124 protein-coding genes, 1 other RNA gene and 5 pseudogenes (2 of these 130 running past the window's edge) are annotated in these 115,343 nt (G+C 41.1%); 103 read left to right on the forward strand and 27 right to left on the reverse strand.

From position 1 onward, the window contains the following. From J7I90_RS01870 to J7I90_RS01880, 3 genes are all read right to left on the reverse strand, one after another. On the reverse strand, positions 1-661 hold the 5' portion of the coding sequence (locus J7I90_RS01870) for an LPO_1073/Vpar_1526 family protein (RefSeq protein ID WP_214768134.1). It extends 398 nt beyond the left edge of the window; only the first 661 of its 1,059 coding nucleotides appear in the window; the start codon lies at positions 659-661; its stop codon lies off the left edge, out of view. Beyond that, complete coding sequence (locus tag J7I90_RS01875) at positions 655-858, reverse strand: hypothetical protein (protein WP_214768135.1); 204 nt, start codon at positions 856-858, stop codon at positions 655-657. Before J7I90_RS01875 ends, J7I90_RS01870 begins: the two co-directional genes overlap by 7 nt. A gap of 222 nt (positions 859-1,080) precedes the next feature. Next, complete coding sequence (locus J7I90_RS01880; protein ID WP_214768136.1) at positions 1,081-1,293, reverse strand: helix-turn-helix domain-containing protein; 213 nt, start codon at positions 1,291-1,293, stop codon at positions 1,081-1,083. Positions 1,294-1,538: 245 nt separating this feature from the next. On the opposite strand from J7I90_RS01880, the gene J7I90_RS01885 reads away from it, so the two are divergent. The 3 genes from J7I90_RS01885 to J7I90_RS01895 all read left to right on the forward strand — a co-directional run bounded on the left by J7I90_RS01885 (position 1,539) and on the right by J7I90_RS01895 (position 3,485). Next, on the forward strand, positions 1,539-2,396 hold the full coding sequence (locus tag J7I90_RS01885; RefSeq protein WP_214768137.1) for an FtsK/SpoIIIE domain-containing protein: 858 nt from the start codon (positions 1,539-1,541) through the stop codon (positions 2,394-2,396). Further along, a complete protein-coding gene (locus tag J7I90_RS01890) occupies positions 2,366-2,950 on the forward strand; it encodes a M23 family metallopeptidase (protein WP_214768138.1) in 585 nt (194 codons plus the stop codon). The genes J7I90_RS01885 and J7I90_RS01890 overlap by 31 nt, the downstream gene beginning before the upstream one ends. Before the next feature lie 88 nt (positions 2,951-3,038). Next, a complete protein-coding gene (locus tag J7I90_RS01895) occupies positions 3,039-3,485 on the forward strand; it encodes a hypothetical protein (protein WP_214768139.1) in 447 nt (148 codons plus the stop codon). A 59-nt stretch (positions 3,486-3,544) separates the two neighbouring features. Here J7I90_RS01895 and J7I90_RS01900 read toward each other — a convergent pair whose 3' ends face one another. After that, positions 3,545-3,838 carry a helix-turn-helix domain-containing protein gene (locus tag J7I90_RS01900; RefSeq protein ID WP_251025041.1) on the reverse strand — a complete coding sequence of 98 codons (294 nt, stop codon included), beginning with the start codon at positions 3,836-3,838 and terminating at the stop codon, positions 3,545-3,547. A gap of 93 nt (positions 3,839-3,931) precedes the next feature. Between J7I90_RS01900 and J7I90_RS01905 the strand changes: the two genes are divergently transcribed. From J7I90_RS01905 to J7I90_RS02100, 41 genes are all read left to right on the forward strand, one after another. Beyond that, positions 3,932-4,237, forward strand: a complete 306-nt coding sequence (locus tag J7I90_RS01905) for a hypothetical protein (RefSeq protein WP_214768140.1) — start codon at positions 3,932-3,934, stop codon at positions 4,235-4,237. A gap of 172 nt (positions 4,238-4,409) precedes the next feature. Beyond that, positions 4,410-5,567 (forward strand): AimR family lysis-lysogeny pheromone receptor, encoded by a 1,158-nt coding sequence (locus J7I90_RS01910; RefSeq protein ID WP_214768141.1) that lies wholly within the window; start codon positions 4,410-4,412, stop codon positions 5,565-5,567. 16 nt (positions 5,568-5,583) lie between these two features. Then, a complete protein-coding gene (locus J7I90_RS01915) occupies positions 5,584-5,724 on the forward strand; it encodes a hypothetical protein (RefSeq protein ID WP_214768142.1) in 141 nt (46 codons plus the stop codon). Between the two features lie 617 nt (positions 5,725-6,341). Next, positions 6,342-6,641 (forward strand): hypothetical protein, encoded by a 300-nt coding sequence (locus J7I90_RS01920; RefSeq protein ID WP_214768143.1) that lies wholly within the window; start codon positions 6,342-6,344, stop codon positions 6,639-6,641. Positions 6,642-6,672: 31 nt separating this feature from the next. Beyond that, positions 6,673-6,891, forward strand: coding sequence for a helix-turn-helix domain-containing protein (locus tag J7I90_RS01925; RefSeq protein ID WP_214768144.1), 219 nt, complete (start codon positions 6,673-6,675; stop codon positions 6,889-6,891). Positions 6,892-6,904: 13 nt separating this feature from the next. Next, positions 6,905-7,654, forward strand: a complete 750-nt coding sequence (locus J7I90_RS01930; RefSeq protein ID WP_214768145.1) for a phage antirepressor KilAC domain-containing protein — start codon at positions 6,905-6,907, stop codon at positions 7,652-7,654. 135 nt (positions 7,655-7,789) lie between these two features. After that, positions 7,790-8,563, forward strand: a complete 774-nt coding sequence (locus tag J7I90_RS01935; protein ID WP_214768146.1) for a sigma-70 RNA polymerase sigma factor region 4 domain-containing protein — start codon at positions 7,790-7,792, stop codon at positions 8,561-8,563. 38 nt (positions 8,564-8,601) lie between these two features. Continuing rightward, on the forward strand, positions 8,602-9,069 hold the full coding sequence (locus tag J7I90_RS01940; protein WP_214768147.1) for a hypothetical protein: 468 nt from the start codon (positions 8,602-8,604) through the stop codon (positions 9,067-9,069). A 164-nt stretch (positions 9,070-9,233) separates the two neighbouring features. After that, the gene (locus J7I90_RS01945; RefSeq protein ID WP_214768148.1) at positions 9,234-9,380 is read left to right on the forward strand and encodes a hypothetical protein; all 147 of its coding nucleotides are present in this window, start codon (positions 9,234-9,236) and stop codon (positions 9,378-9,380) included. Between the two features lie 276 nt (positions 9,381-9,656). Next, the gene (locus J7I90_RS01950) at positions 9,657-10,058 is read left to right on the forward strand and encodes a hypothetical protein (RefSeq protein WP_214768149.1); all 402 of its coding nucleotides are present in this window, start codon (positions 9,657-9,659) and stop codon (positions 10,056-10,058) included. Positions 10,059-10,347: 289 nt separating this feature from the next. Continuing rightward, positions 10,348-10,698 carry a hypothetical protein gene (locus tag J7I90_RS01955; protein WP_251025043.1) on the forward strand — a complete coding sequence of 117 codons (351 nt, stop codon included), beginning with the start codon at positions 10,348-10,350 and terminating at the stop codon, positions 10,696-10,698. Positions 10,699-11,191: 493 nt separating this feature from the next. Continuing rightward, the gene (locus J7I90_RS01960; protein WP_214768151.1) at positions 11,192-11,512 is read left to right on the forward strand and encodes a hypothetical protein; all 321 of its coding nucleotides are present in this window, start codon (positions 11,192-11,194) and stop codon (positions 11,510-11,512) included. Further along, positions 11,509-11,775 (forward strand): YjcQ family protein, encoded by a 267-nt coding sequence (locus J7I90_RS01965; RefSeq protein WP_214768152.1) that lies wholly within the window; start codon positions 11,509-11,511, stop codon positions 11,773-11,775. Before J7I90_RS01960 ends, J7I90_RS01965 begins: the two co-directional genes overlap by 4 nt. A 151-nt stretch (positions 11,776-11,926) precedes the next feature. Further along, the gene (gene terL, locus J7I90_RS01970) at positions 11,927-13,627 is read left to right on the forward strand and encodes a phage terminase large subunit (protein ID WP_214768153.1); all 1,701 of its coding nucleotides are present in this window, start codon (positions 11,927-11,929) and stop codon (positions 13,625-13,627) included. 19 nt (positions 13,628-13,646) lie between these two features. Next, positions 13,647-15,113, forward strand: a complete 1,467-nt coding sequence (locus J7I90_RS01975; protein WP_214768154.1) for a phage portal protein — start codon at positions 13,647-13,649, stop codon at positions 15,111-15,113. Further along, positions 15,113-15,940 (forward strand): phage minor capsid protein, encoded by an 828-nt coding sequence (locus J7I90_RS01980; RefSeq protein WP_214768155.1) that lies wholly within the window; start codon positions 15,113-15,115, stop codon positions 15,938-15,940. Before J7I90_RS01975 ends, J7I90_RS01980 begins: the two co-directional genes overlap by 1 nt. A 75-nt stretch (positions 15,941-16,015) precedes the next feature. Continuing rightward, positions 16,016-16,636 (forward strand): hypothetical protein, encoded by a 621-nt coding sequence (locus tag J7I90_RS01985; RefSeq protein ID WP_214768156.1) that lies wholly within the window; start codon positions 16,016-16,018, stop codon positions 16,634-16,636. 67 nt (positions 16,637-16,703) lie between these two features. Next, positions 16,704-17,510, forward strand: a complete 807-nt coding sequence (locus tag J7I90_RS01990; protein ID WP_214768157.1) for a N4-gp56 family major capsid protein — start codon at positions 16,704-16,706, stop codon at positions 17,508-17,510. A gap of 146 nt (positions 17,511-17,656) precedes the next feature. Continuing rightward, on the forward strand, positions 17,657-18,040 hold the full coding sequence (locus J7I90_RS01995; RefSeq protein WP_214768158.1) for a hypothetical protein: 384 nt from the start codon (positions 17,657-17,659) through the stop codon (positions 18,038-18,040). Beyond that, the gene (locus tag J7I90_RS02000) at positions 18,040-18,357 is read left to right on the forward strand and encodes a hypothetical protein (RefSeq protein ID WP_214768159.1); all 318 of its coding nucleotides are present in this window, start codon (positions 18,040-18,042) and stop codon (positions 18,355-18,357) included. The genes J7I90_RS01995 and J7I90_RS02000 overlap by 1 nt, the downstream gene beginning before the upstream one ends. Then, a complete protein-coding gene (locus tag J7I90_RS02005) occupies positions 18,357-18,758 on the forward strand; it encodes a hypothetical protein (RefSeq protein ID WP_214768160.1) in 402 nt (133 codons plus the stop codon). The genes J7I90_RS02000 and J7I90_RS02005 overlap by 1 nt, the downstream gene beginning before the upstream one ends. 1 nt (position 18,759) lies before the next feature. After that, complete coding sequence (locus J7I90_RS02010) at positions 18,760-19,227, forward strand: hypothetical protein (RefSeq protein WP_214768161.1); 468 nt, start codon at positions 18,760-18,762, stop codon at positions 19,225-19,227. Continuing rightward, positions 19,228-20,277 (forward strand): phage tail sheath subtilisin-like domain-containing protein, encoded by a 1,050-nt coding sequence (locus J7I90_RS02015; protein WP_214768162.1) that lies wholly within the window; start codon positions 19,228-19,230, stop codon positions 20,275-20,277. A gap of 25 nt (positions 20,278-20,302) precedes the next feature. Beyond that, entirely contained in the window at positions 20,303-20,740 is a 438-nt protein-coding gene (locus J7I90_RS02020; protein ID WP_214768163.1) for a phage tail tube protein, read from the forward strand. Positions 20,741-20,804: 64 nt separating this feature from the next. Beyond that, a complete protein-coding gene (locus tag J7I90_RS02025) occupies positions 20,805-21,209 on the forward strand; it encodes a phage tail assembly chaperone (RefSeq protein ID WP_214768164.1) in 405 nt (134 codons plus the stop codon). Between the two features lie 173 nt (positions 21,210-21,382). Beyond that, entirely contained in the window at positions 21,383-23,227 is a 1,845-nt protein-coding gene (locus J7I90_RS02030) for a tape measure protein (RefSeq protein WP_214768165.1), read from the forward strand. Next, entirely contained in the window at positions 23,227-23,877 is a 651-nt protein-coding gene (locus J7I90_RS02035; RefSeq protein ID WP_214768166.1) for a LysM peptidoglycan-binding domain-containing protein, read from the forward strand. The genes J7I90_RS02030 and J7I90_RS02035 overlap by 1 nt, the downstream gene beginning before the upstream one ends. Next, entirely contained in the window at positions 23,874-25,730 is a 1,857-nt protein-coding gene (locus J7I90_RS02040; protein WP_483861556.1) for an XkdQ/YqbQ family protein, read from the forward strand. The genes J7I90_RS02035 and J7I90_RS02040 overlap by 4 nt, the downstream gene beginning before the upstream one ends. Before the next feature lie 2 nt (positions 25,731-25,732). Beyond that, positions 25,733-26,014 carry a DUF2577 domain-containing protein gene (locus J7I90_RS02045; protein WP_214768168.1) on the forward strand — a complete coding sequence of 94 codons (282 nt, stop codon included), beginning with the start codon at positions 25,733-25,735 and terminating at the stop codon, positions 26,012-26,014. A 66-nt stretch (positions 26,015-26,080) separates the two neighbouring features. Further along, positions 26,081-26,452, forward strand: a complete 372-nt coding sequence (locus J7I90_RS02050; protein ID WP_251025044.1) for a DUF2634 domain-containing protein — start codon at positions 26,081-26,083, stop codon at positions 26,450-26,452. A gap of 133 nt (positions 26,453-26,585) precedes the next feature. Further along, positions 26,586-27,500, forward strand: a complete 915-nt coding sequence (locus tag J7I90_RS02055; protein ID WP_251025045.1) for a baseplate J/gp47 family protein — start codon at positions 26,586-26,588, stop codon at positions 27,498-27,500. Between the two features lie 113 nt (positions 27,501-27,613). After that, positions 27,614-28,156, forward strand: a complete 543-nt coding sequence (locus J7I90_RS02060) for a YmfQ family protein (RefSeq protein WP_214768170.1) — start codon at positions 27,614-27,616, stop codon at positions 28,154-28,156. 20 nt (positions 28,157-28,176) lie between these two features. After that, positions 28,177-29,082 carry a hypothetical protein gene (locus J7I90_RS02065; RefSeq protein WP_214768171.1) on the forward strand — a complete coding sequence of 302 codons (906 nt, stop codon included), beginning with the start codon at positions 28,177-28,179 and terminating at the stop codon, positions 29,080-29,082. 131 nt (positions 29,083-29,213) lie between these two features. Continuing rightward, positions 29,214-29,351, forward strand: coding sequence for a hypothetical protein (locus J7I90_RS02070; RefSeq protein WP_214768172.1), 138 nt, complete (start codon positions 29,214-29,216; stop codon positions 29,349-29,351). A gap of 17 nt (positions 29,352-29,368) precedes the next feature. Next, a complete protein-coding gene (locus J7I90_RS27650; RefSeq protein WP_285289399.1) occupies positions 29,369-29,500 on the forward strand; it encodes a hypothetical protein in 132 nt (43 codons plus the stop codon). A gap of 264 nt (positions 29,501-29,764) precedes the next feature. Next, complete coding sequence (locus J7I90_RS02075) at positions 29,765-31,258, forward strand: right-handed parallel beta-helix repeat-containing protein (protein WP_214768173.1); 1,494 nt, start codon at positions 29,765-29,767, stop codon at positions 31,256-31,258. 110 nt (positions 31,259-31,368) lie between these two features. Next, positions 31,369-31,668 carry a holin gene (locus J7I90_RS02080; protein WP_214768174.1) on the forward strand — a complete coding sequence of 100 codons (300 nt, stop codon included), beginning with the start codon at positions 31,369-31,371 and terminating at the stop codon, positions 31,666-31,668. A gap of 18 nt (positions 31,669-31,686) precedes the next feature. Continuing rightward, positions 31,687-32,370 carry a M15 family metallopeptidase gene (locus tag J7I90_RS02085; RefSeq protein WP_214768175.1) on the forward strand — a complete coding sequence of 228 codons (684 nt, stop codon included), beginning with the start codon at positions 31,687-31,689 and terminating at the stop codon, positions 32,368-32,370. Between the two features lie 289 nt (positions 32,371-32,659). After that, positions 32,660-33,079: a hypothetical protein gene (locus J7I90_RS02090; protein WP_214768176.1), complete on the forward strand. Its 420-nt coding sequence runs from the start codon at positions 32,660-32,662 to the stop codon at positions 33,077-33,079. An 89-nt stretch (positions 33,080-33,168) separates the two neighbouring features. Further along, positions 33,169-33,984: an ATP-dependent DNA ligase gene (locus tag J7I90_RS02095; protein ID WP_214768177.1), complete on the forward strand. Its 816-nt coding sequence runs from the start codon at positions 33,169-33,171 to the stop codon at positions 33,982-33,984. 82 nt (positions 33,985-34,066) lie between these two features. Next, positions 34,067-34,222, forward strand: a complete 156-nt coding sequence (locus J7I90_RS02100; RefSeq protein WP_214768178.1) for an LIM domain-containing protein — start codon at positions 34,067-34,069, stop codon at positions 34,220-34,222. Positions 34,223-34,309: 87 nt separating this feature from the next. Here J7I90_RS02100 and J7I90_RS02105 read toward each other — a convergent pair whose 3' ends face one another. Beyond that, complete coding sequence (locus tag J7I90_RS02105; protein ID WP_214768179.1) at positions 34,310-34,558, reverse strand: hypothetical protein; 249 nt, start codon at positions 34,556-34,558, stop codon at positions 34,310-34,312. A 176-nt stretch (positions 34,559-34,734) separates the two neighbouring features. Continuing rightward, on the reverse strand, positions 34,735-36,282 hold the full coding sequence (locus tag J7I90_RS02110; RefSeq protein ID WP_214768180.1) for a recombinase family protein: 1,548 nt from the start codon (positions 36,280-36,282) through the stop codon (positions 34,735-34,737). Positions 36,283-36,434: 152 nt separating this feature from the next. Here J7I90_RS02110 and J7I90_RS02115 point away from each other — a divergent pair, with 152 nt between their 5' ends. Together J7I90_RS02115 and J7I90_RS02120 are read left to right on the forward strand one after the other, a co-directional pair. Then, positions 36,435-36,626 carry a hypothetical protein gene (locus tag J7I90_RS02115; RefSeq protein WP_214768181.1) on the forward strand — a complete coding sequence of 64 codons (192 nt, stop codon included), beginning with the start codon at positions 36,435-36,437 and terminating at the stop codon, positions 36,624-36,626. Positions 36,627-36,684: 58 nt separating this feature from the next. Then, positions 36,685-36,873: a hypothetical protein gene (locus tag J7I90_RS02120; protein ID WP_214768182.1), complete on the forward strand. Its 189-nt coding sequence runs from the start codon at positions 36,685-36,687 to the stop codon at positions 36,871-36,873. Positions 36,874-37,067: 194 nt separating this feature from the next. On the opposite strand, the gene J7I90_RS02125 is transcribed toward J7I90_RS02120, so the two are convergent. After that, positions 37,068-38,135, reverse strand: coding sequence for a DUF3900 domain-containing protein (locus J7I90_RS02125; RefSeq protein WP_214768183.1), 1,068 nt, complete (start codon positions 38,133-38,135; stop codon positions 37,068-37,070). A gap of 499 nt (positions 38,136-38,634) precedes the next feature. Here J7I90_RS02125 and J7I90_RS02130 point away from each other — a divergent pair. The 3 pseudogenes from J7I90_RS02130 to J7I90_RS28015 all read left to right on the forward strand — a co-directional run. Further along, positions 38,635-39,320 (forward strand): annotated as a pseudogene (locus tag J7I90_RS02130) (amino acid permease); the annotation flags it as partial. A 522-nt stretch (positions 39,321-39,842) separates the two neighbouring features. After that, a pseudogene (locus tag J7I90_RS28010) lies at positions 39,843-40,334 on the forward strand (protoglobin domain-containing protein); the annotation flags it as partial. A gap of 291 nt (positions 40,335-40,625) precedes the next feature. Then, a pseudogene (locus tag J7I90_RS28015) lies at positions 40,626-41,093 on the forward strand (methyl-accepting chemotaxis protein); the annotation flags it as partial. A 324-nt stretch (positions 41,094-41,417) separates the two neighbouring features. Here J7I90_RS28015 and tatA read toward each other — a convergent pair. Further along, positions 41,418-41,624, reverse strand: a complete 207-nt coding sequence (gene tatA, locus J7I90_RS02140) for a twin-arginine translocase TatA/TatE family subunit (RefSeq protein WP_214768185.1) — start codon at positions 41,622-41,624, stop codon at positions 41,418-41,420. 347 nt (positions 41,625-41,971) lie between these two features. Here tatA and ssrS point away from each other — a divergent pair. From ssrS to J7I90_RS02155, 3 genes are all read left to right on the forward strand, one after another. After that, a non-coding RNA gene (gene ssrS / locus J7I90_RS02145) (6S RNA) lies at positions 41,972-42,159 on the forward strand. Between the two features lie 322 nt (positions 42,160-42,481). After that, a complete protein-coding gene (locus J7I90_RS02150; RefSeq protein WP_214768186.1) occupies positions 42,482-43,849 on the forward strand; it encodes an MFS transporter in 1,368 nt (455 codons plus the stop codon). 299 nt (positions 43,850-44,148) lie between these two features. After that, complete coding sequence (locus tag J7I90_RS02155; protein WP_214768187.1) at positions 44,149-44,337, forward strand: hypothetical protein; 189 nt, start codon at positions 44,149-44,151, stop codon at positions 44,335-44,337. Positions 44,338-44,486: 149 nt separating this feature from the next. Here J7I90_RS02155 and J7I90_RS02160 read toward each other — a convergent pair. After that, a pseudogene (locus tag J7I90_RS02160) lies at positions 44,487-45,844 on the reverse strand (IS1182 family transposase). A gap of 543 nt (positions 45,845-46,387) precedes the next feature. Further along, complete coding sequence (locus J7I90_RS02165; RefSeq protein WP_214768188.1) at positions 46,388-46,546, reverse strand: hypothetical protein; 159 nt, start codon at positions 46,544-46,546, stop codon at positions 46,388-46,390. On the opposite strand from J7I90_RS02165, the gene J7I90_RS02170 reads away from it, so the two are divergent. Both J7I90_RS02170 and J7I90_RS02175 read left to right on the forward strand, forming a co-directional pair. Then, positions 46,545-46,721: a hypothetical protein gene (locus tag J7I90_RS02170; protein ID WP_214768189.1), complete on the forward strand. Its 177-nt coding sequence runs from the start codon at positions 46,545-46,547 to the stop codon at positions 46,719-46,721. The genes J7I90_RS02165 and J7I90_RS02170 overlap by 2 nt on opposite strands. A gap of 27 nt (positions 46,722-46,748) precedes the next feature. Beyond that, complete coding sequence (locus J7I90_RS02175; RefSeq protein ID WP_214768190.1) at positions 46,749-46,958, forward strand: hypothetical protein; 210 nt, start codon at positions 46,749-46,751, stop codon at positions 46,956-46,958. 398 nt (positions 46,959-47,356) lie between these two features. Here J7I90_RS02175 and J7I90_RS02180 read toward each other — a convergent pair whose 3' ends face one another. After that, a complete protein-coding gene (locus J7I90_RS02180; protein WP_214768191.1) occupies positions 47,357-47,680 on the reverse strand; it encodes a YnfA family protein in 324 nt (107 codons plus the stop codon). Positions 47,681-48,156: 476 nt separating this feature from the next. Here J7I90_RS02180 and J7I90_RS02185 point away from each other — a divergent pair, with 476 nt between their 5' ends. The 4 genes from J7I90_RS02185 (at position 48,157) to J7I90_RS02200 (ending at position 52,728) form a co-directional block, all read left to right on the forward strand. Beyond that, positions 48,157-49,821, forward strand: a complete 1,665-nt coding sequence (locus tag J7I90_RS02185; protein WP_214768192.1) for an amidohydrolase — start codon at positions 48,157-48,159, stop codon at positions 49,819-49,821. Between the two features lie 73 nt (positions 49,822-49,894). Next, complete coding sequence (locus tag J7I90_RS02190) at positions 49,895-50,116, forward strand: DUF3311 domain-containing protein (RefSeq protein WP_214768193.1); 222 nt, start codon at positions 49,895-49,897, stop codon at positions 50,114-50,116. A 17-nt stretch (positions 50,117-50,133) separates the two neighbouring features. Beyond that, on the forward strand, positions 50,134-51,600 hold the full coding sequence (locus J7I90_RS02195; RefSeq protein WP_214768194.1) for a sodium:solute symporter family protein: 1,467 nt from the start codon (positions 50,134-50,136) through the stop codon (positions 51,598-51,600). 180 nt (positions 51,601-51,780) lie between these two features. Continuing rightward, entirely contained in the window at positions 51,781-52,728 is a 948-nt protein-coding gene (locus tag J7I90_RS02200) for a DMT family transporter (RefSeq protein WP_214768195.1), read from the forward strand. A gap of 40 nt (positions 52,729-52,768) precedes the next feature. On the opposite strand, the gene J7I90_RS02205 is transcribed toward J7I90_RS02200, so the two are convergent. Next, positions 52,769-53,854: an MBL fold metallo-hydrolase gene (locus J7I90_RS02205; RefSeq protein ID WP_214768196.1), complete on the reverse strand. Its 1,086-nt coding sequence runs from the start codon at positions 53,852-53,854 to the stop codon at positions 52,769-52,771. Positions 53,855-54,113: 259 nt separating this feature from the next. Here J7I90_RS02205 and J7I90_RS02210 point away from each other — a divergent pair, with 259 nt between their 5' ends. Next, a complete protein-coding gene (locus J7I90_RS02210) occupies positions 54,114-54,857 on the forward strand; it encodes a type II toxin-antitoxin system SpoIISA family toxin (protein ID WP_251025081.1) in 744 nt (247 codons plus the stop codon). Beyond that, positions 54,858-55,037 (forward strand): hypothetical protein, encoded by a 180-nt coding sequence (locus tag J7I90_RS02215; RefSeq protein ID WP_214768198.1) that lies wholly within the window; start codon positions 54,858-54,860, stop codon positions 55,035-55,037. Positions 55,038-55,315: 278 nt separating this feature from the next. On the opposite strand, the gene J7I90_RS02220 is transcribed toward J7I90_RS02215, so the two are convergent. After that, complete coding sequence (locus J7I90_RS02220; protein ID WP_214768199.1) at positions 55,316-56,275, reverse strand: sensor domain-containing diguanylate cyclase; 960 nt, start codon at positions 56,273-56,275, stop codon at positions 55,316-55,318. Positions 56,276-56,807: 532 nt separating this feature from the next. On the opposite strand from J7I90_RS02220, the gene J7I90_RS02225 reads away from it, so the two are divergent. Further along, a complete protein-coding gene (locus tag J7I90_RS02225; RefSeq protein WP_214768200.1) occupies positions 56,808-59,378 on the forward strand; it encodes a helicase-related protein in 2,571 nt (856 codons plus the stop codon). 56 nt (positions 59,379-59,434) lie between these two features. Here the strand turns inward: J7I90_RS02225 and J7I90_RS02230 are convergent, their stop codons facing one another. Next, positions 59,435-59,641, reverse strand: a complete 207-nt coding sequence (locus J7I90_RS02230) for a YqaE/Pmp3 family membrane protein (RefSeq protein WP_214768402.1) — start codon at positions 59,639-59,641, stop codon at positions 59,435-59,437. 307 nt (positions 59,642-59,948) lie between these two features. Here J7I90_RS02230 and J7I90_RS02235 point away from each other — a divergent pair, with 307 nt between their 5' ends. Next, a complete protein-coding gene (locus J7I90_RS02235) occupies positions 59,949-60,620 on the forward strand; it encodes a hypothetical protein (protein ID WP_214768201.1) in 672 nt (223 codons plus the stop codon). Positions 60,621-60,978: 358 nt separating this feature from the next. Here the strand turns inward: J7I90_RS02235 and J7I90_RS02240 are convergent, their stop codons facing one another. Next, positions 60,979-61,290, reverse strand: a complete 312-nt coding sequence (locus J7I90_RS02240) for a hypothetical protein (protein WP_214768202.1) — start codon at positions 61,288-61,290, stop codon at positions 60,979-60,981. A 211-nt stretch (positions 61,291-61,501) separates the two neighbouring features. Next, entirely contained in the window at positions 61,502-61,831 is a 330-nt protein-coding gene (locus J7I90_RS02245) for a four-helix bundle copper-binding protein (RefSeq protein WP_214768203.1), read from the reverse strand. 169 nt (positions 61,832-62,000) lie between these two features. Here J7I90_RS02245 and J7I90_RS02250 point away from each other — a divergent pair, with 169 nt between their 5' ends. Both J7I90_RS02250 and J7I90_RS02255 read left to right on the forward strand, forming a co-directional pair. After that, on the forward strand, positions 62,001-62,390 hold the full coding sequence (locus J7I90_RS02250; RefSeq protein WP_214768204.1) for a DUF948 domain-containing protein: 390 nt from the start codon (positions 62,001-62,003) through the stop codon (positions 62,388-62,390). A gap of 95 nt (positions 62,391-62,485) precedes the next feature. Further along, complete coding sequence (locus J7I90_RS02255) at positions 62,486-62,851, forward strand: DUF948 domain-containing protein (protein WP_214768205.1); 366 nt, start codon at positions 62,486-62,488, stop codon at positions 62,849-62,851. 215 nt (positions 62,852-63,066) lie between these two features. Here J7I90_RS02255 and J7I90_RS02260 read toward each other — a convergent pair whose 3' ends face one another. Both J7I90_RS02260 and J7I90_RS02265 read right to left on the reverse strand, forming a co-directional pair. After that, positions 63,067-63,258 (reverse strand): DUF3934 family protein, encoded by a 192-nt coding sequence (locus tag J7I90_RS02260; protein WP_214768206.1) that lies wholly within the window; start codon positions 63,256-63,258, stop codon positions 63,067-63,069. Between the two features lie 180 nt (positions 63,259-63,438). Then, entirely contained in the window at positions 63,439-64,770 is a 1,332-nt protein-coding gene (locus J7I90_RS02265) for an oligosaccharide flippase family protein (RefSeq protein WP_214768207.1), read from the reverse strand. Positions 64,771-65,153: 383 nt separating this feature from the next. Here J7I90_RS02265 and J7I90_RS02270 point away from each other — a divergent pair, with 383 nt between their 5' ends. After that, the gene (locus tag J7I90_RS02270) at positions 65,154-65,432 is read left to right on the forward strand and encodes a hypothetical protein (protein WP_214768208.1); all 279 of its coding nucleotides are present in this window, start codon (positions 65,154-65,156) and stop codon (positions 65,430-65,432) included. A 261-nt stretch (positions 65,433-65,693) separates the two neighbouring features. Here J7I90_RS02270 and J7I90_RS02275 read toward each other — a convergent pair whose 3' ends face one another. From J7I90_RS02275 to J7I90_RS02285, 3 genes are all read right to left on the reverse strand, one after another. After that, complete coding sequence (locus tag J7I90_RS02275; RefSeq protein WP_053534968.1) at positions 65,694-67,130, reverse strand: amino acid permease; 1,437 nt, start codon at positions 67,128-67,130, stop codon at positions 65,694-65,696. A 364-nt stretch (positions 67,131-67,494) separates the two neighbouring features. After that, on the reverse strand, positions 67,495-68,445 hold the full coding sequence (gene rocF / locus J7I90_RS02280; RefSeq protein WP_214768209.1) for an arginase: 951 nt from the start codon (positions 68,443-68,445) through the stop codon (positions 67,495-67,497). Between the two features lie 561 nt (positions 68,446-69,006). Beyond that, on the reverse strand, positions 69,007-69,738 hold the full coding sequence (locus J7I90_RS02285; protein WP_214768210.1) for a hypothetical protein: 732 nt from the start codon (positions 69,736-69,738) through the stop codon (positions 69,007-69,009). A 191-nt stretch (positions 69,739-69,929) separates the two neighbouring features. Here J7I90_RS02285 and J7I90_RS02290 point away from each other — a divergent pair, with 191 nt between their 5' ends. The 16 genes from J7I90_RS02290 to J7I90_RS02365 all read left to right on the forward strand — a co-directional run bounded on the left by J7I90_RS02290 (position 69,930) and on the right by J7I90_RS02365 (position 87,553). Next, positions 69,930-70,814, forward strand: coding sequence for a hypothetical protein (locus J7I90_RS02290; protein WP_214768211.1), 885 nt, complete (start codon positions 69,930-69,932; stop codon positions 70,812-70,814). Positions 70,815-71,110: 296 nt separating this feature from the next. Then, complete coding sequence (locus tag J7I90_RS02295) at positions 71,111-72,730, forward strand: amidohydrolase (RefSeq protein ID WP_214768212.1); 1,620 nt, start codon at positions 71,111-71,113, stop codon at positions 72,728-72,730. 102 nt (positions 72,731-72,832) lie between these two features. Next, complete coding sequence (locus tag J7I90_RS02300) at positions 72,833-74,065, forward strand: Zn-dependent hydrolase (protein ID WP_214768213.1); 1,233 nt, start codon at positions 72,833-72,835, stop codon at positions 74,063-74,065. Between the two features lie 109 nt (positions 74,066-74,174). Further along, a complete protein-coding gene (locus tag J7I90_RS02305; protein WP_214768214.1) occupies positions 74,175-74,375 on the forward strand; it encodes a DUF3311 domain-containing protein in 201 nt (66 codons plus the stop codon). Then, positions 74,372-75,856: a sodium:solute symporter family protein gene (locus J7I90_RS02310; RefSeq protein WP_214768215.1), complete on the forward strand. Its 1,485-nt coding sequence runs from the start codon at positions 74,372-74,374 to the stop codon at positions 75,854-75,856. The genes J7I90_RS02305 and J7I90_RS02310 overlap by 4 nt, the downstream gene beginning before the upstream one ends. Before the next feature lie 51 nt (positions 75,857-75,907). Further along, positions 75,908-76,774, forward strand: a complete 867-nt coding sequence (locus tag J7I90_RS02315; protein WP_214768216.1) for a carbon-nitrogen hydrolase family protein — start codon at positions 75,908-75,910, stop codon at positions 76,772-76,774. A 319-nt stretch (positions 76,775-77,093) separates the two neighbouring features. Continuing rightward, on the forward strand, positions 77,094-77,411 hold the full coding sequence (locus tag J7I90_RS02320) for a DUF3870 domain-containing protein (RefSeq protein WP_057277689.1): 318 nt from the start codon (positions 77,094-77,096) through the stop codon (positions 77,409-77,411). Between the two features lie 160 nt (positions 77,412-77,571). Further along, positions 77,572-78,732, forward strand: a complete 1,161-nt coding sequence (locus tag J7I90_RS02325) for a DUF819 family protein (RefSeq protein ID WP_214768217.1) — start codon at positions 77,572-77,574, stop codon at positions 78,730-78,732. Between the two features lie 15 nt (positions 78,733-78,747). After that, the gene (locus tag J7I90_RS02330; RefSeq protein ID WP_214768218.1) at positions 78,748-79,830 is read left to right on the forward strand and encodes a dipeptide epimerase; all 1,083 of its coding nucleotides are present in this window, start codon (positions 78,748-78,750) and stop codon (positions 79,828-79,830) included. A 23-nt stretch (positions 79,831-79,853) separates the two neighbouring features. After that, entirely contained in the window at positions 79,854-80,855 is a 1,002-nt protein-coding gene (locus tag J7I90_RS02335; RefSeq protein ID WP_251025046.1) for a C40 family peptidase, read from the forward strand. Between the two features lie 304 nt (positions 80,856-81,159). Next, positions 81,160-82,959: a S9 family peptidase gene (locus tag J7I90_RS02340; protein WP_214768220.1), complete on the forward strand. Its 1,800-nt coding sequence runs from the start codon at positions 81,160-81,162 to the stop codon at positions 82,957-82,959. Positions 82,960-83,434: 475 nt separating this feature from the next. Then, positions 83,435-84,232 carry a DUF2935 domain-containing protein gene (locus J7I90_RS02345; RefSeq protein WP_214768221.1) on the forward strand — a complete coding sequence of 266 codons (798 nt, stop codon included), beginning with the start codon at positions 83,435-83,437 and terminating at the stop codon, positions 84,230-84,232. 147 nt (positions 84,233-84,379) lie between these two features. Then, positions 84,380-85,030, forward strand: a complete 651-nt coding sequence (locus J7I90_RS02350; RefSeq protein ID WP_214768222.1) for a GntR family transcriptional regulator — start codon at positions 84,380-84,382, stop codon at positions 85,028-85,030. Between the two features lie 113 nt (positions 85,031-85,143). After that, positions 85,144-85,932 (forward strand): SDR family NAD(P)-dependent oxidoreductase, encoded by a 789-nt coding sequence (locus tag J7I90_RS02355; RefSeq protein ID WP_214768223.1) that lies wholly within the window; start codon positions 85,144-85,146, stop codon positions 85,930-85,932. Positions 85,933-85,966: 34 nt separating this feature from the next. Then, positions 85,967-86,719, forward strand: coding sequence for an SDR family NAD(P)-dependent oxidoreductase (locus tag J7I90_RS02360; protein ID WP_214768224.1), 753 nt, complete (start codon positions 85,967-85,969; stop codon positions 86,717-86,719). A gap of 48 nt (positions 86,720-86,767) precedes the next feature. Then, a complete protein-coding gene (locus J7I90_RS02365) occupies positions 86,768-87,553 on the forward strand; it encodes a glucose 1-dehydrogenase (RefSeq protein ID WP_214768225.1) in 786 nt (261 codons plus the stop codon). A 189-nt stretch (positions 87,554-87,742) separates the two neighbouring features. Here the strand turns inward: J7I90_RS02365 and J7I90_RS02370 are convergent, their stop codons facing one another. Further along, positions 87,743-87,898, reverse strand: coding sequence for a DUF4021 domain-containing protein (locus J7I90_RS02370; protein ID WP_214768226.1), 156 nt, complete (start codon positions 87,896-87,898; stop codon positions 87,743-87,745). A 156-nt stretch (positions 87,899-88,054) separates the two neighbouring features. Between J7I90_RS02370 and J7I90_RS02375 the strand changes: the two genes are divergently transcribed. Then, entirely contained in the window at positions 88,055-88,705 is a 651-nt protein-coding gene (locus tag J7I90_RS02375) for a lysozyme family protein (protein ID WP_311315165.1), read from the forward strand. Between the two features lie 88 nt (positions 88,706-88,793). Here the strand turns inward: J7I90_RS02375 and J7I90_RS02380 are convergent, their stop codons facing one another. From J7I90_RS02380 to J7I90_RS02395, 4 genes are all read right to left on the reverse strand, one after another. Then, positions 88,794-89,345, reverse strand: coding sequence for a ribonuclease FAU-1 family protein (locus tag J7I90_RS02380; protein ID WP_214768227.1), 552 nt, complete (start codon positions 89,343-89,345; stop codon positions 88,794-88,796). Positions 89,346-89,507: 162 nt separating this feature from the next. Next, positions 89,508-90,008, reverse strand: coding sequence for a VOC family protein (locus J7I90_RS02385; RefSeq protein WP_214768228.1), 501 nt, complete (start codon positions 90,006-90,008; stop codon positions 89,508-89,510). 298 nt (positions 90,009-90,306) lie between these two features. After that, entirely contained in the window at positions 90,307-90,720 is a 414-nt protein-coding gene (locus tag J7I90_RS02390; RefSeq protein WP_214768229.1) for a VOC family protein, read from the reverse strand. 61 nt (positions 90,721-90,781) lie between these two features. Next, positions 90,782-91,249, reverse strand: coding sequence for a DinB family protein (locus J7I90_RS02395; RefSeq protein WP_251025047.1), 468 nt, complete (start codon positions 91,247-91,249; stop codon positions 90,782-90,784). Between the two features lie 238 nt (positions 91,250-91,487). On the opposite strand from J7I90_RS02395, the gene J7I90_RS02400 reads away from it, so the two are divergent. Both J7I90_RS02400 and J7I90_RS02405 read left to right on the forward strand, forming a co-directional pair. Beyond that, positions 91,488-91,904 carry a hypothetical protein gene (locus J7I90_RS02400; RefSeq protein ID WP_251025048.1) on the forward strand — a complete coding sequence of 139 codons (417 nt, stop codon included), beginning with the start codon at positions 91,488-91,490 and terminating at the stop codon, positions 91,902-91,904. A 196-nt stretch (positions 91,905-92,100) separates the two neighbouring features. Further along, positions 92,101-92,479 (forward strand): annotated as a pseudogene (locus J7I90_RS02405) (VOC family protein). Between the two features lie 98 nt (positions 92,480-92,577). Here the strand turns inward: J7I90_RS02405 and J7I90_RS02410 are convergent. Further along, positions 92,578-92,898 (reverse strand): 2Fe-2S iron-sulfur cluster-binding protein, encoded by a 321-nt coding sequence (locus tag J7I90_RS02410; RefSeq protein WP_214768230.1) that lies wholly within the window; start codon positions 92,896-92,898, stop codon positions 92,578-92,580. Positions 92,899-93,174: 276 nt separating this feature from the next. On the opposite strand from J7I90_RS02410, the gene cdaS reads away from it, so the two are divergent. The 19 genes from cdaS to J7I90_RS02505 form a co-directional block, all read left to right on the forward strand. Beyond that, positions 93,175-93,795 carry a sporulation-specific diadenylate cyclase CdaS gene (cdaS, locus tag J7I90_RS02415; RefSeq protein WP_214768231.1) on the forward strand — a complete coding sequence of 207 codons (621 nt, stop codon included), beginning with the start codon at positions 93,175-93,177 and terminating at the stop codon, positions 93,793-93,795. Between the two features lie 267 nt (positions 93,796-94,062). Beyond that, on the forward strand, positions 94,063-94,809 hold the full coding sequence (gene map, locus J7I90_RS02420; protein ID WP_214768232.1) for a type I methionyl aminopeptidase: 747 nt from the start codon (positions 94,063-94,065) through the stop codon (positions 94,807-94,809). A 233-nt stretch (positions 94,810-95,042) separates the two neighbouring features. Then, a complete protein-coding gene (locus J7I90_RS27940; protein WP_048684497.1) occupies positions 95,043-95,798 on the forward strand; it encodes a PadR family transcriptional regulator in 756 nt (251 codons plus the stop codon). Between the two features lie 111 nt (positions 95,799-95,909). Continuing rightward, entirely contained in the window at positions 95,910-97,157 is a 1,248-nt protein-coding gene (locus J7I90_RS02430; RefSeq protein WP_214768233.1) for a GTPase family protein, read from the forward strand. 115 nt (positions 97,158-97,272) lie between these two features. Then, positions 97,273-98,415: an acyl-CoA dehydrogenase family protein gene (locus tag J7I90_RS02435; RefSeq protein WP_214768234.1), complete on the forward strand. Its 1,143-nt coding sequence runs from the start codon at positions 97,273-97,275 to the stop codon at positions 98,413-98,415. 289 nt (positions 98,416-98,704) lie between these two features. After that, positions 98,705-99,907 (forward strand): sensor histidine kinase, encoded by a 1,203-nt coding sequence (locus tag J7I90_RS02440; RefSeq protein ID WP_214768235.1) that lies wholly within the window; start codon positions 98,705-98,707, stop codon positions 99,905-99,907. 109 nt (positions 99,908-100,016) lie between these two features. After that, positions 100,017-102,005, forward strand: a complete 1,989-nt coding sequence (locus J7I90_RS02445) for an acetoacetate--CoA ligase (protein ID WP_214768236.1) — start codon at positions 100,017-100,019, stop codon at positions 102,003-102,005. Between the two features lie 213 nt (positions 102,006-102,218). Further along, the gene (locus tag J7I90_RS02450) at positions 102,219-102,812 is read left to right on the forward strand and encodes a TetR/AcrR family transcriptional regulator (RefSeq protein WP_214768237.1); all 594 of its coding nucleotides are present in this window, start codon (positions 102,219-102,221) and stop codon (positions 102,810-102,812) included. Positions 102,813-102,920: 108 nt separating this feature from the next. Continuing rightward, the gene (locus J7I90_RS02455; protein WP_214768238.1) at positions 102,921-103,244 is read left to right on the forward strand and encodes a putative quinol monooxygenase; all 324 of its coding nucleotides are present in this window, start codon (positions 102,921-102,923) and stop codon (positions 103,242-103,244) included. A 73-nt stretch (positions 103,245-103,317) separates the two neighbouring features. Beyond that, complete coding sequence (locus J7I90_RS02460; protein ID WP_214768239.1) at positions 103,318-103,860, forward strand: NADPH-dependent FMN reductase; 543 nt, start codon at positions 103,318-103,320, stop codon at positions 103,858-103,860. 330 nt (positions 103,861-104,190) lie between these two features. Continuing rightward, complete coding sequence (locus tag J7I90_RS02465; protein ID WP_214768240.1) at positions 104,191-105,183, forward strand: thiamine pyrophosphate-dependent dehydrogenase E1 component subunit alpha; 993 nt, start codon at positions 104,191-104,193, stop codon at positions 105,181-105,183. A gap of 21 nt (positions 105,184-105,204) precedes the next feature. Then, positions 105,205-106,239, forward strand: coding sequence for an alpha-ketoacid dehydrogenase subunit beta (locus J7I90_RS02470; protein ID WP_098936477.1), 1,035 nt, complete (start codon positions 105,205-105,207; stop codon positions 106,237-106,239). A 105-nt stretch (positions 106,240-106,344) separates the two neighbouring features. After that, the gene (locus tag J7I90_RS02475; protein WP_214768241.1) at positions 106,345-107,565 is read left to right on the forward strand and encodes a dihydrolipoamide acetyltransferase family protein; all 1,221 of its coding nucleotides are present in this window, start codon (positions 106,345-106,347) and stop codon (positions 107,563-107,565) included. A 16-nt stretch (positions 107,566-107,581) separates the two neighbouring features. After that, the gene (lpdA, locus tag J7I90_RS02480; RefSeq protein ID WP_214768242.1) at positions 107,582-108,964 is read left to right on the forward strand and encodes a dihydrolipoyl dehydrogenase; all 1,383 of its coding nucleotides are present in this window, start codon (positions 107,582-107,584) and stop codon (positions 108,962-108,964) included. Between the two features lie 19 nt (positions 108,965-108,983). After that, complete coding sequence (locus J7I90_RS02485; protein WP_214768243.1) at positions 108,984-109,760, forward strand: acetoin reductase; 777 nt, start codon at positions 108,984-108,986, stop codon at positions 109,758-109,760. A 211-nt stretch (positions 109,761-109,971) separates the two neighbouring features. Then, positions 109,972-111,861 carry a sigma-54-dependent Fis family transcriptional regulator gene (locus J7I90_RS02490; RefSeq protein ID WP_214768244.1) on the forward strand — a complete coding sequence of 630 codons (1,890 nt, stop codon included), beginning with the start codon at positions 109,972-109,974 and terminating at the stop codon, positions 111,859-111,861. A 70-nt stretch (positions 111,862-111,931) separates the two neighbouring features. Next, positions 111,932-112,909 (forward strand): NAD(P)H-dependent flavin oxidoreductase, encoded by a 978-nt coding sequence (locus J7I90_RS02495; protein WP_214768245.1) that lies wholly within the window; start codon positions 111,932-111,934, stop codon positions 112,907-112,909. A gap of 924 nt (positions 112,910-113,833) precedes the next feature. Then, the gene (locus tag J7I90_RS02500; protein WP_214768246.1) at positions 113,834-114,052 is read left to right on the forward strand and encodes a hypothetical protein; all 219 of its coding nucleotides are present in this window, start codon (positions 113,834-113,836) and stop codon (positions 114,050-114,052) included. Positions 114,053-115,310: 1,258 nt separating this feature from the next. After that, positions 115,311-115,343, forward strand: partial view of a hypothetical protein gene (locus J7I90_RS02505; RefSeq protein ID WP_214768247.1) — the 5' end (the start) only. 228 nt of this gene lie beyond the right edge of the window; only the first 33 of its 261 coding nucleotides appear in the window; its start codon is at positions 115,311-115,313; its stop codon lies beyond the right edge, outside the window.

A 115,343-nucleotide genomic window follows, 5' to 3' on the forward strand; every position in this document is an offset into this window, starting at 1 on the left:
CATAATTACTAGTGAAAACAGTAATAATATGAGTTTCCCCTATACCTACTGTTCCACATCCTGTATATTCTAAGTGCTGATAATGGGAGTGTCTTTTTGTTAAGCCATCCATATATGGAGCAATCCAGTTTTTAAGGTAGGTTTTAAGGGAGTCAATAGAACGAACATTGTTGTTTATTGTATATTTAATAATAAAAATCAGACTTAAAATGTTAAGTTGACCATTTGTTAATTTAGGAACGACTTCCAGAGACTCATTTAACACAACTTGCATTAATGATCTTTCCTGTATTTTTGATCTTTCGACCAAGATATCTACAAGAACTTCGGAAAGATTTTCATCTCCGGTTCTTGCGTACTCTTTTTGAGCCATAAGCAATGCATACTGCATATCAGGCTCTTTCATTGTTTCAAGTGCTTCTGGATTCTTTTTTTGAAGTTGACTTAAAAAAGCAGTTGTAATTTCTTCAGCCCGTTCTTTCGCTACTTTCTGTGCAGCTAATGAAAGCTTGGAAAAGTTCACTTCAAATACATCTAAAGCTACTTCTTTAACCTCTCTGTAAGACAGCCCATAGTTATTTTGATGTAAATTAACATCATTACCAGCTTGTACATTTGTTGAGTAATCTCCAGCATGTTGTTCTTGTTTATTTCTTAGCATTTTTTTTCACCTATGGAAATATTGACATCATTCCCGCCTTGAATATTAGTAGAATTGTTTCCACTTGTTTGTGATTGCTCAGTTACAGGTATCTTAGGAGCATTCTTCTTTTTAACTATCATGGTTATAATCCACGCACAGATAGGTAACCCTATTCCACTGAAAACCCATTCTTTATTGTCTATTAACCACTGCATCCGCTTAACAACCCCTCAAAATATTTTGATATAAACATAAATATACCAACTACATACACTACATTATAAATTATCTACCCCTTTTGTATGTGAAATCTTTCCATTCTTAATTATAACTAACAATTGGATTATAAGGGATCAAAATCTAAAATAACTGATTGCATGATTCGATTAATTTTACAATTTAGATTAGATTGTAAAATTAAGGGGCGAATTTTAATATCAAAAAAAATCATCGCTACGAAGAGTAGGATCTACTTCTCTTAGAGCATTCATTATCTTTTTAATAGTTGTTAGTGTCGGAGAGTAGTCCTTATCTGAAGCAAGCTTGCTAATAGTATTTCTGCTAATCTTTGTTTTAACCGAAAGCCACTCCTGGCTTATACCTCTTGAGTCTAACCATTCGCCGAGCTTCGAACGTGGTTTTCCATACATTTATTTCATCTCCTATATGGACAATTATACAAGTCTACTTTGAAAGTTTTTAAACAAAAGTTGTAAAGATGGACATACGGGGTTACATACACTTAACTATACGCAAAACAAATCGGTTGAATTATGATAACACGAACGGATTAAATCTCATCAAAATTCTTATGTCTATTGTGATTAATTCCTTCGTTATTAACTTCGTAAATAGAGCAACTATCACTCAGTGATTTGAAAGGAGGCGTGTTGATTTGTTATTTGAAACGATTACAACCGCTAGTATGCTCGGTGTTTGGGGAGCTAGTTTCTATTATAAGACAAATTACATTGAGGATGGCGATAAGATTCTTAAAATTGCGGAGAATTGCGGCCTAAGTAAAAACGGCGAAAAGTTGCGCTTGTACCGCCGAAATACTAATAAGAAGAATAATCCTAGTTACGTCGAGTATGTGTTTAAAATTCCGTTAGGGCTAGAGCTTCACGATTTCCAGGATAAATACGGAAAGTTTAAAGATGGATTAAACAATCGGAGTATGCGCCGGATTGAGTTAAAGCAATTTAAAGGGCTAAAATTTAATCGTACGCTATTAAAGCAAATACAAAAAATCTTAAATAATCGCATCCAGCTAAATAAGGAAATCGAGATCGAATACGATGGAATGTTAATTTTTCGAGTGTACAACGAAGGGCTAGGTAAGGACCTCCCGTATACCGACGAGCTCCTGGCGAAAGTTTCGAATTGGGTTATACCTATCGGAGTTACTTTGCGGGAAATTATCCGGCATGATTTCGAAAAGCTTCAGATGCTTGTAGTGGCCGGCATGACGCGTTATGGCAAGACGGTTTTCCTAAAAAACGCCATCACAACGCTTATTCATAACGAACCTGACAATGTAAAATTCACACTAATCGACCTTAAAGGCGGTCTGGCTTTTAGCCGGTTCGCAAACTGTAAACAGGTTAATATCGTTGCAAAGAACGCTGACGAGGCGTTGTTGGCGCTTGAAGCAATTCACCTCGAAATGGAGGCGCGGTCGATGCGGTCCACAAAACGCCCCATACCGGAATCGACTTCGCCATGCCAGAAGGAACAACGCTTAGGTCGGTAGGTGAAGGAGTAGTCGACCGAGTATTTGACGGCTCTGATAATATCGGCCGAGGCTTATCGGTACAATTCGAAGACGGGACGCGGGTTATATACGGGCATATGAAGGAGGTAAGCGTTAAGGTAGGCGAACATATAAACGATGGGCATGTCGTTGGACTTAGCGGAAACACCGGCCACTCAACGGCTGAGCATCTACACATCGGAATGAAGGATGCGGCGGGCGGTTGGTTGGATCCTTCGCCCATCGCCGAAAAGGTTGTGAGTAATGCGGGCGATTTAAGTTTATTTGAGCGGTTTCTGGCAAATGGTCGAGTTGCTGACGGAGTAGGAGATATACCTAAATTTAGCGTATGGGAGTGGTTACATGAAAAAGTGGCGGAAGTTACCGTTAACGGTAGCATTGATTTTATTTCGGATTTGGCTTTTTCATTCCCTTTCGTCGCCGTTGTTGGCGCTGGCGTTTACTTTCTTGCTAGGATGCTTAGTAAGAACCTTGCTAAATGGTCCTCTATAGCAACAGTTATATACGGAATTTGCGTAATTAGAGGCTTATGATTCGATAAACTTTACGTTTTTAACTTAATTTACCAAAAAACGTGATATTCTAATGTTAATCAGAAAGCAATTAAAGGGGGAGAAATAAATGAGGAATTTCTTATTAGGTGTAGTTATTATCGTAGGTGGATTATTAGCAGGCTGCGGGAATGACGAAGAGGTAGTAAAAGAAGTCGAGCAAACGGAGTCTAAAGAGCCTGCGGAGCCGGCAGAGTCAATGCAAGCCGATAAAGATGCCGAATTAAAGGAAAATGCGGTCGAAGCTGATTTCGTGGAGCTGAACGTAGATACTCCGCCATTAGGTAAGGAGGTATTCTTGACCGGCGAAGTAACGTTTACTGGCGAATCAGACTTAGGACCGATCTGCTCGATTACAACGGAAGAGAGCGATGGTTCGGGAATGTACACGGTTTTCACACCTTCGGGTATGGTAGAAATAGGCAAGACTTACCGGGTATACGGATCGGTTTTAGGCGGGAAAGCTGACGACGGCACTCCGCAAATAGTAGCCGATATTATAGAGGAAGCTAAGTAAAAAGGAGCGAGCCAGCGCCGGTAAGTACGCCGTTCGTTGTTAAATAAAAAAGGGACCCGTTATTCGGAGTCCTTTTTGTTTGGGTTATAAATAAAAACATCCTCGATAGAAAACCTTTTTACTGCCCCGTTCTCCAGGGATTTACGATTAAGCGCGTCGATAACTGCCTTCAATGTCTCAAAATTAACCTGTTTTGCATTACCCGTTACTAGGTCATTAATGGTTGCTGGCCTCACCTTAGCTTCGACTGCTAGAGCGTTCTTCGTTATATCTAACTCCTTTAAAGTGGCCTCTAACGATGAAACAAACCCATTATCGACCATAGGAGTAAGTAGTTTTTTATTTGCTGACAATCCCCTCACCTCAATCCCATTATACTTTAAAAAACTTTTTTCGTAAACCTCTTGACGTATGACTCAGTGCGTTATATTATTAACTTAGAAGGTATGACTCGCCAAGTCATACCAAGAAGAGAGGTAAGCAAAATGAAGGTCTATGTAAAAGCAACTGGCGATCCTGACTGGGAGAACGAAATAGCTGACTATCCGTTGTTTGGCGACAATTGGACAGTCGAAGTACAGGAAGGTCTTCTTATTTTTAAAAAACTTACCGGCAAGCTAGCTAATGGCATACCCGTCCTGGATATCGGAGTATGTGCAAGGTTTCAGATTGTTTGGGATGAAGGAGTGCCGGATTTAGAGTGGTTACGCGAAGCAACGTTTCTGGATGTATTAGAGAAATTCGCAAGATAAACCGCATAACGGGAGCTATTACGTTCCTACGTCAAGGGCATAGGCGTAGGAGCAAGTAGCCTTAAACGATCGCCGAGGTACTGCGAAGGTAAAAAGCCGGCAAGCTTTCTGGTTTCGCAGAATTTCGTCACAATGTATCGCCGTTAATTTACTAAAATAGGGGGCCAATTATATGCCGACAAGAAAACTATTAGAGGGATTAATGGAAGGCAAGGAAAAAGACTTCAATTGCAAAGAAATCGCGAGAGCTATCGGGTGTTCGGGTAATTTACTTTACGGCTTTTTCGAAGGTAGGTGCGAGCTTTCATTTCAACAATGGATCCTAATCATCCGTTTTTTAAAACCGGAAAAAGAGGACGAATTGGTCGAAACACTTTCTGAAATAATGATAAGAAACGACGACAAACGAAATATACGGACATTGTGCGAATACGCTTCAACGCATAGAAAATTCAGCCTTTTGGGGAATTTGATTAATGCCTTACAAGGTTCATATATAGCCGTAAATAGGGATTTTGCACAGCTTTACGAAATATCCTCACGGTATCAGCAAAGAAATACCCCGAACGAAGACTTACTTTTCGATTTAGAAGCCATCCAAACGAAGACAGTAGAAGGTCAAATATTTGCCAACGTTTTAAAGGCACATGTCCTTTACGCTTTAAAAGAATTCAAAACGCTTTTTCGGATCGGCCATAGCATTTATAACCAACTTTCGAAGGTTAAAAATCCTTATTTACAAGATAGCTATATGGCAAGGATATCGGAAGTATTGGCGCAGGGATATTTATTCTTAAAGAATGACGTGAAAAAGGCGCGGTATTACGCTAATAACGTACTAAACTCGAAGTATTTAGGCGAAGCGTTCAAAGTACATACGCTGCACCTTCTAGGTACGTCGTATTTATTCGAAAACCATGCCGAAAGTGTTAAATGGTTTGAGCAATACCGCGATAAGTTAGAAGGCTTCGGACGTTACGATAGAGCCGACGAAGTAGATGACCGCGATATATACTTCGCAGATATTTTATGGGGTAAAGAAGGCGTTACGGACGCTGACAGTCCAGTGAGAATCGAAAAGGCCCACTACTTTGCGAAACAGGGCAATATTGAAGCAGTCGAGGCGATGTGTAAGGGACACGAAGAATGCGCTTTTGCTATATGTTACCTCGGCATGGCAAAGAACGATCCAGAAATATTACTTAAATCGATGGCAAAGTTTATCGAGAATGGATGCAAGTTTTTCGCAGAGTTTCCTAAACGTGAGCTCGCCAATCATCCGGCGTTCATCGTTTCGGCAAACATAATTAGTAACATTCAAATCGCTTGAGGGGAGGTGAAAACTAATGAAGAGACTTATTGCTGTAATGTTATTGACGGTATTAGCAGTAGCAGGATTATCGCAGTACGAAAAGGTATCAGACAAAGGAGTTACTATTGCGGGCCCTGGTGGCGGTGGCGGTGGAGGAAATCGCCATTTAAGCTAATTATCGGGATTATATAATTTTGAAATAAGCTAGGTAACGGTGCCATTTCGGTATCGTTATTTTTTTTTGTAAAATTACACGAAGTTAAAACCTGTGAGACTCAGATGTGCGCGGTTTTCGATTCTCATTCTTATTATAGGTTAGGAGGAAAAAACTTAGAGAAAAAATGTCCGAAGAAGAAAGGTCGCGCCTATTATTTAGTAAGGACGGTTAATAAACGTGCGCGGTTTCGTCAACCTCATGCGTCATATATGGTAAGGAAGTGTCCGAAAACGGAAACTAACGCGTCATATATAGTAAGGCGCAAGAAAGTGCGCGAAAGCTGGAAGTCGGGCGGCATTAGTAGTAGGAACAGTTTATTTTCCGTATAGGTGCGCAGATTCAATAGCTCACGCGACATACAGATTAGAAACAAGTTTCTCGTAGAAAAAGTGTCCGAAAACGGAAAGTCATGCGACATACATGAAGAGGGAGGGTGCGCGGTTTTATGTTCTCATGCCTATTATAGGATAAGTGCCTTATAATTTACGGCGAAAGTGTCCGAAACCATTCAGCTCGGCGGCATTATAGGTAAGGGCAGAAAGGTAAATAAATCAAATTAAAAGGGAGAGATTTTAATGGATCATATCAAACTAATAAACACGCTAGTAGAAGATCAATACAAAGGAGCTGGTAATGCATTTCTCGTAATGGAAAACGGTTCACCGACAAAGTTAATTTATGAAAATCCGGATTTCCCTCCAGTAGCTAAAGAGTTGACTGAGGATGAATTGATGCAATTATTCGTTGATAGTGAGGTTGATTTTTGGGACTTAGAACAGAAACAGGCAGTGATTTTAATGGGAACTTGCAGTTGTTACGATTTCGCATTTCCTGAAGTGTTTATCGACTTCGCACCAAGAAAAAGTCAACGTTAACACACTAAACATAGTAGGAGGCAATACTAAGATGAACGTAGAATTAATGCGGTTTATCAGAAAAACCCACGACCTTTCAATACGAGAGTTTGCTAAGAAAATAGACGTGAGTTTTTCGTTAGTCTCACGTATTGAGGGAGGTGATCGCCGGCTAACAAAAAGAGTTGAGCAGCGAATTATAAGCGCTTTTGAACTTACGGAAGAAAAACTATTAACGATAAGAGTGCTAATAACGGTAGTTAAAAACTAAGGGGGAATTTTAAATGGAATTAGTACAAGAAATGTTTAATTATGAGGAAAACGCAGTACGCACGGTTATTCTGAATTCGGAAGTCTACTTTGTGGCTAAAGATGTTTGCGATGTTTTAGAGATAAGAAATACAACGGATGCTTTAAAACGACTCGATTCCGACGAGGTGACTAGATTCAACCTAGGGGGCTTAGCCGGAGAAGTTAATCTTATAAATGAGCCGGGGTTATATACGTTAGTGTTGGGTAGTCGAAAACCAGAAGCTCGTCAATTTAAACGCTGGGTAACACACGAAGTCTTACCGTCAATACGAAAGCACGGCGCATATATGACCGACAACGTACTGGAAAACGCGATAGGAAATCCGGACTTCATGATTGGGCTACTCGAAAATTTGAAGGAGGAAAAACAGAGGGTAAAAGAGTTAGAGAGTAAAGTGGAGGCGGACGAACCAAAGATAACATATTATGACACAATTTTATCGACGACAAATGCAGTTAACATTTCTCAAATTGCTGAGGACTACGGGCTGAGCCCACAAGCTCTAAATAGAATTTTAAAAGAGGAGAAAGTTCAACGTTATGTTGGAAAGCAATGGCTACTTTTACAGAGACATAAAGGTAAGGGTCTAACCAAGACAGAAACGGTTAAATATGGAAATAACTGTGCTGCGCACTGCACAAAATGGACGCAAAAAGGAAGGGTGTTTATCCATGCAATTCTAATCGAAAGGGGGATAATGCCAATTAATGATACGCTTTAAACCACGAAAAGCCTGATGCGCCAACATCAAGCTTATCAAATTAAACATAAATGAGAATGCGTTTATAGTTATCCAATTATATTATAGCGTGTTCCCCGTTTTTTATCAATACAAAATTTTTAGGGGGGAATTAGGATGGGATCAGGTTCAGATGTTCATACAAAAAATGACACAATAGAGAATTCATATTTGCGCGACTCACATGGAATAGAGCGATTGCTACGCTCCTACTATATAATGCACGAAAAAAGCAGGTATCAATTCGACCAGTCAGCGTCAACGCTCATAATTGACCTAGAATCGGCACTGGACAAGGATATATTTACGCCCCACGAACGCCAAGCGTTATCCCTAGTTTATTTTGCGCAGCTCGATATTAGGCAAGCCGCTAGGATGATCGGAGTAAAGACGCACGAAATTATCGACGCAATCGCCGAAGCTATCGAGAAGATTGGCGCAATTTTAATGGGCTATGGGGCGGGGAATCTGCCGAGCTACGTGCCGAAACAACATACGTTTGAGAGTTGGATTGAGTCCGTCGGAAAAGGGGAATCGCCAATTTACCGTATCCCTAATGATGCCAATACTGGGATGCTACATGCGCTCGCCGAAAAAGGTGATCAGTTGGCGGTAGAAACGTTGAGGCAACGTGTGGAAGGTCCGCCGTTAGTTGAGCCTAAGCCATACTGCGTAGAGGACTACCCGTTCTATACGGATCAGCAGTTTAAGAATATGGATCGCAATTTAAACGTGACTTTCTTGTCCAAGACGGAAATAGATAAGATTGCGCTCGGCCGGACAGTTGTCGGAAGCCGGAAGGCAGCGTTTTATGATGACGATTTTGACGAGACTACGCAAAAAGGAAGCTTTGGTCCGAGAGTGGTAAAAGCGAAGATTTATAAATATTGAGGGGGGATTATATGCCGAAATCACCTAGTATTGCGCGTATGGGACACTTTGACGCAGAGGATCAGCGGGCTTTTTACGCTGACCTTACTGCATCTTTTTACGGATTGCTTGGCGATAGGTTTGACAGTTTGCAAGACTTCAAGGACGAGTTTTCGGCATTTCGAAGTGATCTAAACGATTATAGAGCGACCTTGGACCGCATTTTGGACGATATTGCTCCGGACTTAGGTCTAACATGGCGGGATTTCACTTGGATCAAGGAAAATCGTTGGAAATGTTGCGTAGTTTGTGGCCGGTTTTACCTCGACTACACTAACGGGAAGTCTTATACGTGCTATTTAGATGAGTATTTGCGTTTTTCCTTGGCCTCCAGACGATTCATTGACAACGTTGATTACCGCGGGAAATCAAAGTCCATGTGCGCTGCAAAGTACACGGCTTGGAAGAAGAGAGGGCGCACCGGACCAGTTAATTTTATCTTGTTTACCAAGGGAGAATTCAGGTAAGAACGCATGTTTCATGTGGAAATAGGGTGTCTATAAGGGAAGGGGCACTTAGCCCTGAAAAACGCGTCAACGGCGAATCAAATAATATATTTAAAGTCGCGGCAGATTGGCGCAAATCCCTGATGTATTTGAAGCTAACTTTTAAATGAAAAGGGGAAGATAACATGAATTATGCAGTTTTACTTAATGATACTCACTATTTACTCAATGAAGATGGCGCTACTTACGCTATTTACGATACGGAAGAAAAGGCCGAAGAGTTAGCGCTTAATTATAGCGATATGGACGCCGAAGTGATTGCGCTAGTTTAATCTGGCGCTTTTCTTTTCTATTAATTTAACTAAACGGAGGCGACCGATAATGAATAACTTTTTCTACTGCTACTCAACTAATCTACACGATTTCTTACGTCGAAATGGTCATCGCTATATTTGCGCGGGCCTACACGAAACCACACACCGTAAATTCTACTTATATAACAGAACGGATGACTTGAATGCCCTGCTGACCGAGTACGGCGCAGGCAAGCCGGCCGTTAAATAAGCAATACGATAATTTAAGCATGTTAATTTAAAGGAGATGTTTTCATGGAAACAAGCGAATTGACTCAGCAGGCTTTGCGCCAAAAGAAGTTTATATTATCTAAAGAAAACCGTATCGGCTATGCACCTATTCCGCATGACATTTACCGCAAACTGTTGCCGGAGCTGAAAGAGAAATATAACGGTCAAACCGCACGTGATTGCGTTTTACTTTACGGGTATATGCAGGCGTTTGTGAACGGCGAGAGCGAGAAGGACGTTTATATGTGGGCGTACCCAACCGTCAACCAAATTGTCGATGATACCGGTATTCACAAGGATCGCGTCAAGAAGCTTATCGATATCCTCATAAGTGAGGGCGTGATGAAGGTGCGGAGAATTCCTTGGTACGGACATACGAAGAAGATGTACTTGCCGTTATACTTACGAGATACTGCGTCTAGCTAAAGCGATTCCTGTTAGTGGGGGGTAATCAACTCCTGTTAGTGGGAATCAATCGAGTCCTGTTAGCGGGAATATAATAATAACGAATTAATAATAACGAATTAATAAGAATAATAATTGCGCCTCAAAGAACGAGACGCCACCATACCTACGAATAAGTTATTTATAGTACCTAGACGTAAAAGAACTTAAATAAGAATAATAGATTGGCCCGACTCCCATTAGCGGGAATTAGGCAAAAGGAGGAATCACAATGACATTATCACAACTCGGCCCCGAGCATTATAAAGCAATGGCACTACTGGCTGCACCTAAACGTGGTGGACTAACTTACGAACAGATTGCGAAGGAATGCGACGTGCATCCGAATACACTACTTAACTGGCGTAAAGACCCACTATTCGAGCGAGAGTTTAAACGTGAGGTAGTTAGCGGCACTCAAGGAAGATTATCCGAAATGCTTGACGCAATGGTCGACGCAGCTATCGATGATAAGAACGCAGCAGCCGCAAAACTAATCCTTACAGCTAACGACATGCTTACGGATCGAGTCGAAGTAAATGCGGAAGTATCAACGACTAAGGACATCGATTCAATCAAAGCGAAGATAGCCTCGTATCGTAACGGCACCACAACGGATTAATTAGCGCCTATATAATATGAAGAAACTCGTCTCAGCGCATGTGAAACGTTGTGTAAAGCCACAATGATTCCAGCGATTACATCGGTTGCGCATGCCTGGCGGACGTCGGCCTCGAAAATCTTTCAGCGTTTGTTTATGCAGTGGTATCGCCAGATCAATGCGAACACCAACGCTAGGAACGCCGGTATATCAACGATGTATAAATTCGCGTATAAACGATAGTACGCATGCACTCGGTGAATGCCGGTATAACAGCGTTTGTGCAAACATAGAACTACCGCAAATGGTGATTATGTAAACTATATTTGCAAACATTATGCACGGAATGTATAACAATTGAACAGGTTAACTAATATTATGGGGGTCGCAAGGGGGTCAGGCCTCCCGATTTCCTAGGATTAGTGCAGAATTAATCCGCGTATCATTTTTAGATTTCCAAATAAAGGAATAATCTTCTTCCTTGTCGAATTTATGGATTAAAGGGGATGATTAAATGTTTGTGAATGAATTGTTATTTGAAGAAAACGGACTACAAGGATGGAATGAAGGGCCGACGGGAGATCATAGGAGGTTGGTTATACGCAAAGACGGAAATTTAATACTAGATATTAAGGTTTCTGGTACTGCTATAGCAGACGCATATTCCGGTGTAACAGAAGAGAATGCACTTGAATGGTTATGGAGTAACGGACTTCGATATATTGATAGTAACCCTTCCGCAAGATTTTCGGATATTCTTATAACATCCTACTCGGTTAAGAATGGCGAAATAACATCTGACTGGTCTTCGTTAGTTAGAGAGGTTCACAAATGATTGATAAATCAAAAGTATTAAAGGCTAGATTGGTGATTTTTAACTGCATTATGGAGAATGAACACGCTGATCACGAAAAATGCGGCGTTTCACATGAGGAATTCATAACAATCGTTGAAGATATGGATAACGATAACCTCATCGATAAAGTTGGGTATAGTAGAGATGGAAGTGGCAAAGCGTTAAATGCGTTTCTGAATACTGCTGAAATAACTCCAAAAGGCGAACGGTATATTGACCAATTGATAAAAAAATACAATTAGTACATAAGGACAATCGATTTAATCGGTTGTCTTTTTTTGATGCCTAAAATACGGAAAGGAGGCGGTCGCTATCGCATGGATTAACGGAAAATGGATCGGGCGCATAGAACGCCAAGAATTAATCGATAGCACGGCGGAGTTAATCGATATCATGCTCGAAAAGGAATTGGATGGCGACCTGGCTCCTTCCGACTACGAAGAACTAGCCGGCTTTATGGACGAACTAGAGCGACTTAAACGAATTCATCGCGCAGAGGATGATTTGCTTTACTTCGCACTCGAATACTTTAGCGAAGCGTTTAATCCGGGGAATAACGGAAATTGGGACGGATTTGAACTCGGTTCTGCGGAAGAGGGGCCTGAATTCCATCGGGAAATATGCGGCAGTATTGACGAAGTTTCGAACGTTGCTAAGAACGCCAAAATCGTAAGGGCAGCGCCTAGATCTCACGGAAAAAGTTCGTACTTAAGTAAGGCCGCCCCACTGAGGGAAACGTGTTTTCGTAAACGTAAGTACATTATATTGATTTCCGAAACTCCCTCCGTATCCGAGCCGAATCTTGAGTGGCTTGCTACGCAGCTTAAAAATAACGAAAAGCTTCGAGGTGATTTCGGACCTTTACTATCTCCGAAGCAACAATTAAACCCGAAGGATAACAAGACTTCCTTTATCGCATGGGAGCCGCAGGGGGACGACACGCCTAAGTTACTAACGATGGTTCAAGCGGCTTCGACGGGGCAAGCGCTTCGCGGTAGAAATTGGAATGGCGTACGCCCGGACTTGGTAATCGGGGATGATCTCGAAGATATTAAAACAAACGCAGCAACGAAAGAGCAACGCGAGAAGCTTAAGGATTGGATGGCTCAAACGGTAATGCCGTTAGGAGACGCGAAAGGTGAGAAGACGGCTTTTATCGTAATGGGAACGGTCGTACATGAAAACTCATTACTTAACGAATTATTGCATAATCGAGCGGACTTTAAATCGAAGAAGTATCGGGCGCTCATAAAGGATCCGGACAGAATGGACCTTTGGGACGAGTGCAAAGCCATATATCTAAGCGATACTATTCCAATCAACGAACGAGAGCCAAAAGCCCGCGAATTCTACGAGAAAAACAAGGCGGAAATGGACGAAGGGTCGGTCGTGCTATGGCCTGAAGTACAGTCTATATGGAAGCTATTAACGTGGAAATGGTCAAATGGCTCAAAGGCATTTAATACAGAATATCAGAACGAGCCGCGGGACGAAGAATCGCAAATATTTAATCCGAACATGTTCCGTTATTACGACGAGTCCGACTTATACGATGATCGAGGTCGCCCGATGCCGTTAGACTATTACGCATATTGGGACGTAGCCGCTGGCAGGACATCACGCGCGGATTATAATGCAATTGTTACGATAGCACAAAATCGAGTAACCGGCATTATTTTTATTGTGGACGCATGGGCGCAGAAATGCCTCGCTCACGTTGCGCTTGATAAGGCAGTAGAGAAAATAAAGGAATTCGAACACGTAGTTTTTGCCGTTGAGACGATCGGCGTTGGTCACGACATGCACCGTCAATTAAGCGAAAGATTGGCTAAGGAACGTATTTACATCCGTACTAAACTTAAGCCCATTGCACATCACGGAGCGCAGAAAGAAAAACGTATAGAAGCATTGGAGCCTCTTTGTGAAAGTGGCTTTTTGCGTTTCAATAAGCATCACAGCTTACTTTTAGAGCAACTTGAACAATTCCCGACAGGCCAGCATGACGATCTTCCGGATAGCTTAGCTGGAGTCATTAACGTAATCGGCGGAGGAAGGGTGCGCAGGACATACCGAACGAAGCCTGCAGGAACATAGATAAGAGGGGGTACGTTATTTGAGCTTCTTTAATATCGGCGAGTATTTTCCGCCGGAATCTCATCAAGAACGAGTAGAACGGTATCGGAAAAATAAAATGATCTTTAAAGGGAATCACAACTTGTTCAATAATGACATTTTAACCGGAGAACAGACTAGCCTTGTTTTTATTGCTTCAAACTTACCGGGAACTATTGCTAAAAAGTCGGCAGATTTTCTTTTCGGGGAAACGCCTGTTTTCAGCGCTGGTAAGGATTCAAATTCGAACGAACAAAAGGCAATCGAGCGATTAGTCGAGGATAACGATTTACACATAACTAACTATGAATCAGCTTTATCGAACTCTTATCGAGGGGATTCCTTTTATAAGATACGATGGGGCCAAAGATACGGAGGACTGCTAAACGAAGATGTAGACCCATTTAGAGTGTTTATCGAAGCACAAAAAGCTGAGTACGTATTTCCGGAAGTCTTAGACGGTGACGATACATCAGTTTACGCTTTTCATATTGCGGTACCGACAGTCGTAGATGGAACGGGCGATCAAGATTGGATATTGAACGTTGAATCGCATTACCCCGGAACTATTAAGTATTCGAAATACCGAATTAACCCTTTTCGGAATTCTAAGTTTGAAAACGCAGTTGTTGAGTGGAAGATTATCGACGAAATCGTAAGCGGACGTAAGGAAGTATTGACGGGCGTACCTTTTCCGTTAGTTGTTCACGCACCTAATTTTTCGACGGATGACGATTGGCAAGGGATTGATGACATCAGCGAGAACGAATCTATATTCGCAGAAATTGACAATCGCCTCAGTAGAATAGCAGAAATTCTTGATAAGCATTCGGATCCATTGCTAGTAGTGCCGGCTGGAACACTGGGCGAGGATGCGCTAGGTAATCCAACATTTAAAACGAGCGAGCACAAGGTCGTCGAAGTGTTAGATAAGAGCGAGATTATACCGCAATATGTAGTGTGGAACGGGCAACTCGATGCAGCCTTTAAGCAACTCGAAATATTGCTCGAACACCTATTGATTGTTTCTGAAATACCTCCCGTCGCATTGGGTAAGACCGATAGCGGTACGTCAGGAGCATCGGGATTAGCCGTTAAGTGGCGCATGAATCCATTGCTTTCGAAGATAAACCGGAAACGCCAGTATTACAACAAAGCTTTAAAACACGTCTTACTTCTCGCGCAACTTTTGGAGCATGCGAAGTCGATCACGAAGCCAGAATACGAAATTACCGTACCGAAAATTAAATTCAAGGACGGATTACCTGACGACGAGATGGAGCAAGCACAAATAGCGCAAGTCCGTACTTCAGGAAAAGCAACTCAATCACAGATTAGCGCAATTATGGAAGTTCACGGATACACAGAAGAGCAGGCCGAAATTGAGCTCGAGAGAATTCGCAAAGAAGAAGAAGCCGAAAGTTTCGTCGATACTACCGTTTTTAACGGAGGCGGAGGCGATAACTAATGCCAGAAGTAACGCTTAATTACGATTACGATTCCGAAGTGTTAGTAAAAGCGTACCAAAAAGCAATCGACGACATCTTACGAGAACTAGAGCGCATGGACTTATCAGAGTTTAGTCGGGCTAATCAATTAGCAACATTAAAGTCCGTCGGTGAAATATTGAACGGGCTAAACAAAGAAGCTGGCGAACTTGCGAAGCTAAGTATTGAAAAGGCGGCGAAGGACGGAGTAATCAACGCAATCCTATCGCTTGGAGTCGTCGACACTGTCGCTGAAGCCGAGCAGATAGTCGCTTTTAACCGAGTAAATAAAGAGCTTGTTAAAGCGGCAATCGCGGATACTCAATCGGACCTACTGGCCGTTACACAAAACGTAGACAAGAAAGTCCGGGCAACCGTACGGAAAGTTAGCGCGCAAGTCATGCGGAACAATCTAACGCGAGGCATTAACTCAACTGCAACGCTACGACGCGACATCACCGCAGAGTTACGAAAGCAACTAGGAGAAGCGGTTAATACCGGAATAATCGATGCTGCGGGCCGCAAGTGGAGGCCGGTAAAATACGTAAATGTTTTAGTACGTTCGAAAATGATGGAAGCGCACAAAGAGGCGACCATAAACGAAGCGCTCAGCAGGGACGTACTTTACGGCATTATTAGTAAGCACGGAGCGAAAGATGCCTGCGCCAAATGGGAGGGCAAGGTCGTAAAGTTTACGCGAGGAGCACCGGGCGATTACGTATTTATCGGCGACCTTCCGAAAAACGAGATTTTCCACCCATTCTGCCGGCATCTTATAACGCCCAAACGCAAGCCCGAACGAGTTTAATATTTGACCTTGCGGAAGTCATAAAAAGACGTAAATTCGTGTCGTTGCACGTTAAAAACGAAAGGAGCAAAAAACATGATTAAAAATGACTTACTAAATTTAGATTTACAATTCTTTGCGGAGGAAAACGCTGGCTCGCCTGACGGGGCGGAAAATACGGAAGAACAAGCGGGGACTCCAAACGAAGCGGAAAAGGCAGTAATGATTCCGAAAAGCCGTTTCGACGAGATTAATCAGAAATACAAGGATGCGCAGGCGAAGCTAGATGAGTTCCAAGTCGAGAAGCAGTCCGCGGATCGTAGAGCAAAGGAAGAATCAGGAGAGTTTAAGTCGTTATACGAAACAACTTCAAAGGAATTTTCTGAGTTTAAGGCCCAGTTTACAAGCGTTGAGGACCGAAATAAGCAGCTCGAAGGAGTCATTAACGGATTACTCGAAACGAAACTGCAAGCAATTCCGGAGAATTTCCGCGATTTAATACCGGAAAATCTTACGCCTGAGTTGAAACTTGAATGGATTAACAAAGCAGAAACGAAAGGCTTATTCAGCAAAGCACCACAGCAACCGGTCGGCGAGCAAACGAACGGAAGCGAAAAAACAGCAATTACAAAAGAACAATTTAAGAAAATGAGTTACAGCGAGAGAACGAATCTTTATTCAACCAATCCAGACTTATATAAAAGATTAAGCAATTAAGTAGGTAGCCCTTAGAGCTAACTGCTTTTTTTTATTAACAAAATATAAAACGAGGAGTGTTTTCAAAATGGCACAAACAAAATTAACGAACTTAGTAAATCCGCAGGTAATGGCAGACATGATTTCAGCAGCTCTACCGAGCAAAATTAAATTCTCACCTTTAGCAAGAATCGATACAACTTTAGTCGGTCAAGCCGGTGATTCGGTAACGATTCCTAAATACGGTTATATCGGAGATGCAGACGACCTTACAGAAGGGGTAGCAATGGGCACGGTTGTACTTACTACAACTACTCAATCAGTAACAATTAAAGAGGCTGGTAAAGCAGTTGAAATTACGGACAAAGCGGTACTTGCTGGTTACGGCGATCCTGTTGGAGAAGCAGGTCGTCAATTAGAGGATTCTATTGCAGCAAAAGTAGATAAAGACATGGTAACTGCACTGAACGGAGCAACATTACTACAAAACGCTTCCACTGTTGTTATTTCTTACAATTCAATTGTTGATGCAATCGATAAATTCCAAGAGGAAGATGACGAACAAAAAATCTTGTTCATTCACCCACTTCAAAAAGGAACTTTACGTAAAGATCCTAACTTCATTTCAAATGTTCCTAACGCTTTCATGACTGGCACAGTCGGCGAAATCGCAGGTTGCCAAGTAGTAGCTTCAAATAAAGTCCCTAACAATGCTGGTGTATACACAAATTTTATCGTTAAACCGGGCGCCCTTGCAATTTACCTTAAGAGAGATGTAGTAGTCGAAGATGACCGCGATGTCCTTACAAGATCGACTGTTATCGCTGCTCACGAACATTACGTAGCTGCTCTTGAAGACGATTCAAAAGTAGTTAAATTACAAACAAAAGCTTAATAAATAAGGGGTGATTTTGATGTTACTAAGGCGGCATGAAGAAAAACGGGGAGTGCAAGAAGCACCCAAAGTAAAAGAACCGAAACGGGCGGAGGAAAAGCCGAAGAAAGCTAAACCCTCTGAAAAATAAAACGGAGGTGCTTTAGATGGCTTTATCTATTTTCGAAGCTGACGATTATATTTCTCAGAACGTTATTGACGTCGAGGATTGGGATGATTCGGATGATGAACGAAAGCAGCGTTTAATAAACGTAGCAAATAGGGCGTTATTCAATCTTTACAAAAACTACGTAATTCCAGACGAGGCAGTTTACGAGTTTGTTCCTAAACTAGCGACGGTCTTTAACGATACGTACAAAATGCAACAATACGGCGTGCAGAGTTTTTCTGTTAAAGGGATAGCGTTCTCCTTTAGAAATTCGGAAGTAGATTTATCGACGATTATTCCTCCAAGCGCAATCGCCATAATCAGCGAAGCTAACGGTGGAGTAAATTTGACTAAACCGCGTTGGGGGAGGTCGGTACGGTAATGGCGATGATCCCGATGAAACAAACCGTAACCATTCAACGTAAAGGCGAGCCGGACGAATGGGGCGAAGGCGGCGTACCGACTAGCTTCACGTTAAAATGTCGCGTAGACGAGATAACGCAAGTCGTACAAAATCAGCTAGGCGAAGAAGTGGTCAGCGGAATGGAAATATTGTTCAACAAATTACCGGACGTACGTTACGACGACGTAATCGAATACACGAACGAATTAGGCGTGAAGATCCAACGTACTCCAATAAAGATTGAACCCATCCGCATGATTAACGGAAAGCCTACGCTAACGGCGGTGCTTTTATAATGGCGAGAGACTTCGAACTAGACCTCGGACCACTGCGCAAGTTAATCGAAAAGTCACCGGAAGCGGCTGGACGCGGAGCTAAGCAGGCGACGGACGATATCAAGGACGACTGGGTTCGTGGAGCTCGCGACATTGCTCCGTTAGATACTGGCAATTTACGCAGGCAGATAGCGGGTGACGTCGAAGGGCAGGAACTCAATTCGAAGGTTATCGTTACAGCTAACGCAAAGCAAAAAGGATTTAACTACGGTTATTATATTCACGAAGAAAATGCCGGCGGTAAGTCGCTCAGGACGCCAGGCACCGTGAAGAAGTTCCTCGATGAATCGGCGGATGGGGCGAGATTTAAACGTATGCTCGAAGAAGAGATATCGGAAGCACTTAAAGGAGCGGGGTGGTAGTTTGGCGGACATTAAAACGGAGATTCAAAGTATTCGCGATTTTGTTGCGCCTGAGCTACCGGGCGCCACGTTTAAGTTGCAGAATATGCCAGACACATACAAGGTGGCAGAGCTTGCGATTGAGCTCGTCAGAAGTACGACGAATACAGAAACAGCGTCCAGTTATCGCATCGATCAGACGTATCAGCTCGTTTACTTCGGAACTAGCCAGCTCGATTGCTTAACGAAAATGCAGGCGGTCGAACGCCAGATGAACGATAAACAAATAATTCCGTTAGGAAGCACGGCTCGGTACATACGTATCGGGTCTTTTTCTTTGTCGCAATCGTTCAAGACGGAGACAACAGGGGTTTATGCGGTCATCGGCATGTTAGAAGCGGAGCTACGCGAATCACGGACGCAAGAAACATACGAACCAATCAACAACTTAGAAACAGACACAACAGTAATTTCGGAGGAGGACAAATAGATGTCAATTACTCAATGGGATCCCGCGGACCTACCGATTCGCCCCGGCTTATATACGAATTTCGTAAATGCAGCGGAGGGACAAATCACGGGCGGCGCAAGGGGAATCGTAGCAATCCCGTTAAACACGTATACAGGCGGATCAGCTACGGCGAAACAATTTTACACGGTGAGCGACGAAACGGGTGCGGTGGAACTCTTCGGAGCTGCTAACATCCAATCGATTAAATTCGCTCTACAAGGCGGCGCGAAAGAGGTGCTCGTTTATACGATGCCAGCAACGCCAGCAACTGCGGACTTCGTAGACATGCGCAATGCATTCGAAGCACGTCCGTTCAATGTTTTTGTATTCGACGGAGAGCCAAGCGCAACCGAACGAACTAATACGTTGGCATGGGTAGTCGCAAACCGCGCAGAACGCAAGCACTTCATGTTCGTTACGGGCGGAACTGCGGCAGATGACGCAAATCCAGCGACAGGAAACACTCGCTCAGCGGCGTTGCTAGACGACTACGTAGTGAACCTGATTACAGGCGTAACTATCGGAGACGTTTCGTATTCAAGTGGAAAGTATGCGGCTCATATTGCAGGCTTAATCGCAGGTACGGCAATTAATCGCTCCATTACTTTTACGGAAGTAGCGGTCGACGATGTGACGAAACGCCTACGTAACAGCGAAATCATTACGGCCTTACAAGCGGGCTCACTCGTTCTCGTCAATGACGGCGAAAAGGTGAAAATCGAGCAAGGCATTACGACGGGCGGAACTAAGATTCGCTCCACTCGCGCACGCCAAGCGGTTGCTACGGACGTTGAAAAGACGGCTCGCGACAACTACATCGGCAAGCTCGACAATAGTGCGGATGGGCAAGCGGCTCTTATTAGCGCAATCAAAGCTTATCTCGAATCCCTCGAAAGCAACAACGTACTAACAGATATCGTGGTCGCACTAGATGCGCAGAATCCAAGCGTTGGCGATACGGTCTTCATGCAGATTTCTTATCGCGAGATTGATTCGATGGAGCGTATTTTCTTAACAATTAACGTCTAATTGACGAAGAAGGGACGATATATAAATGGCTATGGACGCAACTCGCGTAATTAACGGTTCGTACGGCGAAGTATGGAGCGACGGTGTGTGGCTGACTAACGTTACATCCGCAGAAGCGCTCGTCGAAATCAACAAAGAAGAAATCAATTTATCTGGGACACGATGGACTGGACATAAAGCGACCGGACTAACTGGTACGGGAAATATCAAAGGCTATAAGGTTACTTCGGAGTTTATTAAGCGGATTGGTTCAATCGCAAAAGATCGCGGTAAACCTTTCGTAACGGAGCTTATTTATAAACTAGATGACCCGGAAGCTTTCGGCGCAGAACGTATTCGCTTAAAAGGTGTACAGTTTGACCGTATTCCGTTGAGCACTTTCGAAGTTAAAACAATCGTTGAAGAAGAACTCCCGTTTACATTTAGCAATTACGAATTACTTGACGAAATCAAAAAGCGGTAACAATTAGCGGGCTCCTTCGGGTGGCTCGCTTTAAATTCGAAAATTACCTAGGAGGTTTTTATAGATGGCGAAACAAACGAAGGATCCATTAGCGGCGCTACTTGGCGCAGACATTAAGGTCGAGAAGGCGGTTCCCTTAAAACGTTTAGGCGTTGACTTAATCGTAAAGGCACTCGACGGAAAAACAATCGGCAGAATTAGCGAACAGGCTACGCATTACACAGGAAAAGGCGCGAAACGCCAAGCGCATATCGACGAGCAAAAGTACGGAGGAAATATCATCGCTGCTTCATCCGTAAACCTTAACTTCGGCGATTCGAAATTGCTTGAAAAATATGGAGCTTCAGACGCGGGCGATTGCGTACAGAAGGCGTTACTTGCAGGTGAAATCGCAACCATTACTGGAGCAATCCTGGACATTTCCGGATTCGGCGATCCCGAGGAGCAAATCGAAGAAATAAAAAACTAATTAATGCCGGTGGTGAGGCGTTCTTATTGCACGCTATATTCCAACGGCACAATATACGACCTGACGAAGTGTATCAGATGGATAGGCGCCACCAGCTATTTATGTTTGCGTCTATGGACCTCGCATTCGAGGAAGAGGAGAAGCAGCGGAAGGAACGAGAAAGGGGGTAACTTATGGCTTTCGACTTAACGGCCAGGTTGTCGCTAGTTGATAAAATGACGAAGCCTTTGCGGAGTATATCGAAACAAATGGAGTCGTTCAGAAAAACGACAAACGGTACGCGGGACGCTAACGGGCGATTGCGCGATGAGCAAGGAAGATTTGTCAGCTCAGGGAGTCGGGTTTCCAAATCGTTCGGCACTATGACTGCGAGTTCACGCAATTACACGGCAAGCCTTGCGGGAGTTGCTGCAGGAATCGGGGCGGTAATCGGCATTCAAAAAACGCTAAATGCAACGGTGGGCGCCGCAATGAAAATGGAGCAGTCGCAAATCGTTATCGAAGCGATGATCGACGATAAGAGTTTATCGAAGCAGTACATGCAAATGATCGATAAGTTTGCGATTGATTCCCCAGTATTAGATACGCAGGCTATGTATTCGAACAGTAAATCGTTTTTAGCGGCAAGCACCGACTTAAAAGAACTAGAAAAAATGTGGGACTTATCTGAGCGTTTGGTTGCGGTGGATCCGGTTCAAGGCGTAGAGGGGGCGGTATTGGCCTTACGTGAATTATTTTCGGGAGATACGCAGTCATTAGTTGAGAGATTCGAACTTCCCCGAGGAGCCTTAAACGATATTAAGAATCTTCCGTTAAAAGAACAGCTCGCGGAATTGGATAAGTTATTCAACAAAATGAACATGACTAAAGACTTGGTCGAAGAGATGGGTAACGCATCACTCGGAATTATAAATCGTATTAAAGAAGCCTTGCAAGTTAAACTCCGCGATATGGGGTTCCAGGCACTCGCACACCTTAAGCCGATGCTAGAGGATATCGATAAGGCTGTAAGCGCAGGTAAACTGGACGGATTCTTCAATTCGATGAGTCAGGCGTTTGCTTTCCTAGGTTCGGAGGCTGCTAAATTCGGAGAGTACATTAAAACGAACTGGCCAACGATTCAACAAAACATCGCAGCCACGAAGGATGCTTTCGCCCCACTAGGCGCAGCTATTTCGCTAGTTTACGATTTCGCTAAAAAAGTCGGAGATTACATCATCCTTAACTGGCCGATGATTGGCGAAGTTGTTATCGCGATTAGTGCCGGACTTGTTACGTTAAGGGCCGCAATGCTCGGAATGATGATCGTTAGCACGATAAATCAACTGATGATCGCATATAGAGCCGGAACGCTTTTGGCAACTGCAGCTCAACTTGGACTAAACACAGCGCTTTTCGCTAACCCTATCGGGCTTGTAATTGCAGCGATTGCGGCGTTAGTTGCGGCGGGAGTTTTCTTGTATCGAAACTGGGATACGGTCAAATCGAAAACTATCGAGCTATGGAATAAGCTTGGCGTCCTTAAATACGGAGTACTCGCTTTGTTAGGGCCGTTCGGTTCAATCGTCTCAGCAGGCGTCGCCATATGGAAAAACTTCGACACTATCGCATCGAAAGCAGGTACGATGGTCAACACGGTAATTTCTAAGGTAAACAGCATGATTGGCGTCCTTAACAAAATACCTGGCGTAAATATTCCAATTGTACCTCGTGTATCATGGGGCAACGTTACAAGTGCTCCTCAATATAGCAAATCGACGGGCCAAGGAAGACAAATATCGGCAGCCGGCGGATTATCCTACGTACCACGCGACGGCACTATTATCAACGCTCACCGAGGAGAACGCGTACTTACGAAGCAAGAGAACAAAGAGTATTCGTCCGGAAAAGGTGGCGGAAATACGTACAATTTCGGCGGTATTCATTTACACGGAACAGGCTCTACGGAGAAAGATGCGGATAGGTTGTTCGATTTATTCGTTAAGAAAGTCGAAGCTGCGGGAGGTGCAGGCGCATAATGGCGGTTCAATATTGGTTAATCAGCGGTAAAGAAAAGTTGCGTCTGCCCGTTAATCCGGAGTCAAACGCATATAGTTCGCCATTTTTATATGACGACGTAGAGGTCGAAGGTCTTGGCGAAATTACAGTAGCAAAAAAGCGTGGGCTAAAGGAATTTGAAATCTCGACGTTCTGGCCTTCGATGTACAATCCGACATACTGCGGATACTCTAACTTCATCTCCCCTACTTCATTCGTAAAGAAAATCGAAAGCTGGCGCAATAAGCGGCAGCCTATTCGCTATATCGTGACGGGAGCTGCGGCGGTAAATGTGGAAGTAACAATCCGCGACTTTGAGGTCGAAGCTGAGCGTGCCGGCTCGCCTGGCGACGTTTATTTTTCGTTGTCTTTAAAGGAATGGCGCGAGGTTAAAGTCGAGCGGGTTACGATTAAGAAACCGAAGCCGAAACCACGCCCACCAAAGCCGAAGCCAGCTCCGAAGAAAATCTACGTAGTCAAGAAAGACGACTGCCTGTGGAATATCGCAAAGAAGCGGTCCATATACGGAGATGCGATGAAGTGGCGTAAGATATACAACGCGAATAAGAAACTCATCGGCAAGAATCCGAATCTAATTTATCCGAAGCAACGGCTGGTGATTCCGAAATGAGTATTTCACTTCGGTACTACAATAGCTCGACCAGTTACGTTAAACTGACGGATTTAGTTACGTCGATAGAATGGTCAGGGGAAACAACGCAGGCAAGCCGAACGTGCGATGTATCGTTGAACAATACGGTAAACGGGACGACTAAGGCGGTTGACGTTGAAGTCGGCAAGGACATCCGGTTTTACGTAGATGGAACCGAAGTATTCCGCGGCGTTATCTTCAATACGGAAATAGCTAGCGACGGAAGCTTCAGTTTCACTGCGTACGACTATAACTACTACCTTACGAAAAACTCGGACTCCATCAAGTTCGTTAAGCAGAAGGCTTCGCAAATCATCCGCACGATCTGTAAGAAGTTCGATATTCCTTACGGAGATATTGACGATACAGGCTACGTAATTCCGAAGCTAATCCTGCGCAATAAATCCATATACGACATGATTACGATAGCCTTGACGGAAACTCGAAAGAAGACCGGCAGGGTTTTTATGCTTGGGAATGAAGGCGGAAAGCTTGTGCTTCATGAAAAGAAGTCGCAGGTAAAGCGCTTGATTATAAAGGACGGCTCGAATTTACTTAGCGCCAATTACTCGGAATCAATCGAAGACCTTCGCAACTCGGTCCGGCTGACGGGTAAGAACGGCGAGGAATCGAAAGGTGTTGCGGTCAGCGATTCGGACTCCATCAAGAAATACGGTCTGATGCGCGAGAAGGATCACGAAAGCGAGAAGACGGACGCACAACTCAAGCCGATTGCCAATGCATTGCTGAAGGAACTCAACAAGGTGGCGAAGGAATCCAGCGTAGAGGCTCTCGGAGACAAGTCGATTATCTCCGGCAAGATGGTCCAGGTCAGCGAAAAGATGACGGGCATTAGCGGAGGCTTTTACGTTATTACCGATTCGCACAAGTTTGAGCCTAACGGACTTCATTCGATGGACCTTACCGTTTCGAAAACGCTTGAACTTAACGAGCTAGAATACGAGCCTCCGGAAGAGCCGGCTAAGGTAACAGCTGGTCCAGCAATGTCTATCGACGGTTCGAAAATCAAAGGTATCTCGTATACGACGGGCTACATCGCAACAGCCTATGCGCCATCGCTCGGTGGCATAAACGGAAGCGGCACGGGCTTAACGGCCAGTAGCACTAAGGTAGTCGAAGGTCGTACCATCGCCGTCGACCCTAACGTAATTCCACTCGGCTCAGTCGTTGCGGTTTACGTACCGAGTGCCAACGAATACAGCGGACTTTACCTTGCGGAAGATACCGGCGGAGCTATCAAGAATAAGAAAATTGACATCGCGGTCGTGGCTTCGAAAGCTAGAGCGTTTGGAGTAAAGAATGTTCAAGTTGCGATTCTTGAACGAGGCAAAGGACGGGCAGACGCACGGAGCAAGGCGGGTAAATGGGCGAGCATCGAAAGCAAGTGGAAGCAGAAACTCGCAGCAAATGCCGAGTCAGGAAGTGCCGCAATGGATAAGGCGGCCAGCGTCGTTAAGTTGGCGCGTAGCTTTAAGGGATCAATCCGGTACGTATTCGGAAGCAAGAACATCCCAGGTGGTACAGGCGATTGTTCCGGATTTACTAACTACGTATTCAAGAAAGCCATCGGCAAGGATATCGGTCAAGGAACATCGGCGCAGATTCGAAAAGGCTCGCAAGTTTCGAAGGTCAACGCTCGGGCTGGCGATTTAGTGTTCTTCCAAGGAACGTATCGAAGCGGAGTTTCACACGTCGGCATCGTAACGCGACCAGGATTTTGCGTCAGCTTAGCTTCGTCTGGCTGCAAGGAACACAGCTATACGACGGGCTACTGGGGCAGTCACTACATGCAAATAAGGAGGGTGATTTGACGATGGATAAACGCATTGGACTCGAAGGCTCATCGGCATCGAAATTCGTCCAACTAATCCGCCAACACGGCCACAACAAGGATGTCACCATCGAGCTAGGCGAAGTGTTGGCGCCTATGCCTAACCTTCAGATTCGCGTCGGAGTTGACGAAATCGACCTCGACATGGACGACTTAATCGTTTCGAAGACGGCAGCTGACGCTGGTCTTGCGGTAGGGGATCGCGTCATCATTATTGGCGACGACGATACGCAACTATATTTCGTTATAGATAAGGCGGTGTAAGTATGGCGTTAATTCCCGAAAATTACTCGGAGATATTAGACGAGCAGGAAGAAACGGAGGTCGTCGTTGAGCCGTCGAAAACATGGGCGATTAACTTCGAACTTCGAAACAGGGACCATCGGAAAGTTTATCGATGAAGGCGAGGCGCTGCGCCAGTATATCCGGAAGGCTATTTTGACAGAGCGGTCAAGGTTCGCCATCTATTCGGACGACTACGGCTGCGAATTAAACGAGCTAATAGGTGATGATGTCGTTACGGAGGATTTACTCGACGCAGAAATCCCTAGGATTGTTTACGAAGCACTAGCGTATGACGAGCGGATAGACGACGTACAGACGACATTTACGCGGGAAGGCGACAAGTTGTTCCTTAGCGTGACAGTTGTTCCCGCAGATAACGACGTTGAAATTACGGAGGAGGTGGAAGTGAATGTATGAATATAAAACGCCAGAAGCAATTATCGAGACGTTGTTAGATGACGTCGATGATTCGATTGACAAGCGAGAAGGTTCGGTCGCCTACGATTTACTATACCCGGCGGCAATTGAGCTATCGCTGGCATACGTAGAGTTGGACGCAGTTTTAATGCTTGGATTCGCTGATACGACGGAAGGTTACTGGCTTGACTTACGGGCGGGAGAATTCGGGGTGACGCGTAAACCCGCAGCAAAGGCACAAGGGATCGTCACACTAACCGGACCTGCTGATACGCTAGTGCCGGTTGATACGTTATTGATGACAGACGACGAGGAGCCGATTTATTTCCTGACGAAAGACGAAGTTATTTTGACGGGCGGGACGGCTACGGTCGCAGCAGAGGCGCAGATAGGCGGAGCGGACGGAAACATATCGGCGGGCCGGATAACGACTTTAGCGCCAGGCGATTTATACGGAGTAGTTACGGCAACAAATTCGCTGGTATTTAACGGCGGGGCAGACGAAGAGACGGACGAGGAACTACAGAGTCGGCTAAAGGATCGCGTACAGAAGCCGGCAACCAGCGGAAATGCGAATCACTATCTGCAATGGGCGAAGGAAGTGGTCGGAGTTAGTGATGCGAAGGTATATCCGTTGTGGAACGGACCTGGCACTGTCAAAGTCGTTTTGCTAAGCGCTGATAAAAAAGCGCCAACTCAATCGGTGGTGGACGCAGCAACAACGTACATCGAATCGGTTCGACCCTTTGGCGCAACGGTGACGGTGGCAGGCGCAGTAGAAACGGCTATTAACGTATCAGCGACTCTTACGCTTCAATCAGGCGGTGACTTATTCGCAATTAAAGCGGAGTTTGAGCAAGCACTTACCGATTACCTCGAAGAGTTAGCGTTTACGGATGCAGTTATTAGATACTCGCAAATCGCGAACTTACTACTCGACATACCGAATGTGCTCGACTATAGCGGACTGACCGTAAATGGAGGAACGGGTAACCTCGTAGTTTCTGACGGAAAGGTTGCCGTTAAAGGGACGGTGAGTTTTGCGTGAATAATACACGGGATATAAAGCGCGCCATGCTAGATTACCTGCCGAAATATTACGAAGATATTCGAGAGTCTGGTGCGATTATCAATGCGGAAGCAAATGCGTAACTTCAATTAATGCGCGATATTGACGACGTATTGGCGCAAATGTTCGTAGATACAGCGACGTGGGGACTGGCGCATTGGGAAGCGTTACTCGGAATAAGAATTGGCGCTGACTATTCCGTATGGGATGCGTTGGAAGATAGTCGGAAGGTGTTTGAAGACTTAGAGACGATGAGTTGGAGCAGCTTTGAGGATGCGTTTATTATCGACGGTTCCAGTAGAAAGTCGTCCATTAAATCCCGTATTCGAGGATTCGGTTCGGTCAATGCGGATTTACTGAAAAGCGTATGTGAATCTTATGTGGGCGGCGAGGTAACTGTTACCGAATCGCCAGGAACGCACAAAGTTATAATACAGTTCATAGGTGAGCGTGGCGTACCTTCGAACATAGACGATCTAAAAGAGGCGGTGGCGGAGATTATGCCCGCCCATTTGGTCGTTGAATACGGATACCGTTATTTGTCGTGGGATGAGTACGATTCTTTCGCATGGACTTGGGATACGTTGGATGAGAAAAAACTTACGTACAATCAGCGTGAAGTTTATAAACCTTAATAAATCGGAGGTGGCGAAGAATGCCAGAATATACAACAAAGCTGGGATTACCGAAGCCGTTAGGAAATGAAACCGTGTCACGAGTGGCGCATAACGAACTTATCGATAAGATTGACGAAAAAGTTGGAACGCACTTTGAAAATAAGAGTAATCCACACGGAGTAACGGCAGAACAAGTCAAGGCTGTTCCGATGCCAGGAACGGACGGCTTACTTCGCCTAGGACAAACGGTTCTAGCTGACGATGTGCTGCCGAAAAGTGCCACGGAAAAGTTCTTATACGTCAACGTCTCCACAGGAAATGATTCGACTGGCGACGGCACAAGAGCGAAGCCTTACAAAACTATTCAGCGGGCAGTCGACGTTATTCCAAATATACACATGCACGCTTATACAATCGCCTGTGCTCCGGGATTTTATCCGGAAGAGGTGCTAATTAAAGGTCTTCTTGGCGGAAACCTTAAAATCCAATACGACGGCTCGGCACCTTTGGCGAAGGATGCGCCGACAGGATTCAACGTGCTATCAATCCTAGCTGAAGACTGCATGTGTTATATCCAAGTCAACGACGTCGACTTTTACAACTCACAAAATGTTACACGTAATGCAATCCTTCGATTCACTCGGAGTATGTACGGGGCAGTTAATAATTGTCGTTTCGACAGTGATACGAAAGCTGGCGGAAAAAGTTGTGTTCTCTACGACGCTTCAAAAGGGAACGTTTACAGCTCTTACTTTACGGGTCAATATGTTTGTTTACGAGCACAGAGCGGTTCGCAGGTCGTTTGGTCTGATAATAACGCTCACGGACCCTCGAAAAGTGATTTTGGCCTAAGCGTATCCTCCTCGATTGTCCACAAAGTCGGCACGATTAATCTAAACGCCACAACGATAGAGCTAACCGTTAGCGGCGGGCATATCTACTGATGGGAAAAATCACTGTAGCCGGCGATCATATCACCGTAGATAGACTCGTTAAAACAGTGGACAGTTTGACGGGATACTTGGAAGGGCGCGAAAAGGTTAGTTTAAGAGGTATCGATTGGGCTACGTTCAATGTGACGTGGACTGGCGTGGAACCTACGGAGGGAACAGAAGTAACTATCGAGGCACTTCAGCAAGAAAACGGCGAGCTAAAATCGCGGCTCGAAATCGTCGAGGAGGCGCTAATCATACTCATGGATAGCGCTAAGTGACGAAGGAGGTACGGAATATGTACGCATTTTTGGTCGGTATGTGGGCCAGACGAAAGGTTACTGAAACGCAGATACGGAGCTACGTTCCGAAATTTATATCCGCCGAAGAAGCGGAAGGAATACTTACAACAGCACAAAACGAGGCATGACTAAAGGAGCGGATTAAATGAGTAGCGAAAAAACTGGAGACTTTCCACTTTTTATCAAACATGCAAGTGATTATTACTTAGGATTACCCAAGCATATACTTTAAGAAGCAAAACGGGGAAATGAAGAAGATAATGATATTGAATTACATGTTGGCTATACTGTTGCGCAGAAAGATATTAAAGAAGATTAAATAGTAACGTAGTACAAGCCGCCCGCAACTATGAAGCGGCTTTTTTATATACTGATATAAAGGGGCGGATTAAATGAGTAGTGAAAAACATAAGAATTTAGGACTTCATAAGTGGGCGCCGACTGATGCAGTTATAAGGGCGGAGTTTAATGATAACTTCGGAAAGATTGACGAGAAGTTGGCGGAGGTTACAGTACAGTTGGCCGATATAGCAAGTGTAATAGTATCCATAGATAAATTCCCAAGACAAGCACTAGAAGTAGATGATACAGGACGATTAGAAAGAGCTTCCCTTTTTGTTTCTTCAAATGGGGGAGGGAAAATATTATTAGGGGCTGATACTTACATTGCTCAATATTATAGAGTTCGTGACTTCGTCACCTTGTCCGGGCAAGGTGATACCACAACAATGAAACTAGCTGACCATACAAATAATCATTTCATCATTTTTGCTGAAGGTAAAGGATTACGTGGTGGACTTGAAAATCTTACAATAAACGGTAATAAACAAAACAATTCGTTTGGAAACGCCGTTCACTTTGAGTCACCTAACTGGTCAGGTGCTAGTCAAAATCCAGATATAGCACCTACCATAGACAAAGTAACTATTAGGGACGCGGCAGGACACGGGCTCCATTCCGGTGAAAAAGTTCGAGAAGCGAAATATACAAATATCTTTGTAAGAGATAGTCGTTTAAACGGTTTTGATATTGGGGGGTCAGATTCTATTTTATCGTCATGTACCTCATTTTGGAATGAAGGAACTGGTTATAGATTCTTTACAGGGAATTATCGCATATCCGATCTAAAAGCATTTGGTAATCGTGAATATGGATTTTGGTTTAATGATGCAACTTCCATTATAGGTGTGAATCTAGAAGCGCAGGAAAACTATAAACATGGGGTCATGTTAGGCGGATGTCAAGATATTACCCTAACAAATGTATTAGCTGATGCTAATGGATACTCGCATGAATTTATTCCTGTCCAACCTAGCAACTGGAACGGTGTCCATATTTACGACTCAAAACATTGTTTTGTTCATGGTGTGGCGAATGATTTCCATAAAAGAATTGGAGAGCCGGGTTTTCAATGTTATGGGGTTTCTATAGGTGGGACATCTAATGAAAATATAGAGGTGCATATGAAAGTCCAATTTAATCATTTGAATTACGCAATCTCTGGTAACAACAAGAAAATAAAACTAAATGTTAATGAATTAAGTCATCATGATGGGATTAACAATCAGTTTGGTACCTCTAGTCAAACGGATGAATCGGTTATTTCCATTCACCGCGCAGGCATTACAAAGCTTAAAGTTGGCGAATATTATGATGCTGCGGGTAACTATTCCACTCTTGATAGTTATAATTCAAACGGTGATTGGTCTGGGAGTTTGGCTAGAATTAAGTCAGAAACCGGTGATGTTGCTATCGGCAATACTAGTAATACATTAGGCTTCTTTGGAAGTTACGGAACAACAAAACAAACAGTGTCAGGTACAACTGACACAGAAAAGCTGAATAGCTTAATTTCGATTTTGCGAAATATGGGGGTGTTAAATTAATTCTCGATAGGAACAAACAGCGTGATAACTAAAAAACGTATCCAAGCCGCCCGCCATCACAGAGCGGCTTTTTTGCGTTGTCTTAAACCCATTGAAGAGAGGTGTGGCATATGGCGGAACCAACTAGTAAGGAATTTTACGATGTAGTTACGGAAGTCAAAGTCGAGCTAGGCGTAATTAATACGAAGGTCGATTATCTGAACGAAGTTAGGCACGTGGCGGATCATGCGAAAACTACGGCAGATGAAGCGAAGCAGTTAGCGTTGGACAATAAGGATGATATTAAGCGAGTCGAAGAGAATGCCGAGCGGGCGGAAAACAAACGCGTGGCAGGAATGCGTTGGGTTTGGGCGACGATTATCTCGGTCGCTGGATTATTTATTACGCTGGGCATTGCGTTACTAAATTAAACTAGGAGGAATGCTAAAATGGCAAATTTAGACGGTTTACATCCGATTGTTCGCGAAGCCACGGAGAAACTAATCGCAGTATGTAAGGAGAAAGGAATCGACATAATTATTGCGCAGGCTTACCGTTCCATTGCGGAGCAGAACGCATTGTACGCGAAAGGACGCACGACGGCGGGCCCGAAAGTAACGAATGCCCGCGGCGGCACTTCGTATCACAACTACGGACTGGCAATCGACTTTTGCTTGAAGGTCGACGGCAAGGCGATATGGTCCGTCAATAAGGACTGGCGTACGGTTGCGGCGGAAGCGAAGAAGCTCGGCTTCGAATGGGGCGGCGAATGGAAAAGCTTCGTAGACTATCCGCATTTGCAAATGACGTTCGGCTTATCGATTAAGGACTTGCAAGCGGGCAAACGTCCGGCAGCTGGGCCGAAGAAAGAGTCGGTCGCAAAGCCAGCGGCGAAACCCGTAGCCAAACCGAAAGCCCCTAAGGCGCCAGCCCCTATCGTTAAGTATCCGGGCAAGGTAATCGGCATCGGCTCGAAAGGCAAGGACGTTGAGCGGATTCAACGTGCGGTCGGCGTTAAGCCTGACGGTATTTACGGTAAAGGAACGGCAGCTGCGGTCAAGGCGTATCAGAAACGCAAAAAGCTTTCGGCTGACGGCATCGTTGGCGCGAAGACTTGGGCGGTGATGTTCTAATGATGACTATTATCAAGCGGATTAAATTCCAATACCTCTTTTCCTTCGGGCTGCTGATCGTTTTGTCGGCGGCCTTATTTGTGTTTTACGGCGACGAGCAGACGCGGAATCTTATTATCGGCGCGCTAGTTATGAATTTCGGTCAGATTACGGGATCATTCTTTCCGAAGAAACACGAAGACATTTAACGGTTAACGAAATAAATGCGAAGCCTACGAAAAAATGAACCCATTCGTAGGCGGATGCGTACATATAATTATAAGACAAAATAAAAAGGGACGGTGCTTTTATGGGATTTTGGAGACAGGTTATTAAACCTCGGATTCAAGTCAGCGTATTGGCAGGCGGTCACGTATTAACTGATGGTGTCGAAGGAAATAAAAGCGTTAACAGAATGACTATAATGAAGTGGGGGCAGCAAGGTGAGGTCAAGGTTACAACTGCATTTGGACAAAAATACTTCAAACTTTCCAGGATTGAGTGGGAACATAATGAAAGTCGAAACGTCGGGAAATCCAAAAACAGCACGATTCTAAGTACTGCTCTTGTAGGTTCAGTCGGTGCAATCACTGATATAGCAGTCCGAGCAATGAAAAAAGAAACTTCAAACGCTTACATTTATTTATTCGACGAAGAAGGCGAGGAACACAAAACCCTTATTCAGTGCACAAAGGAACAATTTACTGAAATATCGCGCTTAATTAACTAACCTCGTCCACTAGGTCGGGGTTTTTCCATTAATCTACTAGCCTACGAAAATACTGCGCCATGTTAAACTTATAGACGAGGTGAATTACGTTGTTCATATCGCCAATGCTATTACACAAATCCGATGCGCCCTTCGACGACTCCGATTATTTAACGGAGCTGAAGTTGGATGGCATCCGCTTAATATATTCCGTTGATGCGGCCGGTAAGGTCCGCTTATATACACGTCACAATAACGAGTGCACCGCCAAGTTTCCGGAGCTTCATTCGCTTGGCATTCCGCCCGGCACTACGCTAGACGGGGAGCTCATTTCAACTGACACCCTCGGCAAGCCGGACTTTGAAGCGATGATGAGCCGGTTTCAAAGTAACCGCGCCAATACGCCCATCACTTTCGCCGCGTTCGACGTCCTGCAACACGAAGGTGAGTCCGTTACTAGCCTTCCGTTGCTCGATCGCAAGGAAATACTCGCCGACCTGGTTCCGGAGGATTCCTCCCTACTTTCGAATGTGAAGTTCCTCGAAGGTCACGGCGCAGCTTATTACGATGCTGTTTGTGGACAGGCGCTTGAAGGCGTGGTGCTGAAACGTAAGGACTCGTGCTACGAAGTCGGTAAACGTTCATACAGCTGGCTGAAGGTGATTAACTATCAGTACGCCGATGTGTTCGTTGTCGGCCGTCGCAAAGGCGAGTTCGGCTGGCTTCTTAATTTCGATGATGGTCGCTATGCTGGCGTTATGGAGCTTGGCGTGCCTCCGGTTGCTAAGCGCACTGTTTATGCGGCTCAGGCGATAGATGAATCGGAGCGCTACGAGTACATTGCGCCGATTAAATGCCGAGTTAAATATCGTAATCTAACTAAGGCGGGCTTGCTGCGCTTGCCTAGTTTCGTAGAGTTCGTCTAATGGCGGGCTCTTTTATTATGTAATTATTGCGGTGGATTAGGCATAGACATATACGGAGAACGACACCTAGGAGAGTGACAGCATGAGTGATTACAAAACGGGTAACTCCGGTTCACTGTATGACTACAATGGGCGTGATTCTTTCGAGTGTGCAGAATGCCGTCAAACTTTAAGCGATAACGAAACGTATGAAGCGTACGGAAATATATATTGCGGAACGTGCTATCAAGGAAAATAACCGGCCAAATCGGTCGGTTTTTCTTTGAGTAATTCCAGAACGTTCGTTCGATTATGGGCGAACAAAAAAGCCCGCGGGTAGCGCGGACTAGGGAAAATAGGGACCGACAATAACGATTTCTTCAATATTTCTAATCGGGACACAAAAGTCCATGCCTTCCGTTCTGTTTTTCACGGAAATCATATTTAATTCTGGATGATAGCCGGAAATCAAACCCTCTACTTCGCGAGACTTGTTTCCTACTAAATAAGTAACTGAAATAATCATGTTTTTCTCGTAGAAGAAATCAAAAAGGGAGTATTTCTCATCAGTCTTAAAAGAATTTGCGTCAGCCATTATTATCACCTCGATATTATATACGTCAATAAGTATTAACTTAGAACGAAAGGGAGCAAGTATTAGACAAAGTCTATGACCGTCAGTTTGGCGATTGCTAACGAACGTATATTCGTATATACTTAACGTAAAAGAGGTCTGGCACGAGCAGCTATAAAGACCGCCAGCTAGGACGGTCAAATCTTCGGATATAGTTGCAGAACGAATTCGTCTTGCTTCGTCCATTCTTTCTTCCGGAGATATGTGGCTTTTACCAATACAGATTTCAACAAGGCGTTCTTCCGTTCGATGTCCGCATGTTGGTACGCATCGATAACGGTCCTTAACTTCGGCAGGTATTCGTCGACACTTTGATTCCGCAAGTCATCCTTCTGAATTTCGGACTGTAAATTGCGTATCTCGACTTCAACTCCGTTAATGCGATCGGTGAGATTCTTCTGGCGCTCCATGAACGTATCGATATCGTAAACCCCGCGCTCGAGTAAATCGTGCAGTCTACTTTTCTGCGTATCTAGTTCGGAAATCTCCTGCGTCTTTTTATCGATGAGCAGACGCTTGTACGAAATATCGTCGGCATTACTTGGCGCTACGACTTCCGCCTGCACCTCTAACTGACTGACCAGCGCCGCAAGCCCTTCGAGCAAGCGAGCCTCGACGATGTTTATTGACGATCCTTTCTGCACACCTTTACAACTCGGCTGCACGCAACGGATTACGTCATTCGGACGTTTAGGGCGCGGTTGGTACAGCATAGAGAATCCGCAGACTTCACACTTCAGCACGCCTGCCATCGGATTTCTCAGCCGTTTCGTAGTTACTGTAGATGGACGCCATCTTCCGGAGTGCGCCCGATTAGCGGCTTCGAATAGCTCCGTAGAAACTAACGGATCATGTGCGTTCTCCTTTATCGTCCAGTTCTCGCGAGGGACCTTTTTCTTCTGATACTTTCCGTTTTGCTTAACGTATTTTACCTGGCCCCATATAATCGTGCCGAGATATACTTCGTTTTTAATGATCGCGGTTATGCTGCTAGGCGACCAAGTTTCTCGGCGTGTATTTGGCGGCTTAATTCCGAGCCTGTCCAATTCTTGCGCAATAGCTTGGCGGCCATGTCCATCGCGCATCATTTCGAACATCTTCTTAACAACCCATGCAGTATCTACGTCTGGCTCCAAGTGGAGGTCTTCGTTACGTGTATACCCATACGGAGGAATTTTTGAAATAGACTTACCTTCGCTGGCTGACGATACACGACCACGCTGCATCCGACGGGTAATAGACTTAAGCTCCTCACGTGCTATGAGCGATTTAATCCCAAATACGAGCTCCCACGTTTCCGATGACGGATCATAGGCCTCATTAGGCGTTAAAATCTGCGTGCCGGAGTAGCGGAAGGCACGGTCGAGTAAGCCTTGGTCGAGCATATCGCCGCGTCCAAGTCGGTCTAGGTCCATTACGAGAACAGCATCTACGTTCTGTACCTCAATAGCACGGAGAAGTTCTTGAATACGGGGGCGTTCCATTACAGATTCTCCAGATACGACTTCTTCGTATATAGCTGCGATTGTGTGGCATTCTTTTTTAGCGACGGATAATAGCGTGTCTCGATGGCGTTGGAGCGTATCGAAGGATTCGACTGAGTCCGAGGCTTTTCGTTCTTCTTCTATGTCTTTACGTGATTTTCGTAAGTATATATAAATCGTAAGTCCTTCAGGTCTACTCAATTAATCTCACCTCTACTCGTATTATAGACTACCTATCTTAGCCATATTCATTAGACGGAGCAGCTACGCAGGTGGAACGGAGGGGTACGAAAAGGTGGCGGAGGAGCTGTCAGCTGTAAGGAAAAAGCATGATAGAATCGGAGGGGGCGCTTATGAGAGAAAAGAAGATGTGTATGTATTGTGCAAAGTGGGAAGAAGTTAGCAATTTAACTCCGTTATATGAAAAAGGTAAGGATTACGTCAATTACTATTGCAATCGGTGCATGCCGGCTGTTAAAGCTAACCTACGCAAACTTCCGTACCATTCGCTATTTACTTGGGGAACGAAAGGTCAAGCCAATTAACGTTTATTTTCTCTGCACTTTAGAAACGCTGTAAGAAACGGTGATTGGAGGAAGTAACATGGAAGACGAGAAGAAACCTTTTGAATATAAGATGAAGAGTGGGAATTCGACCATTATAATTAATTCAGATCTTATGAAACTAACTGAAGAAGAACGAAAGCAATGGTACGCAGATGAGTTGGCGAAAGGTAATCTAGTTTTATTGGACATAGGTAAAGCGATTAATAATTGTTATCGTAAGTATTAAAAGGTTGGAGGTACGGGAATAACCGTAGTCTTAGAAATTAGAAAAAGCGACCGCAATGGCCGCCCGTAATAAGGAAATCTAACGCAGGTATAGAACGTAGTCACTGACGAGTCACTAAGGAGTCACACTTGCGGTCACTAAACGGTCACTAAACGTGTGACTCCGACCCTTTTTCCGTGTTTTATTGCCTAATATTAACCACCGTTTTTAGCGCGTACTCGGGCAATTACCTCGTCCAATTCGTCGGGTTTTAGAAACTCGATTGGACTTACGCTCTTCTCAAAAACGATTGAATCCGACTCAATTATCGTTACATATTTACCGTTTATTTTCGCAACGTGGACCGACTCGCCGAAGTCCGAAAGTAGGGCGTTAACTCCGACGTGATCAAGCTTCATTTTCAGGTCTAAGTCCGGCGTAATTTCGACCATAGATGCCGCAGCCTCAACGATTTGGTGCGTATCCAGACGTTCCCTCAACTCGCGTTTTTCACTGACCGCCCACTGCTCGATATCCGCATGAAATTCCTCAACTTCGGGGCTGTCCGCCTCATAATTGACGTTCACATGTTCGCTCACTATACCGACTATTTGACTACGCATGATTTCCGGCATCGATTCACCATATTCGACGAACTTCAGGAAATCCTCAAAGTAGCGGGCATGTGAAGCTTGGTGGATTTTCAGTTCGCCTTCTTCGACCATTCCTTCTTCGGGCATGTAGGGGTATTGGATGGATTTCATATTTTTAGTGGTGATAGCCATTTCAACGTGCCTAATCAAGGTCCGTTCATCTGAAATGGAAGCAACTTTCGGCTCGAAATCACATTTTAATAGGAAAACGAACGGTTCATCAAGATATTTCGTTAATTTTGCCGATGCGATTATGAAGACACCTCCACGGACGGCACTTGTATCAATATAAGACCGCGTGAATTGTTCATTTTCCTCTTGGAATTCTTGTTTTGTTTTTGCATATCGAACACGGTTAAATACATTGTAATTAGGGTTGGAATCAAGTGCATGTCCTTCTTCAACAATAAAAGAACCAATTTTTGTCGGTATTTGTTCAGTTTTTGGATGACGGTCGACTTTCCGTTTGGAAATCTTCATCAATTCCCCATCCAAAAAATCCTTTAGAGGACTTTCTTCGTATTCTTCTGTATCAAGAGTTTGGAAATGTTTAAAACGCTTATCAGCCTGATCGCCTTTTCCTTCGACTTGGATTAAATAAAAAGACAGATAGGTAATTGCAAAATCCATGAATGTCACCTTCTTCAATTATTAAGCATAATTCCCGTACTTTTTTTAAGACTTAATAAGTATAGTGATGTACTTTGATTCCGTCAAACTATTGGTGCATGAATGATCAGAATAATATTGGAGTATTATTTCTTAATAATACATATACAAAAATAAAGAATGATCCAATATTGGATTAATTAGAACTTTTACAAGAAAAATTAATCGAAATACTCCAATAGCTCACTTTAATGATATTAAAATAATGAATTGTTAATCCTTCTTCGTTAAATATTGAGACTCCTGTTGAATATTAGGACTTACCTTCCAAAGGAAATTCAAAAAAACAGAATTTTACAATAATAAATCATTGACGGAGGAAGGGGTAATGTGTATAATTTGAAAGTCGGAAAATTCAGTAAAAGTAGAAATTTGTCGAAATTCCTTCGATATAAATGGTAAGTGAATTTATTTGTCTGTAGTTTTCGGAATAGTTTATAAAATTTACGGAGGAAAGTACATGAGTATTTTTAGGAAGAAGTCCATTGAGGACTTGTTGAAAAACGCAGGGCGGTAAGGGATTGAAACGGGAACTAGGGGCTTGGGATTTAACGATGCTAGGAATTGGAGCGATTATTGGGACAGGCATATTTGTATTAACAGGTACTGGTGCAGTGAATGCTGGCTCTGTACTTTCAATCTTTCGTCATTGCTGGGCTTGCCTGTTTATTCGCTGCACTTTCTAATGCGGAATTTGCAGCTTCCGTGCCGGTATCCGGTTCGACTTATACGTATGCTTATGCAACTTTAGGTGAATTCGCCGCTTGGATAATCGGATGGGATTTGATTTCTGATTACTTATTGACTGTTAGTGCGGTATCGGCCGGGTGGTCGGGCTATTTCCAATCATTTTTAAGTGGATTCGGAATTAACTTTCCGAAAGAATTGACGGCAGCACCGGGTTCGATTGAAGGAGTCACGACTTATATGAACTTGCCGGCCTTTTTGATCGTCATGGCGATTACCTTTTTGATTTCCGTAGGTACGAAACAAACGACCAGAATCAATAATATAATGGTCGTTATTAAAGTGATTTCCGTAGCGGTCATCGTTTTACGTAAAACAAGACCGGATATGAAGCGAGCTTTTTATTGTCCGGCAGTACCGCTCGTTCCTGGCCTGGCAATCGTTTTTTGTGTATTCTTGATGATTCAGCTAGGGAGTCATACATGGATAAGGTTTTTAATCTGGATGGCGTGAATTTCTTAAATCTTGTGAGGGTTTCGTAGAGATGTAAAAAAACAAAAAATATAAACTAGTCTTATTCAAGAGTTCGAAATATGTAAAGCCTACAGTTTTTCTTAAAAATATATTCCAGTTTGATTGGAACGGAAGGTACGAGAATCCTGGAGACCCCACAGGAGCCAAGAGCGCCGAGGAGGCTCCACGGACCGCGAGAGGAAAGCGGGTGCCTGAAGTGGAAATCAACGTTCATCTTCTATACTCTCCGAAAAGAAGTATACGGTCTGAGACATTCTTTGGAGTGTCTTTTTTTTGTTTGGACATAAATAGTTCATAAGTATTGTGTGAAAGAAGAAAATTTCTCAAAGTGAATTAAGATAAACAGACTTTATGTCGAAATAGTATATATGGACTAAGAAATTGGGGTGCAATTTAATCATGAAAAGAATATGGAGAAATAAACAGAAGATAGATTCTATAGACTATATGCAATATAAAGAACACGTCGGTATCAATATCAGGGAATATCCGAGCGTATTGAATCAAGTGGACATGATTCATTTGACCATCGAGGATTTGTGCATAATTCGTTCTTTACAGGAACAAGTGAAGGAACATTTGACACAAATTGTAGGGAATTTTTATAAAAATCTAGAAAATGAACCCTCTTTAGTGAAAATCATTAAGGACAATGGTTCTGTTGATAGGTTGAAAAAGACACTGCATCGTCATATGTTCGAAATGTTTAGCGGAACCATCGATGATGCGTATATTAAACAGCGTTATATTATCGCACAAGTACATGTGCGAATTGGACTTCAGCCAAAATGGTATATGAGTGCATTTCAGGATTTATTGCAATCATTGATCATTCATGTGATTTCCAACATAAAAAATATTGAGCAATATCAAGATAACATCCTGGCTGTCACTAAAATTTTTAATCTGGAGCAGCAAATAGTTTTAGAGGCATATGAACTTGAGAATGAGAAGATTCGCCAAAAAAACTTAGCAGAAAAAGAGACGATTAAACTACAGGTCAATCATAATGCAGAGGAACTGGCAGCAATCAGTCAAGAGACCAGTTCAGCAACTCAATTAATGGCAAATAAGGTAGGGGAAATTCATGATTTCACTCAAAAGGGGTCCGAGATTGCCATACATGCAGAGGGGAAGTCAAATGAGGGAGTCGAACTGTTACAGGGATTAGAGAAAAGATTGGTGAAAACGCAGGAGCAAATGACGAGCATTTCAAAAGATATGGAGCAGCTTTCCAATACTTCAAAGGAAATTGAACGAATTGTCACGATCATCACTTCAATTGCCGAGCAAACGAATTTGTTGGCGTTGAACGCAGCGATCGAAGCGGCAAGAGCTGGTGAAAATGGTAAAGGATTTGCGGTTGTGGCTGGTGAGGTAAGGAAGCTATCGGAAAATACCAAGGACTCGGTATCTGAAGTAGTGAAATTGGTTAATGGAATCGCTCATTTTACCAACGTCATGAACACGTCAATTTCCATGGTTAGCGGGGAAATTACTAAAGGTACGAAACAAGGAAAAGAAACGGGCATATTTTTTACTGATATAGCAAAGGCCATGCTTTCTGTAAAAGAGCAGAATATTAAGATCACCAAGGAAATGACAGAGCTGAATGAAATATTCGATGAAATTAATGAAGCGTTCAATCAAGTGGCCGTTTCCTCGGACCAATTGACTCAATTGACGATGAACTTGTAATGAAGTTGAATGGTTTTACAGAACAGCTTTATGGGCTCGTTTATATTTTAATAAACAACTCGATAGAATATTTTAAAAACCCCCAAAGCGGTCTATAGAATATGAACAAACTATAAAAGGGATTAAAATCACTTCCCGATGGGTGCCGTTAACGGGCTGCTCAATAAATCACTTGATAAAATATAAGTTTAATGTTATATTAATAAAGCGATGAGCTAATTTGTGTAAGTCGAAGAACAAGCTTTTAGCTAAACGTCGGGATGTGGCCTGACGGTTCTGCGCCACAAACGCATCAAAGACGCCTGCTGCGTGCAGGCGTCTTTTTCATTTTAACGATTCTTTTTTTGCAGCTTGTACGTCATCTTTGAATTCCTCTTGTATTTCTTCTGTTATTCCCTTGGTTGCATCTTTAAATTCCCTAAGCGAGGTGCCGACTGCCCGTCCAATTTGAGGCAGCTTGTTCGGTCCAAAAACGATTAAAGCTAAAAGAAGGATTAAAATTAAACCGGGAAAACCAATGTTTGAAAGCATAATCAGTCACTCCAATCAAATCTATTAGTTAATATTATAGACTCCTTCCATGTATTTGCAAATGGTATTTAGGATAAATTATAATGTTAAACATCCGATGATCTTCGCAAGGCAAACACTTTCAATTCCGTCACCATTTTATCTTGCACACTCTATCTTAAAGTATTTACTTCCCCAAGTATGATATTCCTTAAAAAGATATCAATGAAAGCTGGGGACGGATAGTGAATTCAGAGTGCCATTTGACGTATTGGGCATGGCTACACAGCTTAAAGTTCGGATAAAATTTTTTGTTGCATGGGAATGATTAAACTTGCAAGTTTGAAGATATTTCGGTATTATAACTATACAAGCTGCGTTGTTCGTAATGATAATTAAGTTTTAACCTTTAAGCTGTAATAGGGAGTTTTATATTGAAACAGGAATGTTATGCCTCGTCACTGACTTGGACAACAGGAATGCTTCTGCAAACACCCACTTTGAGGAGTGGTGGTTTAAAACTTTCTTACTTGAATACGGCAATGGCGGCTTACTACATTAATAATTAGAAACCAGTTCCGTTAAGGGACTGGTTTTTTTGTGTTTTACGGTTTGGAACGTTGAAGGGCGGATGAAAAAGGAAGTTATCAGAAATCGCAAATACCAAGTAAATAACCTGGTTATGTGAAGTTTTCACGAATTATGAATAATATGTGAAAGTTTTTATTGAAATATCAGATAATTAGCATTTATAATAACAATTAGATAACTTAGTTCACTATTTGTATAAAAAATGGAGTCAAATATTTTTTGGAGTATTTAGTAAGCGCTATCATTCGGATGAAATTACTGCAGCACCTAGAGAGGAGAAAAATTTTATGGCTAAAATTAATACGACCGAGGTAATTAGCAACAGTAAATTTAACCGCTTTCATTTCGGATTGCTGGCATGGTGTTTTATCATTATCCTTTTTGACGGCTATGACCTTGTCGTTTATGGAACAGTTGTCCCCTTATTGACCGAGGAATGGAACCTTTCTTCCGTGGAAGCAGGGGCTATGGGCAGCTACGGTCTATTTGGAATGTTGTTCGGGGCCATCTTCTTTGGTACATTAGCAGATCGGATTGGCAGAAAAAACGTAATCGCGATTACACTTATTTTATTTAGTTTATTTACGCTTTTATGTGGATTTGCGGATACGCCTACGATGTTTTCGACTTTCCGATTCCTGGCGGGATTAGGGCTTGGGGGCATCATGCCGAACGTCATTGCCTTATTGACGGATTATGCACCGAAAACGATGAGGAGCATGGTCGTTTCAATCGTTTTGTGCGGTTACTCATTCGGAGGGATGCTTGCGCCGATACTGGGCATCCTGGTTATGCCGACACTTGGTTGGGAATCAATATTCTGGTTTGCCGGAATACCCTTGGTATTTTTACCCTTCATGATGAAACGTTTACCAGAGGCTTCGACCCATCTGATCAGAATTAACAAAAAGGAAGAACTGATCAGAATATTATCCAAGGTAAGTCCGGAAAGTAAATTCGATATCAAGGACGAACTTGTGGAAGTGAAAAAAACAGAAGCCGATATGCCGATTGTTGGATTGTTTAAGGATTCCCGTGCTCTTAGTACTTTAATGTTCTGGATCGCCTTTTTCATGTGCTTGTTGATGGTATATGGGTTGAATACATGGCTTCCGAAGCTAATGATCGAGGCAGGGTATGCTCTGAATTCAAGCTTAGGTTTCTTGATCGTCCTTCAAGGCGGCGCAATCGTAGGCACGCTTATCATCGCTAAACTTTGTGATCGTTATGGTTCCAAGAAAATGCTTGTGCCGATGTATGCGCTTGGTGCTGTAAGTTTGACGCTATTGGGAATGGGGGGAAGCTCATTTGTGATTTACACATTGGTAGCGATTGCAGGAGCCTGTACCATTGGTGCCCAAAACCTTGTACAAGCCTATGTTTCCCAGTACTATCCGCCAAATATTAGATCGACTGCACTAGGGGTGGCATCTGGTATCGGAAGGATAGGCGGTATGCTTGGGCCTATACTCGGCGGATTTTTATTATCCATCTCGCTGCCCATCCAATTGAATTTTATTGCCTTCGCCATTCCGGGTCTCATTGCTGCGGTTGCCTTATCATTCGTTCCAGTGAAAATAGCTTATTATAAACATGATCATTTGGAACCAACTGAAGAAATGGTCGAAGAATCCAATAAAATGAACGTCTTGTGAACTACATGCATGAAATGCAGTGCTGGGATACCCTCGCTTCATTTCATGCCTATTTGTTTTATTTTTCCTTTTTTTGTTGTAATGAAATGGCAAAATAACAAGAAATAGCTTAAAGGTATTCCAGGAATTGTTTGGCGTGACCTACTTTTGAGAAAAGTTGCTTAAATGTTCATAATTTCGCATTATGAGTCACTTTTAATATAAGAAATACATGTTAGAATGATGGTACGGATAATTAATTCTCCCTTGAAGTGGAGCGAACTAGAAATTAATCTCATCTTTTGTGAGGAGTCAATACTTTGAAGATTTTAAAACATGTAATTTTTTGGTTATGCATTATAGGGACATTATTCTCTATGATTTATTTCTTTGTAGCGGACATTCCGTTATATGTTAAATTGTTAGGCGGAGCCATCATCCTTTATCTCGGTTATGATCTTATAACTGAATCAAGGAAAAGAAAGCGTAAAGAAGCCTTGGAATCTTAATCCTTATATTCAATAAAAAACCCTCTTTGATAAGAGGGTTTCAGTTTGTAGACAAAAGGGGTTCGGAATAAAAAAATTCTGAACCCCTTTTGAAATTCCCTTTAAATTTTTGCCTAGAGTTAAGAGATTGGGCTCTTCGAGCCACTATGTTAGGCCATTTTTGGACCTCGCCACATCCAATTGGCCATCTTCTTTAAATTAATGGCAGCGAAAGTAAGCATCGCCTGCATCGACAATTTTTTAAGTCCCCTTAAAGTAGTCCAACGCATACCATGCTTTTCTTTTGCATCTGCGAATACACGCTCAATCGTTTCTTTACGCTTCGCATATATAGGTTTTACATCTTGATGATGACGCAGATGGTCTGCTTCTTCCACATGTGTTTGCCAGATATGCCGTGTCACCACTTTTTGACCGTCTTTGCTTTCTGTACACCGTGATAAAAATGAGCATGTTGCACAGATGTGTTTGGGGGATTTATACTCGCGATAGCCCTCTTTATTTGTTGTTGAGTACTTTAATAGCTCGCCCGAAGGGCAAAGGTAACAATCAAAATGTTCATCGTATACATAGTCCTGTTTGCGGAAAAATCCTTCTTTAGTGCGAGGACGTATATAAGGTAAAGCCGGTATGATTTCTTTGTTAAATAGGTAGCTTGTAATCGCTGGTGTTTTATAAGCTGCATCTGCGGCAACGGCTTCCGGTTTTCCAACTTTCTCAATCACTTGTTCAACTAGTGGCTCTAAGATCTGGCTGTCATGTATATTTCCAGGTGTTACAATCGTTCCCAATACAAAACCGTTACGGTCTGCGGCCGCGCGGAATGAATAGGCAAACTGTTTTGTTCGTTCATCTTTCACATAGTAGCCACTCTCAGAATCCGTTGTACTTTCTTTAATCTCTTTGGTCTCTTCTTTATCAAATTTATCTGGTGGAAAAGGCTTTTTTCCATGGTTTTCACGATCTTGATTGATTTCTTCTTGAAGACGTCCTTGATACGCTCGTGTTTCTTTACGAACGATTTTCTTTTCAAATTTCCGCTTATTCGCACTGGCCTTCACATGTGTGGAATCCACGAAAACGTGTTCAGCACTTATTAACTTTTTATTAGCAGCTGTCATTAAAATGCGATAGAAAATCTGTTCAAACAGGTCTGTATCTTTAAAGCGTCGCTCATAATTTTTCCCGAATGTGGAGTAGGAGGTACTTTATCATGGAAACCATAGCCTAAGAACCAACGGTAAGCCATATTGGTTTCAACTTCTTCAATCGTTTTACGCATGGAACGAATACCGAAGGTATATTGAATGAAAGTCAGTTTAACTAAAATAATGGGATCTATACTTGGGCGTCCTCTCTCTGAATACATATCTTTCACCAAGTCATAAATGAAAGTGAAGTCAATGGCAGCCTCTATTTTGCGAACCAAATGGTTCGGTGGCACCAGTTGATCTAAAGTAATCATTTCAAGTTGATCTCGCTGAATAGAATCATGTTTAGAAAGCATCCTCATCACCTCAAGTTTTAATACTTCTATTTTAAAACAAAAATGACTCCAGGCAAAAGGTTCTATCTAAAAGGTAAGACAAAGTTGATTGGAACGGAAGGTACGAGACTCCTGCGGGAAATGCGCGTCTAGGGGAGACCCCGCAGGCGAAAGCCGAGGAGGCTCCCCGACCGCCCGCGGAAAGCGAGTGCCTGGAGTGGAAATCAACGTCCAAATTGTACAAGCCATAAAAATAGACAAACTCGATGAAAATCGAGTTTGTCTACAGTCTGAAATCCTCTTTGATAAGAGGGTTTTTTTGTTGAATAAAATGGCTAATTGACTTTAATTATTGACAATATTCTAAAAACTAAATTAATATATAGTGAACTTTGTTCTATATATGTATAATCTATCTTTTTGCTACAATATCAGATGTCATTAAATGTTAGCTCGGCCAAAAAAATAGAGACTTCCCTAAGACTATGTCAAAAGGATAAGCAGAACATTTACAAATTTTATTATGTTGTATCTTTATCATCATCTGTGACGGGTATGATATGTTCATGCTTGGGACGTTTCTGCCATCCTTGATCGCTTCATTGGGTGCGATGTACCTGATTCCGAACTTTGTTGGCGGGCAGTGGTTTGGCTTGGTGCACTCCCATTAATCTTGATGCCCATACTATATAAATTGCTGCCTGAGTCAATAAATTTTTTCATGACAAAAAACAAGAAAAGCAAATTGGTGAGCGTTCTTAATCAAGTGAAGGCAGACGGGAAATACACCATGAAGGATCATTTTGTCCTTCAGGAGCAACTCAAAAGTGAAATGAAGGGGTCTCCAGTTAAGCGGTTGTTCAAAAATGGCAGGACTTTGAGCACCCTCATGTTCTAGATTGCATTTTTCATGTGTTTGTTCGTAATGTATGGTTTAAGTACAGTGCTGCCAAAAATCATGGGAGGAGCAGGATATGAATTAGGTTCAAGCCTGACATTCTTGGTCGTATTGAACCTTGGTGCAGTTTTTGGGGCGATCGTTGGAGGGAAGCTTGTAGACAGATATAGGTCCAAGAAGATTCTGGCTACTTTCTTGCTCATTGGATTCATTACCCTCACGATGCTGAGCTTCTAGCCAAGCATGTTCATGCTGTATATACTGATTGCGTAACGAATGCATATGTATCCCAGTATTATCCGAATGAAATCCGGTCTACAGGTGTTGGCTGGGCATTGGGTATCGGCAGAATTGGCGGAATACTCGCTCCTGCTTTCTATGGGGTCCTGCTGGATATGAGGTTGTCATTGCAAGTCAATTTTTTTTGCCCTACCATGCATCATTGCAGCGATGGCGATTTGGTTCATACAGGATAACTTCAGCAATTTGACGGCAAACAGGCAGGAAAAGAAATTGATATGATGTACACCCAAGCTGGATCACTGTATGTAAATATTCAAATGAAAATCGGTCAAAACAACAAATGGAGGTGATGGTAAAAAAATTAAAGGGCATAAGGCCCTTTGATTTTTTTACTATCTAGGGCCCCATATAATGACTGAAACCCCGACCAAACAGATTATAGCTCCAATCCAATCATATAAATCAGGGGTTTTCTTATCGATGCCCCATCCCCATAAAACAGATAATACAATGAAAACCCCGCCATATGCAGCATATACACGTCCAAAGGTAGGGAACGTTTGAAGTGTCGCAATGATGCCATATAACACCAACCCGAAACCTCCGGCTAAACCTAGAAAAATGGATTTACCTTCTCTTAACCAAAGCCAAATAAGGTAACCGCCGCCAATTTCCGCCAGCCCAGCCATAACGAAAATTACAATAGTAACTAACATATATGTATACCTCGCTTCCTCGTTGAAATTTTATCATAGATGAAACGGTAAATGATCATACTTTACAGTGTTGTTAGTAAATTAACTGGACATCGACGTTAAGGCATGAAAATGATTCTTCCATTAATTTCATTTAAGTATGATGAAAAGAATAGCTGAATATTCTGACTTCTTATTGACTTTTTAAAACGCTGTGTGTATCATTCACTATTAAGTGGTACTGACGTTGTGATGAGTTGGTATAAAGGCAATAAAAACAACTTCAATCTAATAGAAGGGGGTAAATAAATAGCGGAAGTGTCATTACGTATAGAGGATTGGTAAAACATACAACTGATTTCCGATGACGTTAATAAACTATTGTTCGAAAGAGACAAGAGAAAATTTTGCGTGTAAATATGTTAATAGTGTGGAAACGTCAGTACTTCTTAATCACTATTTTATTTTTTAAATAACTCATTAAAGGAGGCATTTTTATGCTTCAGGTGGATCTCTTGATAACGAACGCAAACATTTTGACATTGGATGAAAAAAGTCGCATTGGAGGTTCTGTAGCAGTAAGTAATGGAATCATCATTGGAATCTGGACTGAAGCGGAACCACCTCGCGCGTCCATTGAATATAACAGCCGGACACAAGTTATCGATTTAAAAGGCGCAACATTGCTTCCGGGCTTTATCGACACCCACAACCATTTATTGATGTACTCCCAGTTCCGAAAACAAGCAAATTGCAGTTCGCCTCTTAACCAAAACATTGAAGATATACAAGCCCGCCTTCTTTCCATGGCTAAACAAACTGAAAAAGAGAATTGGATTTTGGGTTTTGGGTATGATGATACTCTTTTAAAAGAAAAAAGGCACCCAACCCGTGCTGAATTGGATGCAGTTGTACCTGATCATCCCGTTTTCATCAGGCATGTATCCGCACACTTCGGCGTGGTTAATTCTGCAGCCCTTAAAATGGCAGGAATGGATGAAACTGTTTTTGACCCTCCTGGTGGACATCTAGGCCGGGATGGTTCAGGACAACTGAATGGTATTTTATATGAGCTGCCTGCCATGAATATGGTTGAAAAGAAGATTCCGGCACCGTCTTTGGATTTATTGGTTTCATTATTAAGCGAAGGCTCGAAGGATTACTTAGAAACAGGGATCACTACAAATACTGACGCCGGTGTAGGGTTGAATATGGGTATAGTTGAACTGGAAGCTCATCTTAAAGCAATCGCGGAAAGAAAAAATCCATTGCGAATGCGCTTGATGGTCATGCACAATCTCCTGCGGGAAGGAAATGAATTAGGAAATTATACTGCTAATGAACTTAATCTGGAAATTATTGAAAAGTCCTGCGGTCGTGCTCGTCTTGATAGTGCTAAGTTGTTTCAAGATGGGTCAATTCAAGGATTAACAGCGGCATTGCGGCAGCCATACCATTGTAATCCTGGTGTTTCCGGAGACTTATTACACGAACAAAATGAATTTAATGAAGAAATTCTTGATTTAAACAAAAGGGGGTTTCGCATAACAACGCATGGAAACGGGGATAGGGCCATTGGCTCCATATTAGATGCTTATGAATTTGCACTGAAAAAAAATCCACGCGTCAATCACCGCCACCGTATTGAACATTTGCAAACCGTGACTAAATCCGATTTAGAACGAATGAAAAAGCTTGGCGTAGCAGGTTCATTTTTCATTAATCATGTTTATTATTGGGGGGACAGGCATAAAAAACTGTTTCTTGGGCCTGAAAGAGCCAACAGTATAAACCCCTTAAGAGACGCACTTCTAAATAACTTGCTATTTACTGTGCATACCGATTGTCCAGTAACACCTATCTCACCGTTATTTTCAGTTTGGGCTGCAGTTAATCGCATTACGATGGGAGGGGAAGTATTAGGGCCTGAACAAAGGATAGACGTTGAGAGTGCACTGCGCTCAATGACGATATGGGGGGCGGAACTTAATTTTGACGAAAAGAATACGGGAAGTATCGAAATCGGAAAGAGAGCGGACTTCGTTATTCTTTCAGAAGATCCATTGAAGGTCGATCCATTGGAAATTAAGGATATTCCAGTTCTCGCCACTATCGTGAGTGGCCAGGTTGTATACCAGAAGGATTGGAGTTTAATATATTGAAAAAAGTTGTTAAACTTGGAAAATTATGTGATAGGAACGCATCATAACCTTATAAAAGGAAAGGTGGAGAAATATGTCCCGCCGAAAATTAGTTGGTATATTCATAGGTGTGATCATTCCATTTATAGCCATTGTTGGTATCATCCCTTTTATTGCGAAACTTGATTTCAGTGTACTAGGAATACCTATCCTTTATTTTTGGGTTTTTTTATGGTTTCCGCTGACTAGCCTTTGTCTTTGTATATCTTGGCATATTTATGATCGTCATCAATATAAAAATGAAAAGATGGGGTAGATGAGGAGGAATGGATAATGGCGGCGATTGTGTTTGGATCTATTATACTCTTATCAATTGGAATAGCATTGAACAGTCGGGGTGGTAAAGGGAAAGTTGGTGTTGAGGAATATTTAGTCGGGGGCCGATCATTCAGTGGAATATTACTATTCTTCCTCGCAGTAGGTGAAATTTATAGTATAGGGACAATGATTGGATTTCCAGGAGGAATTTACGCCAAAGGTCCTGGATATGGCATCTGGTTTCTAGGTTATATACTTCTTGCTTACCCCATTGGATATTATATGGGCCCTTTAATGTGGAGAGCCGGGAAAAAATACGGGGCAATGACACTGCCGGATATTTTCAAAGGGCATTATTCCCATAGAGGATTGGAACTGGTAGTGGCAATTTCCGCATTGCTCTTTATGATTCCTTGGGGACAGCTGCAATTTGAGGGACTCGTCGTTGCGCTTAACGCCTTGGGGTTTAATTTATCGCCGACACTGTCAGTCATTGTTTCAGGGTGTTTAGCCTTTATTTATATATCGATTTCTGGTGTGAAAGCTCCAGCATTCATTTCTATCCTTAAAGATATAATCATGCTTCTAGCGATCATAATCACCGGGTTAGTGGTTATAAAAGAAATTAACGGAGTGTCAAACCTATTCAATTTGGCTAAGCAACATGGAGCGATGGTTACGATAGATAAATCGGAAGATGTCGTTTTCAGCATGACCACTATATTTTTTCAAGCATTAGCATTCTATTGCATGCCGATCATCGTTGCTGTCGTATTCACTAGTAAGTCAGAAGGTACGATTAAGCGCACGCAAAGATTTATGCCCTTGTACATGTTGATGTATCCCTTTCTCATACTAGCTTCATATTTTGCTCTTGTTTCAATCCCTGATTTAGACAATCCAAACCATGCCTTCATGGCAACAGTAACAAGTATCCTTCCTCCTTGGGCAGTTGGTTTAGTGGCTGCTGGTGCAGCTCTCTCGGGTATTTTAGTACTTGCCGTAACTAGCTTGGCGGTTGGAGGTTTAGTTTCCAGGAATTTACTAAGTAATGTTCCTGAAAAATCCCAAAGAAAATGGGTCCAATTTATTGTTCTTCTCTACCTGTTGTGTTCGATGGGGTTAACATTGCTGACACCAAGCTTGATGCTGAACTTGATCAACACCGCCTATTATGGTTTTGGGCAATTCTTGCCTGGATTATTATCGATTTTCTTTTTCCGCTCCATAAGACCTGCAGGTATTGCAGCGGGCCTCATTGCAGGGGATCTGTTCGCCATAGGAATGCATCTGGCTCAGATGAATTTCTTGAATATTAATATTGGCTTAATTGCTTTATTGATAAACTTCACAGTTGTTTATGCCATCAGTATGTATTTGAAAAGAAAACAGAAAGCCCAGACCGCTTTTGAAGAACCAATTGCCTACAATCGTATTGAATTAGAAGAAACCTATCCAAAAAACTCTGTCATTGTCGATTAATATTGCTTACGATAAGATGCATTCAGATTCAATTCAACCATACATTATTGTAATAGGCTCAAATTCGTTAAATATCCAGAAAAAGACCAGTTTTTTTACCTCTAACTTGGGTTGCAATGCAGATGCAAAGGGTACTATACCTAAATAGGAATATAGTAATCTAGTTGAGGAGTTGCAGTCATGAAATCCCGAACATTTGCATACATGTTAGCGCTATTTCATTCAAGTATTGTCGGCCTATCTTTCTTATTCACGAAAATGGCGATTGCTGAATCGAATCCGCTTGATACTTTGGCGTTCCGGTTCACGGTTTCTTTCGCCATAATTTTGTTGCTCGTCGCCGTAAAAGTAATTAAGGTGAACTATTCTTGGGAGTCGATTAAAAGTCTTGTACCGCTTTCTCTATTATTCCCTACTCTTTTCTTTGCCTTTCAAACTTTCGGACTTAAGTATTCGCAATCCACCGATGCTGGAATTCTGTCTGCCGTCACCCCGATTCTAACATTGATGATAGCTGGATACTTCCTTAAGGAGAAAACATCTTTATATCAAAAACTTTCGATTGTCTTGTCGGTAGTTGGGGTCATTTTTATTTTTGTGATGAAAGGGAGCACCATCAATTTTTCCGACATGCTTGGGATGGTGTTGATCCTGCTATCCTGTATTGCAACTGCTTGTTATACAACGATGACCCGTTCACTTGCCAGGAACCATACACCAGGTGAAATGTCCTTTTTCATGATGGGAACAGGCTTTGTCATTTTTAATGCAGCTGCACTCGTTACCCATTTAAAACAAGGTACGATGGCGGAATTCTTTACACCATGGTCGAGCATGGAATTCATCAGTTCCATTTTGTATTTGGGAATATTGGCTTCATTGGTCACTTCATTATTATCCAATACGATTTTATCAAAAATAAAAGCGTCGCAAATGAGTGTGTTTGCCAATCTTTCCACTGTTGTCACGATTGCGGCAGGAGCTCTCATTCTAAATGAAAAGCTTACGATCTATGATATATTGGGTTCGATACTAATCATTTTAGGTGTAATAGGCACGAATTATTTTGGAGTGAAGAGAGAGCATTCAATAAAAGTGAATCTTGAATATAATGAAGGGAAATTGTAAATGAATGAAAAAGGTCCATCCCAATAGGAATGGACCTTTTTCATTTCCACCATCTTGTTTGAGGGAAATCCGTTGAACCAAGAACTACCGGTTCGCCTATTTGGGGTGTGCAGACCTGGACACCCAGGTCATTGGCCGCTTTTGTTACCCGTTCTATCGGATCTGTCCAGTCATGGAAAGACAATGTGAAACCTGCCCAATGAATGGGGATCATCCGTTTTCCTTTTACATCGATGTGTGCTTGAACAGTTTCTTCCGGAATCATATGGATGGTTGACCAACGTTCATCATATTGGCCGCATTCCATTAAAGTTATATCAAAAGGACCGTATTTTTCGCCGATTTCTTTAAAATGGCTACCATAACCACTATCGCCGCTGAAATATACCTTGTCTTGTTTTCCTTTAATTATCCAAGAACACCATAGTGTCGTATTGCCACCGCCTAAACTTCTACCAGAGAAATGCCTTGCAGGCGTACAAATAAATTCCAAGTCCTTGAATGAAGCTTCATCCCACCAATTATGTTCCTGAATCAGTTCTTGTTTAACGCCCCATTTTTCTAGATGTCCACCGACACCGAGTGGGACAATGAACTGACTGACCTTATCTTTTAATTTCTTTATCGAGTAATAATCCAAGTGATCGTAGTGATCATGTGAGAGCAGGACGGTATCGATAGGAGGAAGCATATCGATATCAAAAGGCAGCTCCCCGCTAAAGCGCTTGTTCCCGAACCATGGAAAGGGAGTGGGTGCTTTGCCAAACATGGGGTCCACTAAAATGGTTTTCCCATCTAATTCCAACATGAATGCAGAATGACCAAACCAGGTGATTTTATTGGAATTCTTAGAAGCGGGTTCTTTTGTTCCAATTACAATGGGACTGTCGGGCTTCCTCTTTGGATTAGGTTTTATGAAATCACGTAAAATGGAACACGTATGTTTAAGACTCATCGCTTGACTGGCAGGAATCTGATTTTGGAATTTCCCTTTGGCAAAATTCTCTTTAGTAGTGAAACTTCTAACTTTATCTTTGGTTGTCCGTCTTCCAAGCGGAGGATAGAGGTTAAGGAAAAGTAACAAGAGTATAAAAGTAGAAATGAGGATCTTAATAATTTTCATCATGATAGCTTCCTCCAATAGTAATCATCGCTTTTATTATTACATATCATAACATAGAATTTATACGGTTATTTACTATGATGTCCCACAAGATGAATGATAAAGATATCTGTAAAATCACATTGGGTGGAGAGTTCTTCTTATGGCAAATGTTTAAGTTTCGCCCGTCTCAGGCAGGGAATAGAGGTATATATAATGAATAATATAGAGGACGGGATAAGGAATGTAGCAGCCGAAGGGTAGGGTGATAAATCGATTGTTAATGTTTTTCAGAGTCTTTGTATGGGTAGTATTTATTGCTTTATTAGCCTATGTCATTCTTTCTTGGAAATATAAAGACAAGGTTAGTAAAAGGATTGAAGCGATTCGAAAAACCTGGTATATCATTTTTATACTGGGAGCACTGATTTATTGGAATTTCTATCCGATGAGCATTTTTAATGAGTGGAAAAATTTCTTGATCATGGCTATCGTATTCATTCTGATTGATATGTTTGTGTTCTTGAGCATGTATATATCGAAGATTGGCGATAACGAGCTGTCCTATGCAACGAAAGCGGTTGCGGAAAGTGACAAACTTTTAACGGATAATAGGGAAAAGGTCAAAAATATGTTTCATCTCCTAAAGAAGGAAGGAATACCTGAGTATTATCAATCGAATAAGGAATACTTGGCTTATTTGAGCATTCTCCTTCAAGCGTATGCAGCAAAGGAAGGGATGAACGTGAAAATCCTTCCTTTCAAAACGGAACAGGACAAGCAATTGGTGATAAATGGGCATCCGAACTTGAATGGCAGTACCATCCGTGCTACATTGGAAAGAGAAGATACGTATTATAATGACGAAGAAAAAATGGCTTTGCAGCCTGTTAGTATCTTGATGGAACCCTATATCCTTGACGTTAAATCAGAAAGCTTCGTTTCAGAAGTCGATTGTTTATTGATAGCTTTATTAATCATGATGTTCGATATGGTCATAAAACAAAAACCAGGTGGTGAAGGATAAATGAGCATTTATGATAAAGCCGGCAACGACGTGTCAGTTGCCGTAATCAAACCACAGGTTAAAATACCCGATGTAGGTTTAAGTCCCCACACTAAAAAAGTGATGAAACAGAACGAAAGCATTATCCTGAAACAAAAAGAAAAAGCTGCACGCTTCAGCCGGTTAAAAAATGTTTTATAAGAAGGAAGGGGTTTTTCCTTTCCTTATGATATTTAATGGTTAACCCGCATATACTATTCAAAATCAAAGAATAGGAAGGGTCTTTCAGAATATGAACAAAAAGCCCGAGAGAGTTAACATCCCGGTCCCCTCCGCTTCACCATCCGAGAAACGGATACATAAGGCAAATGCCGACCTGCTCAAGCTTTTGCAAAGGCTGAAAGCGAAACGTTGGATTTTTTTAAGGTGAAAGAAAGCCAGTCTCCTAAAGGAGAACTGGTTTTTTTATTTTTACATGATCACTCAGGGGGGAAGTATTGAATATTTTTCCGTCCAGACTCTTTGGCCATATACATGGAACGGTCCGCCTTTTTCAAAAGTGAGTCCATTTCCGTACCATGATGAGGATAAAAGCTAATTCCTATGCTAGCTGATATAAAATGATCATTTCCATTAATGGTAATGGGCATGGTGGATAAACTGTTCAATAATAATTCAGCGTTTTGCTGGGTGCTTTTCATTAAATCCTCACAATGCGAAGGATTTAATAATACAATGAATTCATCACCACCGATTCGAGCAACCTGACTGCCTTCGGGGACGGTTTGCAAAAAACATTCGGCAGCCTTTTTGATGACGCCGTCACCAGTATCATGTCCAAAGGAATCATTGAAAAATTTAAAATGGTCAAGATCGATGTAAAGAATCGCCATTTCATCGTTCGTTTTATCTTGATGATAATCAAAATAATTATAAATGAAGTTCCGATTATAAAGACCTGATAAAGGATCCCTGATAATCCCTTTTTCAAGATTGATGGCATGACTAATCAGAGCTGCCATAGACTTAATGAAGGTTAGGTCATATTCTTTAAAAACATAAGGATTAATGTCGAATGCACATAATGTCCCAATGATTTCGCCCTCATTTATAAGGGGAGCTCCCATAAAACACCCATTCCCGATAAACCTCGTTGCAGGGTGGCCGCTAGTCAATTCATGTTTCCCCAAATTCGGGATAACGAGTGGTTCCAAGCCATTTTCAACAACTAATTTACAATAAGCCATATTATAAGGAAGGATGTCACCTTCACAAATTAACTTTGCATTTCTATTGAAGGACTTGATCATGAAACTCTGGATGGGAGTCACTATAGAAAGGAAAAATGTATTGACCTCAATGGTTTGAGCTAATAGTGCTAATACTTCTTTAGCGAAGGAATCAAAATTTTTATAATAGTTGATATCTTGCTGAATCATTCTCAGGCTCCTTTTTTTATCTATATTCTTTTTAGGTTTTCTAATGATATTCCTTATACACAAAGCAAAGACACAAAAGCGTAATCTGAATATCGTGACAGTTGCCGGGATTTCCTCTAAACTCAATTAAGGGGTTGGAATTGTATTATGGATGAATCATGTAATCGGGAAAGTTGAAAAATGGACCTTTACTTTATTTTCGGCTTTTTTTTAATATCATTAAATTCTCCTGATTATAAAACGATTCTGGCCAAGGCTGGGTATCTCTTCATAATCCATAAATTCTAATCAGTATTTATAGCATTATACTGTAAATGAAATGGTGAGAGTAACTTTAATGTGCATATTTGGCATATTTTTGATATTTACCTTGGAAAGTAAAGCAACCTGACATTTTTGCAGCCTCTCATGATAACGGAGCTCATGAATTTAAATGATGAAACGAATGTACCAAGCTCATTTTAAACAAAAATTTGGGGAGGATAAAAGGAAGTAATAAAGTACATATTGGATAATTCAAAAGGGGATCACTATGGGAAAATTAGAAAGTATATATCCTATTGCTATAGAGAATACAAAAGAAAAAATCATCCAGGATATTGATTTTTATTTAGAGAATCAAGAGACAATGCCTTCTTATTCAGCATATATATCAGACAGGACGACTTTTATTGAGCAAATTTGGATTAATGTTTGGATAAATAAAGCATCAAATGATGTGCCCAGAAAGGAAAAAAAGGCTTTTTTAAGCGAAAGGGGATTTGTAACGGAAGGTTCAGATCATAAGCTGATCAATAGCATGTTCCGCAACGAATTAAAGAAGTATCGCCCATTTGATGGCTTAACGTGGATTAAAAAAACCTTTGCCGACAATCAAGAGGATTGGGAGAAGAGATATAAAAATGCAAGGGAGAAATTCTTTAGGAGACAAGAAGAACAGCGGCTTGCCAAGCAACGTTGGAAAATTCGCGCAAGGCTGCAAGAAGAGGCCAATTCATTTTTCGAAAATTACTCCCTTCTTTTATATTTACATGTCAGGTATTATATTGCCGGTATTTTGGCAAAAGATCTTAAGAATAAGCCTAAATTCCAATATGTCGATCCGTACTTGCTTGAAGAACAATTGGTTGAAGAGGGCGGCTTTCAAGCTGCCGAATACCTAATGGTCACTGACTTTTTCGAAGAGCTGACAGGCGATATCCATTCGTTAATCGGTTGGGGCCGGAACCGTTATGAATATGAAAATTACTACTACAGGTATGAAAGGCTTGTTTCGGATTTCATAATGAAATTAGCCCCTGACAAATACTTGAACCATCTATCTGCCGCCCTGCATCATGATTTTTTGGAGTCATATGGGGAAAGGCTGACGATTGATTCCCTTCAAGGTATATTAGGCGATGAATTGGCCGATTTGTCTCAGTCCTGTTTTGATGAGCTTCAGGAAGAATACCTTTCTGATTTACTGAAGCTTGAAGGAATTCCTTTTAATGAAATATTGCACGAAGAAATTTTTGAAAAAGACGTGGAGAACAGAGAAAGAAGAAAAGCTGAAGTATTGGCAGAAGAAGCCAGGAAGCGGGCAGAAGAACAAAGGATGATCGATGACATCATCGGTAAGGCCTATACTCCATCATTAGGAAAAAGGGTTAGATATGTTTTGCATATCGGTGAGACCAATACAGGGAAGACGCATAAGGCCCTGGAAAAAATGAAACAAGCGGAAAGCGGTATGTACCTGGCTCCACTTAGACTGCTTGCACTTGAAGTGTTTGATAAATTAAATGCGGATGGTGTACCCTGCTCATTAAAAACCGGTGAAGAAGAAAAGGCTATTGAGGGGGCTAAACATGTCTCCAGTACCGTTGAAATGTTTCATGAAAAAGACTACCATGAAGTAATCGTCATAGATGAAGCCCAAATGATTGCCGATAAAGATCGAGGCTTTTCTTGGTTTAGGGCAATTACGCAAGCTAATGCGAAAGAAGTGCACATAATTGGGAGCAATAATATCAAGAAGATGCTTCTGAACCTTCTGAATGAAGCAGATTTAGAACTTCACGAATACAGACGGGAAATACCGCTTGAGGTGGAACAAAAGGAGTTTGGACTGAAGTATACCAAAAAAGGGGATGCCCTCATTTGCTTTTCGAGGAGGCAGGTTCTGGAAACAGCATCCCGGCTTAAAGAGAGTGGACATAATGTCAGCATGATATACGGCAGTATGCCTCCTGAAAATAGAAAACGGCAAATAGAATTATTCAACCGCGGTCAAACATCAGTTGTCGTTGCCACCGATGCGATTGGAATGGGATTGAACTTGCCAATACGCCGCATCGTCTTTCTTGAAAATGAAAAATTCGACGGGACACGAAGAAGAAGATTGACTTCTCAAGAAATCAAGCAAATCGCAGGCAGAGCGGGTAGAAAAGGGATTTATGACACTGGGAAGGTAGCATTTACAGCAGAAATCAAAATCATGAATAAGTTGCTGGAACAGGTAGATGAGCCAGTTCAAACCTTTACAATCGCCCCAACCTCTGCTGTATTTGAACGTTTTCAAAAATATTACCGGGACCTGGGGACATTTTTCGAAATGTGGGAGAGGTTTGAGCCTCCTAAAGGCACGAAAAAGGCTTCGCTATCGGAAGAAAGGGAGCTTTACGAACTAATACGGGATACAGAAATCGAAGCTCGTTTTTCTTTGATGGATTTATATGGTTTCCTGCATATTCCTTTTTCGGCAAAAGAACCAAGTCTGATCAGACAGTGGCTGGAAACGGTCGAAGCGATTGCCGAGAACAGTGACCTTCCTGAACCGGTCATCAAGACAAGGAATCTTGAGGAATTGGAGCTATCTTATAAGGCGATAGGTCTTCATCTATTATTTTTATATCGGATGGGTAAGCGTACGGAAGCTGTTTATTGGGAGCGTATCCGTGAAGAAATCAGTGATGGCGTACATGATCAGTTAAAAGATGAAATGTTGAATTATCAAAAAAAATGCAAGCGCTGTGGAAAAAGGCTGCCTGATGACTCACGTTTTCAAATATGTGACGCTTGTTATCATAGAGGGGTTAGAAAGACGCACAGATTCAAATAAACGAATTCTTTTGACAATAACCCGAATTGCATTCGGGTTATTGGTGTTTGCATAAATCACTTAGTCGTTCGTTTCGATTTAGCAATAAGTGCTGCTTGCTGCTTCATTCGTTTATCCGCTTTCTTGTCATGCACCACTAGGATTGCATGAATTAATCCAGGGACATAAAAAAATAGTGTGAGGACCAAATTAAGCACAGCCTGAATGGGTTTACCGGCCAATAAAACCGCTAATGGAGGGAAAAGAATCGCAATTAATATAATGTTTTTTAACTGACTTCGGTTTGTTTCTCTTAATCGTTACTTTACTTTACTTTAAACTTTAAATGAGCAGCAATTTGGTTACTGATGTTCCAGTTTCTTGATGATCCCCCTTGTTATCGCCTTGATAAATATATGCTCAAGAGCCCGATTCATACCTACTGAACAATCTGGCTCAAAGAAGCAGTCTTTTTACCCCGATATAACAGGAGGGAGATGGTTAATCATCGTTTTTGCTGCCATCGGTCAACGTGTCGCGGTTTTTTGTGTTAGAATAATCAGAATACTAACTGACGAAAGCGGGAGATTTATGAAAAAAAAGATAGGCTGTTTGCATGCACACTATACAAATATAGAATATATAGAAAACGCATTCTCTAAATTCGATATTGAATGGCTTCATTTTGTAGATCCAGGATTGATGCAACGGGTGTCAACGGAAGAAAATTTTAATTATTCGGATGCTCAAAAAAAGGTTAAACAACAGGTCGAATGGATTGCCGAATGTAAAGTGGATGCCATCCTGATAACTTGTACAAACTATATCGCTTTATTAAACGAAGAACAACTATCTTTACCCATGCCCATAATTAAAATCGATGAACCATATTTTGAGCAAATTTGCCAATTGCAGCAACCGCAAGTGATATTATTCACGAACCCTGCCACTGTTGAAGGAACGGTCAAACGTTTAACTGCACATGCTGAAAAATATGGGACTGTGGATTTTGAAGTCATCATTATCGACGATGCCTTTGAATTCATTATGCAGGGATTGGGAGAAAAATATAATCAGGAAATCATGAATTACCTATCCCAGTTTAGAAAAGATAATAGACGGCTGTCTGTAGCTCAACTATCAATGGTCGAAGCGGCAAGGAGATATGAACTTCAGACAGGACAGACAGTTTTAAATCCATTGCATGCATTAGTTGATTCCATGATCGATCAACTAGAACTAAGTTCCTTGTGTGGTGTTTGAATACGAGGATGTATGGTGCCGCATGAAGGGAATGATTGTTAAATTCATCAAAAGTCTTTGGGTATGAATAAAAATCATGCATGATCTGGTTAATCACACTGCAGGGATTTCAGACGACAAATTGAAAAAAAACGAGTTTGACTGCCGTTTTTTTATTAACGTTTTAGTTGATTTCAGAAATCCATTCCCTTTCCGACTACTGTCTGCCAAGCCACATCAAAGCGGTTGCGGCTAGCCAGTAATTCGACAGGAGTGTCCAATAAGGATTACAGTAAAAACATGAAGGATAATCTAGTTTAATTATAATTTTAGGCAGAACCCCATTCTACAAACTGAAATCCCTATGCAGGGATTTTTTTTATGCCTTTGTACGGATTTGTTCACGGATGTTTTCAAGTTCTTCAAGGGATAGATCCGTCAGGGAATTTTTAATTTCTTCTTCGACCCGTTTTCGGTCAAGCTCCCTATATTCGCTCCACCAATCCCTCAGCCCTTCGGTGTTTTCGAGAAGATACTCTATATCTATTTCTTCTTGCTCATCATCTGATAAATATCGCATGACCGCACCTAATAATCGATTGAGTTTAGCTGTTTCACTTTCCTTATCAGGTGAAGCGGGGGTATCTTTCACTTCTAAATCATCTTTAGCAGGAACATTCCGAGGTGTCATAATATCCTCCTGTTTTTAATACTAGTGTGCCTAAAAAGGGCGGTTTTCAATAGCTGTATTTCGTATTTTGAAAAATTTTTTGATATATAAATTTCAACAAACACCTCGCTAGAATATATAAGAAATATCATCATCCTTTAGTAGGTTCAAAAAGTAGTCGGTAGGTAAGCGGAAAGGATAATAAAAGGAATAGCTAATGCTATTCCTTACATCAAGCGACTAATTTTCTGCATTCTTCTGCGCATCTCAAACAAGCCTCGGCACATTTTTGACAATGTTGATGATCGTGTTTTTTACATTCATTTCCGCAGCTTTCACAAATCTTGGCACAAACTTCAGCCAACTCTGAAATAAACGGAGTTCCTCTCCCTATCGTCTGTGCTAAGAAAGAGCAAATATCCGCACATTCCCGATCCAAGCGAATGCATTCCACCATCATGTTTACATGTTCTTCTTTTAAGCATGCGTCGTAACAATGATTACAAGCAGTGATACAATCATTTAAAGTTTGGATAAAAGATGAATAATTTTCATGTGACATGAACAATCTCCTCCTAATCTGGTCTTCCTTTACTTTTATCCATTAAACTATCCATTAAACTTCTTTCGGGGAAAGGTAAATGGTTCTTTAAAACTGATCGGACAAGTAATGGACTATAGGGAATGAATGAAAGGGACAATGCATAAATTTAAATGAAAGGAGTGGATATATGAAAATGTTCATTAAATTAAGTGTTGCCAGTGTCTCCGGAGCCGTCGTATATTTGATATATAATGTAAACCAGACGCTGCGTAAAGGAATGGGAACGCTCGAAGAAACAAATAAGACACTGGAAGAGGTAAGAAATGCAGTACATGGATTGACGCATGAGTCCAAACAACTGATCCACTCTGCCAATCAAATTACAGCGGATGTAAAAGGGAAGATGGAAAATGTAGATCCATTGCTGGAATCCGCTCAAGATGTTGGGGAAATGATTCATAATGTAACCAATACCATGAAAGAAGCCAGTTTGGAAGGCCGCCCCAAGGATTTATCCACACCGTCAGCTCCTTCAACTCGAACTAAAGCTGGGGGGGTTCAAATAAAACTCAAATAGAATCATCATTTATCTTTAAAAACAGGCACCCCGGGATTCACTAACCTATTAAAAGCAATCGTTCCTACTATTTAATTCAGAGGGGGAGCTTTATTTTGATTATTCAATATAGTGTGGCTGCAATCGCTTTAGCCTTCATTTGGTTGGTTGTATTTATGATAAGTACACTCCAAAAGGGAATGGTCACGATAGGGGAAGCCAATCAAACATTGGTTGAGGTGCGAAATGCCATCCACGATTTGTCCGGCGAATCGAAACAACTATTGCAAACTGCAAATGAAATCACCGACGATGTAAAAACTAAAATGAAAACGGTCGAACCATTATTGGATTCTGCCCAGGACGTTGGTGAAGCGATACATTCAGTTACAAACTCTGTTAAAAAAGCCACTAACGGCTTCCGTACAGAGTTTTCCTCGAAAAAAATCAATGCTATCAAACCCAAAAGCCAAATTAGATAAAAAAGAAATTATTAAAAAATGAAAGACACTGCCGGGTTTTGGAGTGTCTTTTTTGATGGTATGTATAATAGCCTTACTCTTATGCCTCATTTGGATATTGCCAGTTGTTAATATCTATAAGACCCACTTCTCTCATACAGATCTCTTAACACCCTGTATGAGAATATGGAACAAACATAAATTTTGTATGTTTTGTATGGATTATAGGACAAGCATTATTTTTCTGTCTTGTCACCTGTAGAATGACCGGATGTTTTTGAATCGCTGGAATGCTTGATGCCTTTACTAACATATGGTTTGGCGCTTTTTTTCTTGTTGGCACTTGTTTTCCAACGATTCCAGCCCTTCTTGCCCGTTCCTGTGCCCGTACCTTTACCAGTTCCGCTCTTAGCCTTAGCTTTACTCATGAAATCACTCCATTACTATTGTATGGTTAGTTTAAACCATTTTACTTGATTATTACCCAAGTATGTTGAAATATACAGTAATGAAGGTGATATGTACAGGGAAAGGCTCAATATTTTTAATCTAAATCTTTATAAACCAATAACAGAAAGGTTTTTGCCGTTTGGAACTTGCTTTTGGCTTCACTTTATCGATATCGATCTTGATTTCGTCAGTAAGATGCTTATGCCGATTTTTTTGCAAATGGTCAAGTAGTGCATGAAGGTTAATAATACCGCACCAGTGTTCATTCCTAAAATGATTCCTCCCATATTAAGAGAAGCTTGAGACCCTAGGATATACATCATTAAAAAGGCAACAATATGGGACCATACGGTATGGATGAAAGCATCTTTCACTAAACCAAGGCCGATGAGATAGGCTTGCATGGGAATGACAAAAAAATGAAAAAGGAAGTAAGGACATAATAATTTTAAATAGTATGCGGCAGATGTTGAAGAAAAAAAGAGGGAGGTCAAAGGTTCCGCAAAGAAATAAATGAAAATCACAGCCGGAACTCCATACATTACTGTGAAAGACATTGATTTTTGCAATAAAACCCTCAATTTTTCTTTATCCTGCCTCTTGTAAGCATTCGAAACATTCGGAATGAGCATGATCATTAAGGAATGCGCGATAAAGGCTGGAAAGAAGCCGATCGTCATTGCAACTCCAGTAAGCATCCCAAAATGCTCCGTAGCCACTACCGGACCGAATCCTGCCGAGAGAAGGGCAGTGTGGATCAAAAAAGGTTGGATGGCATTTGTTATCGCATGAAAGATCCTTAGCCCCATGGTGGGCAGAGAAACCGCCAATAACTTTTGCCGTGCATGTTTACCGGTTGTCCGTGAGTTCGTACCGCGCCTCATGATCCGCATTTGAAGAATCAAAAGGTTGATCAAGTAAAGAAAAACGAGGAACTCACTGCCAATCAAAACAAAAAAGGCCATTAATAATGACTTTTCCTGGTTAAAATGAAATAAATTAAAGATGAGGAAAAGCAAGCCGAATTGAATGATATCTTTTAAAAAGTTGGAAAAGGCAATCTTCCCCATTTGCTGGACACCCATGAAATAGCCTCTTGCAATCGACGAAAAGGCAACTATTGGGATCAGTGTGATGAGCAGCCATTTAATATAGGGATGGTATTTGTCCATTATGGATGAGAAGGAAAGTATGAAAGGCATGACTACACACATTACCAATACGACGACTGCAGCCATCTTAAGTGCATGGATGATCAGATTATAATGCATGGCCTGTTTATTTTCCGCAACGAATTTTGAAATGGAAATATGTAATTCAAGGCTGGCGATCACATATATCAAAAAGAAAATTGGCAATATGGACATATAAAGCCCCATGCCCTCTTCGTGTAATTCCCTGGCTAGGAGCATGTTCACTAAAAATTCGATACATTCACCAAAAAACGCTGCGACAATCAAGATGAGCGTTCCTTTATAAAAAGATTTCATGTTGGTCCACTCCTAACAAGGTGTTTGTATAAAGATATGAGACATGCCATGGAATATTCATGAGGAACTGCAGGTCACGGCGATACAAAATGCGATTAAGCCTATGGCAATCCTTACTAATCGCTGTTGAAAGATAAAAAATTAAATCAGAGAAAGCACGGGAAATGGAATGAAATCGATTAGGTTACATTCATTTCTAATGGGAAAATCATTAGCCATGACATTCATCAAAAGGCATCATACGGTGATATTCCAAACGAGGGCTTTTTTGTTGCCATGGTTCCTTTGGTCGAAAGTGTCAGAAGAACATAAGGATGGGACATGAATTCCGCTTTGAAATTCATGCTTTATTTTGCTATCCTTTAGCAGAGGGGATGATCAATATGAAATTCACATCTATTAGTCAATCAAATATAGATGAATTGTGCATTGCGTTTGAAAGTTGTCTTACGAAACATGACATTGCATTTAATTATGTAGATATGACGGAAGATAACGGAATCATATCATTTATTTTTTGTGATGACCCGGAAAATGCGAGATCGGTCGACATGGAAAGCGAACGCTTCATTGGATTGGATACCGATTACATAGCCAAGGAAATTTTAGAGCCAATCCTGCCTAAATTAAAGGAATTTGCACAATATAAAATCATCGATTAAGATGATTTTTTTGTTTTGATATTTGTTTTTATTGCCCAGATGGAGCTGGGAATTTAACTTCCTATTTATATACAGGGGTAGTTAGGGGAGCTAAAAAAGCTCCGAAAGCGGTTTACCATTGGGTAGCTGGCAGGAATGGTGACTGAATAAAAGAAATACCCTGGGTGTGTAACATCCAGGGTATTTCTTCTTTGAAAAGCAACTTGATGGATTGTAAAAATCGCTTTTCACCACTTACTATATTCTTCGCGGCGTTCTGGATTAAATGACCATTTTTTTACCGGCATTTAATTCAACTTCCTGCTTAGGCGTTTCTATGGTCTTGTTTTTCTTCACTCTAAAGTGATAAACCGCATAACATCCAAGGAAGAATGCTCCCCCGCAATACAGGGCCATTCGCTGCTCAGGAACAAATGCTAAACTGATCATGACGATGCAGTTCGTTACTAAAGCAAGAATGGGGATGAATGGGTATAGCGGAACTTTGAATTTCAGATTTTCTATCTTTCCACCTTGGCGGGTATATGATCTTCTAAAAGCAAGAAGACTAGCAGATATGGCAATCCAGCCAATTTGTGCACCTAATCCTGCAAGGGAGAGAAGAAAGACAAATATTGTGTCTGCAGCTACTACACTAGAAAGTAAAGACAAACCGGCAATCGCCAGAGTGATGAGCAGGGCATTAAGCGGAATTCCTCTCTTATTGACCAAACCAAGCTTCGGACTTGCCATACCTTCCCTTGAAAGCGAGTAGAGCATACGTGTGGCTGCATAAAGGCCGGAGTTCGCCACTGACAATAGTGCTGTAAGAATGATGAAGTTCATGATGTCAGCTGCATACGGAACCCCGATACTATCCAGTACAACAACGAATGGACTTTCTGAGATACCTGCTTTTTCCCTTGGAATCATCGCCGAAAGTACAGTGACCGAAAGAACAAAGAAGAAAAGGGTTCTCCACACCGTTTGTTTGATGGATTTTGGTATGACCTTTTCCGGGTTTTCACTTTCTCCAGCGGCAATTCCGATTAACTCTGTGCCCTGGAAGGAAAAGTTCACTGTAATCATTGTGATTAGCAGGGCTGATATCCCATTAGGGAAAAGACCCTCAGCGAAAAAGTTTGAGAAAAATGGAGTCTCTTGTCCACCTTTCATATCAATCAAACCAAACATAGCAGCACCGCCAACGATGATGAACAGAATGATGGCCAATACTTTTATGCTGGAAAAAACAAATTCCGATTCTCCAAATGCCTTTGCTGATAAGGCGTTTAGTGAAAAGATGAGAAAAGCAAAGATTGCACACCACATCCAAACGGGTGATTCAGGGAACCATCTTTGCATAAGCTGGCCTGCGGCCAGAAACTCCAAGGCAACTGTAACTGCCCAACCTAACCAGTAAAGCCATCCAATGGCAAACCCGGTGCCAGGACCGATGAACTTTGTCGCATATGTCTGAAACGAACCGGAAACAGGCATCGCAACGGATAGTTCACCTAGACATAGCATCGTTAAATACATGATGAAGCCGCCGACTATGTAAGAGAGGATAGCGCCGAAAGCTCCTGCTTCATGAATGGTATAGCCCGAACCGATGAAAAAGCCCGTACCAATACATCCCCCTATTGAAATCATAAATAAATGTCTTGCTTTCATGCTCCGTTTTAATTCATTTGGTTGATTTTCTGCTGTTTTCATTGAAAAACTCCTTTACCTGATGGGTGCAAACGGTTTCATTTATGGACGTTATTAGGGAATTTTTGTTTTCACAAGTCTAATAGCTTAGAATCTGATTCTTAGATGATGTCGAATTCCCTCCGAAAGGAGATTACTTCTGCATTAAATAAGCATGATTCAATATACATAGGTACTGCAGAAATAATTTCGAAAGCGCCGCTTATTAAAGAAAAGGAAGCCAAGCGTCAGGAAACTAGGGATGTAAATTGATTCAAATCGATCATCCGCCAATGGAGGAAGAAGCTCATAAACAAGTATGGGCTTTTTCCTATGGAGTATCACTTTAAAGAACTCTCTATCTTTCTATCAAAAACAAAGTGTCCGATTATTTTACTTGAGCCAATAAATCAGGAGTGTTATGTTCTTCCGCTCCATAAAGTAATTTTTCCCCAAGCAATGAGCCCATTAATGCGACAGCAACTTCAGCCGTTTTATTATGCTCGTCCAATATTGGGTTTATCTCAACAAACTCTGCCGATGTAATGATATTAGCTTCAGCCAGCATTTCCATGGCAAGATGGCTTTCACGGTAACTAATGCCTCCCATTACAGGCGTACCAACCCCAGGTGCATCATCTGGATCAAGACCATCAAGGTCAAGTGATAAATGTACAAGATCCGTACGTTCTTTCAGATAGGCGATCGATTCTTCCATCACTTTTGTCATACCCATTCTATCAATCTCATGCATCGTATAGACTTTAATTCCTTTTTCCCTTATTAACTCTTTCTCACCTTGGTCTAAAGAACGGGCACCAATGATGACAATGTTCTCCGGTTTGACCTTTGGAGAATATCCGCCGATGTTAGTCAGAGCAGGGTGGCCAAGACCCAAACTTACAGCTAGGGACATACCGTGTATGTTTCCTGATGGGGATGTTTCGGCAGTATTTAAATCTCCATGTGCATCATACCATATTACCCCTAAGTTTTCAGTATGCTTCGCTAAACCGGCTAATGTCCCGATAGCAATGCTATGATCTCCCCCTAAAACTAAAGGAAAACGATTCGCTTGGATGACTTCATCCACTTTTTGACTCAATTTTTCATTTCCTTCTGCTACATCCTGAAGATTCTTTAAATTTGTGTCACTATCACTTTGTGCTCTTTCCTGTATTTCTACTTTAATATCACCTTCATCACGGACAGTATAGCCAATATTTTCAAGTCTTTCACTTAATCCTGCATATCTGATGGCACTAGGCCCCATATCCACTCCTCTTCTAGTTTGACCAAGATCCATTGGCACACCAATGATTGAAATTTCCTTTTTCATATGTAATTCCTCCTTCGATTTTTCTACCCTAGTATAAGGGTAAAAAGAGTGATGACTCAACTCGACATTTTTTTGAATATTTATACGATTGAAAAAAGGGTAAAGGTCCTGGGTTAAAATTCCTATTATTGATTTTCATGAACATAATATATTACCTCGTGGGGTATTAGGGATAATGGAAGAATCCTTGTAAAAACTGCAATTGTTGATATTTTTATCCCAGTAATGGAAGTGATAGCGCTGCCAATCAGAATCTTTCATTAAGGGTGATTCAGAAGATATTAAATATAAATTACTAGATACATTTATTCAGGAAATGGGGCAGTTCTACCTATAATGCCTGGAAGGATTTATCATTTTTATATTAAAAAAATTTTTTTGGCGTGAAAATAAAGAACTTTTTCTCCAATCTGGTTAATCGCGGGAAACGATTCCTTACAAAAAATGGGGTAGTTTGCTAGATTTATATGGAAAATTTTATTTTAAGTAAACAAAAAAAGGTAAAGAGCGGCAGGCTGAATTGCTGCTCTTTACCTTCCTGTTAAAAACTATATGTTGGTTTTAAAACTTTTTATGCCATTCGTCATCTTCAAGTGGCACACCTTTGGTACTAATATATTCTACAATCATATTTCCATGTTCAAGAACTTTATCTTTTTTAAGGCCATAGATTATTTCGGTAAAGCGGTCTTCATCTGTTTCCTGTTTCTTACGTGAAAGGGTAATTCGAATGGTTGGAGAAACATCGTAATCTTTATAGCTGGCTGGCTTATTCGGATCAATGTTCAATTCTTTCCCGATCCCCTCATCAAAGACCAAGAGTAATTGATTATAATCACCTATTTCTTCTTGAATCTTCTCCCAATCTTCGCTTTCTGCAATATCTTCCATTTCCTTGGATATCAACACTTCACCCAGTTCTTTTTCAACATATGGCCTGATTTCCTTCTCTGCATCATCTTGCCATTTATCAGAAAGGAATGTATCCTCCATTTCCCCTGCTTCATCATTAAAGAAAACGAGAAAATGCGTACCAAATTTTTTATGTTTCACTTTAGCTGCATATTCAAAATAGCCCCGGTTTCCCATATTGTCGTATAGGACATCATATATTTCGGTTCCTTCATCAAAAGTATCCTCTAAATATCTTTCAGCTTGATCCAGGATCTTCTTTTCTTCATCAGGATCTGCTTTCATGCTCTGTGTGAATGAAAACAAAAGGATTACCACACCGACCAAGATGATTGAAAAAACACCTAATAAAGTAAGTGAAATCTTCTTTGTTTTGCTCAAGGAACACCCTCCTGTAATCACTGCTACTTCAAAATAATTCCCATATTATTCTAACATCTTAATCGCTCATTTTACTATAGAAATTGAGCCTATCTTTTCCCCAATGCGAAATCTAAATTACCTGCCCTCCAAAAGACCGGAAATTTTGTTACAATAAATAAATCCTTAGTACCCTAAAGGGAGAGATTCACATGGAAACCTATCAAAGAAAAATGAACCATAATCGGGATGAATACAGAAAGATGCGGTGGAAACAGCATCGTATACAAGTTACAGGTTTATTCGATGCCGTATTTTCGAAAAAAGCGTTCGTAGATAAAGTGGCCATCGTCGGAGCAGGCAATTGCGATGATTTGGATATAGAGTATCTGGCAACTAAATGCAACTCCATATACCTATTTGATATTGATATGGAAAGTATGGAAAAGGGTACGGCAAATTTGCCTGAACGGACCCAGGAGAAAATTCAACTTATTGAAATTGATGTAACAGGCCTCGAAAAAGTGGATTTTGATCACTACCTATCTTCGATGCTGAATCGTGGTGAAGCGGCAGAGGGGATTATTCAATACTTAAAGGATACCGAAAAGCGGTTAGGTCAGCTTTCTGAACGTGTTTTTGCTAATTATTATAATGAATTTGATATTGTGGCAACTTCCGCCATTTATACTCAATTATTTTATAATTGGGCCATGGAGTTGCTTTCCGATCATGCAAACCACTATCAGAAAAAAGATGCAGAAGAGATGAAGAATGAAATTTTGGATGTAAGGGATGAGATCGTTCGTACAGTGAATCACTCTATATCTAAATGTACCAAGCAAAATGGATTCTGTATTACATGGACTGATATCTTAAAAATCGAACCTGAGTATATGGATACCATGAATGAAGGGCTGAATGCCATCTTTGCATTGGCCTCGAACGTGGGATATGGGGCAGCCTTGATAGGGGTAAAAACGTTTATTGAAAAAGTGGATAAAAGCGAATTAACCCTTCGATACTGGCCATGGGATTTTCAAGAAAACAAACAGTATTTGACCCTTGGCATTATCGGGAGAAACAATGGGTTGTAATTGAATAATGCGGGATAGATAAGCAAATAAGCAGCTGAATCTATCCTTTTTTTGATTGGTTATATTCCCTTTAAGAATAGAGGAGACTGGGGTCAGCAAACCAGATAGATTAGACATAATTATATAAAAGGTATAAAAAAACGATGATATTTTTAACTATTTGTCTAATGAATTCACAATCTGGTGTGGATATAATGAATCTGTTGAAAACGGAATATTCCGATAAATGGCGGCGGGGACAGCAAAGGAAGAGGTTACAGAACTGAGGGTGAAACAAAAAGGAAGGGGTGTGTTGGTTGAAAGCTGATATCGTGTTCATGAACGGTGAAGTCATAACCGTAAATCAAAAAAATGAAGTAGCGGAAGCCCTGGCAATTAACGGTGACCGTATCTCGGCAGTCGGAACGAATCAGGAAATCAAGGTATTTATCGGAGAAGAAACAAAGGTGATTGATTTGCAGGGAAAGTCCTTACTTCCTGGGTTTATAGATTCTCATATTCATCTTATATTGTATGGTGTCAATCAATTGGCAGTAAGCTGTAAAGCGGAACATATCAAATCTGTAGAAGATTTGTTTATCGATCTGAAGAAGAAAGCTTCGACGATCCCTAAAGGTGAATGGATCCGTGCTTGGGGCTTCAATGAGACCGCAGTGAAAGAAAAACGTTATCCAACAATAGCAGAATTGGATGCTATTTCAACAGACCATCCCATTATCGTGACCCGCACATGCAGCCATATAAGCGTGGTGAATAGCAGGGCGTTAGAGATTGCCCGAATTGATGAAAACTCAAAGAATCCGACTGGAGGGGTCATTGAAAAGGATGAAGCGGGGAGGATAACAGGCAAACTCATTGAAACAGCAAATATGATAATGGCCGACAGAGCAAGCTATTCAGAAAGTGAACTGTTGAAGGCAGTCAAAATAGCGTCGGAGCATTTCATCGCAGCAGGCATTACAAGCATTCATGAAGCTGGTGCTCATGGTCCTGAAAGTTTCCGATTAATGCAGCAGGCTATAAAAAATCAGGATATTCGTGTCCGTATCTATGCGATGGTCGGTTCATTGAATAATTCTCATGAATTTGTGAATAAAATGGTGGATTCGGGAGTGATAACCGGAACGGGGGACGAAAGATTCAAAATTGGACCAGCCAAACTGTTTACGGATGGCAGCAGTACCGGTCCGACAATTGCCACCCGTGAGCCCTATTCGAGTGATCCAGGTTATTCCGGAATTCTTTATTATAAAGAAGAGGAAATCTATCAAGTATTAGGTCGGGCACATAAAAAAGGCTATCAGATCACAGTCCATGCCCAAGGGGACAAAGCGATAGAGATGTATTTAAATTGCGTGGAAAAGGCTTTGAATGAATCGCCAAGAAAAGATCATAGACATAGGATCGAGCATGCTGGAATATCTTCGCCAGATTTACAAAAGAGGATGAAAGAACTTGGTGTCATCCCAATCCCCAACCCTCCATTTCCTTATGAATTCGGTGATATATATATTGAACATTACGGTAATAGGGTCAACCACATGTACGCCGCCCGTGATTTTATTGATAATGGTATCCTGGCCGCAGGCGGTTCCGATGCTCCGGTTACTGATCACGACCCTTTATTAGGCATACACGTTGCAGTTAATAGAACAAGCAGGTCAGGAACGAAAATAGGTACGGTTCAATCGATTAGCGTATTGGAAGCGATTAAACTATACACTTGGAATGGCGCGTTTGCGAGTTTCGATGAAGATGTCAAAGGCAGCCTGGAGGCAGGTAAGCTGGCCGATCTAGTAGTATTGAATGATAGTATATTGAAAGTGGATTCCCAAAATATCAAGGATTTGAAAGTTGAATCAACGATTCTGAATGGGGAGATTCTTTATCATAGGGAAACATTGGTAGAAATATAATCTAGCGTAACTACTCTAAAACAACAAGACCTTCACTTACTTTTTTTAGCTTGAGCGAACGCAAGGATATTTAGCAGGTTATCTAAAAGGGGGATATTCGCTATGAAAAAGCAAAAATTATTAATTAATGGTGAGAGGCTGAGTCGTACGCTAGAGAAATTTGCTGATTTTGGACGCACAGAAAACAACGGGGTCACACGGCTATCCCTTTCCGAAGAAGATCGCTTAGTCCGTGATTATTTTTGCGCTTGCTGTAAAGAATTGGGTATGACCATAAAAGTTGATGATATGGGGAATATTTACGCCACTTTGGCGGGACTTGAAAACAAACCACCTATTGTAATGGGATCACATATGGATACAGTAAAAAAGGGCGGGCGGTTTGATGGTATCTTGGGTGTAGCTGCAGGGTTGGAAATCGTGCGTACTCTGGTCGATAATAATATCCAGCCTAAAATCCCGGTAATGATCGTCAATTTTACGAACGAAGAGGGGGCCAGATTCGAACCTTCCATGATGTCTTCGGGGGTTCTTTCGGGTAAATTCGAAAAATCCGTCATGCTGCATAAGACGGATAGTGAAGGAACCACTTTTGAAAGTGCTTTGAATGCCATTGGATATGCAGGGGATAAAGAGTCTCGTTTAAAAGAAGCGACTGCATTTCTAGAGTTGCATATTGAACAAGGGCCCATTCTAGAACGGGAATCACTAACGATCGGTGTCGTTGAATGTGTACTTGGTATGGTGTGCTATGAGGTAGAAGTTACAGGAGAGTCCGATCATGCAGGAACCACCCCGATGAATATGAGAAAAGATGCTTTCTTCACCGCGAATAGCTTGATTATGGAGGCCCGTCAGAAGTTAGGCATGCTTGATGACGATTTGGTTTTTACGATGGGAAGGGTAAATGTGTTTCCTAATATCCATACGGTCATTCCTAATAAAGTGGTTTTTTCGCTAGAAGCGAGACATAAGGATTCCAAAGTCATCGAAAAGGTGGAGGAAGTCATAAAAAGTCTTACAACTAAAGGTTCAGAAGGTGGCTGCGACATCCAAGCGAAAAAATTGTGGGACAGGGATACCGTTTGGTTCGACAAATCCATTTGCAATTTGCTAGAGCAATCGAGCAAATCACTTGGACTACCTTATAAAAGAATGGTAAGCGGTGCAGGACATGATGCACAGTTTATAGCCAGTTATATACCTACTGCCATGGTTTTCGTCCCAAGCATCAACGGTAAAAGTCATTGTGAAGAGGAATTAACTACTTGGGAAGATTGTGAAAAAGGCGTCAATGTAATTTTGGAAACGGTCCTTGCCATGCAGTCATTCTAAGCGGAAATAGGACCGAAGGGTGCCATCAAACCATCAGTCCAGCATGGAAGTCGGCTTGACTGATGGTTATGCATCCGTGTAAGTAAAACTAATAGGGGGAGGGTATAATTTGGACGCTATTAAGCTATTGCTTTTTGTTCCATTTATAGGGTTTTTAGGTTTATTGCCCTATGCAAATAAAATAGAACCGTACATATTGGGAATGCCTTTTTTGTTATTTTGGGTTGCATTTTGGATGGTGATGGCATCGATTATCTTAATGATCGTCTATAAGTTCGATCCTGATAATAAAGGAAGTGATGCTGAATGAATATTTCATTGCTCATCATTGCCATCTTCTTGGTTCTAGCACTTTATTTAGGGATTAAAGCAAGAAAAGGGAAAGATATGGATATGGAGCAATTTGCCGTAGGGGGCAGGGGCTTCGGTACATTCTTCATTTTTCTCTTGATAGCAGGTGAAATTTATACAACTTTTACATTCCTGGGCGGAAGTGGGTGGGCATACTCAAAAGGTGCCGCTGCTTATTATGTTCCCGCCTATATTTTCTTAGCTTATGTCCTATCCTATTGGCTCGTCCCTAAAATATGGAGATATTCAAAACGACATTCCATTATCTCTCAGCCCGAGTATTTTGCATCTAAATATAAAAGCAGGTCAATGGGGATGATCGTTGCTGTATTGGGTAGCTTAGCCCTCGTCCCGTACATAGTCATACAGCTTAAAGGATTGGGTATCATTGTTTCAGAAGCATCATACGGAGCAATTTCACCAGTTGCTGCAAGTGTGATTGGTGCTGTGGTTGTAACTACCTATGTTATGATTTCAGGCATTCATGGTTCGGCATGGACTGCCATACTGAAAGATTTCATGATTTTGGTGGTCGTCATCTTTTTAGGGATTTACATTCCAGTTCATTACTTCGGAGGCATACAGCCAATGTTCGAGACCGTGCAAGCTGCCAAACCGGAAATGTTGGTTTTGGCAGATCAGGGATTGAGTCAGTCCTGGTTTGTGTCCACCGTTTTGCTGAATGCACTAGGATTTTATTTGCTGCCACAAACTTTCATGGTCGTTTTATCGTCCAATGGGGAAAAAACACTTCGCAAAAATGCAATTGCGTTACCTTTATACACATTGTTGCTGCTTTTCGTTTTTTTCATTGGGTTTACAGCCATCATGCAAATCCCGGGTTTGCAAGGAGCTGATGGTGATCTCTCACTTTTAAGGCTGGCGATACAAACATTCGATCCTTGGGTGATAGGGGTTATCGGAGCTGCAGGTTTATTGACAGCCCTAGTACCGGCTTCAGTCATGCTAATGGCTGCATCGGTAGGTCTGACCAATAGCTTTTTCAAAGTCCTGGTCCCTGCTGCGACTGAAACACATCAATTGATTGTCTCAAGGATAATCATAATTGGTATCTCAATCATTGCTTTAATTGTAACGGTTTCAGGCGGCGAGGCTTTGGCCATCCTGAATATCATGTCTTACAGTTTAATTACGCAACTGGCCCCGTCCTTGTTTTTGAGTTTGCCAAAAACCAATATAATCAATAAGTATGGTGCGATGGCTGGAATATTGGCAGGTGTCCTAATTGTTTTATATGCGACAATTTCAGATGTGAAGGTTGCTACATTCCTGCCAAATACCCCACATGTAATTAATGATATCAGTACAGGCGTCATAGCTTTGTTGATTAATATACTAGTAACATTCCTTGTAAGTGCCCTGACTAAACAAATCTCCAGGCAACAGACCGAAATGAATGATTTGGACAAGATATCCTGATTTCTTTTAAAGTTTGGAAGAACTGATAAAACATGATTTGGGAGGGATTTTGTGAAAATTAAAATAACGGCTTGTCAATTTCGTGTAGAAAAAGTGTCAACTTTCCATGAATTTCAGGAACAAGTAGAAGACTTGATCAGCCAAGTTCCCGAAAACTCAGATTATATCATTTTTCCTGAACTGTTAACGATCGGGTTATCAGCCGCCTTTGGAGAACAGGAGGCCTCGTCCTTTATCAGGATCGATGAATATACCAATCAATACAAAGCTCTTTTCAGGTCACTTTCAAGAAAAAGAAAACAGGTCATCATTGCGGGCACTCATCTTGAACGCCGCGTAAATGAATACTACAATATTGCTTATATTTTTGATGAAGACGGATCAGTCGTTGAGCATAAAAAAACTCATATCTTTCCTGCTGAAGCGAATTGGCATACTTCTGAAGGCGATGAACTGGAGGTTTATTCCGTGGGTCCGGTTAAGATAGGAATAGCGGTATGTTATGAAGCGGAGATACCTGAAATTTCAAGGATATTATCAGTGAACGGTGCCGACATCATTTTTTGCCCATCATACACATTTACAGAGGCTGGTTTTTGGCGAGTTCGCCATTGCGCACATGCACGTGCAATAGAAAATCAGGTATATTTTGTTCATTGCCCCACAGTTGCTGAACCAGGATCACCCTTGCCGAACGGATATGGCCGTGCCAGTATCCTTAGCCCCTGTGACAGCGCTTGGCCTGCTAATGGAATAGTAGCCGAGGCGGTAATAAATGAACATACCATCATTACCGGTACAGTGGATATGGACGAACTTTATGAGAATCGAAAAAGTGGTGCAGCAACCACCTTCAAGGATCGTAACCGCCGAAAAGATATGTATGCGAAATATGAACCATACGAAGGGCTGAAATGATGTGTTGGATCCCGAACCATTGTCGTCCGAATGAAGGTCCAATAAAGTGCGGTTATAGGTCGTAAAATGACCCTGAAACGAGTTCTTTAACAATACCTGGTTATTCTTCGTGATTCTTCAGTTTGATTGGCGTATTAGTTATAGAACTTATCTATTCTCTGGCCGAAGGAATCGGGAATTGACTTAATATACAAAATATATTGTCAAATGCTTGCTATATATATTAAAATATATATAACCATTTCATATTGTAATAATATAGATAGTCACCCTAATTATACCTGTTATGATGTCTGTAATGGCAGGAGGCACAACAATCATGTTTCAACAGAATACAGTATATATAGTTGGCGAATCAAAGGCACCGTCCAATAATCCAATTACACAGCAATTCAACTGCTTTTTTATCGGGTTCGTCATTAATCGTGATACGCATGAAATAGTGGATGCGGAATGTTCGACCACGATATCGATTACATCACGCTTCATTCAATCCATGTTAGTTGGTAAATCCATTCTTCGGCCCGATGAATTGGAGACAGAAATTGAGCAACGGTATTTTGGTTCATCTCAGAAAGCACTGACCGTCGCCCTAAGAAATGCCAGCATCAAATATCAGCAACTTTATAAGTTATAGCTGCTTCTTTTGTCAGTCGCAATTGAAATCCAGCTGTTAAAGAGTGCGTACGCGCTCTTTAACAGCTGGATTTTTCTATTTAGTGCCATGTAAGAATCAATAGATTAGTGTGAAAAAATGGATATTACCTTTTGTTATAAAATTTAAGGAGGTATGGAATATGATTCAAGATGGTGTGATGTTTGTCTGCTTTTTATTGGCATTTACTGCCGTGATTGCGGTTATGGAAAAAAAGATTGGAGGAAAGTTCTTCAAGTATGTTCCTGGTATTGTCCTTATCTATATTGGAGCGGCTCTGATGAAAACATTCGGGGTCTTTTCAGATAGTGAGTCAGTCGAAAGTGCATATAGCACCATACGGGGGCTCCTGCTGCCTGCCATGTTGATGCTCATGCTTTTGCAATGCGATATGCGGAAAATCATCAGGCTTGGACCAAAGATGCTTTTAACTTTTTTTGCGGCTTCATTCAGCATTATTGGAGGGTTCACTCTTACTTACGTTTTAATGAACGGCTTTTATGCGGAAGGGACTTGGAAGGCATTCTCGGCTTTAAGCGCAAGCTGGACAGGGGGCTCTGCCAATATGGTGATCTTGCAAGGGATACTCGATGTCCCTGAAAATATTTTTGGCTATGCATTGATCATGGATACAGTCAATTATTCCATTTGGGTCATGTTCTTGTTTTGGCTGGTGCCTCTTGCTGGTAAATTCAATATTTGGACGAAAGCGGATACATCTTTCATTGATCAAATGACTTCCGAGCTTGAAGCGGGGGAAACCGCCAAGACGGAATTTGGATTCGTGGAATTGATCGGTTTCTTGGCGCTGGCTTTAATTGTTTCAGCAGGGGCAACCAAAATTGGGGAGAGACTGCCGGTACTCGGTGCCGCGGTGAATGGAACCACTTGGACGATCATCATCGCTTCGACCGTAGGGTTAATTCTGGCTGTAACGAAGGTTGGGCGTATTGCCGGTTCCATGGAAATTTCCAAAGTCATGCTTTATATCGTCATTGGTTTAATTGCTTCCCATGCCGATTTTTCACAGCTGTTTCAAGCACCTGTGTATATTATTTCCGGCTTTATGATTCTATTCTTTCACGGATTGATAATGGTCATTTTGGCAAAAATCTTTAAGTTGGATCTATTTACAATGGGAGTTGCCTCTTTGGCCAACATAGGGGGCGTGGCATCAGCCCCCATATTGGCAGGTGCATTCAACCGGGCGCTAATACCGGTCGGGATATTGATGGCAGTACTTGGCAGTCTTCTGGGCACCTATTTTGGAATTCTTACATCATATATACTCTCAAGTTTTTAAGGAAGGGTTGTTAATATGAAGATTGAAAGTTTACAAGTATCAGTGGAAACCTTGCCACTTATCAAGCCATTCAAGACTGCATTACGCACCGCAATGGAAATTGAAAACATAATGGTTTCCGTAAAATTGGAGGATGGAACGGAAGGTTTGGGGGCTGCAGCCCCTACGGTTGCCATCACAGGTGATTCTACAAAAGGAATCATGACGGTCATTGAAGAAGCAATCACGCCACATCTAATTGGCCGGGACATCGAGAATATCAATGCATTGTCTCAACTGATCCAACGATCCTGTGTAGGTAATACAAGTGCAAAAGCTGCTATTGAAATCGCTTTGTACGACGCAGTCAGCAAACGATGGCAGCTCCCATTATATCAATATCTTGGCGGTGAAACTAATGTCCTGAAAAATGATATGACAATCAGCGTTGATGAACCTGAAGAAATGGCAAAGGCAGCATTGTCCATTATCGAAAGCGGATTCTCTACGATGAAGATAAAACTGGGGAAGGATTGGAAGAATGACGTGGAGCGCGTTGCCTGCATTCGTGCTGCTGTTGGCGAACAGGTTATGATCAGGATTGACGCAAATCAAGGGTGGACAACAAAACAAGCGATTTCCATCATTCATGAAATCGAAGAAAGAAAGCTGAACGTTGATTTGGTGGAACAGCCCGTGCAAGCCCATGATATCGAAGGATTGAAAGAAATAAAACGCTCTGTCCAAGTGCCGATCATGGCCGATGAAAGTTTGTTTTCCCCACGTGATGCCATGAGACTCCTGAATGAACATGCTGTTGATTTCCTTAATATCAAATTAATGAAAACTGGAGGGATTCGACGTGCACTCCAAATCGCCGATATGGCAGAAGCAGCCGGGGTGGAATGCATGATCGGGAGTATGATGGAATCATCCGTTAGTGTAGCGGCCGCCGCTCATCTGGCAACCGCCCATCCAAATATAACGAAGATTGATTTAGATGCCCCATTATGGATTAAGAATGAGCCATTTGAAGGCATTCAATTTATGAAAGATCAACTTCTCATTTCCGATAAACCTGGACTGGGAGTCAAGAGGAAATCCTCTTTTGCTCAATAAAAAATTTCGAAAGGGTGAATGAATTGAAAAGGTTAACCGTTTTTGTGTTATCATTATTGGCTTTTGGTATTTTAGTATTCAGTCCCAATGAAGCTAGTTCCAAGGAGAAGCAGAGAAATGCCTATGTTGATGTGAACGTGGCCACTCTTTGGACTGAGCCGGGATTGTTAAGGGGAATCGATGCCCCTTCTGCATCGAATCCCGCTGATTTGAATGAATGGATCAGCTCGATGAAATATGAAGACAAGCTGTGGCTTGTAGGAAAACTGGAAACACAAGCTTTATATGGTTCTAAAGTGACGATCCTTGAAGAACGTGGCGAATGGGTGAAAGTAGCCGTTTCCAATCAGCCTACACCCCGCAATGATATTGGTTACCCAGGTTGGATGCCAAAGGCACAATTAAAAGAAGGACATTCTTTTGAGAAGCAATTTAAACGAGGATTTGCCCTTGTAAATGCCCCGAAGACCTGGCTTTATTCGGATTCGAAACTTCGGTCCGAATTCATGGAAGTCAGCTTCAATACCCGGCTTCCGCTATTGCAGGTGAAAAAAGATAAAGTGAAGGTGATGACACCGGATAATGGGGCAAAATGGATGGAAAAGCAAGAAGTGTCAGTCTATCAAAATGAAAATCAAATACCGGCTCCAACCGGTAAGGACATCGTTGAATCAGGAAAAGGTTTTTTGGGGCTACCTTACCTATGGGCTGGAATGTCCGGTTTTGGATTTGACTGTTCTGGATTTACGTATACGATGTACCATGCTAATGGAATAACGATCCCAAGGGACTCTTCCATACAGGCTCAGCATGGCAAAAAGGTTGAAAAAGAAAATCTACAACCAGGTGACTTACTATTTTTTGCCCATGATAAAGGGAAAGGAAAGGTCCATCATGTCGGAATGTATATTGGTGACGGCAAAATGATCCATTCACCTAACAGCTCAACACATGTAAGGGTAGATGAAATAAAAACATCGGGATACGGAGAGGAATATGCCGGAGCAAGAAGATATATCGATTGATCTTAAGGGGAAGCTTAAGAGCTCATTGCTCTTAAGTTTTTTTCATATTAAACAGATCTTCTCTCAGTCTATCGAGACCCCGATGTCTTTAAAAAGGAATAGTTTTGCATAACCTGGATGTTCCGGATGCCTATAGAGTGTTTAGTTAATATTAAATGAGAAAAAATATATTTCCGGATGATTTTTATCCATATTTCGCTAGTTAAAACCTTAATTAACTATTTCCTTAGTATCGATAAGGAAAAATATGGTATAATTATTAACAAATATTTCTCAATATTATAAAAGTAAGGGGTTGCCAATGATGATCACTTTTCCAAAACCTGATGTTGAGCAATTTTTACGAACGTTTTCCATTTCTGATTTTGCTGTAAGTCCAGATGAAAAACATCTGGTTTTCAGTACCAATTTGAGCGGCAAGTATAATTTATGGGGAATGGATTTGCCAAACTCCTTTCCTTATCCTCTAACATCCATCGATCAAAGCTGCCAAGGGCTTATATATGATAAGAAGAGCCGGTTTATCATTGCTGGTTTCGATCAAGACGGTAATGAAAATACCCAGTTTTACGGAGTTTCTTTGAATGGAGGTACATTGAAGGAAATCGTTAATCATGAAAATACACGAAATTTCATGCCAAAATTATCGAATGATAGGAAAAAGCTCTATTACACGACATCCAGAGGAAATCCTTCCTTTCTAAATTCCTATTGTTTGGATTTAGAATCAGGACAGGAAAGACTGGTACTGGAGGGGAAAGATGCAGCGACCTATTTATTTGGCTTCAGCCCTGATGAAGAAACCTTACTTTACTATAGACATTTTGCTAATACATACACTCTTCTCTATGCAAAAAAAGGGAACGAAGATATCCTGCTCACTCCGCCGACAGAGAAACAACACACAGTGAATGATGGGGTTTTTGTTTCGGATTCGATGATATATTTATTGACTGATTATGATTCGGACTTTACCTATTTGGCTTCATACAACCTTGAAACAAACAAGTTCTGTAAAGTTAAAGAATTGGAGAATGAGAGTTTTACTGCCATTACTTATAGTAAAGAGAATCAATTATTATATTTAACCAGTCAAAAGGGTGTAGAGGATAAATTATATGAAATCAATCTGCAAAATGAAAATTGGAGAAACATCCCCGTGCCATGCAGTGTCATTAATAAACTTGAAGTTGCTGCATCAGGCACGCTTTACCTATTTGGCATGAGTGCAACCAAGCCTCATAATATCTATAAAAATACAGGTGATGAGTGGGTATCATTAACTAAATATACTGTTCCTTGCGTCGATTCTAATGAATTGGTTGAACCGGACATCATTACCTACCCTTCCTTTGATGGCCGGGAGATCGAATCGTTATTTTTTAGGGCAAAAAAGGAAAATGACAATGGTGAAGTCATTTTTTGGCCTCATGGAGGACCTCAAGCGGCAGAACGGAAGTTTTTTAGAGCTTCATTTCAATTTTTCTTGAATAACGGTTACAGTATTTTCGCGCCAAACTTCCGCGGTTCAACTGGTTATGGTTTGGAATTCATGAAAATGGTAGAGGGAGATTGGGGAAATGGCCCGCGGCTTGATAATGTAGCCGGTCTTGATTGGCTGATAGACCAAGGGCATGCACAAAAAGGCAACATTCTTTTGATGGGCGGAAGCTTCGGAGGCTATATGGCTCTTCTGCTGCACGGGCGACATGCGGATTATTTTAAAGCGGTTGTCGATATTTTCGGCCCATCCAACCTATTCTCATTTATCAATTCCGTACCTGAAGACTGGAAGCCAGTCATGGACCAATGGGTAGGAAACCCTGAAAAAGATAAAGAAAAACTAATCGAGTTTTCGCCTATTACCTATCTGGAATCCATGATAAAGCCAATGCTTGTCATACAAGGAGCAAACGATCCCCGTGTCGTCAAAGAGGAATCGGATCAAATCGTTCAAGCGTTGAAGGATAAGGGAAGAGATGTCGATTATCTGCTTCTAGAAAATGAAGGACATGGATTTTCCAAAAAAGAAAATGAAATTGCCGTCTATCAAAAAATACTCTCCTTCTTAAAGCGGTTCACAGCAGTAACAGAGAAGGTATAATCCAAGTTTAGAACCCCTGCGCTCACGTTCAAAGTGATGAAGTAGGGGTTTTTGAGTACTCGTAGTTATAATGGCAGGCGCCTTAAGTGTGTGCCTGTGTTTATTTGCACTATTAAAGACCAAGGATGCACCTGGAGCAAAACCCTATTATCGTGACATTATTGTCTTCCATTTTTACTTTATCCTATGCTTCGAACTGGCCTGCCTTTCATCCCGGTCTTCCTTTTGTTGCTGTGCATAGAATCCATTTTCATGCATTATACATATGATTCTCATCACTTTTATTACAAATCAATGGGATTGAGAGGCGATAGTCCTTTTCCAATAATTAAACTGGTGGGCGGCCCTTGGGTTTACGTTCACTCCCTGTTTCTTTTTTTATTACGCCCCATATAATTTATTTTAATAAGTTTGTAGGTTTAAGAATACAAATAATAAGTGAGTTTCTTATACTTTAAAATATGGGGGAGAGCAAATGAACGAGTTTTTGGAGAAAACAGCAAGATTCGAACATCGGTTTTGGCTGCAAATCTTAGGAGACCATGCCAGGTTCATCCATGAGTCTTTAGCTCCGGTCGAAGTGGAATACATTGAAATTGCCTCAGAATTCATTCAAATTTTTGATACTCTCCTTGGTAAAGCCAATTCTGAAGAGATTACGCAGCTTACTGCCATTGCAGAACAAGAGACATTAAGATTTCGGGAGTTTAAGCTATGTCTTTTAAAAGAGCATCTGGTAGGTAAAATTAAAATACATCTTTCACCTTCATTCATAAATCATATGGTGAACGAATTAGAAGAATATTTAAGATTATTGAAATATTTCAATTCAAATCAAATGCCGCCGGTTTTTCATGAACTTCATCATCATTTGCTTTGGCTGCTAGATGCAGCAGGTCATGCAGGTGCAATATCATCCAATATGGATGATGTTGAAAAAAGATTAAAAGAGAAAAGTGAGCAATATAAAAAACATTTTAATGATTTTTATTTAAAAGCTGTTGAAATGGCAGGATTTTTACGAACCAATCTGTCAACGTTCCCAGCATTGGAAAAAATGAATGCGGACGTCACATTGGAAATTAAATTCTTCCAGCACTTCCTGCTTGAATTAGAAGAGCTTGACCTCAGTGCGCAGGCTCTTGGAACTTTTGCGCCATTAATGGCCGATCATATGTGGCGTGAAGAATGTTATTATTTAACGAAACTCGCTGAATCGACAGACATGGAAAAGCCAAACTGCGATCCAGCGAAACCGAGGCTAGTCGAATAAAAAAGTACCTCATGGAGCCCTTTCTTTAAATGGGCTCTTTATATGTGCTTTCCTTAATGGATGTGATTTATAAAGGAAGTTAATTCCTATCCTTATGTTATACTAGAAGAACTAAAATTAATTATAGAAGTATAGGAGTGCTGAAAGATGTTTGGAAATGCTTCCAATTTGACAGATGGCATTTATTTTGGAGAATCGTTACCACAACAAATCGCTAAACACATTTTAAAAAAAATCATTGAAGGTGAAATAGAAGCTGGAGAGAAAATCGTCGAAGAAGACATTTCCAAAGAATTGAACACTAGCCGTGCACCCGTACGCGAAGCCCTTTATTTACTGCAGGTTGACGGTATTGTTGAGAGGATGCCGCGGCGGGGAACGATCGTCAAGCCATTTTCACAAAGGGAAATCATTGAATATAATGATGTTACGATCGGACTGATCCAGATGGGCATTGAATTTTCCCAAGGGAATTGGCACTCAGAAAATAAGCAATCATTACAAAGGCATTTGGAAAGTGCAACCGATGAGTGTGAAAAAGGTAATGTTATCGAGTATCAAAAAAGGGCAACACAGATATTTCGATATATTTTTTCAATCGCCAATAACAAAGCATTAGCAAGATTTTTTGAAGAAGCCAGTCATATCCTCATGGTTTTTGCCCAAAGTCAATGGAATACGGAAACGATGGAAAGTTTCCATTTCAGATTAAAGATGTCTATTGAGGCCATTCTAGAAGATGATTTAGTTAAAGCAAAAAATGAAATTCATGAAGCCTTGAATCGTGGAGTGATGTAGAGTCTTTGACTCTAAAACCAAATTGTCGACAATCGACAAAAAGAATGTTATGATGTAATCGTATTCAAACAAGAATATCTTCACCAAGATTAAAGGGAGAAAGGGAGAATATTATGCAAGCATTCGATTTTACGGAAAAAGTAGCAATTGTTACCGGTGGCGGCGGGGGTATCGGCCGGGCAGCTTCTATTACACTTTCAGAAAATGGTGCCAAAGTGGTTGTTGTAGACCTTTCCGAAGAGGCTGGCATGCTAACGGTAAATGAAATCAAAGAAAACGGCGGCGAAGCGAAATTCGTAAAAGCCGATGTTACAAAGGAAGACGATATAAAAAATTATGTTCAAAAAACGATAGATTTCTATGGAAAAATCGATATTTTCTTGAATAATGCAGGTTGGGAAGGCAAAATAATGCCGCTTATCGACTATCCTGCTGAGGTTTTCGATCAATTAATGTCAATAAATGTACGAGGTGTTTTCTTGGGCATGAAACATGTATTGCCCCATATGATTGAACAAAAAAGCGGGGCGGTCGTGAATACAGCTTCTGGAGCTGGTTTACTGGCAACGCCAAACATGGTGGCGTATGGCGCTAGTAAACATGCGGTTCTAGGAATGACGAAAACAGCTGGTGTCGAAGTAGCTCCACATGGTGTCCGGGTGAATGCCGTCTGCCCAGGTGTCGTCAACACGGCTATGATGCGGTCGATTGAAAGCGGATTTGGTCAAGGTGATTCCGCGGCAGCAGAAACGGCTAGAAAACAGTTGGAAGCAACTACTCCGGATGGCCGGTATGCTGAGCCTCAGGAAGTTGCAAATCTAATGATGTACTTAGTATCCGATCTTTCCAGCCATATTACGGGTCAAGAACTTGTAATCGATGGAGGGGCCATTTTAATCTGATTAGCAAAAAACATTATTAAAGGGGGACCCATACATGAGTTTAATAGGAAAAGTCATAATAATTACAGGAGCGGGCAGTGGAATTGGTAAGGAAACGGCATATAAATTAGCTGAACAGGGAGCTATTGTCGTAGCGGCTGATTATAATGATGTTGCCGCTAAGGAAACGGCTGAATCTATTCAACAAAAGGGAGGCACGGCATCTTTTGTGAAAGTGGACGTAGCTAAAGCGGAAGAAGTGGAAGCGATGGTCGAAGCAGCAATTGCCAATCATGGCACCATCAATGGCATATTCAACAACGCTGGAATTGGACTAGTAAAACCATTTTTGGAAATGGATCCAGAATCATACCACAGAGTCGTTGATGTGGACCAACACGGTGTATATTATGGCATGTATTATGCGGCAAGGAAGATGGTGGAGCTTGGTGTAACTGGGGCAACGATCGTTAATACAGCATCTATATATGGGACAATGGTTTCAATTGGCAGCTTTAACTACCATGCCGCAAAAGCCGCTGTCATCGCGATGACTAAATCCGGTGCCATTGAACTTGCGCAATATGGGATTCGAGTTGTCGGCGTGGCACCAGGTTTCATCGAAACGCCTATCATTGGTGATGATCAAAAGTTCCTGGACAGTTTGGCACAACTTCATATGAGGAAAAAATTGATTCAGCCAGAAAAAGTTGCTGAAGTTGTAACGTTCTTGTTCTCTGAAAAAGCAGATGCCATAAACGGACAAGTCATCCCTGTTGATGATGGATTCTTAAGCTTTAAAGGATAATTATAATTAAAGGATTTTCGAAATAACTTAAAAAGGGAGTTTTGACAAATGAGCGAACGATTCGATGGAAAAGTTGTAATCATTACTGGGGCAGGATCAGGGTTAGGACAAGCAGCCGCTTTGGAATTGGCTAAAGAAGGGGCTAAACTTTCATTAGTTGATTTAAACGATGCATCTTTGGAAGAGACAAAAAAATTAATCTTGGAAATTGCACCAAAATCGGACGTGCTTCTGGTCACTGCAGATGTATCGGATGAAGAAGCAGTAAAGAACTATGTAGACCAAACAGTCAGCAAGTATGGCAGAATCGATGCATTTTATAATAATGCGGGTATCGAAGGTAAACAAGCCCCTATGGCTGAATACGATAGCGAAGTTTTCAACAAAGTAACGGACATCAATATCAATGGTGTATTCTTTGGTATGAAATACATTCTGCCAATCATGAAAGAACAAGGGGCAGGGGCAGTGGTGAACGTGGCTTCCGTAGGTGGAATTCGTGCTGTACTTAACCAAAGTGCATACGTTGCGAGTAAGCATGCTGTTGCAGGCTTAACGAAAACAGCTGCCATAGAATATGGTCAATATGGAATCAGCATTAATGCCATTGCACCAGGAGTTATCTTAACGGCAATGGTAGAAGGTTCATTCAGGCAAATAGGCGGGGAAAATTGGGAAGAAGCAATGGCGGATTTCGTCAGTGTGAATCCTAAGAAACGTTTTGGTAAACCTGAAGAGGTCGGCCGTTTAGTCGCCTTCCTATTATCAGGGGAATCGGAATTCATCAACGGGGCAGTCATTCCGATTGATGGCGGACAATCTTCACAATACTAAACGTGTAAAGGGAGTGACAGTATTAGGTCACTCCCTTTTCAATCGTATCCTTTTAGATAATGACCAAATGAATTAAAATTTTAAAAATCAGTACGTTATGAAACAAAAAACGAACCTTTAGAATAGTATCGGAACTCATAAAAAAAACGCCATATAAGGTGCTTAACAAAGATTAAAGAAACCAATTCGTTACTTTTCTTTATCATGAAGCTTATCTTCATATTCAGTTTCCAACATACCATACAGACCATTCATTTCCTGTTCATCCGGATCTGCCCCAAACTCGTTTCTATAATTTTTTTTTTTATCATCAAGGATTTCTTCTTTTTCATTCTTCTTCTCCATACATATCACCTCCAACCAATAGAGTGCCTCATTGTTCGATAAAATATGCATGGTAATCTCATTTGCAAAACGTTTTATTGGGTATTCTAAATAGTTATTAGTCTTACTATTTGTTAAGATATAAATATATTAACTTAGAGATATCGGAGAGGGAATGTGAAGAAGAAGAAACGTAAGAAATCAAAGAAAGTTTTTACCATTTTCATCCTGATTTTTGGATTTTTGCTCATTAAGGAGATCATGAAAACCCCCTATTCCGAAAATGTTTCCACATCAGTAAATACGCTTGATTCTTTCGCGAACGTAAAAAAGTATAGCTCACTCCTTCAAGGGGAGTTGGCTAAATACGGACTTGAGGAGCATACTTCGACATTGATTGCTTTGATGCAGCAGGAAAGCCGAGGACGGGGCGGTGACCCAATGCAGGCATCTGAGTCAGCGGGTCTTGATCCAAATACAATCACAGATCCAACGGAAAGCATTAAGTATGGGGTGAAACATTTTAAGAGGATCAATGAATATGGCAATGAAAAGGGTGTGGATTTTGCCACGATCATTCAAGCATATAACATGGGTATTGGTTATATTGATTTCGTGGCGAATGAAGGGGGCAAGCATAATGAAGAGCTTGCGAAGAAGTTCTCCATGCTTCAGGTCGAAAAGAACCCCAAGCTTTATGATTGCGGCGGGGACAAGGATAATTTTCGGTACCCATATTGCTACGGTGACTACTCATACAGTGCAAAGGTATATAAAAACATTGAGGAGCTTGACAACAGTATATCGGCTCAAGCTGATGGTGAGTGAGGGGAACAAAAAGCCTGCTGAATGAAGTAGGCTTTTTGTTCATGGTAATGCTACCTCTTTTGCGGAGTTCAAAGAATTAAAACGATTGTCATTTATTGTTCAACCATGGAAGGAGGTCGTTATGTTTATAGAGTTTCCCGGATTCCTCAATGATTTGTGAAAGAAGGATATCAATGGAATCAAGTAAAGAGTTTAAGGCTTGTTTAACAGAACCACTCTCAAATTGCTCTAAGGGCACAGGTAACTCTTCCTCGTCCAAAATAAAATGTGACCCATCCGGAAGCACCAAGATATCAATGATCAAATCCTCAAAGGATAACAACTTATCCGCCAAATATGTATTTTTTACAATATTAAAATAGGAACCTAAATAATTGCCTTCAAAATCTCTCCAAAGGTATAAATTATAAGGGCGGTCTTTCCAATAATAAGCTATCGTATAACTTCCAATGGGTATGTTTAATTCTATGGGACCCGCTTTCATCGTAAACGCATCCATGATTTCATGAAATAGCACGACATGATGATTTTGTGCGTTTAATAGCATACAGGTATGTTCTACAATTAAAGAGTCATAGCGGATTTTTCTTTCAATTATTTCATTGCCCAGTTTAAGCGGTGTTGTATATATATTGTCCATCATTTTATTTCTCCCTTAAAAACCATCTAGATCATTATGCCATTTGTTTCTTTTACTTTGGTAAATATTAAAACCTAATTTCACAAGTACCGAGAGATTAGGCTTTAACTATTTTCAAAATCGTTCACTCTTCTGCCTAATCTGAATGTTGTTTATTGGAACTTATCCTTGATACGCCTGCTCTAAAGTTTTAATGTCAATTTTCTTCATTTGGAGCAACGCCTTCATCATTCTTTCCGATTTTTCAGGATTGGAGTCGTTCACCATCTCGGTTAGACTTTCTGGGATGATTTGCCATGACACGCCAAATTGATCTTTCAGCCAACCACACACTTGCGCCTTTTCATCTCCGCCTGCCGAGAGTTTTCCCCAATAATAGTCCAATTCTTTTTGATCCTCGCAATGGATGATAAATGATATTGCCTCTGTGAATTTGAATTGAGGACCGCCATTTAATGCTACGAATTTTTGTCCTTCCAATTCAAATTCCACGGTCATCACAGAACCCATTGTCTTTCCATGGATTTGATTTCCTTCATTTCCATAGCTAGTGATTCTTCCGATCTCAGAATTTTCAAAGATGGATGTGTAGAACTTCGCCGCTTCTTCGGCTTGTGAATCAAACCAAAGGTTAGTGGTGATTTTTTGAATTTTGTTTTTCATGATTTTTCTCCTTTATTGTTTGCATGTTAGCCAGGATAACTAAACTTGCCATTATCAAGGAATTACGATTATTCAATAAGATTAAACATCTTGAAGGTACATATACTATACACCAATTATCATGACCAAAGAAAATGGTGTAAGGTTAGGGTGCGTTTGTGTATTTTAATCGATCATTAAACTAAGCCCATTAATCCTTTGTTTGTTTGTTACAATATTCTTGCCTCAGGGTGATGGAAATACAAAAGGATATAGAAACTTCTCACCCGTGAAAAGTCCTATATCCAAAATTCGTTTCTCAGCTTTCGAAGTTAAATTGCCATTGGATTCCGAATCTATCGGTTAACTGACCGTAAATTTTACTCCAGAATGTTTCTTGCAGCTCTACACCAACAGTCCCGCCTTCACTTAGTTTGTTAAAGATCGATTTAATTTCCTCCACATCATTACCGACATATGCCAGGCTGATATTATTTCCTTCTACAAAAGGCATACCAGGAAAAGTATCTGAAAACATGATATTGCTTCCATTGATAGTCAGCCTTGTATGCATGACTAAATCTTTCGCTTCTTCTGGAAGGGGAAATTCCGGATTAGGCGGTGTTTCACCAAAGGTCATGATATTCGGTTGTTCCGTTCCAAAAATCTCCGCATAGAACTCTACCGCTTGTCGACAATTTCCATTAAAATTAAGATATGCATCAACTGTCATGTGTCTCACTCCTATTTTCTTATTAATTTTTCTTTGCTCCAATTTATTACTTAATGCATGATTATCTTACGAAAAATTCAGGTGGTTCAATTCCAAGCGTTCTAAGATAAATATAGCCTTGTCCCCTATGGTGGATCTCATTTTCCAGGGCATATTGAAGTCTATCAAAGTGGCTTTGTGAGGGACCGAAAAAAGGATCCTTTTCAACGACTCCAAGCGTTTCCTCGGTCATTTCCTCCCACAATTTCCTCGTCTCAACCCTTACTGCTTCGCATGCTGATATCAGGTCTTCTTTGGTGGAAATTACCGAAAAGGAATCTGGAAACTCCCAAATACCCAGTGCAATTCCACGCATATATCCAGTCTCAATGTTCATGACTTCTTTAACCATTTCTGCGAAAGGGCGAAGCTTCCCGGCCGGTGTATAATGAAATAATTCCTTTTCAGGGAAAGCTTCAACCACCCGCAACGTCAATCTCCTGTTGCCTTCCAATATATTTAACAAATCCTCTTTCGAAAGAACCACCATTTCACTCTCCTTTGATCAATACTCTGTATAAAAGTTCTGTGAAAAATCGAAAAGTCCTGCAAATTCCTGAATATAAAGAATGCATAGCTTTTTTTAATAAACAATGGAGCAATTCCATTAATGTATAATTAACCAATAGATAAAGTAAAAAGGGGAAATGTCATATGTTCGGTTCCTTAAATAAAACTAAATTAATAAAAAATGATTTAAAAGGCATTGCGAAATTAATGTTCAGGATGTGTCAGAAGACACTTGGGATCAAGAGAACCTAACAAAGAGAAATTTAGATTTTACTATTGAAAGCATTCGTCATATAGATGCTTATACGAAAAGATTAAGCATTACTCAAATGGGTAGGGAACTTTTAAAGAATCATTTTGATAATTTTGCGGTGAGGATAGGTGCGTATATTGGAGAAGTTATAAAAAGGAATATAAATCAAGATTATAAAAGGTATGAATATGATTCTGTATATCATTTTTCTTCTGCACTTGATGAAGTGAATAGGGGCATTAAAACAGAGATTGTTCTTTACTCCAAAAAGAGAGATAGAGTTATAATGCCATTGAATGTGGTAGCTCAACATCTGGAAGGGAATCCGGCACATACAGATTTCTTGGAATATGTAGAAGAAACAATTAAGCGAAATTCGTAATAGATATCTGCTTTCCTTAAACAATTGAGTTGTTTTCAAGAACATTCCCAAAAGAGGGAAAATTCAATTTTTGTAAATATTGATTAAAACTTTCATTTATTATACGATTTAATCAGTTATATTTTCCCAACCAGCAAGATGCTTATACATAAACGATTCAATTAATAACGGAACCAGCAGAAAGGGAGAGAAGCCAATGATTAATAAAGTCGGTCAAATTATGTTATACGTTAATAACCAAGATGAGTCATTGAAATTTTGGACGGAAAAATTCGGATTTAGCGTACTTTCTGAAGAAGATAACGGCCAAGGGTTAAGATGGATTGAAATAGCACCAAAAGGATGCACAAACGAGCATCATCCTGCATAATAAGGAATTCATTGCTAAAATGCAGCCTGAATTAAATCTAGCTACACCATCATTAATGTTTTACTCGGATAATCTTGATGAATTATATAAAGACTTTTCGGAGAAGAATATCAAAGTGGGAGAACTTGTAAATATGCCTTCTGGAAGAGTCTTCAATTTTGCTGATAATGAAGATAATTACTTTGCGGTCATGGAAAAGAAGTAAATCATTTAGCTAAAGATAAAAAACATCAAAACGACTAGAAAAAATATTTTTAGTCGTTTTGATGTTTTTCGATAAAACAACACTCTTTATGAAACTATTTAGCCTTCAGGCCTTGGCCCAGCAGGAAGTCCAGAGTTCTCAACCGTTTTGATCGGCCGAATTGTTATGTCTCCATTCACGTAAATTTGACAAGATAAACGCAAATGATCTTCCATTCCTTTTTCCTCAAAGACCTTTTTTTCTTTATGTGTGACCTCCAAAAAATCACCTGCCAATATTTCCACTCTGCAAGTTGTACACTTAGCTTTCCCACCGCATCGGTGGAGAATATTTATCCCGTTATCTTCCAATGCCAATACTAATTTTTTTCCCATTTCAACTTCAAACGTTCCTTGGTCAAATACTGTTACATAAGGCATCTAATACCACCTCTTATTATAGGATATCCATCAACAGGTCATTAATATATCTATTCTTTTACCTTGTCCATATGACATAAAAAAATGTGAAGTCACTGCTGATTGATAGTAAGGATGAATAATTAATTATCGTGAAGACAAACTTTAAGTACATTCTTCATAATTATTAATGTAAAAAGGGATAAATAGAGCTAGGGAAAATAAGAATGGTCTTATAGTGGGAATTAAAATCCATTGAAAAAAAAGAGTCGAATCATTAAAGGGAGGTGCATGCCTGTGAATAATGGCCATTGTGATTTTTCACCAATGAAACAAACGTTAAAAGAGGAGATACGTCAAGTAATATCGGCATTACAGGATAACTTAGAAGCAATGGGTGATGAAAATTATTGTCTTCTTGGAAATTTTGAGAAAATAAAGGATAAATTCATATACATTGATATGAAAGCAGCAACATTTTATTTAAACTGTTATTTGTCCCCGTTTACGGACAAATATCCGGAATTATCAACTTGTGTTCAAAATTTATCGAATTTGAGACATGGCGGGTTGATTGTGATTCAACGGGGAGATTCCCTTGGTTCATTGATTCAACCCGGTATTTCAATAGGAGCGGAGTTAACCCATTCTTTATTGGAATCGATTTTTTTTCCTGGAAATCCACTGCATGATGGAGCCGTTTTGGTTAGTCAGAACCAGATTGTTTCCGCAGCAAATGTCCTTCCGCTTTCGGACAGGTCAACCGGGGGAAAAAAACTGGGAACTCGCCACCGCTCTGCTTTGGGTTTATCTGAACGGAGTGATGCCCTTGTATTGGTAGTATCAGAGGAAACAGGAAGAGTTTCATTTGCATTGAATGGGAAACTGTACCCAATTAATACACACGGGCCTATATAGAATTATTAAGATTTAAGTCACAGGGTAATTATCATGTTCCAGGGCATTCACCCCTGGAATATTCAATCGCGTAAATAAGTAATCGCTGGATCTTTTTAGGCTTTTGTAATTTTGCTTATTTTATCAGAATTACAGGTACAGAAAATTTCATGACTTAATCAACCCGGTGATTTTTACCGGGTTTTTGGTTGCTTTTTATATAAAAAAAGGCATATGATAAATAAGGAGTCTCAAGCAGATAAGTTATAAAACGAAAGAGGATTTTACATGATAACCATTAAAAGTGAACGAGAAATAAATTTGATGCATGAAGCGGGCAAACTTCTTGCTGCGACGCATAGAGAAATTGCAAAAATGATAAAACCGGGAATCACGACTTGGGAAATCGAGGAATTTGTCGATCAATACTTGGCAGAGCATGGTGCTACACCTGAACAAAAGGGTTATAACGGCTATAAATATGCAACATGTGCCTCAGTGAATGACGTGATTTGTCACGGGTTTCCGCAAAAGAAAGCCCTAAAAGAGGGAGACATCGTCACGATCGATATGGTGGTGAACCTTAACGGCGGTTTGGCGGATTCAGCTTGGACATATGCAGTCGGAGAAGTTTCCGATGAAGCTCGGCGCTTAATGGATGTAACCAAGAATGCTTTATACAGAGGCATTGAAGTTGCACGGGCAGGAAACCGTCTCGGGGACATCGGTCATGCAATCCAGTCATATGCAGAAGGTGAAAAGTTTTCTGTTGTCCGCGATTTTACAGGACACGGAATCGGCAAAACCATGCACGAGGACCCTACCGTCCTACATTATGGTAAGCCAGGTAAAGGTGCCCGTTTAAAAGAGGGCATGGTCATCACGATCGAGCCTATGCTGAATGCAGGCACATGGCATATGAAAATGGACCAAGACGGCTGGACGGCGAGAACGGCAGATGGAAAGCTTTCCGCCCAATATGAACATACCCTCGTCATTACAAAAGAAGATCCGATCATTTTAACGGAACAGTAAGCAAAAAGAAGGAACGGCCTTATCATAGGCCGTTCCTTCTTTTTGTGTTTTAAACTATTTCACAATAAACCTCGACAGAATATTCAGAATTTCCCCATCCCACAATAGATCGAATCCAAAAAATTAGTACTAGGCAGTTTGGCATTAAAAACTTTACTATTATGTGGCAGCACAGGATAATAAGGGGAAGGAAGAAATATTTAATTATATACAGTATTAAGGGGGGAATGACTGTGAAGAAAGGGGAGAAACTGTCTGCGACGGTTGAAACCGTTGGGTTGAGCCAGCGCGAATTTTTAACGATTTTCCTACTTCACTCTTTAAGGATAAAAGCGAATTATCCAAGGGCGATTCACCAGGACCTGAAAAATACGTTCACTGGAAAAGTGCATAGCTATGACTATTTATGTAAAATATCGAATACGCTAGTCGAATCCAATCATTTATCATTATATACGAATAAGGGAAGAAATTATTATCAAATAACGGAAAAAGGCAAAGAGCTTTACATATGGTATCAAGAAAATTTCCTGGAACGGTTTTCCGAAGTGAAAAAGGTCATTGATCGCTTCATGTTCGATTTAAGGGGATCTGGTGAAAACCCACCGGTTGTAAATGAGCTTCCAGAAGAATACAGGTCTTATTTCTCGAAAATAATATCGGTGAAGGACCTTGTCCGTTATGTAACTTTAAAAGCCGCTTTCACTAAGAAACCCATTTATATGGGGGAAATTGGCGATCTGCTTAAAAATCAGTTCGGCTGGATCGCTTCAAATGGCTATTTATACGATTTATCTCATGAAATGGAAGAGAACGGCCTACTTGTCGGCAGGTGGGAAAGTGAAAAACGAACTAAACGGTATTTACGAATAACCGATGAAGGACAGCATCATTACAAACAGATTGCGGATTCTGCGGCCTTTCAAGTCCAGGAAATTCAAAAATACATGGCCAGTGTCGTTATGTTCTTAAAAGAAAAGAGTTATTGATTAGAGAAATGGAGCCCCTTAATTTGCAAGGAGAATGAAGTTACATGCTTAAATTAAATTGCTCAAGGGTAAATGTTACTTAAGACACTTCTTAAAAAGGGGGAATGGGTGATGGCGGAAAAACAAGATGAAAGGGGAAGCATATTCAGTTTCATTAAAGGCCAGGTAGATAAGCTCCCAATTTCACAATCGAAAAAGACCAAAATGCTCGACCAGCTCTTAAAGCTGAAAACGATGACTGTTGATGCAAGGGAACCCCGAATTGCTCTTGTCGGAAGGAGAGGGTCTGGAAAATCCTCACTGATCAATGCGATGTTTGGTCAGGAACGGCAATATGTCAGTTCCGTTAAATCTGGAACGGGTAAGGGGAAATGGTTATGGTACCCGAGTGATGCCGAACCCAAAATTCGTTTACTGGACTCACGGGGGCTGGGTGAGAGTGAAGCTCCTACGGAAGAGTTCGAAGAAGATACACCATTGGATGAATTGATAAAAGCGGTGACTGAAGAACAACCTGATGTGTTTCTTTTCTTAATTAAAGCAAAAGAAGCGGATTCACGTATTGAAGAAGATTTACAAGAATTGAATAAGCTGCGCAAGATCGTTAAAGAGAATCACCATTATGATGTACCTGTCATCTGTGTGGTCACACAAGTGGATGAATTAGATCCGCCACATTATAAACAAGTACCTTTTGATGCCAATCCTAAGAAAAAAAAGAATATTGATGAAGCCATCGCATTGATGTCAAAACGATTTAAAGATAGTGAAATACCACTTTTGAACATAATTCCTACTTGTTCGTATATTGACTTTGATGAAAGCGGAAATATTGAATATGATATGCGTTGGAACATAGATTTGCTTTCAGATTACTTAATTGAGGCCTTACCCAGTGAAGCGAAGCTGAAGACTGCCAAAGCGATGCAGAGCCAATTCGTAAAGAAGAAATTCGCGCGGACGATAGTGGGAACGTTTACGGCAATCGCAGGTCTAATAGGTGCAGAGCCAATACCTTTTGCCGATTTTCCCATTTTGACCGGCATTCAGGGTTTGATGATTGTGGTGATAGGTTTTATTGCGGATAAAGAAATCAATACGAAAACGGCAAGTGAATTCATTGCAGCGTTAGGAATCAATGTTGGCATCGGGCTCCTTGTCAGGGAAGGTGTCAGGGCTGCAGTCCGTTTCATCCCAGGAGCTGGTCTAGTCGTTTCCGGTGCGGTAGCGGGCGCCGTCACTTATGGAATCGGGCAAGCCGCGATAGCTTACTTTCTCGAAAACAAAAATATTGATCAGGCGAAGGAGGCTTACAAGAACGCGAACAAAGAATATAAAAATGAAGACATTGACTCTTAATGTGCAGATTCGAACCATAAACTACACTAAGGTGATATGATAAAGTGGAGTTAGCAGTTCTGTTCTGCTGCTGGATGGTTTAAGATTTTTGTTTACTAGAGGAGGGATGATCTTCATGTCGTTTTTTCAATCACAGAAGCAAAAACAATATATACAAAAATTAGAGGCGGCGATTCAGTCCTTTACCGGCCGATCTGAGGCACTTGATGATTCAAAGGGATTTCCTTATGAAAACATTCAGGAGTTAAAGGAATTCGGATACCCCCAATTAACTTTAGCTAAAGAGCATGGCGGATATGGCGGTTCCTTATATGATTTTCTCCTATGCCAAGAAAAAATAGCTCAATATTGCGGCCCAACAGCCTTAGGAATAGGCTGGCATGTCGGAACGGTACTTTCCTTATCCGAGAAGAGACCTTGGGAAAAAGGAGTCATGAAAGAATTGTATGATGAAGTGTCGAAAGGTGCACTAATCAATACGGCAGCTTCTGAGGCTGGAACGGGGAGTCCGACGCGCGGAGGCCGACCGGAAACCATTGCGATCAAAAAGGGGAATCAATGGAATTTGAATGGCAGAAAGACTTTCACTACACTCTCTCCCGTCCTAGATATTTTTCTCGTAACGGCATGGGTTCCCGAGGATGAGCGACTTGGCACATTTTTAGTTCATCGTGATGTAAAGGGTGTAAGTATAGAAGAAACTTGGGATATGATTTCCATGCAGGGGACAGGAAGTCATGATTTGGTGTTAAATGATGTCAGCCTCCCTGAAAAGTATTATGTCATGAAAAGCAATCCTGGCGAAAAAAGAAAACCTGAAGCGTGGCTATTACATATACCGGCTTGCTACTTGGGAATCGCAGTGGCTGCCAGAAATTACGCAGTCGAATTTGCGAAAACCTATGCTCCGAATAGCTTACCAGGACCAATTAGGGACCTTCCGAATGTTCAACGTACAATTGGGGAGATTGAACTGGAATTGGGTGAAGCACACCATTTCCTCTACTCTGTCGCAGAAAAATGGGTGCGGCAGCCTGAAGATCATGATGAATTATCGAAGCAATTGGGGGCAGTTAAGTTATCGGTCGTCAACAAATCGATTTCCATCGTCGATAAAGCGATGAGAGTCGTCGGAGCCAAAAGTTTACAACGAAACAATCCCCTGCAACGCTACTACAGGGATGTACGCGCAGGACTCCATAATCCTCCGATGGATGATGCAACAATCACCATGCTCGCAAAATCAGCTCTTTATTAAATTCTTATTCAAATATTTTTTTGATGGCACTGAAATGATCGTTTCAGTGTTTTTTTCATGTTCATATTTCAGCCCTCAATCATCCGCTTTCTTTGTTGGTCCCGCTAACTGCCTCTTTTTTTAGTCCCCATGTTAATTTAACTAGCTTATCATTCTCTATCTTGATATGATTGATATATCTGTCTAAATCTTCGAAAAATATCGAAAGTTCGGTGTAAAAATGAATCTTATGACCAAAGATTTACTGATTAACTTTTTACTTATCCTTTTTCCGATCTTTTTATTGCAAATGAGCTATCTAGTGAAGTACGTATACCGTTTAGATGCATTAAAAGGATCCTTCCTATCGATTTTCCCTATTCTTTCACTTGTTCTATGCATGTTATTTCCCGTTGTTATAGAAGAAGATTTTGTTTGGGATCTTAGATGGATCCCTTTTCTATTAGGCGGTTTATATGGAGGCTATCGGTTAGGAATCATATTGATAGTCACCACTCTTGTTATCCGCTATTTATCAGGGGGTGATAATGGATTTTATATATCATGCATCACTTTTCCACTTGTGGGTGTTTCCTTGTTTTTTATATCTAAATACTATTTGAAACTCTCTGTCAGCAAAAAAATTCTCATGGGTATATCATTAATCTTCATTGTCCATATTCTCACGCAGTTTATTTCAACAGTAGTATTTGAACTTACTATCGGCATAAGTCTATGGAAACAATACTTCACGATCCAAGTCATTGGAATTGTTGTTGTAATCTTACTATGGGAGGTCATTCTCACTAATTTTCAGGTTCTCGAAAAATTAGTGAAAGCGGAAAAATTGCAAATCGTTAGTCATCTGGCTGCAAGCATATCTCATGAAGTCAGAAATCCCCTTACAGTCACCAGGGGCTATATACAAATGTTAAGCGAAGACGTTTCTTCCCATACTAAGGTCAGATATGCAAATATTGCACTGAAGGAATTGGATCGGGCCACGGATGTCATTAATGATTATTTGACGTTTGCTTCCATAAGCCCTGAAAACACGGAGCGATTAAGGGTATCGGAGGAAATTCAGCATGTCGTTAACAGCATAAAACCCCTGGCTAACAATAATGGAACAGAATTGAAATTATCCTTATTCGAAGATGGAGCTTATTATATCATGGGGGAAAGGAAGAAATTCCAACAGAGTTTGTTCAATATCTTAAAGAATGGCATAGAGTCGATGGACCATGATGGCAAAATATACATAGATTTGATTCATGCTGCCTCCACCATCCAAATCAAGATCCAAGATCAGGGAGTTGGAATGACACAGGAACAAATATATCGTTTAGGTGAGCCTTACTTCACGACAAAAAATAAAGGGACGGGATTGGGCATGATGGTTTCATATAGCGTTATCAAAAGCATGGATGGTACGGTACATGTGTCAAGTGTACAAGGGAAAGGGACATGTTTCTCCATTAACCTGCCCATACATAAATACGAGCCTGCTTGAGTTAAGTGTAAATTGACAGTTTTAAAACTCATAGATTACAATTTAATTAAATTACCAATTATTATGAAATAATTCAATGACGCATTTGATACCTAAGGGAGATGATTGAATGAAATCGCTTACAGATGGACAAATCATTTGGGAACCGACAAAGGAACAAATCGAGCAAACGGTATTGACGCAATATGTGAAATGGTTAAAAGAAAAGAAAGGTTTAACATTTCATGATTATCATGAATTATGGAAATGGTCGGTAGATGAACTGGAGCAATTTTGGGCTTCAATTTGGGATTATTGTGATGTAAAAGCCGGCAGGAAATATGACAGGGTTTTAGCGGAGCAATCCATGCCAGGTGCGAAATGGTTCGAGGGGGCAAGGCTTAATTATGCTGAAAATGCATTATTGAATAATCAGGAAGAGAAAACGGCGATATTTTTTCGTTCCGAACATATCAGGCAGCAGGAAGTCAGCTGGAAAGAGCTGAAAGAAAAAGTGGCCTCTGCCGCCCAATCATTAAGGAAACTTGGTGTGAAATCAGGTGACCGTGTTGTTGCCTATATGCCAAACATACCTGAAGCGGTGATAGCTTTCTTGGCAACAGTGAGCATAGGTGCCATCTGGTCCAGTTGTTCACCTGACTTTGGGGCAAGAAGCGTCATAGATCGTTTTAAACAGATTGAACCAGTTGTATTACTGGCGGTTGATGGATATCAGTACAATGGAAATGTATATGATAAAACATCGGTCGTCTCCCAGCTTAAACAGGAATTGGTCACTGTCAAGCATACCGTGCTGGTTCCTTACATAGAAAAAAAGATTTTGGAAGTGAACCTGGCTGATACAGTTCCTTGGGATGACCTATTAAAAGAAAAGGCAGAATTAACTTTTGAAAGCGTTCCTTTCGATCATCCGCTTTGGATTCTCTATTCATCAGGTACGACCGGGATGCCAAAACCGATTGTACAAGGGCATGGCGGTATATTATTGGAGCATTTCAAATCAACACGAATCCATCAAGGCATGACTTCCGAGGATACCGTATTCTGGTTTACGACGACAGGCTGGATGATGTGGAATCTCCTTATGGGTGGTTTGCTTAATGAAGGGACCATCGTCCTTTATGACGGCAGCCCTTCTTTTCCGAATATGGAGGTTCTTTGGGAATTGGCGGAAGATACAGGCATGACTTTCTTTGGAACAAGTGCACCATTCCTTACGAATTCAATGAAGTTAGGAAACAAGCCTCTGGGAAAATATGATTTATCGAAATTGAAGGCTCTTTTTTCCACTGGAGCTCCATTATCTGGAGACGGTTATAAATGGGTGTATGAAAATGTCAAAAAGGATATCTGGCTAAGTTCATCCAGTGGCGGGACCGATGTATGTGCCGGATTTGTGGGCGGAGTTCCAACATTGCCCGTGAGAATCGGAGAGATACAAGGAAGGGCATTGGGCGTTTGTGCGGAAGCCTTTGATGAGCATGGTCAAACATTGATTAATGAAGTTGGTGAATTGGTCATTACCAAACCGATGCCGTCCATGCCGCTATATTTCTGGAATGATCAAGATGGGACAAGATACTATGAGAGTTATTTCGATACGTATCCTGGCATATGGAAACATGGTGATTGGATAAAGATCGACGACAAGGGCAGCTGTATCATTTATGGACGTTCCGACTCGACCATCAACCGTTCTGGTGTACGGATGGGAACTAGCGATATCTACCGGGTCGTCGAAGTGATAGACGAGGTGATGGAAAGCCTAGTCATTGATAGGGAAGTGCTTGGCCGCGGTTCCTCACTGCTGTTGTTCGTAGTCCTTAAGCCCGGGGAAAGTCTGGATGCAGCATTGACGGCAAAAATCAAGGAACAAATCAGAGGGCATTTATCCCCTCGCTTTATCCCTGACCAAATCCATGTCGTTGGACAAATTCCTAAAACGTTGAACGGAAAAAAGATGGAAGTCCCGATACGTAAAGTGTTATTAGGTTTCGAGTTTGATAAAGTAGTGAATGCAGACTCCATGGGAAATCCAGAATCACTACAGTTTTTTAAAGAATTGGCACTCGAGTTGAATGAGAAAAAAATATTCTAGAATTCAGGCGGAGTCTAAAAGCTCCGTCTTTTATTTGTTTTTCCTGAATGTCCATGGTGTTAAATCCCCCGTAAGGTTCGCTTCTGGATTGGCCTGCCATCTTTAAAAAAATATATACTATTGGAAATATTTTCTTGACAATTAAAAAACAGATGAATAGAATAAAATGGAAAGTCAGTAAGTACTGACAGTCCATTTGGAGGAAGTGAGATCATGAATAGCAGTAATAAGCTTAGTACCGATGATAAGCTGCTGTTGGCGGCAATCGATCTAATTGCAGAGAAAGGGTACAATGGTGTTTCTACTCAGGAAATTGCTGGTTCTGCAGGTTTTAGTGAGAAAACACTATTCCGTCGGTTTGGAAGCAAGCAAAATCTTTTAGAAACGGCATTTGACCGATATCATTATGCTGAAGAGATGACCAAACTTTTTAATGAAGAGCAAATCGTGTGGGATTTGCATTCAGATTTACAACTGATCAGTCGAACATATCATGAAATCATGAATCGTAACCGGAAAATGATAATGATAAGTATCAAGGAAGAAGGCAATTTACCTGGTTTTCGAGAAAAAACACAAAAGCACCCCCGACAGTTACTGGGAATTTTGACAAACTATTTTAACACGATGCATGAAAAAGGAAAACTTATTCCCATAAACCCAGAGCTTCAGGCGTTGTCGTTCATGATGATGAATTTTGGTGCCTTTATGAACGATCTGGATGCCGATGAGAACTATCCAACCGTGTCCCTGGAGGCATTTATCATGGAGAGTGTGCAAACATTTACTAGGGCTTTGACTCCCTAGCTTTTCATGAAGAACAATGACGGTCAGTACTGACGCACCTAGGTGATGGGAGGGAATGCCAATTTTTAATAACTAAAAAAATAGAATAAATGACAGGAGATTATGAATATGAAATCAAGTAACACAATAGTATGGATTAATGTATTTACAGCTAAACCAGGCAAACTTGATGAATTGGTTGCTATCCAAGCTGAAGAACTGCTCAATTTCAAGAAGGGATCACAAGGTGTTCCCGGTTGGATCAGCAGCCGTTGGCATCGTTCTGTAGATGATGATAAGGCAATTATGGTAACGACCTTTGAGAGTATTGATTCTCATGAAAATTGGTTAGAAAAAAGTGAATTCAAAGACCATCTTAATAAAATAAACCATCTCATTGAAGATACAGAAGGTGGGTACTACACGTTAGTGGAAGAGATTGAAAATATGTAAATCCATCAACTTATAAAGGTTATATTCTTAAACAATTAATTTGCCAGTCAGTTTTTACGAGGAGGAGAAAACATTGGAAAAATTAAAGATTGGAATTATTTTAGGAAGCACACGAATAGGACGCGTAAGTCCACAAGTGGGAAATTGGGTTAAAGAAATAGCTGATAAACGTGAGGATGCAACTTATGAAATCGTCGATATCGCAGATTTCAAATTGCCGTTTTTTGGAGAAGGCACTGATAAAGAACCAGGATTATTAGCTTGGTCAGAAAAACTCTCTAGCTTGGATGGTTTTGTGTTTATCGTACAAGAATATAATCACAGCATTACAGGGGCATTAAAGAACGCACTTGATTCCGCACGTGATGAATGGAACAACAAAGCTGCGGGCATCGTAAGCTATGGTTCAACTGGCGGAGCCCGTGCAGCCGAACATTTGCGTGGCATCTTAGGGGAATTACTAATTGCGGACGTTCGTGTAAATCCGACATTATCGCTATTTACAGACTTTGAAAACTTCAAAACGTTTAAACCGGCTGATTTACACCTTGGTAATGTCCATGCAATGCTAGATCAAACAATTGCATGGAGCGGTGCACTAAAAAATTTACGTTAAACTTGAAGTTTACTAGTAGGTCCTTCCTCTCTAACCATATAACAAAATTCATGTCAGTAAGTGCTGAAACCTAAATAAAAGGTGCATAATGAGCTTATTCCTCAAGCATGAGCAGGCTGCTTTCCACATTCAAACCCATTGAACTTCAGTTATAAGTGAATTCGGATCGTATATTTTAAACAAAACGAGACAAAACGAGACAGCAATCTCATTTTGTCTCGTTTTGTTTCTGCTGAAAATAGTTAAACTCCTAATTTTACCGCCTCCCATTTTGGCACGACAATTGCAATATATAAGATTGACTTGCTATTACTGATTGGGGGCTGAAAAATGGAAACGGTTCAATCGAATGAAATAAAGTTATCACAGGACAAGGCTTATTGGATGTACAAGAAAATGCTGGAGATCAGAAAATTCGAAGATCAAGTTCATGAATCTTTTGCAAAAGGGATTTTACCTGGGTTTGTCCATTTATATGCAGGGGAAGAAGCGGTTGCTGTTGGTGTATGTGCCCACCTATCCGAAAAGGACAGCATTACAAGCACTCACAGGGGGCATGGCCACTGTATTGCAAAAGAATGCGACCTAAACGGGATGATGGCTGAAATCTATGGGAAAGTGACTGGGCTTTGCAAAGGAAAAGGCGGTTCGATGCATATTGCCGATTTGGATAAGGGGATGTTAGGTGCGAACGGGATAGTCGGCGGAGGCTTTCCGCTCGCATGCGGTGCAGCATTAACTGCCAAGTATAAAAAGACTGATCATGTTAGTGTTTGTTTTTTTGGTGATGGTGCCAATAATCATGGGACATTCCATGAAGGGATAAATCTGGCGGCAATCTGGAAGCTGCCCGTAATATTCATCGCTGAAAATAATGGGTATGGGGAAGCCACGCCTTTCAACTATGCTTCTAGCTGTAAAACGATAGCCGATCGTGCGATAAGCTACAATATCCCGGGTGTCCGGGTGGATGGGAAAGATGTATTGGCCGTGTATAAGGCTGCTGAAGAAGCCGTTCAGAGGGCTCGCAGGGGAGAAGGCCCATCATTGATCGAATGCGTTACTTATCGTAATTATGGCCACTTCGAGGGAGATGCACAGAAATATAAAAAGGAACAAGAAAAAAAGGAACATAAACAAGAGAAAGATGCGATTGCCCTATTCAGGAATTACTTACTGAATCAGAATCTGCTGGCGGAAAAAGAACTGGTTTCTCTTGAGAATGCCGTTGAGGAATCTATTAAACAAGCAGTTAAGTTCAGTGAAGAGAGCCCATATCCAGAAGCGTCCGATTTATTAAACGATGTTTATGTATCTTATTAAACCATAAAAGGAGGAATTGAAATGAGTAGAAAAATCAGTATGTCGCAGGCAATAAATGAAGCAATGGCCATGGCAATGAGAAAAGACGAAAATGTCATCCTTATGGGAGAAGATGTAGCCGGCGGTGCAGAGGTCGATCATTTGCAGGATGACGAAGCATGGGGTGGCGTCTTAGGTGTCACGAAAGGATTGGTTCAAGAATTTGGCCGGGATAGAATTCTTGACACACCCATTGCGGAAGCAGGATATATGGGAGCGGCAATGGCAGCCGCTTCGACAGGCTTGCGACCGATAGCCGAGTTAATGTTCAACGATTTCATTGGCAGCTGTTTGGATGAAGTATTGAATCAAGGTGCGAAATTCCGCTATATGTTTGGCGGTAAAGCACAGGTTCCCGTGACGATCCGTACGATGCATGGTGCAGGGTTCAGGGCTGCAGCTCAGCATTCACAAAGCCTTTATGCCTTGTTCACCAGCATTCCAGGATTGAAGGTCGTCGTTCCCTCATCCCCCTATGACGCAAAAGGGCTTTTACTTTCAGCCATTGAAGATAATGACCCTGTCATCTTTTTTGAAGATAAAACACTATACAACATGGTTGGAGAGGTTCCGGAAGGCTACTATACAATCCCAATCGGCAAAGCCGAAATGAAAAGGAAAGGCTCGGATTTGACGATCGTTGCCATCGGTAAACAAGTTCACACCGCGATGGAGGCTGCTGAAAAACTCACAGCTAAAGGAATTGAAGTTGAGATTGTCGACCCGCGGAGCTTGTCACCACTGGATGAAGAATCGATTCTCTCCTCTGTGGCAAAAACAAATCGTTTGATCGTGATCGATGAAGCGAACCCAAGATGCAGTGTCGCAACGGATATTGCCGCACTGGTGGCGGATAAGGGGTTTGATACGCTCGATGCGCCAATCAAGAGGATTACGGCACCACATACACCTGTCCCTTTTTCTCCACCGCTTGAAGATATTTACCTTCCTACATCAGAAAAAGTGATACAAGCCGTTTCAGAATTATTAGGGGAACCTTCCATTCTAGGGGTGTAAATAAATCCAGATGCATGCTCCAGCTTTTTCGCATAGAACTGCAAAGGTTGGAGCAACAAAAACAATGATGGATAAAACAAACCATTATGAAGGGAGAAATTAGATATGGCTGTCGAAGTGGTAATGCCGAAATTGGGTATGGCAATGAAAGAAGGCACTGTTTCGTTATGGAGTAAGGCTGTTGGGGATCCAGTCCAAAAAGGTGAAGCAATAGCCAGCATCAATTCAGAGAAAATAGAAATGGATATTGAATCTCCAGCGGAAGGTACGATTCTGAATATAGCTGTTCAAGAAGGTCAAGGAGTACCTCCAGGAACCGTTATCTGTCATATCGGAGATCCGAATGAAAAAATAAAGATCGATGAACCTGTTGCTGTAGAGACCCAGTTGAAAATTGATGAACAAGAAAAGACGAAAACAAAAGAGTCCCCCACTTTGCCAATGGGAGATCGATTGATGATCACTCCGGTTGCACGAAAAATGGCACAGGCAGCGAATCTTGACATTGAGATGATTCAAGGCACCGGGCCAGGAGGAAGAATCACTAAAGAAGATGTCCAGAAAGTAATTGAGAAAAGGGATTCCATCCCGGTAAATACAGAAGAAAGAATAGTTCCGCCAAAACCAGCTTTAGAGCGTCAGCAGCAGATTCCTGTTAAGGGAATGAGGAACATCATTGCCAAACGAATGAAAGAGAGCTTGCAAAGCAGTGCCCAATTAACGCTAACGCTGAAAGTTGATGTCACTGATCTAGTCATTTTGCAAAAACAGGCTACAGAAACGCTGCAAAAATATGAATCAACTAAATTGACTATAACGGACTTTGTTGCCAAGGCTGTCGTGCTTTCACTTAAAGAGCACCCTAAAATGAATAGTGCCTATATTGAAGATAACATCATTTTGTATGAGTCTATCCATCTTGGATTAGCGGTGGCCTTGGAGAATGGACTAGTTGTTCCCGTCATAAGAAATGCCGAAAATTGTACCCTAAGACAGTTATCGAATAAGGGGAAGGAGTTGGCCCGGTGTGCACGTGACGGTCAATTGCCAATTGAAGACATGCAAGGTTCCACTTTTACTATCAGTAACCTCGGGGCATATGGCGTTGAGCATTTTACGCCGATTCTCAATACACCGGAAACGGGGATACTCGGAATTGGCTCTGCTTACGATACCCCGCTTTATATTGGCGAAGAATTGGAGAGGAGAACGATCTTGCCACTAAGTTTAACTTTTGATCACCGTGTACTGGACGGGGCACCCGCTGCTGCCTTTTTACAAACACTAAAAAGGTATTTAGAAGAGCCGATCACCGTGATTTTATAGAATAGGAGGGAAAGCCTTGAATCGTATAGTTATTATAGGCGGAGGTCCTGCAGGGTATGTAGCGGCAATCACTGCTGCCCAGCAGGATAAGGAGGTCATATTGGCAGTCGATGGGCCATTGGGGGGAACCTGTTTAAACGAAGGCTGCATGCCAACGAAGTCGTTATTGAAAAGTGCCGATACGTATGACTTGGTGAAAAATGCCGGGCAAATGGGAATTCGCCTTTACCCCCATTCGATTGAAGTCGATTGGGATACCGTACAGGAGCGAAAAAGAGAGGTCATATCTAATCTAGTGAACGGCATTCGATATTTAATGGGTAAGAATAAAATAAAAATCATACAGGGCAGGGCTTCTATCCTTTCAAGCAATCTACTGCGGATCGAGAACGGAAATAAAAATGAAGTGATTGATGCAAGTAAGATCATCATTTCAACGGGTTCTGAACCGATTCCACTCCCTTTTGCGCCGTTTGATGGTGAATGGATCATCCACAGTGGTCATGCCATGTCACTTCCTGCCATTCCCGATTCACTGCTAATTGTCGGAGGCGGCGTCATCGGATGTGAATTTGCCAGCATTTATAGCAGGTTGGGCACCAAGGTTACCGTTATCGAAATGGGGGAAAAGCTGCTTCCTGGGGAAGATGATGATACCACGAGCATACTGCATGACGAATTAATGAACCAAGGCGTTACGATCCATACCTCAACAACTGTCAAAAACATCGATTCAACCAGTAAAACGGTATTTTTGGAAAATGGCGATGGAAAATTGGTAGAAATGATTTCTGATTACGTACTCGTATCAATAGGGAGAAGACCAAGAGTGAATGGAATAGGCTTAGAGGAAAACGATATTGATTTTTCCCGACGTGGCATCTCGGTGGATGATCGAATGCAAACAAGCAATCCATCAATTTATGCTTGCGGTGATGTGATAGGGGGCACCCAACTTGCCCATGTTGCTTTTCATGAAGGGCGTGTGGCGGCCCTGAATGCCTGCGGTCAATTTGCACAAGTGAATTACCGGGCAATCCCTCGCTGCATTTATACCTCCCCCGAGATTGCCAGTGTAGGCTTGACCGAAAAAGAAGCGCGTCAAAAATATGGTGAAATTAAAGTAGGTGAATTCGCTTTTTCGGCAAATGGGAAAGCTGTCCTTTCCAATAAACCGGTAGGAAAGGTCAAAGTGCTAGTGAATCCACAATATAATGAAATTCTGGGTTTTACCATTGTTGGTCAGCATGCAACAGAATTGATTGGACAAGGAACGATCATGCTGCATGCAGAAATAACGGCAGATATGATGGAAGATTTAGTGGCGGCGCATCCAACCTTGTCGGAATCCATACATGAAGCTCTTTTAAATGTTGTAGGTCAAGCTGTGCATTGCTAAAACTGAAGGGGGTATTTGTATGGCTAGCGGTCAACGGATGGCGATAGTCACTGGTGCAGGTCGTGGTATCGGACGTGCCATTGCATTAAGATTAGCTCAAGATGGATTGAATGTGGTCATTAACGACGTCAATCTGGATACGGCCGAATCGGTCGTGAATGAGATAAGGGAACTTGGACGTGAAAGCTACGCCGTTAAAGCGGATGTAAGCAATAGACGGGAAGTATTCGAAATGGTGAATCAAGTTGTGGGACGGTTTGGACAGCTGGATGTCATGGTTTCAAATGCAGGAATTGCGCAAATAAAGCCTCTATTGGAAGTAACTCAAGAAGATCTTGAACAGATTTTCAATATAAATGTAAATGGTGTCCTCTTTTGCCTTCAAGCCGCGGCAGAACAAATGAAAAAGCAAGAAGGCGGGAAAATCATAAGTGCTGCCAGCATCGCCAGTTATAAAGGTTTTAGCTTACTTGGTACATACTCGGCCACAAAATTTGCCGTTAGGGGCATTACACAAGCGGCAGCACAGGAATTGGCCCAGTTCGGCATTACGGTGAATGCATACTGTCCAGGAATTGTCGGAACGCAAATGTGGGATTTAATCGATGAAAAAATGGGTCCATATATGAATCTTGCTAAAGGGGAAACATTTAAAAAGTTCACAGATTCCATAACCCTGGGGCGCCCCGAAACCCCAGAAGATGTCGCGAAATTCGTCTCTTACCTTGCTTCACCGGATTCGGATTATATGACAGGGCAATCCATCATGATTGATGGAGGGGTTATTTTTTCATAAACTATCGCAGTAAATGGTTCGATGGAGAAGCATCATGTGAATGACACATGATGCTTTTTTTTAACTTACTCTATATATTGTAAGCGGATACATAATCTACTATAATTAAAAAGACCTCGAATAACATTCTATTTCTATTACTCCATGGTATTTTTCCTCTAGATTGACTGGTCAAATGAAGGTTCAAGCCAAATGATTAGAGGAGGATTATATGCTATCCACCAGTTGTTATCTACGTACATGGGAACGCTTTGTCAGTGAAGGGGTTCTCGATTCAAATCGTCTGAACAAGCGAATAATGGAATCCTGGTATCGCTGCAAAAAAGATCAAGTCAACCCATACCTTAATAAAGGCAAACACATTTTGACGGATGAATTATTGGACATTCAAAGAGAAAAAAACTCCTTCCTGTTAGAAGTGGCATCACCCCAATTATCCAGGATGAATCAATCGATAAAGGATTCTGGAATGATGGCTTTATTGGTCGATCCGGATGGATATGTCCTATCACTTTCCGGAAACGAGAAAATCCTCGATGAGGCAGGAAAAATAAATTTTGTGGAGGGCGTTTGCTGGACGGAGGGTGAGGTCGGAACGAACGCTATTGGAACAGCATTGAAAACGGGTGAAGCCGTAATGATCCAAGGTACCGAGCACTATTCGATTGCCTCGCACAAGTGGAGTTGCTCTGCCATGCCCATATTAAATGAAGACGGTGAGATATTGGGAGTTTTGGATATATCATGTCCAGTAGAATATTTCCATCCCTCCATGCTGGGGATGGTAGCCAATTTGGCGTATACGATCGAACAGGAAATGGGGATGCGTTCCTATAAAAGGGAGCTGGCACTGACCCAGCACTCGATAGAACTTGCAGAAACCTATCCAGATTTGCCTTTTATCGTTTGTAATCATAAACAAATGATAATCTCCGCCAGTAAACAGGTTCGCAAAAAAATTCCTCAAACCATTGGTATGCCGTTGGTCGATCTGTTAAATCATGGATATCGAATCGTAAAGGAAAATCCGCTTCTATCCAAAGAGGATAATAAGGTTTCCGGTAAGTGTTTATTCTTATCGGAGAATCATGGTCGTGAAGCCAATAGGCTTTTTCCTGCTTCAATGCCTTCAGAAAGATTTGCCTTCGAAGGGGAAAGAGGGATTAGTGAATCCTTTCATAACACATTACGTAAAGTGAAGCTTGTTGCACCGACAGAAGCAAATGTGTATATATCCGGTGAAACAGGTGTCGGGAAAGAGCTTATTGCCAAGGCTATTCATGATAATGGCATGCGCAAAAAGGGACCGTTCGTCACGATAAATTGCGGAGCCATACCTAAGGATTTAATGGAAAGTGAACTATTCGGGTATGTTGAGGGCGCTTTTACAGGTGCTAAACGGCAAGGTCACAAAGGGAAGTTCGAGCAGGCAAATGGCGGAACCATTTTTCTCGATGAAATCGGTGAAATCCCTTCAGCGATGCAAGTTGCCTTACTGCGTGTTCTTCAGGAAAGAAAAATCGTTCCGATTGGCGGCACAAAAAGCGTATCATTGGATATTCGCATTATCACTGCAACACACCGTAATCTTGAAAAGCTTGTCAATGAGGGGTCCTTTCGTAAGGATTTATACTATCGGCTGAACGTTTACCCCATTCATGTACCTCCCTTAAGGGAAAGGGTTGAAGATATTCCATATCTAGTCAACTACCTGTGTTCAAAGAATAATTGGAATATTCCGCTAACAGAAGAATTGTTGATTCGTTTAAAGGATTACCATTGGCCAGGCAATATTAGAGAACTGCAGAATGTACTTCAGCGATTGACCATCTTACTTGCAGAAGGACCTCTGGATTATGGTAAAGTGTTGAATTCCATGCATTCCCAACCGGTTACACCGCATGATGATTTCCCTTCATGGGAGGAACCTGGTGTTAAAAAAGGCATCAAGGGAAATGAACTGACGATCCGTGAAAAAATTCAACGGGATCTAATGATAGAGGCATTACAAAAGTCAAGAGGAAATGTCACTGCTGCAGCAAAGTTGATGGATATACCTAGAAGTACTTTTTACAAGCGGCTCCATAAGTATGGTATATAGACATGCGTGTGTTCATTATTAAGAAAAGCAGACTTATAGAAATCCATGAAAAATGAAAGGGGTATGGCAAATGAAAACGAGAATGACTGAATTATTGGGGATTGAATATCCGATTATTTGCGGCGGGATGTTTCAAGTTGGCCGGGCCCCGCTTGCAGCCGCTGTTTCAGAAGCGGGGGGACTTGGTATCATCACTTCGAAAACACAGGTGACACCGGAAGGCCTCCGTGATGAAATACGGAAAGTGAAAACTTTGACCAAGAAACCCTTTGCTGTCAACCTGAACCTGTTTCCAAGTCAAACGGCAACCCCGAATGATGAGTTCATCGATATTTTAATTGAGGAAGATGTGAAAATTGTTGAAACGAGTGGCCGAAGCCCAGAAAGTTTAATGCCCAGACTTAAAGAGCACGGCTTTACCGTGTTACATAAGGTAGCGAACGTCAAAAACGCTGTGTCTGCAGAGAAATTAGGAGTCGATGCGATTATTATTGTCGGGAATGAAACAGGCGGACATCCAGGCATGGGGGATGTAGGAACGCTTGTCATGCTCCCTAGAGCCGTTGACTCTGTAAATATACCAGTAATAGCTGGAGGGGGATTTTCGGATGGGAGGGACCTTATCAGCGCCTTATCACTCGGTGCTGAAGGTATCGTCATGGGGACTCGCTTCATGGCAACGCAAGAAGCACCGATTCATGAAAACGTGAAGCAGTGGATGGTATCGGCCAATGAAACGGATACGGTCGTCATCCAACGGAATATAGGCAGTCCGTCGCGTGTAGCATTAAATGCCGTCAGTAAAGAAGTGGACAAACTTGAAAATGAAGGTGCCACTATAGAGGAATTGATTCCGCTAATTACGGGACAAAGAAGCAAGAAAGTATACTTTGAAGGAAATATAGACGGAGGTATCTGGTCATGCGGACAATCCGTAGGACTCATAAAAGAAATATTGACCGTCAATGAACTGATCAAACAAATCATCCAAGAAGCAAAAACCTCGTTCGAATTCATCCAAAGCCGTATCGAATCCATTCGAACATAATTAACGTAACTGGAACATGCGATCAATAGTGATTTCGTGTTCCTTTTTTTTATCTATTAGACATAAAGTTCCATAGGTAGTCAAGAATAGGATTTTTCAAAAATGCATGACCGTTATTTATAACTTAAGACCGATTAATATCTGTATCGCGAAAAGCCAATGCAAGAGAAAAAAACTAGATAGCCCATCAGTTACTTGCTAACTAACTTTCAGCGACTTCTTAATAAAGACTTTCACATGTAAAAAAAACCAAAGAAAAAGGTAATTAACATTTCGTGAGTGTTTACATAACATATTTATTCAGCTAAATTAAACAAAGCTTGAGATCTTAAAACCATTCAAATTTCTTCTGGCATTTTTGATTCCTGAAACTTTTAAATCTTTTTATAAAAATATAAAAATCGACTTTTACGATTTTATTTCACTTATGATAAACAAGAACTGATTGCTGAAAGTAAGTGTGGCTCTATACAAATTTAATTTGAAGGTTGCCTTATAATCCTTGGCATCTTCCTATTGATTCACTGCTTGTTATTTTACATCAAAACTCGATGGCGGTTTGAGCATCATTAAGTTTAAAACAATTTTTAAAGGTTATTCATGCTAAAGGCTGCTATGAGGTTAATTATGAAAGCTTATATTGTAATTATGTGGCTAAATGGAGGAGCTATCATCAATTTCAGGTAGAAAGCGGAACTTGCATGATAAAAAACCTTTTGAATTATCATTGAGGTAAATTATATTTATATAACTTTTCATGAGTGTTAACCCGTGATTTTTCTCATTTCGCCATTTAATTTATATATAAGAATAATAAAAATGATAAATAATGTAAATAAAACCGGGATATTTAGATTACTACAGGTTATTAGATAACTATTCTTTGAATAGGTCTTTAGGAAAGTAAAGGAAAGGGGAAGCAATATGAAGAAAAAGATTAGTTGTGCACTTACCCTAGCTGCTTTTTTAATAGGGGTAATCATTTATTACTCAATTTTTATTTCTTTAGACACAGCTACAGAAGATTTAAATGAATTCCCTGTACCTAAAAATGCTGAATTGGCCGTTTTATACATGAAGGGAAATAATAAAATAGATTTGATTACCACAACCAAGCAACTGGAGATACTTAGAGTGAAATGACTAAGGATGATAAATACTAATTGAATAATCCGATCTATAGTATAAAAATGATTGAAAACGAAATATGTTAACAATTAGCAGATAAATTAAAATTCAATATATAAATCAAGAAGATTTAAATGACCGTAACTGATGTGAAATTAGCTTAAATCCAAGAAATCTTATTGCGTATTTAGACCGAATTTTTAATTGAAGATCAATCATTATAATTGGAACAATTTTTATTTAAGTTTAAAAGTATAAGTTAACAATGACTAATTAATAAAAAAATTATAGATAATGGCAATGAAATTAAATATTAAAAATCCGTATCACGTCTCACTAAGTTAAGTATTCTTAAGATATGAGACAAAATAAACATTAAAAATATAACTTCCTATAATATATATTATGTAAACTAGGAAAATGTAAAATAAAAATGATTCTTTCTATTAATGTCTGCCGCCCCTCATCTATTAAGACATTTTTAACAACGACTATCCTTGACATATAGACATCCAAATAGAAAATCATTTTTACGAATTTTTAGCTTCTCTTATTTCCGTTTATGATAAATTCTAAATTCCTGTCATGACTTTCTTTTTAAAATCATTATCTAATTGATAAATATCCTTGTTGAATCGTTTATTATTTGATTCATTTCTTTATCCCCGAAATAATTCACAAATATTTACAAAGTATTCTATTCATGAATCTATACTTTTCAAAAATTCCCAGGGTGATTTAGATTTAGAAATCCATTATTTTCCACACGCAACGGGATTCGACAATACTTCTTTTTACGAAAATCATATTACTCAGAAGCAACAATCCATTGTTCGGAATTCACTTGGAAGACTTGAAAGTTTAAGCTACACGGTTACATTGTCAGAACCGGAGGCTTCTTATTCTGTATAACCAATCCGATTCCATAAATAAATAAGACGTCTCCCCTTTTACAAATGAGCTGCGTCTTATTCAATATTGCCTTTTTCCCATAACTGCAGAAGTTAATTTTCATGGTAGTTCAACAAGCACATTCTCCTCAGTTGTAAAATAGTTTCTTCTATGTAAGGTGTACATAACGTTGTTGATAAATCGATATTCCTGCTTCTTCTTTAAAACGACTTGCCCAAACGATATTCAGCTATCATTCTTAATTGTACGCATCAATATAACTTTAAATAGATCCTGATTTAAAAAATAAACCTAAAAATCCAAACCTTTTTTTTATATAGGCATATATAGTTGTAGAAAGGAGTGATTAACTTGGCCGATCATGATAATAATTGTTTCAAAGAATCACACTGCG

The organism is Bacillus sp. ISL-57 (genome assembly GCF_018613135.1).
GTDB classification, from domain to species: domain Bacteria; phylum Bacillota; class Bacilli; order Bacillales; family DSM-1321; genus Peribacillus; species Peribacillus frigoritolerans.

Bases quoted from the DNA above. Each gene is read 5' to 3' on its own strand.
- J7I90_RS01995 (WP_214768158.1), top strand. From the start codon at position 17,657: ATGGCTTTATCTATTTTCGAAGCTGACGATTATATTTCTCAGAACGTT.
- J7I90_RS02030 (WP_214768165.1), top strand. From the start codon at position 21,383: ATGGCTTTCGACTTAACGGCCAGGTTGTCGCTAGTTGATAAAATGACG.
- J7I90_RS02260 (WP_214768206.1), bottom strand. From the start codon at position 63,258: ATGAGTAAAGCTAAGGCTAAGAGCGGAACTGGTAAAGGTACGGGCACA.
- J7I90_RS02385 (WP_214768228.1), bottom strand. From the start codon at position 90,008: ATGAAAAACAAAATTCAAAAAATCACCACTAACCTTTGGTTTGATTCA.
- J7I90_RS02205 (WP_214768196.1), bottom strand. From the start codon at position 53,854: ATGATGAAAATTATTAAGATCCTCATTTCTACTTTTATACTCTTGTTA.
- J7I90_RS02020 (WP_214768163.1), top strand. From the start codon at position 20,303: ATGGCTATGGACGCAACTCGCGTAATTAACGGTTCGTACGGCGAAGTA.
- J7I90_RS02395 (WP_251025047.1), bottom strand. From the start codon at position 91,249: ATGGTGGTTCTTTCGAAAGAGGATTTGTTAAATATATTGGAAGGCAAC.
- J7I90_RS02455 (WP_214768238.1), top strand. From the start codon at position 102,921: ATGAAATCAAGTAACACAATAGTATGGATTAATGTATTTACAGCTAAA.
- J7I90_RS02215 (WP_214768198.1), top strand. From the start codon at position 54,858: ATGAGCATTTATGATAAAGCCGGCAACGACGTGTCAGTTGCCGTAATC.
- J7I90_RS02170 (WP_214768189.1), top strand. From the start codon at position 46,545: ATGACAAAAAACAAGAAAAGCAAATTGGTGAGCGTTCTTAATCAAGTG.
- J7I90_RS01895 (WP_214768139.1), top strand. From the start codon at position 3,039: ATGAGGAATTTCTTATTAGGTGTAGTTATTATCGTAGGTGGATTATTA.
- J7I90_RS02000 (WP_214768159.1), top strand. From the start codon at position 18,040: ATGGCGATGATCCCGATGAAACAAACCGTAACCATTCAACGTAAAGGC.
- J7I90_RS02060 (WP_214768170.1), top strand. From the start codon at position 27,614: ATGCGCGATATTGACGACGTATTGGCGCAAATGTTCGTAGATACAGCG.
- J7I90_RS01875 (WP_214768135.1), bottom strand. From the start codon at position 858: ATGCAGTGGTTAATAGACAATAAAGAATGGGTTTTCAGTGGAATAGGG.
- J7I90_RS01935 (WP_214768146.1), top strand. From the start codon at position 7,790: ATGGGATCAGGTTCAGATGTTCATACAAAAAATGACACAATAGAGAAT.
- J7I90_RS02185 (WP_214768192.1), top strand. From the start codon at position 48,157: ATGCTTCAGGTGGATCTCTTGATAACGAACGCAAACATTTTGACATTG.
- J7I90_RS02290 (WP_214768211.1), top strand. From the start codon at position 69,930: ATGGAAACCTATCAAAGAAAAATGAACCATAATCGGGATGAATACAGA.
- J7I90_RS02200 (WP_214768195.1), top strand. From the start codon at position 51,781: ATGAAATCCCGAACATTTGCATACATGTTAGCGCTATTTCATTCAAGT.
- J7I90_RS02240 (WP_214768202.1), bottom strand. From the start codon at position 61,290: ATGACACCTCGGAATGTTCCTGCTAAAGATGATTTAGAAGTGAAAGAT.
- J7I90_RS02265 (WP_214768207.1), bottom strand. From the start codon at position 64,770: ATGAAATCTTTTTATAAAGGAACGCTCATCTTGATTGTCGCAGCGTTT.
- J7I90_RS01925 (WP_214768144.1), top strand. From the start codon at position 6,673: ATGAACGTAGAATTAATGCGGTTTATCAGAAAAACCCACGACCTTTCA.
- J7I90_RS02270 (WP_214768208.1), top strand. From the start codon at position 65,154: ATGAAATTCACATCTATTAGTCAATCAAATATAGATGAATTGTGCATT.
- J7I90_RS02040 (WP_483861556.1), top strand. From the start codon at position 23,874: ATGAGTATTTCACTTCGGTACTACAATAGCTCGACCAGTTACGTTAAA.
- J7I90_RS02365 (WP_214768225.1), top strand. From the start codon at position 86,768: ATGAGCGAACGATTCGATGGAAAAGTTGTAATCATTACTGGGGCAGGA.
- J7I90_RS02475 (WP_214768241.1), top strand. From the start codon at position 106,345: ATGGCTGTCGAAGTGGTAATGCCGAAATTGGGTATGGCAATGAAAGAA.
- J7I90_RS01960 (WP_214768151.1), top strand. From the start codon at position 11,192: ATGTTTGTGAATGAATTGTTATTTGAAGAAAACGGACTACAAGGATGG.
- J7I90_RS02225 (WP_214768200.1), top strand. From the start codon at position 56,808: ATGGGAAAATTAGAAAGTATATATCCTATTGCTATAGAGAATACAAAA.
- J7I90_RS01920 (WP_214768143.1), top strand. From the start codon at position 6,342: ATGGATCATATCAAACTAATAAACACGCTAGTAGAAGATCAATACAAA.
- J7I90_RS02085 (WP_214768175.1), top strand. From the start codon at position 31,687: ATGGCAAATTTAGACGGTTTACATCCGATTGTTCGCGAAGCCACGGAG.
- J7I90_RS02005 (WP_214768160.1), top strand. From the start codon at position 18,357: ATGGCGAGAGACTTCGAACTAGACCTCGGACCACTGCGCAAGTTAATC.
- J7I90_RS02120 (WP_214768182.1), top strand. From the start codon at position 36,685: ATGGAAGACGAGAAGAAACCTTTTGAATATAAGATGAAGAGTGGGAAT.
- J7I90_RS02325 (WP_214768217.1), top strand. From the start codon at position 77,572: ATGATTCAAGATGGTGTGATGTTTGTCTGCTTTTTATTGGCATTTACT.
- J7I90_RS02320 (WP_057277689.1), top strand. From the start codon at position 77,094: ATGTTTCAACAGAATACAGTATATATAGTTGGCGAATCAAAGGCACCG.
- J7I90_RS02445 (WP_214768236.1), top strand. From the start codon at position 100,017: ATGAAATCGCTTACAGATGGACAAATCATTTGGGAACCGACAAAGGAA.
- J7I90_RS01980 (WP_214768155.1), top strand. From the start codon at position 15,113: ATGCCAGAAGTAACGCTTAATTACGATTACGATTCCGAAGTGTTAGTA.
- J7I90_RS02355 (WP_214768223.1), top strand. From the start codon at position 85,144: ATGCAAGCATTCGATTTTACGGAAAAAGTAGCAATTGTTACCGGTGGC.
- J7I90_RS02150 (WP_214768186.1), top strand. From the start codon at position 42,482: ATGGCTAAAATTAATACGACCGAGGTAATTAGCAACAGTAAATTTAAC.
- J7I90_RS02175 (WP_214768190.1), top strand. From the start codon at position 46,749: ATGTATGGTTTAAGTACAGTGCTGCCAAAAATCATGGGAGGAGCAGGA.
- J7I90_RS01965 (WP_214768152.1), top strand. From the start codon at position 11,509: ATGATTGATAAATCAAAAGTATTAAAGGCTAGATTGGTGATTTTTAAC.
- J7I90_RS02390 (WP_214768229.1), bottom strand. From the start codon at position 90,720: ATGACAGTTGATGCATATCTTAATTTTAATGGAAATTGTCGACAAGCG.
- J7I90_RS02500 (WP_214768246.1), top strand. From the start codon at position 113,834: ATGAAGAAAAAGATTAGTTGTGCACTTACCCTAGCTGCTTTTTTAATA.
- J7I90_RS01910 (WP_214768141.1), top strand. From the start codon at position 4,410: ATGCCGACAAGAAAACTATTAGAGGGATTAATGGAAGGCAAGGAAAAA.
- J7I90_RS02065 (WP_214768171.1), top strand. From the start codon at position 28,177: ATGCCAGAATATACAACAAAGCTGGGATTACCGAAGCCGTTAGGAAAT.
- J7I90_RS02440 (WP_214768235.1), top strand. From the start codon at position 98,705: ATGAGCTATCTAGTGAAGTACGTATACCGTTTAGATGCATTAAAAGGA.
- J7I90_RS27650 (WP_285289399.1), top strand. From the start codon at position 29,369: ATGTACGCATTTTTGGTCGGTATGTGGGCCAGACGAAAGGTTACTGAA.
- J7I90_RS02075 (WP_214768173.1), top strand. From the start codon at position 29,765: ATGAGTAGTGAAAAACATAAGAATTTAGGACTTCATAAGTGGGCGCCG.
- J7I90_RS02210 (WP_251025081.1), top strand. From the start codon at position 54,114: ATGTTTTTCAGAGTCTTTGTATGGGTAGTATTTATTGCTTTATTAGCC.
- J7I90_RS02490 (WP_214768244.1), top strand. From the start codon at position 109,972: ATGCTATCCACCAGTTGTTATCTACGTACATGGGAACGCTTTGTCAGT.
- J7I90_RS01890 (WP_214768138.1), top strand. From the start codon at position 2,366: ATGCCAGAAGGAACAACGCTTAGGTCGGTAGGTGAAGGAGTAGTCGAC.
- J7I90_RS01915 (WP_214768142.1), top strand. From the start codon at position 5,584: ATGAAGAGACTTATTGCTGTAATGTTATTGACGGTATTAGCAGTAGCA.
- J7I90_RS02035 (WP_214768166.1), top strand. From the start codon at position 23,227: ATGGCGGTTCAATATTGGTTAATCAGCGGTAAAGAAAAGTTGCGTCTG.
- J7I90_RS02125 (WP_214768183.1), bottom strand. From the start codon at position 38,135: ATGGATTTTGCAATTACCTATCTGTCTTTTTATTTAATCCAAGTCGAA.
- J7I90_RS02360 (WP_214768224.1), top strand. From the start codon at position 85,967: ATGAGTTTAATAGGAAAAGTCATAATAATTACAGGAGCGGGCAGTGGA.
- J7I90_RS02115 (WP_214768181.1), top strand. From the start codon at position 36,435: ATGAGAGAAAAGAAGATGTGTATGTATTGTGCAAAGTGGGAAGAAGTT.
- J7I90_RS02310 (WP_214768215.1), top strand. From the start codon at position 74,372: ATGAATATTTCATTGCTCATCATTGCCATCTTCTTGGTTCTAGCACTT.
- J7I90_RS02465 (WP_214768240.1), top strand. From the start codon at position 104,191: ATGGAAACGGTTCAATCGAATGAAATAAAGTTATCACAGGACAAGGCT.
- J7I90_RS02235 (WP_214768201.1), top strand. From the start codon at position 59,949: ATGAAAAAAAAGATAGGCTGTTTGCATGCACACTATACAAATATAGAA.
- J7I90_RS02105 (WP_214768179.1), bottom strand. From the start codon at position 34,558: ATGGCTGACGCAAATTCTTTTAAGACTGATGAGAAATACTCCCTTTTT.
- J7I90_RS02195 (WP_214768194.1), top strand. From the start codon at position 50,134: ATGGCGGCGATTGTGTTTGGATCTATTATACTCTTATCAATTGGAATA.
- J7I90_RS02450 (WP_214768237.1), top strand. From the start codon at position 102,219: ATGAATAGCAGTAATAAGCTTAGTACCGATGATAAGCTGCTGTTGGCG.
- J7I90_RS02100 (WP_214768178.1), top strand. From the start codon at position 34,067: ATGAGTGATTACAAAACGGGTAACTCCGGTTCACTGTATGACTACAAT.
- J7I90_RS02220 (WP_214768199.1), bottom strand. From the start codon at position 56,275: ATGATTCAGCAAGATATCAACTATTATAAAAATTTTGATTCCTTCGCT.
- J7I90_RS02435 (WP_214768234.1), top strand. From the start codon at position 97,273: ATGTCGTTTTTTCAATCACAGAAGCAAAAACAATATATACAAAAATTA.
- J7I90_RS02250 (WP_214768204.1), top strand. From the start codon at position 62,001: ATGAAAATGTTCATTAAATTAAGTGTTGCCAGTGTCTCCGGAGCCGTC.
- terL (WP_214768153.1), top strand. From the start codon at position 11,927: ATGCTCGAAAAGGAATTGGATGGCGACCTGGCTCCTTCCGACTACGAA.
- J7I90_RS01985 (WP_214768156.1), top strand. From the start codon at position 16,016: ATGATTAAAAATGACTTACTAAATTTAGATTTACAATTCTTTGCGGAG.
- rocF (WP_214768209.1), bottom strand. From the start codon at position 68,445: ATGAAAAAGGAAATTTCAATCATTGGTGTGCCAATGGATCTTGGTCAA.
- J7I90_RS02080 (WP_214768174.1), top strand. From the start codon at position 31,369: ATGGCGGAACCAACTAGTAAGGAATTTTACGATGTAGTTACGGAAGTC.
- J7I90_RS02370 (WP_214768226.1), bottom strand. From the start codon at position 87,898: ATGGAGAAGAAGAATGAAAAAGAAGAAATCCTTGATGATAAAAAAAAA.
- J7I90_RS02190 (WP_214768193.1), top strand. From the start codon at position 49,895: ATGTCCCGCCGAAAATTAGTTGGTATATTCATAGGTGTGATCATTCCA.
- J7I90_RS02045 (WP_214768168.1), top strand. From the start codon at position 25,733: ATGGATAAACGCATTGGACTCGAAGGCTCATCGGCATCGAAATTCGTC.
- J7I90_RS02495 (WP_214768245.1), top strand. From the start codon at position 111,932: ATGAAAACGAGAATGACTGAATTATTGGGGATTGAATATCCGATTATT.
- J7I90_RS01990 (WP_214768157.1), top strand. From the start codon at position 16,704: ATGGCACAAACAAAATTAACGAACTTAGTAAATCCGCAGGTAATGGCA.
- J7I90_RS01945 (WP_214768148.1), top strand. From the start codon at position 9,234: ATGAATTATGCAGTTTTACTTAATGATACTCACTATTTACTCAATGAA.
- J7I90_RS01905 (WP_214768140.1), top strand. From the start codon at position 3,932: ATGACTCGCCAAGTCATACCAAGAAGAGAGGTAAGCAAAATGAAGGTC.
- J7I90_RS01955 (WP_251025043.1), top strand. From the start codon at position 10,348: ATGGCACTACTGGCTGCACCTAAACGTGGTGGACTAACTTACGAACAG.
- J7I90_RS02430 (WP_214768233.1), top strand. From the start codon at position 95,910: ATGGCGGAAAAACAAGATGAAAGGGGAAGCATATTCAGTTTCATTAAA.
- J7I90_RS02025 (WP_214768164.1), top strand. From the start codon at position 20,805: ATGGCGAAACAAACGAAGGATCCATTAGCGGCGCTACTTGGCGCAGAC.
- J7I90_RS02245 (WP_214768203.1), bottom strand. From the start codon at position 61,831: ATGTCACATGAAAATTATTCATCTTTTATCCAAACTTTAAATGATTGT.
- map (WP_214768232.1), top strand. From the start codon at position 94,063: ATGATAACCATTAAAAGTGAACGAGAAATAAATTTGATGCATGAAGCG.
- J7I90_RS01940 (WP_214768147.1), top strand. From the start codon at position 8,602: ATGGGACACTTTGACGCAGAGGATCAGCGGGCTTTTTACGCTGACCTT.
- J7I90_RS02165 (WP_214768188.1), bottom strand. From the start codon at position 46,546: ATGAAAAAATTTATTGACTCAGGCAGCAATTTATATAGTATGGGCATC.
- J7I90_RS02330 (WP_214768218.1), top strand. From the start codon at position 78,748: ATGAAGATTGAAAGTTTACAAGTATCAGTGGAAACCTTGCCACTTATC.
- J7I90_RS02485 (WP_214768243.1), top strand. From the start codon at position 108,984: ATGGCTAGCGGTCAACGGATGGCGATAGTCACTGGTGCAGGTCGTGGT.
- J7I90_RS02410 (WP_214768230.1), bottom strand. From the start codon at position 92,898: ATGCCTTATGTAACAGTATTTGACCAAGGAACGTTTGAAGTTGAAATG.
- tatA (WP_214768185.1), bottom strand. From the start codon at position 41,624: ATGCTTTCAAACATTGGTTTTCCCGGTTTAATTTTAATCCTTCTTTTA.
- J7I90_RS02340 (WP_214768220.1), top strand. From the start codon at position 81,160: ATGATCACTTTTCCAAAACCTGATGTTGAGCAATTTTTACGAACGTTT.
- J7I90_RS01950 (WP_214768149.1), top strand. From the start codon at position 9,657: ATGGAAACAAGCGAATTGACTCAGCAGGCTTTGCGCCAAAAGAAGTTT.
- J7I90_RS02380 (WP_214768227.1), bottom strand. From the start codon at position 89,345: ATGGACAATATATATACAACACCGCTTAAACTGGGCAATGAAATAATT.
- J7I90_RS01880 (WP_214768136.1), bottom strand. From the start codon at position 1,293: ATGTATGGAAAACCACGTTCGAAGCTCGGCGAATGGTTAGACTCAAGA.
- J7I90_RS01930 (WP_214768145.1), top strand. From the start codon at position 6,905: ATGGAATTAGTACAAGAAATGTTTAATTATGAGGAAAACGCAGTACGC.
- J7I90_RS02015 (WP_214768162.1), top strand. From the start codon at position 19,228: ATGTCAATTACTCAATGGGATCCCGCGGACCTACCGATTCGCCCCGGC.
- J7I90_RS02300 (WP_214768213.1), top strand. From the start codon at position 72,833: ATGAAAAAGCAAAAATTATTAATTAATGGTGAGAGGCTGAGTCGTACG.
- J7I90_RS02180 (WP_214768191.1), bottom strand. From the start codon at position 47,680: ATGTTAGTTACTATTGTAATTTTCGTTATGGCTGGGCTGGCGGAAATT.
- J7I90_RS02345 (WP_214768221.1), top strand. From the start codon at position 83,435: ATGAACGAGTTTTTGGAGAAAACAGCAAGATTCGAACATCGGTTTTGG.
- J7I90_RS02275 (WP_053534968.1), bottom strand. From the start codon at position 67,130: ATGAAAACAGCAGAAAATCAACCAAATGAATTAAAACGGAGCATGAAA.
- J7I90_RS02470 (WP_098936477.1), top strand. From the start codon at position 105,205: ATGAGTAGAAAAATCAGTATGTCGCAGGCAATAAATGAAGCAATGGCC.
- J7I90_RS02350 (WP_214768222.1), top strand. From the start codon at position 84,380: ATGTTTGGAAATGCTTCCAATTTGACAGATGGCATTTATTTTGGAGAA.
- J7I90_RS02090 (WP_214768176.1), top strand. From the start codon at position 32,660: ATGGGATTTTGGAGACAGGTTATTAAACCTCGGATTCAAGTCAGCGTA.